This window comes from Pseudomonas sp. R45(2017), from assembly GCF_002112305.1.
Lineage (GTDB): Bacteria > Pseudomonadota > Gammaproteobacteria > Pseudomonadales > Pseudomonadaceae > Aquipseudomonas > Aquipseudomonas paraglycinae.
Genome location: NZ_NEHH01000001.1, coordinates 169,083 through 283,426, shown reverse-complemented (window position 1 = coordinate 283,426; position 114,344 = coordinate 169,083). Strand labels below are relative to the sequence as shown.

At 60.9% G+C, this 114,344-nt stretch carries 109 protein-coding genes (1 of these 109 only partly in view); 86 read left to right on the top strand and 23 right to left on the bottom strand.

All coding sequences use genetic code 11. From position 1 onward, the window contains the following. Positions 1-30: 30 nt before the first annotated feature. From CAF74_RS01350 to CAF74_RS01340, 3 genes are all read left to right on the top strand, one after another. Positions 31-654, top strand: coding sequence for a glutathione S-transferase (locus tag CAF74_RS01350; protein ID WP_085745069.1), 624 nt, complete (start codon positions 31-33; stop codon positions 652-654). Between the two features lie 133 nt (positions 655-787). Beyond that, complete coding sequence (locus CAF74_RS01345; protein ID WP_085612257.1) at positions 788-1,720, top strand: ABC transporter ATP-binding protein; 933 nt, start codon at positions 788-790, stop codon at positions 1,718-1,720. Next, positions 1,717-2,496 carry an ABC transporter permease gene (locus CAF74_RS01340; RefSeq protein WP_011335453.1) on the top strand — a complete coding sequence of 260 codons (780 nt, stop codon included), beginning with the start codon at positions 1,717-1,719 and terminating at the stop codon, positions 2,494-2,496. The genes CAF74_RS01345 and CAF74_RS01340 overlap by 4 nt, the downstream gene beginning before the upstream one ends. Before the next feature lie 54 nt (positions 2,497-2,550). Here CAF74_RS01340 and CAF74_RS01335 read toward each other — a convergent pair whose 3' ends face one another. Continuing rightward, a complete protein-coding gene (locus CAF74_RS01335) occupies positions 2,551-3,069 on the bottom strand; it encodes a DUF2062 domain-containing protein (protein ID WP_085745068.1) in 519 nt (172 codons plus the stop codon). A gap of 136 nt (positions 3,070-3,205) precedes the next feature. On the opposite strand from CAF74_RS01335, the gene CAF74_RS01330 reads away from it, so the two are divergent. The 12 genes from CAF74_RS01330 (at position 3,206) to CAF74_RS01275 (ending at position 14,658) form a co-directional block, all read left to right on the top strand. Further along, positions 3,206-5,449: a DNA internalization-related competence protein ComEC/Rec2 gene (locus CAF74_RS01330; protein WP_085745067.1), complete on the top strand. Its 2,244-nt coding sequence runs from the start codon at positions 3,206-3,208 to the stop codon at positions 5,447-5,449. Positions 5,450-5,527: 78 nt separating this feature from the next. Further along, positions 5,528-6,163, top strand: coding sequence for a MotA/TolQ/ExbB proton channel family protein (locus CAF74_RS01325; RefSeq protein WP_163976130.1), 636 nt, complete (start codon positions 5,528-5,530; stop codon positions 6,161-6,163). Further along, positions 6,160-6,588, top strand: coding sequence for a biopolymer transporter ExbD (locus tag CAF74_RS01320; protein ID WP_085745066.1), 429 nt, complete (start codon positions 6,160-6,162; stop codon positions 6,586-6,588). The genes CAF74_RS01325 and CAF74_RS01320 overlap by 4 nt, the downstream gene beginning before the upstream one ends. Beyond that, positions 6,588-7,598, top strand: a complete 1,011-nt coding sequence (gene lpxK / locus CAF74_RS01315) for a tetraacyldisaccharide 4'-kinase (RefSeq protein ID WP_085745065.1) — start codon at positions 6,588-6,590, stop codon at positions 7,596-7,598. The genes CAF74_RS01320 and lpxK overlap by 1 nt, the downstream gene beginning before the upstream one ends. A gap of 24 nt (positions 7,599-7,622) precedes the next feature. After that, entirely contained in the window at positions 7,623-7,808 is a 186-nt protein-coding gene (locus tag CAF74_RS01310; RefSeq protein ID WP_003174668.1) for a Trm112 family protein, read from the top strand. Continuing rightward, a complete protein-coding gene (gene kdsB / locus CAF74_RS01305) occupies positions 7,805-8,569 on the top strand; it encodes a 3-deoxy-manno-octulosonate cytidylyltransferase (RefSeq protein ID WP_064383500.1) in 765 nt (254 codons plus the stop codon). The genes CAF74_RS01310 and kdsB overlap by 4 nt, the downstream gene beginning before the upstream one ends. Then, positions 8,569-9,033, top strand: coding sequence for a low molecular weight protein-tyrosine-phosphatase (locus tag CAF74_RS01300; RefSeq protein WP_064598568.1), 465 nt, complete (start codon positions 8,569-8,571; stop codon positions 9,031-9,033). The genes kdsB and CAF74_RS01300 overlap by 1 nt, the downstream gene beginning before the upstream one ends. Then, on the top strand, positions 9,030-10,049 hold the full coding sequence (murB, locus tag CAF74_RS01295) for a UDP-N-acetylmuramate dehydrogenase (protein ID WP_085745064.1): 1,020 nt from the start codon (positions 9,030-9,032) through the stop codon (positions 10,047-10,049). Before CAF74_RS01300 ends, murB begins: the two co-directional genes overlap by 4 nt. A 247-nt stretch (positions 10,050-10,296) precedes the next feature. Continuing rightward, on the top strand, positions 10,297-10,767 hold the full coding sequence (locus tag CAF74_RS01290) for a (2Fe-2S)-binding protein (protein WP_039770687.1): 471 nt from the start codon (positions 10,297-10,299) through the stop codon (positions 10,765-10,767). After that, on the top strand, positions 10,764-13,085 hold the full coding sequence (locus tag CAF74_RS01285; protein WP_085745063.1) for a xanthine dehydrogenase family protein molybdopterin-binding subunit: 2,322 nt from the start codon (positions 10,764-10,766) through the stop codon (positions 13,083-13,085). The genes CAF74_RS01290 and CAF74_RS01285 overlap by 4 nt, the downstream gene beginning before the upstream one ends. Beyond that, on the top strand, positions 13,085-14,065 hold the full coding sequence (locus CAF74_RS01280) for an XdhC family protein (protein WP_085745062.1): 981 nt from the start codon (positions 13,085-13,087) through the stop codon (positions 14,063-14,065). The genes CAF74_RS01285 and CAF74_RS01280 overlap by 1 nt, the downstream gene beginning before the upstream one ends. Next, positions 14,062-14,658, top strand: a complete 597-nt coding sequence (locus CAF74_RS01275; protein ID WP_085745061.1) for a nucleotidyltransferase family protein — start codon at positions 14,062-14,064, stop codon at positions 14,656-14,658. The genes CAF74_RS01280 and CAF74_RS01275 overlap by 4 nt, the downstream gene beginning before the upstream one ends. Positions 14,659-14,724: 66 nt before the next feature. Here the strand turns inward: CAF74_RS01275 and rne are convergent, their stop codons facing one another. Beyond that, positions 14,725-17,976, bottom strand: a complete 3,252-nt coding sequence (gene rne, locus CAF74_RS01270; RefSeq protein ID WP_085745060.1) for a ribonuclease E — start codon at positions 17,974-17,976, stop codon at positions 14,725-14,727. A 698-nt stretch (positions 17,977-18,674) separates the two neighbouring features. Here rne and rluC point away from each other — a divergent pair. From rluC to sppA, 3 genes are read left to right on the top strand one after another with little or no spacing between them, the layout of a single operon-like run. Then, positions 18,675-19,637 carry a 23S rRNA pseudouridine(955/2504/2580) synthase RluC gene (rluC, locus tag CAF74_RS01265; protein ID WP_007950779.1) on the top strand — a complete coding sequence of 321 codons (963 nt, stop codon included), beginning with the start codon at positions 18,675-18,677 and terminating at the stop codon, positions 19,635-19,637. Beyond that, a complete protein-coding gene (locus tag CAF74_RS01260; RefSeq protein WP_085607333.1) occupies positions 19,624-20,286 on the top strand; it encodes an HAD-IA family hydrolase in 663 nt (220 codons plus the stop codon). Before rluC ends, CAF74_RS01260 begins: the two co-directional genes overlap by 14 nt. A 24-nt stretch (positions 20,287-20,310) precedes the next feature. Further along, positions 20,311-21,300: a signal peptide peptidase SppA gene (gene sppA, locus CAF74_RS01255; protein ID WP_085745059.1), complete on the top strand. Its 990-nt coding sequence runs from the start codon at positions 20,311-20,313 to the stop codon at positions 21,298-21,300. A 46-nt stretch (positions 21,301-21,346) separates the two neighbouring features. Here sppA and CAF74_RS01250 read toward each other — a convergent pair whose 3' ends face one another. Then, positions 21,347-21,925: a nucleoside triphosphate pyrophosphatase gene (locus CAF74_RS01250; protein WP_085745058.1), complete on the bottom strand. Its 579-nt coding sequence runs from the start codon at positions 21,923-21,925 to the stop codon at positions 21,347-21,349. Between the two features lie 106 nt (positions 21,926-22,031). Between CAF74_RS01250 and CAF74_RS01245 the strand changes: the two genes are divergently transcribed. The 28 genes from CAF74_RS01245 to CAF74_RS01110 all read left to right on the top strand — a co-directional run bounded on the left by CAF74_RS01245 (position 22,032) and on the right by CAF74_RS01110 (position 47,938). After that, a complete protein-coding gene (locus CAF74_RS01245; RefSeq protein ID WP_003204262.1) occupies positions 22,032-22,559 on the top strand; it encodes a YceD family protein in 528 nt (175 codons plus the stop codon). 13 nt (positions 22,560-22,572) lie between these two features. Further along, positions 22,573-22,755 carry a 50S ribosomal protein L32 gene (gene rpmF, locus CAF74_RS01240; RefSeq protein ID WP_003179396.1) on the top strand — a complete coding sequence of 61 codons (183 nt, stop codon included), beginning with the start codon at positions 22,573-22,575 and terminating at the stop codon, positions 22,753-22,755. Positions 22,756-22,759: 4 nt separating this feature from the next. Beyond that, the gene (gene plsX / locus CAF74_RS01235; protein ID WP_074688106.1) at positions 22,760-23,770 is read left to right on the top strand and encodes a phosphate acyltransferase PlsX; all 1,011 of its coding nucleotides are present in this window, start codon (positions 22,760-22,762) and stop codon (positions 23,768-23,770) included. 125 nt (positions 23,771-23,895) lie between these two features. Continuing rightward, entirely contained in the window at positions 23,896-24,834 is a 939-nt protein-coding gene (gene fabD, locus CAF74_RS01230) for an ACP S-malonyltransferase (protein WP_007950787.1), read from the top strand. Between the two features lie 16 nt (positions 24,835-24,850). Beyond that, the gene (gene fabG / locus CAF74_RS01225; RefSeq protein ID WP_007950790.1) at positions 24,851-25,594 is read left to right on the top strand and encodes a 3-oxoacyl-ACP reductase FabG; all 744 of its coding nucleotides are present in this window, start codon (positions 24,851-24,853) and stop codon (positions 25,592-25,594) included. A 196-nt stretch (positions 25,595-25,790) separates the two neighbouring features. After that, on the top strand, positions 25,791-26,027 hold the full coding sequence (acpP, locus tag CAF74_RS01220; protein ID WP_003175607.1) for an acyl carrier protein: 237 nt from the start codon (positions 25,791-25,793) through the stop codon (positions 26,025-26,027). A gap of 108 nt (positions 26,028-26,135) precedes the next feature. After that, positions 26,136-27,380, top strand: a complete 1,245-nt coding sequence (fabF, locus tag CAF74_RS01215; RefSeq protein WP_007908259.1) for a beta-ketoacyl-ACP synthase II — start codon at positions 26,136-26,138, stop codon at positions 27,378-27,380. Beyond that, positions 27,380-28,195, top strand: a complete 816-nt coding sequence (gene pabC, locus CAF74_RS01210) for an aminodeoxychorismate lyase (RefSeq protein ID WP_085745057.1) — start codon at positions 27,380-27,382, stop codon at positions 28,193-28,195. Before fabF ends, pabC begins: the two co-directional genes overlap by 1 nt. A gap of 3 nt (positions 28,196-28,198) precedes the next feature. Further along, complete coding sequence (mltG, locus tag CAF74_RS01205; protein WP_064383483.1) at positions 28,199-29,380, top strand: endolytic transglycosylase MltG; 1,182 nt, start codon at positions 28,199-28,201, stop codon at positions 29,378-29,380. Between the two features lie 19 nt (positions 29,381-29,399). Beyond that, complete coding sequence (tmk, locus tag CAF74_RS01200; RefSeq protein WP_007950797.1) at positions 29,400-30,032, top strand: dTMP kinase; 633 nt, start codon at positions 29,400-29,402, stop codon at positions 30,030-30,032. Then, entirely contained in the window at positions 30,025-31,008 is a 984-nt protein-coding gene (locus CAF74_RS01195) for a DNA polymerase III subunit delta' (RefSeq protein ID WP_085745056.1), read from the top strand. The genes tmk and CAF74_RS01195 overlap by 8 nt, the downstream gene beginning before the upstream one ends. Positions 31,009-31,050: 42 nt before the next feature. Continuing rightward, positions 31,051-31,407, top strand: a complete 357-nt coding sequence (locus CAF74_RS01190; RefSeq protein WP_007950801.1) for a PilZ domain-containing protein — start codon at positions 31,051-31,053, stop codon at positions 31,405-31,407. Positions 31,408-31,422: 15 nt separating this feature from the next. Beyond that, on the top strand, positions 31,423-32,208 hold the full coding sequence (locus CAF74_RS01185; protein WP_085745055.1) for a TatD family hydrolase: 786 nt from the start codon (positions 31,423-31,425) through the stop codon (positions 32,206-32,208). Between the two features lie 341 nt (positions 32,209-32,549). Continuing rightward, complete coding sequence (locus tag CAF74_RS01180) at positions 32,550-33,188, top strand: TetR/AcrR family transcriptional regulator (RefSeq protein WP_007950805.1); 639 nt, start codon at positions 32,550-32,552, stop codon at positions 33,186-33,188. 138 nt (positions 33,189-33,326) lie between these two features. After that, the gene (locus CAF74_RS01175) at positions 33,327-34,295 is read left to right on the top strand and encodes a GTP 3',8-cyclase MoaA (RefSeq protein ID WP_007950807.1); all 969 of its coding nucleotides are present in this window, start codon (positions 33,327-33,329) and stop codon (positions 34,293-34,295) included. Positions 34,296-34,417: 122 nt separating this feature from the next. Next, positions 34,418-35,023, top strand: coding sequence for a DUF4823 domain-containing protein (locus tag CAF74_RS01170; RefSeq protein ID WP_007950810.1), 606 nt, complete (start codon positions 34,418-34,420; stop codon positions 35,021-35,023). Between the two features lie 15 nt (positions 35,024-35,038). Then, positions 35,039-35,599: a DUF1285 domain-containing protein gene (locus CAF74_RS01165; RefSeq protein WP_085745054.1), complete on the top strand. Its 561-nt coding sequence runs from the start codon at positions 35,039-35,041 to the stop codon at positions 35,597-35,599. 109 nt (positions 35,600-35,708) lie between these two features. Then, positions 35,709-36,770 carry a DUF6792 domain-containing protein gene (locus tag CAF74_RS01160; protein WP_158247723.1) on the top strand — a complete coding sequence of 354 codons (1,062 nt, stop codon included), beginning with the start codon at positions 35,709-35,711 and terminating at the stop codon, positions 36,768-36,770. Positions 36,771-36,899: 129 nt separating this feature from the next. Continuing rightward, on the top strand, positions 36,900-37,616 hold the full coding sequence (locus tag CAF74_RS01155) for a FadR/GntR family transcriptional regulator (protein WP_007950814.1): 717 nt from the start codon (positions 36,900-36,902) through the stop codon (positions 37,614-37,616). Between the two features lie 25 nt (positions 37,617-37,641). Beyond that, a complete protein-coding gene (locus CAF74_RS01150) occupies positions 37,642-38,517 on the top strand; it encodes an SMP-30/gluconolactonase/LRE family protein (RefSeq protein ID WP_085745052.1) in 876 nt (291 codons plus the stop codon). A 270-nt stretch (positions 38,518-38,787) separates the two neighbouring features. Continuing rightward, the gene (locus CAF74_RS01145; RefSeq protein ID WP_085745051.1) at positions 38,788-39,606 is read left to right on the top strand and encodes an SDR family oxidoreductase; all 819 of its coding nucleotides are present in this window, start codon (positions 38,788-38,790) and stop codon (positions 39,604-39,606) included. Positions 39,607-39,750: 144 nt separating this feature from the next. After that, positions 39,751-40,755, top strand: a complete 1,005-nt coding sequence (locus tag CAF74_RS01140) for a substrate-binding domain-containing protein (protein ID WP_085745050.1) — start codon at positions 39,751-39,753, stop codon at positions 40,753-40,755. 56 nt (positions 40,756-40,811) lie between these two features. Beyond that, positions 40,812-42,356, top strand: a complete 1,545-nt coding sequence (gene araG / locus CAF74_RS01135) for an L-arabinose ABC transporter ATP-binding protein AraG (protein WP_085745049.1) — start codon at positions 40,812-40,814, stop codon at positions 42,354-42,356. 12 nt (positions 42,357-42,368) lie between these two features. Continuing rightward, positions 42,369-43,337, top strand: a complete 969-nt coding sequence (araH, locus tag CAF74_RS01130) for an L-arabinose ABC transporter permease AraH (protein WP_011335422.1) — start codon at positions 42,369-42,371, stop codon at positions 43,335-43,337. A 282-nt stretch (positions 43,338-43,619) separates the two neighbouring features. Beyond that, positions 43,620-44,333, top strand: a complete 714-nt coding sequence (locus CAF74_RS01125; protein ID WP_085607311.1) for a GntR family transcriptional regulator — start codon at positions 43,620-43,622, stop codon at positions 44,331-44,333. Further along, positions 44,330-45,328: an ADP-ribosylglycohydrolase family protein gene (locus tag CAF74_RS01120; RefSeq protein ID WP_085745048.1), complete on the top strand. Its 999-nt coding sequence runs from the start codon at positions 44,330-44,332 to the stop codon at positions 45,326-45,328. The genes CAF74_RS01125 and CAF74_RS01120 overlap by 4 nt, the downstream gene beginning before the upstream one ends. A gap of 221 nt (positions 45,329-45,549) precedes the next feature. Further along, positions 45,550-47,016 (top strand): cytosine permease, encoded by a 1,467-nt coding sequence (locus tag CAF74_RS01115; RefSeq protein ID WP_085683520.1) that lies wholly within the window; start codon positions 45,550-45,552, stop codon positions 47,014-47,016. After that, positions 47,009-47,938 carry a PfkB family carbohydrate kinase gene (locus CAF74_RS01110; RefSeq protein ID WP_085745047.1) on the top strand — a complete coding sequence of 310 codons (930 nt, stop codon included), beginning with the start codon at positions 47,009-47,011 and terminating at the stop codon, positions 47,936-47,938. The genes CAF74_RS01115 and CAF74_RS01110 overlap by 8 nt, the downstream gene beginning before the upstream one ends. Before the next feature lie 60 nt (positions 47,939-47,998). On the opposite strand, the gene CAF74_RS01105 is transcribed toward CAF74_RS01110, so the two are convergent. The 4 genes from CAF74_RS01105 to CAF74_RS01090 all read right to left on the bottom strand — a co-directional run bounded on the left by CAF74_RS01105 (position 47,999) and on the right by CAF74_RS01090 (position 49,870). After that, positions 47,999-48,379, bottom strand: a complete 381-nt coding sequence (locus tag CAF74_RS01105; RefSeq protein ID WP_085745046.1) for a Rho termination factor N-terminal domain-containing protein — start codon at positions 48,377-48,379, stop codon at positions 47,999-48,001. 88 nt (positions 48,380-48,467) lie between these two features. After that, entirely contained in the window at positions 48,468-48,722 is a 255-nt protein-coding gene (locus tag CAF74_RS01100; RefSeq protein WP_011335416.1) for a hypothetical protein, read from the bottom strand. Between the two features lie 52 nt (positions 48,723-48,774). Next, positions 48,775-49,119 carry a hypothetical protein gene (locus CAF74_RS01095; RefSeq protein ID WP_039770633.1) on the bottom strand — a complete coding sequence of 115 codons (345 nt, stop codon included), beginning with the start codon at positions 49,117-49,119 and terminating at the stop codon, positions 48,775-48,777. Positions 49,120-49,201: 82 nt separating this feature from the next. Beyond that, on the bottom strand, positions 49,202-49,870 hold the full coding sequence (locus CAF74_RS01090) for an HD domain-containing protein (protein ID WP_085745045.1): 669 nt from the start codon (positions 49,868-49,870) through the stop codon (positions 49,202-49,204). Positions 49,871-49,981: 111 nt separating this feature from the next. On the opposite strand from CAF74_RS01090, the gene CAF74_RS01085 reads away from it, so the two are divergent. From CAF74_RS01085 to CAF74_RS01035, 10 genes are all read left to right on the top strand, one after another. Next, positions 49,982-50,461, top strand: a complete 480-nt coding sequence (locus tag CAF74_RS01085; protein WP_085607298.1) for a GNAT family N-acetyltransferase — start codon at positions 49,982-49,984, stop codon at positions 50,459-50,461. A 159-nt stretch (positions 50,462-50,620) separates the two neighbouring features. Next, positions 50,621-51,283, top strand: coding sequence for a hypothetical protein (locus CAF74_RS01080; protein WP_085745044.1), 663 nt, complete (start codon positions 50,621-50,623; stop codon positions 51,281-51,283). Then, the gene (locus tag CAF74_RS01075) at positions 51,280-51,774 is read left to right on the top strand and encodes a PAAR domain-containing protein (RefSeq protein ID WP_074688083.1); all 495 of its coding nucleotides are present in this window, start codon (positions 51,280-51,282) and stop codon (positions 51,772-51,774) included. Before CAF74_RS01080 ends, CAF74_RS01075 begins: the two co-directional genes overlap by 4 nt. Before the next feature lie 7 nt (positions 51,775-51,781). Then, entirely contained in the window at positions 51,782-52,522 is a 741-nt protein-coding gene (locus tag CAF74_RS01070; RefSeq protein ID WP_085745043.1) for an alpha/beta fold hydrolase, read from the top strand. After that, positions 52,515-53,009 (top strand): hypothetical protein, encoded by a 495-nt coding sequence (locus tag CAF74_RS01065; protein WP_129972527.1) that lies wholly within the window; start codon positions 52,515-52,517, stop codon positions 53,007-53,009. Before CAF74_RS01070 ends, CAF74_RS01065 begins: the two co-directional genes overlap by 8 nt. A 148-nt stretch (positions 53,010-53,157) precedes the next feature. Further along, on the top strand, positions 53,158-54,147 hold the full coding sequence (locus tag CAF74_RS01060; RefSeq protein ID WP_085745041.1) for a 2-dehydro-3-deoxygalactonokinase: 990 nt from the start codon (positions 53,158-53,160) through the stop codon (positions 54,145-54,147). Positions 54,148-54,166: 19 nt separating this feature from the next. Further along, on the top strand, positions 54,167-54,787 hold the full coding sequence (locus CAF74_RS01055) for a 2-dehydro-3-deoxy-6-phosphogalactonate aldolase (RefSeq protein WP_085745040.1): 621 nt from the start codon (positions 54,167-54,169) through the stop codon (positions 54,785-54,787). 47 nt (positions 54,788-54,834) lie between these two features. Beyond that, complete coding sequence (gene dgoD / locus CAF74_RS01050) at positions 54,835-55,983, top strand: galactonate dehydratase (protein WP_085745039.1); 1,149 nt, start codon at positions 54,835-54,837, stop codon at positions 55,981-55,983. A 193-nt stretch (positions 55,984-56,176) separates the two neighbouring features. Next, positions 56,177-57,487: an MFS transporter gene (locus tag CAF74_RS01040; RefSeq protein ID WP_007950850.1), complete on the top strand. Its 1,311-nt coding sequence runs from the start codon at positions 56,177-56,179 to the stop codon at positions 57,485-57,487. Between the two features lie 60 nt (positions 57,488-57,547). Then, on the top strand, positions 57,548-58,351 hold the full coding sequence (locus tag CAF74_RS01035; protein WP_007950852.1) for an IclR family transcriptional regulator: 804 nt from the start codon (positions 57,548-57,550) through the stop codon (positions 58,349-58,351). A 4-nt stretch (positions 58,352-58,355) separates the two neighbouring features. On the opposite strand, the gene CAF74_RS01030 is transcribed toward CAF74_RS01035, so the two are convergent. Continuing rightward, a complete protein-coding gene (locus tag CAF74_RS01030) occupies positions 58,356-59,408 on the bottom strand; it encodes an NAD(P)-dependent alcohol dehydrogenase (RefSeq protein ID WP_085745037.1) in 1,053 nt (350 codons plus the stop codon). Positions 59,409-59,599: 191 nt separating this feature from the next. On the opposite strand from CAF74_RS01030, the gene CAF74_RS01025 reads away from it, so the two are divergent. After that, the gene (locus tag CAF74_RS01025; RefSeq protein ID WP_085745036.1) at positions 59,600-60,490 is read left to right on the top strand and encodes an AraC family transcriptional regulator; all 891 of its coding nucleotides are present in this window, start codon (positions 59,600-59,602) and stop codon (positions 60,488-60,490) included. A gap of 86 nt (positions 60,491-60,576) precedes the next feature. On the opposite strand, the gene CAF74_RS01020 is transcribed toward CAF74_RS01025, so the two are convergent. Beyond that, on the bottom strand, positions 60,577-62,241 hold the full coding sequence (locus CAF74_RS01020) for an electron transfer flavoprotein-ubiquinone oxidoreductase (RefSeq protein WP_007950858.1): 1,665 nt from the start codon (positions 62,239-62,241) through the stop codon (positions 60,577-60,579). Between the two features lie 525 nt (positions 62,242-62,766). Here CAF74_RS01020 and CAF74_RS01015 point away from each other — a divergent pair. The 10 genes from CAF74_RS01015 (at position 62,767) to CAF74_RS00970 (ending at position 72,210) form a co-directional block, all read left to right on the top strand. Continuing rightward, positions 62,767-63,516 carry an electron transfer flavoprotein subunit beta/FixA family protein gene (locus tag CAF74_RS01015; protein WP_007950859.1) on the top strand — a complete coding sequence of 250 codons (750 nt, stop codon included), beginning with the start codon at positions 62,767-62,769 and terminating at the stop codon, positions 63,514-63,516. A gap of 2 nt (positions 63,517-63,518) precedes the next feature. Beyond that, complete coding sequence (locus CAF74_RS01010; RefSeq protein WP_085647477.1) at positions 63,519-64,448, top strand: electron transfer flavoprotein subunit alpha/FixB family protein; 930 nt, start codon at positions 63,519-63,521, stop codon at positions 64,446-64,448. A gap of 80 nt (positions 64,449-64,528) precedes the next feature. Continuing rightward, positions 64,529-65,365, top strand: coding sequence for an ABC transporter substrate-binding protein (locus CAF74_RS01005; RefSeq protein ID WP_085745035.1), 837 nt, complete (start codon positions 64,529-64,531; stop codon positions 65,363-65,365). Positions 65,366-65,374: 9 nt separating this feature from the next. Then, positions 65,375-65,731: a DUF4398 domain-containing protein gene (locus tag CAF74_RS01000; RefSeq protein ID WP_173892743.1), complete on the top strand. Its 357-nt coding sequence runs from the start codon at positions 65,375-65,377 to the stop codon at positions 65,729-65,731. Then, on the top strand, positions 65,728-66,540 hold the full coding sequence (locus CAF74_RS00995) for an OmpA family protein (protein WP_085745033.1): 813 nt from the start codon (positions 65,728-65,730) through the stop codon (positions 66,538-66,540). The genes CAF74_RS01000 and CAF74_RS00995 overlap by 4 nt, the downstream gene beginning before the upstream one ends. Before the next feature lie 201 nt (positions 66,541-66,741). Then, the gene (locus tag CAF74_RS00990; protein WP_007950868.1) at positions 66,742-68,181 is read left to right on the top strand and encodes a PLP-dependent aminotransferase family protein; all 1,440 of its coding nucleotides are present in this window, start codon (positions 66,742-66,744) and stop codon (positions 68,179-68,181) included. A 74-nt stretch (positions 68,182-68,255) separates the two neighbouring features. Continuing rightward, entirely contained in the window at positions 68,256-68,735 is a 480-nt protein-coding gene (locus CAF74_RS00985; protein ID WP_085745032.1) for a translation initiation factor 2, read from the top strand. Between the two features lie 166 nt (positions 68,736-68,901). Beyond that, positions 68,902-69,156 (top strand): YkgJ family cysteine cluster protein, encoded by a 255-nt coding sequence (locus CAF74_RS00980; RefSeq protein ID WP_085745031.1) that lies wholly within the window; start codon positions 68,902-68,904, stop codon positions 69,154-69,156. 41 nt (positions 69,157-69,197) lie between these two features. Continuing rightward, positions 69,198-69,803, top strand: coding sequence for an START domain-containing protein (locus CAF74_RS00975; protein WP_007950871.1), 606 nt, complete (start codon positions 69,198-69,200; stop codon positions 69,801-69,803). 313 nt (positions 69,804-70,116) lie between these two features. Then, on the top strand, positions 70,117-72,210 hold the full coding sequence (locus CAF74_RS00970; RefSeq protein ID WP_085745030.1) for an LTA synthase family protein: 2,094 nt from the start codon (positions 70,117-70,119) through the stop codon (positions 72,208-72,210). A gap of 59 nt (positions 72,211-72,269) precedes the next feature. On the opposite strand, the gene CAF74_RS00965 is transcribed toward CAF74_RS00970, so the two are convergent. Then, on the bottom strand, positions 72,270-72,428 hold the full coding sequence (locus CAF74_RS00965; RefSeq protein WP_169432680.1) for a DUF3309 family protein: 159 nt from the start codon (positions 72,426-72,428) through the stop codon (positions 72,270-72,272). 256 nt (positions 72,429-72,684) lie between these two features. Here CAF74_RS00965 and CAF74_RS00960 point away from each other — a divergent pair, with 256 nt between their 5' ends. The 3 genes from CAF74_RS00960 (at position 72,685) to csrA (ending at position 74,221) form a co-directional block, all read left to right on the top strand. Further along, positions 72,685-73,500, top strand: coding sequence for an SDR family oxidoreductase (locus tag CAF74_RS00960; RefSeq protein ID WP_085745029.1), 816 nt, complete (start codon positions 72,685-72,687; stop codon positions 73,498-73,500). Positions 73,501-73,564: 64 nt separating this feature from the next. Further along, positions 73,565-73,897: a YnfA family protein gene (locus tag CAF74_RS00955; protein WP_007950874.1), complete on the top strand. Its 333-nt coding sequence runs from the start codon at positions 73,565-73,567 to the stop codon at positions 73,895-73,897. Positions 73,898-74,035: 138 nt separating this feature from the next. Next, complete coding sequence (gene csrA, locus CAF74_RS00950) at positions 74,036-74,221, top strand: carbon storage regulator CsrA (protein WP_039770603.1); 186 nt, start codon at positions 74,036-74,038, stop codon at positions 74,219-74,221. 6 nt (positions 74,222-74,227) lie between these two features. On the opposite strand, the gene CAF74_RS00945 is transcribed toward csrA, so the two are convergent. From CAF74_RS00945 to mnmC, 5 genes are all read right to left on the bottom strand, one after another. Further along, positions 74,228-74,455: a YheU family protein gene (locus tag CAF74_RS00945; RefSeq protein WP_003192759.1), complete on the bottom strand. Its 228-nt coding sequence runs from the start codon at positions 74,453-74,455 to the stop codon at positions 74,228-74,230. Positions 74,456-74,514: 59 nt separating this feature from the next. After that, positions 74,515-75,705 carry an osmoprotectant NAGGN system M42 family peptidase gene (locus CAF74_RS00940; RefSeq protein ID WP_085745028.1) on the bottom strand — a complete coding sequence of 397 codons (1,191 nt, stop codon included), beginning with the start codon at positions 75,703-75,705 and terminating at the stop codon, positions 74,515-74,517. A gap of 61 nt (positions 75,706-75,766) precedes the next feature. Continuing rightward, a complete protein-coding gene (gene ngg / locus CAF74_RS00935) occupies positions 75,767-77,512 on the bottom strand; it encodes an N-acetylglutaminylglutamine synthetase (RefSeq protein WP_085745027.1) in 1,746 nt (581 codons plus the stop codon). 3 nt (positions 77,513-77,515) lie between these two features. After that, positions 77,516-79,288, bottom strand: coding sequence for an N-acetylglutaminylglutamine amidotransferase (locus CAF74_RS00930; protein ID WP_085745026.1), 1,773 nt, complete (start codon positions 79,286-79,288; stop codon positions 77,516-77,518). Positions 79,289-79,550: 262 nt separating this feature from the next. After that, entirely contained in the window at positions 79,551-81,533 is a 1,983-nt protein-coding gene (gene mnmC, locus CAF74_RS00925; RefSeq protein WP_085745025.1) for a bifunctional tRNA (5-methylaminomethyl-2-thiouridine)(34)-methyltransferase MnmD/FAD-dependent 5-carboxymethylaminomethyl-2-thiouridine(34) oxidoreductase MnmC, read from the bottom strand. Between the two features lie 173 nt (positions 81,534-81,706). Between mnmC and pap the strand changes: the two genes are divergently transcribed. Both pap and CAF74_RS00915 read left to right on the top strand, forming a co-directional pair. Beyond that, entirely contained in the window at positions 81,707-83,221 is a 1,515-nt protein-coding gene (pap, locus tag CAF74_RS00920; protein ID WP_085745024.1) for a polyphosphate:AMP phosphotransferase, read from the top strand. 102 nt (positions 83,222-83,323) lie between these two features. After that, complete coding sequence (locus CAF74_RS00915) at positions 83,324-84,508, top strand: thiolase family protein (RefSeq protein WP_085745023.1); 1,185 nt, start codon at positions 83,324-83,326, stop codon at positions 84,506-84,508. On the opposite strand, the gene CAF74_RS00910 is transcribed toward CAF74_RS00915, so the two are convergent. Beyond that, positions 84,505-84,705 carry a DUF6316 family protein gene (locus CAF74_RS00910; RefSeq protein ID WP_085745022.1) on the bottom strand — a complete coding sequence of 67 codons (201 nt, stop codon included), beginning with the start codon at positions 84,703-84,705 and terminating at the stop codon, positions 84,505-84,507. The genes CAF74_RS00915 and CAF74_RS00910 overlap by 4 nt on opposite strands. A gap of 215 nt (positions 84,706-84,920) precedes the next feature. Here CAF74_RS00910 and CAF74_RS00905 point away from each other — a divergent pair, with 215 nt between their 5' ends. Continuing rightward, complete coding sequence (locus CAF74_RS00905) at positions 84,921-85,880, top strand: DMT family transporter (protein WP_085745021.1); 960 nt, start codon at positions 84,921-84,923, stop codon at positions 85,878-85,880. 36 nt (positions 85,881-85,916) lie between these two features. Here CAF74_RS00905 and CAF74_RS00900 read toward each other — a convergent pair whose 3' ends face one another. After that, positions 85,917-87,311 carry a class II fumarate hydratase gene (locus CAF74_RS00900; RefSeq protein WP_039770582.1) on the bottom strand — a complete coding sequence of 465 codons (1,395 nt, stop codon included), beginning with the start codon at positions 87,309-87,311 and terminating at the stop codon, positions 85,917-85,919. 193 nt (positions 87,312-87,504) lie between these two features. Here CAF74_RS00900 and CAF74_RS00895 point away from each other — a divergent pair, with 193 nt between their 5' ends. From CAF74_RS00895 to CAF74_RS00875, 5 genes are all read left to right on the top strand, one after another. Beyond that, on the top strand, positions 87,505-88,023 hold the full coding sequence (locus CAF74_RS00895; RefSeq protein WP_007950895.1) for a DUF2059 domain-containing protein: 519 nt from the start codon (positions 87,505-87,507) through the stop codon (positions 88,021-88,023). A 12-nt stretch (positions 88,024-88,035) separates the two neighbouring features. Then, the gene (locus CAF74_RS00890; RefSeq protein WP_007950896.1) at positions 88,036-88,335 is read left to right on the top strand and encodes a BolA family transcriptional regulator; all 300 of its coding nucleotides are present in this window, start codon (positions 88,036-88,038) and stop codon (positions 88,333-88,335) included. 117 nt (positions 88,336-88,452) lie between these two features. Next, entirely contained in the window at positions 88,453-89,394 is a 942-nt protein-coding gene (locus CAF74_RS00885) for a rhodanese-related sulfurtransferase (protein WP_011335384.1), read from the top strand. 35 nt (positions 89,395-89,429) lie between these two features. Then, positions 89,430-90,032, top strand: coding sequence for a DsbA family protein (locus tag CAF74_RS00880; protein WP_170929396.1), 603 nt, complete (start codon positions 89,430-89,432; stop codon positions 90,030-90,032). Beyond that, positions 90,025-91,842, top strand: coding sequence for an ABC transporter ATP-binding protein (locus tag CAF74_RS00875; protein WP_085745020.1), 1,818 nt, complete (start codon positions 90,025-90,027; stop codon positions 91,840-91,842). Before CAF74_RS00880 ends, CAF74_RS00875 begins: the two co-directional genes overlap by 8 nt. Before the next feature lies 1 nt (position 91,843). Here the strand turns inward: CAF74_RS00875 and CAF74_RS00870 are convergent, their stop codons facing one another. Next, a complete protein-coding gene (locus CAF74_RS00870; protein WP_085745019.1) occupies positions 91,844-95,998 on the bottom strand; it encodes a hypothetical protein in 4,155 nt (1,384 codons plus the stop codon). Positions 95,999-96,218: 220 nt separating this feature from the next. Between CAF74_RS00870 and CAF74_RS00865 the strand changes: the two genes are divergently transcribed. Both CAF74_RS00865 and CAF74_RS00860 read left to right on the top strand, forming a co-directional pair. Beyond that, entirely contained in the window at positions 96,219-98,681 is a 2,463-nt protein-coding gene (locus CAF74_RS00865) for an EAL domain-containing protein (RefSeq protein ID WP_085745018.1), read from the top strand. Positions 98,682-98,727: 46 nt separating this feature from the next. Then, positions 98,728-99,522: a TenA family transcriptional regulator gene (locus tag CAF74_RS00860; protein WP_085745017.1), complete on the top strand. Its 795-nt coding sequence runs from the start codon at positions 98,728-98,730 to the stop codon at positions 99,520-99,522. A 62-nt stretch (positions 99,523-99,584) separates the two neighbouring features. Here CAF74_RS00860 and CAF74_RS00855 read toward each other — a convergent pair whose 3' ends face one another. The 5 genes from CAF74_RS00855 to CAF74_RS00835 form a co-directional block, all read right to left on the bottom strand. After that, the gene (locus tag CAF74_RS00855; RefSeq protein WP_085745016.1) at positions 99,585-100,511 is read right to left on the bottom strand and encodes a GGDEF domain-containing protein; all 927 of its coding nucleotides are present in this window, start codon (positions 100,509-100,511) and stop codon (positions 99,585-99,587) included. Positions 100,512-100,873: 362 nt separating this feature from the next. Beyond that, the gene (locus CAF74_RS00850) at positions 100,874-101,614 is read right to left on the bottom strand and encodes a YciK family oxidoreductase (protein WP_085745015.1); all 741 of its coding nucleotides are present in this window, start codon (positions 101,612-101,614) and stop codon (positions 100,874-100,876) included. An 80-nt stretch (positions 101,615-101,694) separates the two neighbouring features. After that, entirely contained in the window at positions 101,695-102,366 is a 672-nt protein-coding gene (mupP, locus tag CAF74_RS00845) for an N-acetylmuramic acid 6-phosphate phosphatase MupP (RefSeq protein ID WP_085745014.1), read from the bottom strand. A 4-nt stretch (positions 102,367-102,370) separates the two neighbouring features. Further along, on the bottom strand, positions 102,371-103,069 hold the full coding sequence (gene ubiG, locus CAF74_RS00840; protein WP_007950906.1) for a bifunctional 2-polyprenyl-6-hydroxyphenol methylase/3-demethylubiquinol 3-O-methyltransferase UbiG: 699 nt from the start codon (positions 103,067-103,069) through the stop codon (positions 102,371-102,373). Between the two features lie 58 nt (positions 103,070-103,127). Beyond that, a complete protein-coding gene (locus CAF74_RS00835) occupies positions 103,128-104,462 on the bottom strand; it encodes a TRZ/ATZ family hydrolase (RefSeq protein WP_085745013.1) in 1,335 nt (444 codons plus the stop codon). A 108-nt stretch (positions 104,463-104,570) separates the two neighbouring features. Here CAF74_RS00835 and mtnA point away from each other — a divergent pair, with 108 nt between their 5' ends. From mtnA to CAF74_RS00805, 6 genes are all read left to right on the top strand, one after another. Next, entirely contained in the window at positions 104,571-105,647 is a 1,077-nt protein-coding gene (gene mtnA, locus CAF74_RS00830; RefSeq protein ID WP_085745012.1) for an S-methyl-5-thioribose-1-phosphate isomerase, read from the top strand. Between the two features lie 439 nt (positions 105,648-106,086). Next, a complete protein-coding gene (gene gyrA / locus CAF74_RS00825) occupies positions 106,087-108,750 on the top strand; it encodes a DNA gyrase subunit A (protein WP_085745011.1) in 2,664 nt (887 codons plus the stop codon). A gap of 64 nt (positions 108,751-108,814) precedes the next feature. Next, positions 108,815-109,900, top strand: coding sequence for a 3-phosphoserine/phosphohydroxythreonine transaminase (serC, locus tag CAF74_RS00820; protein ID WP_085745010.1), 1,086 nt, complete (start codon positions 108,815-108,817; stop codon positions 109,898-109,900). Beyond that, the gene (pheA, locus tag CAF74_RS00815) at positions 109,900-110,994 is read left to right on the top strand and encodes a prephenate dehydratase (RefSeq protein WP_007950913.1); all 1,095 of its coding nucleotides are present in this window, start codon (positions 109,900-109,902) and stop codon (positions 110,992-110,994) included. The genes serC and pheA overlap by 1 nt, the downstream gene beginning before the upstream one ends. Before the next feature lie 12 nt (positions 110,995-111,006). Beyond that, entirely contained in the window at positions 111,007-112,119 is a 1,113-nt protein-coding gene (gene hisC / locus CAF74_RS00810; RefSeq protein ID WP_085745009.1) for a histidinol-phosphate transaminase, read from the top strand. 28 nt (positions 112,120-112,147) lie between these two features. After that, on the top strand, positions 112,148-114,344 hold the 5' portion of the coding sequence (locus CAF74_RS00805) for a bifunctional prephenate dehydrogenase/3-phosphoshikimate 1-carboxyvinyltransferase (protein ID WP_256578340.1). Its footprint extends 11 nt past the window's final position; the window shows 2,197 of its 2,208 coding nt (coding positions 1-2,197); its start codon is at positions 112,148-112,150; the stop codon falls past the right edge of the window.

The window sequence follows — 114,344 nt, the reverse complement described above, 5'->3', positions numbered from 1 at the left end:
GCCTGCCCATTTACTGGAAAAGAGGCGGTCATGCTGAAGATCTGGGGTCGCAAGAATTCGTCGAATGTCAGAAAACCGTTGTGGGCGGCCGAAGAGCTCGGGCTGGCCTACGAGGCCATCGATGCCGGTGGCGCGTTTGGGGTGGTCGACACGCCGGAGTACCGGGCAATGAACCCGAACGGGCGGGTGCCGGTGATTCAGGACGACGGTTTTGTGCTGTGGGAATCCAATGCCATTGTGCGTTACCTGCTGGCAAAGCATGCAGCCGATACTTCGTGGTACCCGGCGGATCCGCAGATCCGCGCCACCGCTGACAAATGGATGGACTGGACGACTTCCAGTTTTGCCGGACCGTTTCGCACGGTGTTCTGGGGCGTTCTGCGTACCCCGGCAGACAAACAGGACTGGCCGGCAATCCATGCGGCGATCAAGGAATGTGACGGCTTGCTGGCGATGGCCGATCAGGCGCTGAAGGATCAGCCGTATCTGTCCGGTAATGAAATCGGCATGGGCGATATCCCGCTCGGCAGTTTCATTTATGCCTGGTTCGAGATGCCGATCGAGCGCGCGTCACAGCCGAATCTTGAAGCCTGGTATGCGCGGCTGAAGCAGCGTCCGGCGTATCAGAAAGCTGTCATGACCGCGTTGACTTAATACCTACTATCGACACACTTGACTGTACTTGTGCGGCGACGGCAAGCACCATTGCGCTCTAGCGCTGCGGTTGTCTTCCTCGCCGCCGGCCTTTTATCAGTCCTTTTTTCTTTACTGGGTGCGTAAATCCGATATGAGTTCCGCTCTGTCCATCCGGCAGCTAACCAAAACCTACGGCAACGGGTTCCAGGCCTTGAGTGGTATCGATCTGGACGTCGCCGAAGGTGACTTCTTCGCCTTGCTCGGCCCCAACGGCGCCGGCAAATCCACGACCATCGGCATTCTCTCGACCCTGGTCAACAAGACCAGCGGCACGGTGAATATCTTTGGCCACGACCTGGACAAGAACCCGGCGGCGCTCAAGCGCTCCATCGGCGTGGTGCCCCAGGAATTCAACTTCAACCAGTTCGAAAAGACCTTCGACATCGTCGTGACCCAGGCCGGTTACTACGGCATTCCGGCGAAGATCGCCAAGGAACGCGCCGAGCAGTACCTGACCCAGCTCGGCCTGTGGGACAAACGCGATGTGCCGTCGCGTTCGCTGTCCGGCGGCATGAAGCGTCGCTTGATGATCGCCCGGGCGCTGGTGCATGAACCGCGTCTGCTGATCCTCGATGAACCGACCGCCGGGGTGGATATCGAGCTGCGCCGTTCGATGTGGACGTTCCTCACCGAACTGAACCAGAAAGGCATCACTATCATCCTCACCACCCACTACCTGGAAGAGGCTGAGCAGCTGTGCCGCAACATCGGGATCATCGACCACGGCACCATCGTCGAGAACACCAGCATGCGTCAGCTGCTCGGCCAACTGCATGTGGAGACTTTCCTGCTCGACCTGAAGAGTGATCTGGCGGTTGCGCCGCAACTGGTCGGCTATCCGGCCCGGCTGGTAGACGCTCATACGCTGGAAGTCCAGGTCGACAAGTCCATGGGCATCACTGCGCTGTTCGGCCAACTGGCCCTGCAGAACATCGAAGTGCTGAGCCTGCGCAATAAAACCAATCGCCTCGAGGAGCTGTTCGTGTCCCTGGTGGAGAAAAATCTGTCGAAGGTGGCGGTATGAGTTCCGAGCTGCGCCCCAACCTCGTTGCCCTCAACACCATCGTTTACCGCGAAGTCAGACGCTTCACCCGGATCTGGCCGCAGACTCTGCTGCCGCCGGCGATCACCATGGTTCTGTACTTCGTGATCTTCGGTAACCTGATCGGCCGGCAGATCGGCGATATGGGTGGCTTCACCTACATGGAGTACATCGTGCCGGGGCTGATCATGATGTCGGTGATCACCAACTCCTACGGCAACGTGGTGTCGAGCTTCTTCGGCAGCAAGTTCCAGCGCTCCATCGAAGAGCTGATGGTGTCGCCGGTGTCGCCGCACACGATCCTGATCGGTTACACCATTGGTGGCGTCCTGCGCGGCCTGATGGTGGGTGTGATTGTGACGATCCTGTCGCTGTTCTTCACCCATTTGCAGGTACACCATCTTGGCGTGACGGTGCTGGTGGTGGTGCTGACGGCGACGATCTTCTCGCTGCTGGGCTTCATCAACGCGGTGTTTGCGCGCAACTTCGATGACATCTCGATCATCCCGACCTTTGTGCTGACCCCGCTGACCTACCTGGGCGGCGTGTTCTATTCGATCACCTTGCTGCCGCCGTTCTGGCAAACCGTGTCGCTGGCCAACCCGGTGCTGCATATGGTCAACGCCTTCCGTTACGGCATCCTCGGTGTGTCGGATATCCGTATCGGTATTGCGATCACCTTCATGCTGGTGGCAACCGTGGTGCTGTATTTCGGTTGTGCGCGGCTGCTGGTGAGCGGGCGCGGAATGCGCACCTGATTTCTTCAATGCTGCAATGAAAAACGGCCTCCCAAAGTGGAGGCCGTTTTGCGTTCAGGACTGACGACTTTTCTTGCGCCGCGCCCATTGCCGGGACACCCACCAGCGCCAGTACATCATCACCAAGCAATAGGCGAGGGCGCCCAGTGCCAGCCCGACCACCACCGAACCCAGCAAGAACGGTTGCCACAGGGTCGAAAGCTCGCCGCTGATCCATTCCCAGGTCAATTCGTCGGGGAGCGTGCGGGCGGGAACATCCATCAGCCAGGCCCCGGCCTGATAGGTGCAGAAGAACACCGCCGGCATGGTGATCGGATTGGTCAGCCAGACCAGGCTGACGGCAATCGGCATGTTGCCGCGCACCATGATCGCCAGGACGGCGGCCACCAGCATTTGTGCGGGAATCGGCAGGAACGCGGCGAACAGGCCAACGGCCATGGCGCGGGCCACCGAATGTCGGTTGAGGTGCCAGAGGTTCGGGTCATGCAGCAACGTGCCGAGAAAGCGTAAGGATTTGTGTTCCCTGATGCTCGTCGGGTCGGGCATGTAACGTTTGAATAAGCGCCGGGGCATAAGGCTTCTCGGTCGGTTAAGGCGGCAAGTATGTCTGGATTCCATGAACCGCCCATTCAGACTTTGTGACAATTGATAACGACGCCCGTGCCCGGCAACCGCTATGCCTGAAGGTGGGACTCTCAAGGACGGGCTTATGCGCACAGGGATGATGGCGCTGGCGGTCGGTCTGCTGGCTCCGGTTTTTTTACCGGCCTTGCCGCCGGTCGGGTTATTGCTGGTGTTGCCGTGGGTGGCGCTGATGCTCCTGCCGTTTCGCAGCTATCCACTGGCGTTTTTGCTGCTTGGATTTACATGGGCGAGCTTCAGCGCGCAGCTGGCGCTGGATGATCGACTACCTTCCCGGCTGGATGGCGAAACGCGCTGGGTGGAGGGGCGGGTCGTCGGCTTGCCGCAGAATGCCGAAGGTGTCGTGCGCTTCGAACTGGCCGATGCGCGTTCGCGTCACGAGAAACTGCCGTCGCTGATGCGTCTGGCCTGGTACGCCGGGCCTGAGGTCAAAAGTGGCGAACGCTGGCGACTGGCGGTCAAGCTCAAGCGTCCCGGCGGCCTGCTCAATCCGGATGCGTTCGATTACGAAGCCTGGCTGCTGGCACAGCGCATCGGCGCCACCGGGACGGTGAAAGATGGCCAGCGTCTGGCGCCGGCGCAGTGGGCCTGGCGTGACAGCATTCGGCAGCGCTTGCTTGCGGTGGATGCTCAGGGACGTAACGGCGCTCTGGCTGCGTTGGTGCTCGGCGATGGTTCTGGGCTCAGTCGCGAGGACTGGCAGATCTTGCAGGACACCGGCACCGTGCACCTGCTGGTGATTTCCGGTCAGCACATCGGGCTGTTGGCGGCGTTGCTGTATGCGTTGGTCGCCGGGATGGCACGGGTCGGGATTTGGCCGCTGCGTTGGCCCTGGCTGCCCTGGGCGTGCGGTCTGGCGTTCGCGGCGGCGCTGGGTTACGGCCTGCTGGCCGGGTTCGATGTGCCGGTACGGCGGGCCTGCGTGATGGTAGCGCTGGTGTTGTTGTGGCGTTTGCGCTTTCGCCACCTCGGTGCCTGGTGGCCGTTGCTGCTGGCCTTCAACGGCGTGTTGTTGATGGATCCGCTGGCCAGTCTGCGTCCGGGGTTGTGGCTGTCGTTCACGGCGGTGGCTGTGTTGATCTTCACCTTCGGTGGCCGTCTGGGGCCGTGGCGCTGGTGGCAAACCTGGACGCGCGCGCAGTGGTTGATCGCGATCGGCTTGTGCCCGGTGCTGCTGGCGCTGAGTCTGCCGATCAGTCTCAGCGGGCCACTGGCCAATCTGCTGGCGGTGCCGTGGGTCAGTTTTGCGGTGTTGCCGCCGGCGTTGCTGGGCACATTGCTGCTGCCGATCCCTCATGTCGGGGAAGGGCTGCTGTGGCTGGCGGGCGGACTGATCGACGGGTTGTTCCGATCACTTGCCCTGATTGCCGGGCGGTGGCCGGCGTGGGTTGCGGCGTCGATGCCGGGATGGGGTCTGGCGCTGGGCTGCATCGGTGCACTGCTGTTATTGCTGCCCCGAGGCGTTCCCCTGCGTCCCTTGGGCTGGCCGTTGCTGCTGGTGCTGGCATTTGCGCCCGGGGAACGACTGGCCGAAGGCGTGGCCGATGTCTGGCACCTGGACGTCGGCCAGGGCCTGGCGATAGTGGTCCGTACCCGGCATCACACTTTGCTGTACGACAGCGGCCCGCGCTTCGGTGACTTTGATGCAGGCGAGCGGGTGGTGCTGCCGGCCTTGCACAAACTGGGCGTAAACCACCTCGACCTGATGCTGCTCAGCCATGCCGATGCCGATCACGCGGGGGGAGCACTGGCCGTGGCGAAAGGCTTGCCGGTCAGCTTCGTCATCAGCGGCGACCCGCCGGGTCTGCCCGAAGCGCTCAACGCCGAGGCCTGTGAAACCGGGCGGCAATGGCAGTGGGACGGCGTGGCCTTTCATCTATGGCAATGGGCTGACGCCCATGACAGCAACCAGCGTTCCTGCGTGTTGCAGATCGAAGCCAATGGCGAACGGTTGCTGCTGACCGGCGACATCGACAGCGCCGCTGAACGGGACCTGCTCAATAGCGTGCTGGCAGTTCCCACCCAGTGGCTGCAAGCCCCGCACCATGGCAGCCGCAGTTCCTCATCGATGGCCTTGCTCAAGGTTTTGCAGCCTCATGCCGTGCTGATTTCCCGGGGGCAGGGCAATTCGTTCGGCCACCCGCACCCGACGGTCATTGCCCGCTACCGCAAACAGGGCATACACATCCATGACAGCGCCGAGCAGGGCGCCATTCATCTGCAACTGGGGCGGTTTCAGCCGGCCCGGTCGTTGCGTCAACAACGTCGCTTCTGGCGCGACCCGCCGTTGCCGGGGGCGGAGTACCGTTGAGCACGGTCGTCGGGGCGACGGGTCTTTATCGCGAACCGGTATGGTAAAGTGGCGCACTTTTTCGAGGGGGCTGTCACTGTGTGGGAATTGGTCAAATCCGGCGGCTGGATGATGTTGCCGATCATTCTGAGTTCCATCGCCGCCATGGCGATCGTAGCCGAGCGCCTGTGGACCCTGCGCGCCAGTCGCGTCACCCCTGAGCATCTGCTGGGTCAGGTCTGGGTCTGGATCAAGGACAAGCAGCTCAACAAGGAAAAACTCAAGGAATTGCGCGCCAACTCGCCGCTGGGTGAAATCCTCGCCGCGGGCCTGGCCAACTCCAAGCATGGTCGCGAGATCATGAAGGAGTGCATTGAAGAAGCGGCCGCCCGGGTCATCCACGAGCTGGAGCGCTACGTCAACGCGCTGGGCACCATCGCCGCCATGTCGCCGCTGCTCGGTCTGCTGGGCACGGTGCTGGGCATGATCGATATTTTCAGCGCCTTCACCGGCTCGGGAATGACCACCAATGCTGCGGTGCTGGCCGGCGGTATTTCCAAGGCGCTGATCACCACTGCTGCGGGCCTGATGGTCGGTATTCCGGCAGTGTTCTTCCACCGTTTCCTGCAACGCCGCATCGATGAACTGGTGGTGGGCATGGAACAGGAAGCGATCAAACTGGTGGAAGTGGTGCAGGGCGACCGTGACGTCGATCTGGCCGGGGGCAAAGCGTGAAATTCCGTCGCAAGCCCCGGGAAACGATCGACATCAACCTCGCGTCGCTGATCGACGTGGTGTTCATCCTGTTGCTGTTTTTCGTCGTGACCACCACCTTCACCCGCGAAACCCAACTGCGCGTCGATCTGCCGGAAGCGGTCAGCGGCTCGCCGGCCGAGGATCAGCAGGTCAAGCAACTGGACGTGGCCATCAGCGCCGAAGGCGTGTTCTCGGTGAACAACAGGATTCTGCCGAAAAACGATCTGGCCACCCTGATGGAAGCCATGCAGAAAGAATCCAACGGCGACACCAACATGCCGTTGTCGATCAGTGCTGACGGCAAGACTCAGCACCAATCCGTGATCACCGCCATGGACGCGGCCGGCAAGCTCGGTTTCAGCCATCTGCGCATGACCACGGTCGAGGCGGCGCCCAAATCCTGATGGCCATGTCCGATCGTCTGCTCGCCGCATGGTACGAGGGGCACCCGGCCCTGACGCTGTTGCGGCCGCTGGAGTGGCTGTACCGCCGCGTCGTGGCCGGCAAGCGTCAGCGTTTTCTCGACGGCGAGGGTGAGATCTATCAATCCCCGGTGCCGGTGATCGTGGTCGGCAACATCACCGTCGGCGGCACCGGCAAGACGCCGATGATCCTGTGGCTGATCGAGCATTGCCGACGCCACGGGCTGCGGGTCGGCGTGGTCAGTCGCGGTTACGGCGCCAAACCGGCGCAACTGCCATGGCGGGTCGAAGCTGACCAGACTGCCGACATCGCCGGCGACGAACCTTTGCTGATCGTGCAGCGCACCGGCGTGCCGCTGATGATCGACCCCGATCGCAGCGCCGCCGTCAGAGCCCTGCTGGACAGCGAGCCGCTGGACCTGATCCTGTCCGATGACGGCATGCAGCATTACCGCCTCGCGCGGGATCTGGAACTGGTGCTGATCGACGCCGCTCGTGGCCTTGGCAACCAGCGCTGCCTGCCCGCCGGCCCCCTGCGCGAGCCGGCCGAGCGCCTGCAAAGCGTTGACGGTGTGCTATTCAATGGCGCCCTTGAGGATCGCGACGGCGGATTCGCTTTCCGTCTCAAACCGTCGGCGCTGGTCAATCTGCGCAGCGGCGAACGCCGGTCGCTCGATCATTTCCCGCCCGGTCAGGCCGTGCACGCGGTGGCCGGGATCGGCAACCCGCAACGTTTCTTCAATACCCTCGAAGCGCTAGACTGGCGGCCTGTGCCCCACGCGTTTGCCGATCACGCCGAATACAGCGTGCAGGCCTTGAGTTTCACGCCGTCATTGCCAGTGGTGATGACTGAAAAGGACGCGGTGAAGTGCCGTGCCTTCGCCGCCGATGACTGGTGGTACCTGGCGGTCGATGCCGTGCCGTCGCCGGCCTTCGTGGCCTGGTTCGACACGCAACTGATGCGCCTGTTGCCGGATCGTCTTTTGCCTTAATCCGTTTTTATCCAGGGAATGTTCATGGACACCAAACTGCTCGACATCCTCGCCTGCCCGATCTGCAAAGGCCCGCTCAAGCTCAGCGCCGACAAGACCGAACTGATCAGCAAGGGCGCCGGCCTGGCGTACCCGATCCGCGACGGCATCCCGGTCATGCTGGAAAGCGAAGCCCGCACCCTGACCACCGACGAGCGTCTGGATAAATGACCACAGCCTTCACCGTTGTCATCCCGTCGCGCTACGCCTCGACCCGTCTACCGGGCAAGCCGCTGCTGGATATCGCCGGCAAGCCGATGATTCAGCACGTCTGGGAACAGGCCAGCAAAAGCAGCGCCAGCCGTGTGGTCGTGGCCACCGACGATGCGCGCATTGTCGAGGCCTGCAAGGCCTTCGGCGCCGAAGTGGTGCTGACCCGTGAAGATCACAACTCCGGCACTGATCGTCTGGCCGAAGTGGCCGCGAAGTTGGGTCTGGAGCCGGATGCCATCGTGGTCAACGTGCAGGGTGACGAACCGCTGATCCCGCCGAGCGTGATCGATCAGGTCGCCGCCAACCTCGCAGCCCACACCGAAGCGCGCATGGCCACCCTGGCCGAGCCGATCGAAGACGTGGAAACCCTGTTCAACCCGAACGTGGTCAAGGTTGTCAGTGACCTCAACGGTCTGGCGCTGACCTTCAGTCGCGCGACCCTGCCATGGGCCCGCGATGCGTTCGCCAAGAGCCGCGATGTGTTGCCGGAAGGCGTGCCCTATCGTCGCCACATCGGCATTTATGCCTACCGCGCCGGCTTCCTTCAGGATTTCGTGAGCTGGGGCCCGTGCTGGCTGGAAAACACCGAATCCCTCGAACAACTGCGTGCCCTGTGGCACGGCGTGCGGATTCATGTGGCTGACGCGTTGATCGCGCCGCCGACCGGGGTCGACACCGCCGAAGATCTCGAGCGCGTCCGTCGCCTGCTGGAGGCCTGATGCGCGTTCTGTTCGTATGCCTGGGCAACATCTGCCGTTCGCCCACCGCCGAAGGCGTTTTGCGCCACAAGTTGCGTGAAGCGGGACTGGCGGATCAGGTCGAAGTGGCCTCCGCCGGCACCGGCGACTGGCACGTCGGCAATCCGCCGGACAAGCGCAGCCAGGCTGCGGCCAAACTGCGTGGTTATGACCTGTCGGCGCAACGCGCCCAGCAGGTCAGCCGCGCCGATTTCGCCAGCTACGACCTGATCCTCGCCATGGACAACAGCAACCTGCGCAACCTCAAGGCCTTGCAACCGTCCACCGGCAAGGCCGAGCTGGATCTGTTCCTGCGCCGCTATGAAGGCGAAGTCGATGAAGTACCGGATCCGTATTACGACGGCGATCAGGGTTTCGAGCAGGTGCTGGATCTGATCGAACGTGCCTGCGATCAGCTGTTGATCGAAGTGAAGGGGCGGTTATGAGTTTGCAGGTGCAACCGCAGGTTTCCCTGAAACCCTTCAATACCTTCGGCGTCGACGTTCGCGCGCAGCTGTTTGCCGAAGCCCACAGTGACGCCGATGTGCGCGAAGCCCTGGCTTACGCGACTTCCCACGATGTGCCGTTGCTGGTGATCGGTGGCGGCAGCAACCTGTTGCTCACGGCGGACATCCCGGCGCTGGTGCTGCGCATGGCCACTCGTGGCATCCGCGTCATCAGCGACGACGGCAACCGCGTGGTGATCGAAGCCGAAGCTGGGGAGCCATGGCACCCGTTCGTGCAGCACACGCTGGCGCAGGGTTTTTCCGGGCTGGAGAATCTCAGCCTGATCCCCGGCACTGTCGGCGCCGCGCCGATGCAGAACATCGGTGCCTACGGTGTCGAGATCAAGGATGTGTTCGCCGGCCTGACGGCGCTGGATCGCCAGACCGGCGAGCTGCGCGACTTCAGTCTGGAAGAGTGCAACTTCGCCTACCGCGACAGCGTGTTCAAACAGCAGCCGGGTCGTTGGTTGATCCTGCGAGTGCGCTTCGCATTGAATCGAGTCGCGCATCTGCACCTGGAATACGGCCCGGTGCGTCAGCGTCTGACCGAGCAGGGCATCGAGCAGCCGACGCCGACGGATGTCAGTCGAGCGATTTGCAGCATTCGCAGCGAAAAACTGCCGGACCCGGCGGTACTCGGCAATGCCGGCAGCTTCTTCAAGAACCCGCTGGTGTCGGCGGCCGTGGTCGCACAGATCAAGGCGCAGCACCCGGATCTGGTGGCCTACGCGCAACCGGACGGGCAGATGAAACTGGCGGCGGGCTGGTTGATCGAGCGAGCGGGCTGGAAAGGTTTCCGCGAGGCCGATGCCGGCGTGCATAAATTGCAGGCGCTGGTGCTGGTCAACTACGGCGCGGCGACCGGGCTGCAATTGCTCGATCTGGCTCAGCGCATCCAGAAAGACATTGCAGAACGTTTCAATGTCGAGCTGGAAATGGAGCCCAATCGCTATTGAGGCTACGCTTTCAAGGCTGAACCCAAAGCCCTGCACTATTTAAAAAAGTGCAGGGCTTTTTTGTTAATCGCGGGTTAACGTAGTCAGCTAACGATACCAGTCATTTGCTCCACCAAAGGCCCGGTGCAGACGTTCCCGTCGGCACAAGAGAGCCTGATTAGCCTGAGCCGATCTGCGCGAACCACCACCGTCCCTGCGGTGGCAGATGGCTCGACCCCATAACCTCCATGAATATGCGGGCGTGCCCATGATTACCCTGAAACTTAATGGTCAAGACCATCCACTCGATGTCACCGAGGACATGCCGCTGTTGTGGGCGATCCGTGACGTCGCCGGTTACAACGGCACCAAGTTCGGCTGCGGCATGGGCCTGTGCGGTGCATGCACCATTCATATCGACGGCGCGCCGGCGCGCAGTTGCATCACCCCGATCGGTTCGGTGGTCGGGCAGAACGTGACCACCATCGACAACCTGCATGCCGACCCGGTCGGTCAGATCGTCCAGCAAGCCTGGCTCGACACGGCTGTGGCCCAATGCGGTTACTGCCAGGGCGGGCAGATCATGTCCGCCACCGCGTTGCTCAAGACCAACCCGAACCCGAGCGATGAGCAGATCGAAGAAGCGATGGTCGGCAACATTTGTCGTTGCGGCACCTACAATCGGATCAAGACCGCGATCCGTCAGGCCTCCACTCACCTGAAGGAGGCCAAGGCATGAGCCGTCTACCGAACGATTTCGCCCTGAGCAACCTGAGTCGCCGGGGCTTCCTCAAGGGCGTCGGCGCCACCGGTGCGTTGGTGCTGGCCGCTAGCTGGGGCTGGCAGGATGCGCTGGCCGAAGACAAACCGAAGCAGTTCGGCGCCGATGGCATGCCCAACGGCTGGATCGACGATCCGAAGGTTTACGTCAGCATTGCCGCTGACGGCACGGTGACCGTGGTCTGCAACCGTTCGGAAATGGGTCAGGGCGTGCGCACCAGCCTGACCATGGTGGTCGCCGATGAGCTGGAAGCCGACTGGGCCCACGTCAAGGTTCAGCAGGCGCCGGGTGATGAGGTACGCTTCGGCAACCAGGACACCGACGGCTCGCGCAGCATGCGTCACTGGTACGAACCGATGCGCCGTTGCGGCGCTGCCGCGCGGACCATGCTGGAGCAGGCCGCCGCCGCGCAGTGGAAGGTGCCGGTCGGCGAATGCCGCGCACAACTGCATAAAGTCATTCACACGCCGTCCGGGCGCGAGTTGGGTTACGGTGAGCTGGCCGTTGCGGCCAGTGCGCTGACGGTGCCGGCCCGTGACAGCCTGCGGCTCAAGCAGCCGTCAGAATTTCGTTACATCGGCAAGGAAGGCACCAAAGCCATCGACGGTGCCGACATCGTCAATGGTAGGGCGGTTTACGGGGCCGACGTGCATTTCGACGGCATGCTGTTCGCGGTCATTGCGCGTCCGGCGGTGTACGGCGGCAAGGTCAAGTCGGTCGACGACAGCGCCGCGCTGAAAGTGCCGGGCGTGCTCAAAGTCATCCAGATCGAACCCCGGCCATTGCCTTCGGAATTCCAGCCACTGGGCGGCGTGGCCGTGGTGGCCAGCAACACCTGGGCGGCATTGAAAGGTCGTGAAGCGCTGAAGATCGAGTGGGACGATGGCCCGAACGCCACTTATGACTCGGTCGCCTATCGCAAGGAGATCGAAGCCGCTTCGCTGAAACCGGGCAAAGTGGTACGCAATACCGGCGACATCGACAAGGCCATCGGCAGTGCCGCCAGCACTCTGGAAGCCTCCTATTACTTGCCGCATCTGGCCCAGGCACCGATGGAGCCGATGGTTGCCATCGCCCGTTACAAGGATGGCACCTGCGAGGCGTGGGCACCGAGCCAGGCGCCGCAGGTTACCCGCGAGCGGATCGCCGAACGCCTGGGGCTGCCATTCGATAACGTCACCTTTAACGTGACACTGCTCGGCGGTGGTTTCGGCCGCAAGTCCAAACCGGACTTCGTCGTTGAGGCTGCCGTGCTCGCCAAGGAATTTCCTGGCAAAGCAGTGCGCGTGCAATGGACCCGGGAAGACGACATCCACAACTCGTATTTCCACACTGTGTCCGCCGAATACCTCAAGGCCGGCGTCGGCAAGGACGGCTTGCCGTCCGCCTGGCTGCACCGCACGGTAGCGCCGAGCATCACCGCGCTGTTTGCGCCGGGCATGAACCACGAAGCCGCGTTCGAGCTGGGCATGGGCTTCACCAACATGGCCTACGCGATTCCCAACGTGCGCCTGGAAAACCCTGAAGCCACGGTGCATACGCGGGTCGGGTGGTATCGCTCGGTGTCGAACATTCCCCATGGCTTCGCAATTCAGAGCTTCGTCGACGAACTGGCGCACAAGGCCAAGGAAGATCCGCTCAAGTATCAGATCAAGTTGCTCGGCCCGGATCGGCAGATCGACCCGCGTACGCTCAGTGAAGAATGGAACTACGGCGAATCCCCAGAGCGTTATCCGATCGACACCGGGCGGATGCGCACCGTGCTCGAAACCGCGGCCAAGGCGGCGGGTTGGGGGCGTCAATTACCTAAGGGCCGTGGTCTCGGATTGGCGGTGCATTACAGCTTCGTCACCTACGTGGCGGCGGTGATCGAAGTCGAGGTCAAGGACGACGGCACATTGATCGTGCACAAGGCCGATATCGCCGTGGATTGCGGCCCGCAGATCAACCCGGAGCGGATCCGTTCGCAGTTCGAAGGCGCCTGCGTGATGGGCCTGGGCAATGCCGTGTGGGGCGAAATCAGCTTCAAGGACGGCAAGGTGCAGCAGGACAACTTCCATATGTATGAAGTGGCGCGCATGTCGCTGGCGCCGAAGGAAGTCGCGGTGCATCTGGTGACGCCGCCGGGTGAGGTGCCATTGGGCGGTGTTGGTGAGCCCGGCGTGCCGCCGATTGCGCCGGCGCTGTGCAATGCGATCTTCGCCGCCACCGGTCAGCGCATTCGCAACCTGCCGGTGCGCTACCAGTTGCAGGGCTGGCAGAAGGCGCAAGCGTGATGGACAGCGCCGATCTGAATGTCCTGCGCAGTGTGCTCGAATGGCGTCGCGCCGGGCAGCGAGTGATGTTGTTCAGCGTGGTGCAGACCTGGGGCACCGCTCCCCGGGCGCCCGGCGCAATGCTCGCGTTGCGCGAAGATGGCGTGGTGATCGGTTCGGTGTCCGGAGGTTGCGTCGAGGACGATCTGATCGCCCGGCTGCACGACGGACGGATTCCCGCCGACGGGCCGCCGGTGCAGTTGATCACCTACGGCGTGACGCAGGAAGAGGCGGCTCGTTTCGGCCTGCCGTGCGGCGGCACTCTGCGCCTGACCGAGGAGCGAGTCGGCGATCCGGCGTGGGTCGCCGAGTTGCTGGATCGCTGCGAAGCCCACGAAATCGTCGCTCGCGAGCTGAACATCGGCACTGGCGAGGTGGTGCTGCGACCGGCCGGCAAGACTGACACCTTGAGCTTCGACGGCCAGACCCTGCGCGCCATCTATGGCCCACGCTGGCGCCTGCTGTTGATCGGCGCCGGGCAGTTGTCGCGGTATGTGGCCGAGATGGCGCGGTTGCTGGATTTCGAAGTGCTGATCTGTGATCCGCGCACCGAATTCGTCTATGGCTGGGAAGAACAGCATGGGCGCTTTGTGTCCGGTATGCCGGATGAAGCGGTGCTGAACATCCAGACCGATGAACGCACGGCGATTGTCGCGCTGACTCATGATCCACGGCTGGACGACATGGCGCTGCTCACGGCGCTCGATTCCAAAGCGTTCTATGTCGGTGCGCTCGGCTCGCGGGTCAATAGCCGCAAACGTCGGGAAAATCTGGCTGAGCTAGGCTTGTCGGAAGCGGCCATCGCCCGTTTGCACGGGCCGATCGGTTTGCATATTGGCAGCCATTCCCCGTCGGAAATCGCCTTGTCACTGTTGGCGGAAATCGTCGCGATCAAGAATGGTGTCGAGCTCAAGCAGAAGAAAACAGCGGAGAGTGTATGAGCCGATCCATCGGAGTGATTGTGCTGGCGGCGGGCGAGGGCAGCCGCTTTCGCGAAGTGGCGGGTGCCAACAAGGACAAGCTGCTGGCCGATTGCACCGGGCGTGATGGCGCGGTGCGTTCGGTGATCGAGCAGGTGTTGGTGAACCTGCCGGCGAGCCTCGACCAGCGAGTGCTGGTGACGACCGAGGCGCGCCCGCAGGCAATGCGCATGGCGCAGGCTTATGGGTGTGACATTGTCTCGATCGAATCCACGGGAATGGGCGACAGCATCGCGGCGGGTGTGGCGGCTTGCCCGGATGCCGATGGCTGGCTGATTGTGCTGGGTGACATGCCGTTCATCCTGCCGTCGAGCATGGAACGGGTCGTGGCGGCGATTGCCGAGGATGCGGTCAGCGTACCGACGTTGAACGGTGACTATGGGCATCCGGTCGGGTTTGGTCGATCGTTCGCAGCGGGACTGATGTCTTTGTCCGGTGACCGCGGCGCCAGACCGCTGTTTGCCCAAGGACGAGTGATTGAAGTCGCGGTGGATGATCCGGGTGTGTTGTGGGATATCGACGTGCCGGATGCGCTGGTTTTCCCGCCATCCTGATAAAACCTTGAGGCATAAAAAAGCCCCGCCTGGATCACCAGGCGGGGCTTTTTATTGGCTTTGGAATCAGACGAGAGGTTTAGGCTCGTGTTCTTTTTCCTGGGCCTCTTCGTGTTGCTCGACCGCTTCCTGAACGGAGCGTGGTGCTTCGGCAATCACGGCCTCAACGGCAACTTCTTCAGCGACAGGGGCAGGAGCTGCCTCGACCACTTCGGCAACCACTGGCTCGGCAGCGACTGGAGCAGCAGCGGCAGCCAGTTCGGCTTCCTTCTGCAGACGCTCTTCTTCACGCTTGCGACGACGCACTTCACGCGGGTCGTTTGGTGCGCGGCCGCTTGGGGTCAGGGCGCTGACCGGCGCGACAACTGGAGACGCTTCAACTACCGGGGCAGGTGCTTCGGCGACAACTGGCGCTTCAACCACAGGGGCTTCAACGACCGGTGCCGGTTCGGCAAACACTACTGGCTCGGCAGTCTTGGCTTCTTCAACAACAGGTGCTTCAACCACTGGCGCTGGTGTTTCTGCGACAGCTGGCTCGGCGACCCAGTTGAATGCGGTCTGTTCTTCGCGAACTTCACGCACGGTTTCGGTCACGGTTTCAGCGACGGTTTCGACAACCGACTCTTCAACTACGGCTGGTGCTTGGAAGGTCACCGCTGGTTCGGCAGCCGCTTCAACCTGAGGCTGAGCTTCGCGAGCCGGAGCCACTTCGACTTCCGGAGCGGCAGCTACTTCTACCGGAGTGGTTGCTTCAACAACCGGCGCTTCTACTGGAGCAGTTTCCAGTGTTGCAGCGGTAGCGCGTTCAGCTTGCTCGTGGGCCTGAGCTTCAGCCGGAGCGCTGATCGCGGTGCTGGCAACTGCAGCGGTAACAGCCAGACCAGCAGCCAGATCGGCAGTGCTTGGCGCCTGGGCGTTTTCGCCGGACTCGGATTCTTCCGAACCTTCGATCACGTTGCCGTTGGCATCACGCTGACGTTCGCGACGGTTGCTGCGACGACGCTGACCACGGGAGCGGCGGCGTGGACGATCGCCTTCGGCGTTCTCCGAACCGTCTTCCGGCAGTTGCTCTTCGTTGGTGGTGATTTCTTCTTCAGCGACGGCAGCAGCGGCCTGTTCGGCACGCGGTTGACGCTCTTCACGCGGAGGACGTGGCGCACGTTCTTCACGCGGCTGACGGGCCGGACGCTCTTCAGCGGTGGCGGCGGCAGCAACGGCCGGAGCGGCATCCAGAGGTTCGCGCAGTTCACGTACGCGTTCTTCACGCTCGCCACGCGGCTTGCGATCTTCACGTGGAGCACGTGGTGCACGTTCTTCACGAGGGGCGCGTGGTGCGCGTTCTTCGCGGGCTACCGGTGCTTCGTCACGGGATTCGCGCGGCTCGCGGACTTCACGTGGTTCGCGCGGCTGACGCTCTTCACGCGGCTCACGTGGGGCGCGCTCTTCACGCGGTGCACGTTCTTCGCGCGGCTTGCGTTCTTCATCGCGGCGACCGTTACGGTTGCGGCTCTGCTGACGACCGTTGCGACGCTCTTCGTTGCGGGCCGGACGCTCGGTGGCTGGTTTTTCAACCACAACCGGAGCTACAGGTTCTTCCTTGGTGGCGAACAGGCTGACCAGCGACTTCACCAGGCCTTTGAACAGGCTTGGCTCTGGCGCGGCAACCGGAGCAGGTGCCGGGGCCGGAGCGGCGACTTCGGTCGGAACCGGAGCGTTGGCGCGGGCCGGAGCGGTCTTGACGGCGGCTTCCTGGCGCACCAGGGTGCGGGTCGCGGCGGCTGGCTGGACGTCTTCGACGTCGGCGGCAGCGGCAGCGATTTCGTAGCTGGACTGGTTGGTCGCGGCTTCCGGGCTGTCGTCACGCAGACGCTGAACTTCGAAATGCGGGGTTTCGAGGTGATCGTTCGGCAGGATGACGATGCGGGCGCGGGTGCGCAGTTCGATCTTGGTGATCGAGTTGCGTTTTTCGTTGAGCAGGAACGCGGCCACCGGGATCGGCACTTGAGCGCGAACTTCGGCGGTGCGGTCTTTCAGGGCTTCTTCTTCGATCAGGCGCAGGATCGCCAGGGACAGCGATTCGACGTCACGGATGATGCCGGTGCCGCTGCAGCGCGGGCAGACGATGCCGCTGCTTTCGCCGAGCGAAGGACGCAGGCGCTGACGGGACATTTCCAGCAGGCCGAAGCGCGAGATGCGACCGATCTGCACGCGGGCGCGGTCGGCTTCCAGGCATTCGCGGACTTTCTCTTCCACGGCGCGCTGGTTCTTGGCAGGGGTCATGTCGATGAAGTCGATGACGATCAGGCCGCCGATGTCGCGCAGGCGCAACTGACGGGCGATTTCTTCAGCCGCTTCAAGGTTGGTCTGCAGGGCGGTTTCTTCGATGTCGCTGCCTTTGGTGGCGCGCGCCGAGTTGATGTCGATGGACACCAGGGCTTCGGTCGGATCGATGACGATGGAGCCGCCGGACGGCAGTTCAACGACGCGCTGGAAAGCGGTCTCGATCTGGCTTTCGATCTGGAAACGGTTGAACAGCGGAACGCTGTCTTCGTAAAGCTTGATCTTGCTGGCGTACTGCGGCATCACCTGGCGAATGAAGGTCAGGGCTTCGTCCTGGGCTTCAACGCTGTCGATCAGCACTTCGCCGATGTCCTGGCGCAGGTAATCGCGGATGGCGCGGATGATGACGTTGCTTTCCTGGTAGATCAGGAACGGCGCGGAACGATCCAGCGAGGCTTCTTTGATGGCGGTCCAGAGTTGCAGCAGGTAATCGAGGTCCCACTGCATTTCTTCGCTGCTGCGGCCCAGGCCTGCAGTGCGCACGATCAGACCCATGTCGGCCGGAGCGACCAGACCGTTCAGCGCTTCACGCAGTTCGTTGCGCTCTTCGCCTTCGATGCGACGGGAGATGCCGCCGGCACGCGGGTTGTTCGGCATCAGAACGAGGTAACGACCGGCCAGGCTGATGAAGGTGGTCAGGGCTGCGCCCTTGTTGCCACGCTCTTCTTTTTCGACCTGAACGATGACTTCCTGGCCTTCGCTCAGGACGTCCTTGATGTTGACGCGGCCTTCAGGGGCTTTCTTGAAGTATTCGCGGGAGATTTCTTTGAGGGGTAGGAAGCCGTGGCGCTCGGAGCCGAAATCGACAAAGGCAGCCTCAAGGCTTGGTTCGATGCGAGTGATGCGGCCTTTATAGATGTTGGCCTTTTTCTGCTCGCGTGCACCGGATTCGATGTCCAGGTCGTAGAGGCGCTGGCCATCTACCAGTGCAACACGCAACTCTTCGGGTTGAGTTGCGTTAATCAGCATTCTTTTCATGTAGTACCGTCGGTTTCCGGGCTGCCGGAAACGGCGTTCGGCACACACGACTTCTCACGGTCGGTGTCAGGTGCGTCGGGAGTGGTTGGCCATTCCCGTGTCCAGCGATGTCCGGCCAATTGGGCCGTTATCGCGACGTACGCGTCCTGCTTGCTGTGGCTACTTAAGCACTCAGTCAGGAGGAGGAATCAACCGGTGGCTGTGGACGAGATGAAGCGTCTTGATAAAACCTGTTGCTACACAGTCCAGCGGTTGTGCATCTCCACCCTACACGTATCCCTGATAATTCGGGTGCTGCCGCGCGCAGAATCCGCAGCGGGTTGGCATTTACCGTGAGCTCCGAAAGGGGAGGTCACGCATCATGGCTAATTCAGGCGGTGTTTCCGGAGTCTTCGCTCGGGGTCATCCGCGGCTGACTGCACTTTGTGAACTGGCCGTGAATATGGCTCGCGTGGCGAGTCAAAACTCTGCTTTGCGGCGTGATTCAGGCCTCATGTCACCTGCGCTTGTTACAGCTGCAAACTCCACCGTTACGTAGCAAAAGCCCCGTAGGACGGCCTCGCGTCCTGGTGAATTGCGTTGGTCAGGGCCGGTTTTTGACCGTGGTTCCGCTGTCCAGGCCGCTTTTGGCGGCGTTCGCGACTATAGCAGCAATGATTAAGTGCTTCAATTCCATAAAAATTGTTATCATCGGCGCCATGACGACTACTGCCCCTTCGACTCCAGGCGTTCAATTGCTTGAGGTCTCGCCGGAATATGCCGGCCAACGAATCGACAATTTCCTCCTCGCCCGGCTCAAAGGCGTGCCCAAGACCTTGATTTACCGCATTTTGCGCAAAGGCGAAGTGCGTGTGAACAAAGGTCGGATCAAGCCCGAATACAAGCTGCAGGCCGGCGACATCGTGCGCGTGCCGCCTGTTCGTGTGCCTGAGCGTGACGAGCCGGTGCCTTTGGCCCAAGGCCTGTTGCAGCGCCTGGAAGCCTCGATTGTCTACGAAGACAAGGCCCTGATCGTGATCAACAAGCCCGCCGGCATTGCGGTTCACGGTGGCAGCGGCCTGAATTACGGCGTTATCGAAGCCTTTCGTCAGTTGCGCCCCGATGCCAAGGAGCTGGAACTGGTTCACCGTCTCGATCGCGACACCTCCGGCCTGCTGATGATCGCCAAGAAGCGCAGCATGTTGCGCCACTTGCATGCCGCGTTGCGCGGTGACGGTGTCGACAAGCGTTACATGGCACTGGTTCGCGGCAATTGGGCGACCTCGATCAAGCAAGTCCGTGCGGCGCTCGGCAAGAGCAATCTGCGCTCCGGGGAGCGCATGGTCGAGGTCGACGAGGAGGAGGGCAAGGAGTCTGTGACCGTGTTCAAGGTCCTGCGTCGCTTTGGCGATTTTGCCACTTTGATCGAAGCCAAGCCGATCACCGGTCGCACGCACCAGATCCGCGTTCACACGTTGCACGCCGGGCATTGCATTGCGGGTGACACCAAATACGGCGATGACGGTTTCAGTAAGGAAATCCGTGATCTGGGCGGCAAGCGCCTGTTCCTGCACGCCTACATGCTGACCGTGCCGCTGCCCGATGGCGGTGAGCTCAAGTTGCAGGCACCGGTCGATGAAATGTGGGCCAAGACTGTGGAGCGATTGAGTGCGCCCATCTGATTACAAGCTGCTGATTTTCGATTGGGACGGCACCCTGGCCGATTCCATTCATCGGATTGTCGAGGCAATGCACTCGGCGTCCGGGCGCTCCGGTTTCGAGTTGCGTGATGATTTTGCCGTCAAGGGCATCATCGGTCTGGGCTTGCCCGAGGCGATCCGCACGCTGTATCCCGAAATCAGTGATGCCGAAATGACCTTGTTCCGCGAGTATTACGCCGATCACTACATCGCTGCAGAAGCCGTGCCTTCGCCGTTGTTCGAAGGTGTAGTCGAGTCGATGGCGTCCTTTCGCGAGCAGGGCTATCACCTGGCTGTCGCGACCGGCAAGAATCGTCGCGGTCTGGATCGGGTGCTCAAGGCCAATGGCTGGGAAGATTATTTCGATATCACCCGCGCTGCCGATGAAACTGCGAGCAAGCCGCACCCTCTGATGCTGGAGCAGATACTCGCTCACTGCGGTGTGCGTGCCGAACAGGCGTTGATGGTCGGCGATTCGTCCTTCGACCTGCTGATGGCGCGCAATGCGGGGATGGATTCGGTGGCGGTCAGTTATGGCGCGCAATCGATCGAATCACTGCAGCAGTTCGAGCCGCGACTGTCGATCGACCATTTTTCCGAATTGCACGCCTGGCTGGGGCAGCAGGCTTAATACGTTTTTGCTGGGGTGGATGGCATGACCGACGAATGGAAAGCACCGGCCAAGGCAACTGCCGACGACGGTGATGCGAAAAGCTGGAAGCTGCTGGAAAAGACTCTGCTGGCCGGCGTGCAGGAGCAGCGTCGTTCACGACGCTGGGGTATCTTCTTCAAACTGCTGACGTTTGTTTATCTGTTTGTTGCGCTGATCCTGTTCACGCCGTTGATGGACATGGAAAAAAGCGCAACTCGTGGCCCGAACTACACCGCGCTGATCGACGTCACCGGCATGATTGCCGACAAAGAGCCGGCCAGTGCCGACAACATTGTCGGCAGTCTGCGGGCGGCGTTCGAAGACAAGAAGGTCAAAGGCGTAATCCTGCGCATCAACAGCCCGGGCGGCAGTCCGGTGCAGTCGGGTTACGTGTATGACGAGATCAAGCGTTTGCGCGGCCTGCATCCTGACACCAAGCTGTACGCGGTGATTTCCGATCTTGGCGCTTCCGGTGCCTATTACATCGCCAGTGCGGCGGATCAGATCTACGCCGACAAGGCCAGTCTGGTGGGTTCCATTGGTGTGACGGCGGCCGGTTACGGGTTTGTCGGCACCATGGAGAAACTTGGCGTCGAGCGTCGCACTTACACTTCTGGCGAGCACAAGGCGTTCCTCGATCCGTTCCAGCCGCAGAAGCCGGAAGAGACGGCGTTCTGGCAAAGTGTGCTGGATACCACGCACAAGCAGTTCATCAATAGCGTCAAGCAGGGGCGTGGCGATCGCTTGAAAGACAAAGAGCATCCGGAGCTGTTCTCCGGGCTGGTCTGGTCTGGCGAGCAGGCGCTGCCATTGGGGCTGATCGATGGTCTGGGCAATGCCAGTTCGGTGGCGCGTGACGTGATTGGCGAAAAGGAACTGGTGGACTTCACCGTTCAGGAATCGCCGTTCGACCGCTTCTCGAAGAAGCTCGGTGCCAGCGTTGCCGAGAAACTGGCAATGTGGATGGGTTTTAACGGCCCGTCGTTACGCTGATCGAATGCTGCAAGAAAAACCGGCCTGAGGGCCGGTTTTTTGTGGTTCAGGGAATCTGTACGCCTTCCGTCAATAGCATGTCGATCAGGCGAATCAGTGGCAGGCCGATCAGGCTGGTGGCGTCCGGGCCTTCGGTGGATTGAAACAGGCTCACGCCCAGTCCCTCGGCCTTGAAGCTGCCGGCGCAGTCGTAGGGCTGCTCGGCGCGCAGATAGCGCTCGACGCGGGCCTGGTCCAGTACGCGCATGTTTACGGTGAAGGGCACGCAGTCGACCTGGCAGTGGCCGGTCTGGCTGTTGAGCAGGGCCAGGCCGGTGAGGAAGGTCACGCTGGCGCCGCTGGCGGCCATCAGTTGTTCGCGGGCATTTTCGAAGGTGTGCGGCTTGCCGATGATGCGCTCGCCGAGTACCGCAACCTGGTCGGAGCCGATGATCAGGTGAGCAGGGTGGCTGTCGGCCAGGGCGCGGGCTTTCTGTTCGGCGAGGCGCTTGACCAGCTCGATTGCCGACTCGTCCGGGCGATGGCTTTCATCGATATCCGGTGAGCTGCAGACGAACGGCAGGCGCAGGCGGCTGAGCAATTCCCGACGATAGGTCGAGCTTGAAGCGAGTAATAAAGGCAGCATTCGCATCTCCAGAGGCAGGTGACAGATTCTAGCGGAGGCGCGCAAGTGACGGACAGGGCACAATTTCCTTTGACATGGGTGGGTGCATCCCTATAATGCTGCGCCTATGTTGAATGACCCGATTCCACCTCACGTTGACCCGCGCAAATTGGCTGACCGTGGCACCACCCTTCAAGGTGAACTGCTGCTGGCCGATTTGAAGAGACTCTGCGACCCGCTTTCCGACGACGTCGGTACGGTGCAGGCAAAATTCGTTTTTGAACGAGATGAACGTAAATCTGTGGTAATCCACAGCTTTATCGACACCGAAGTCAAAATGGTTTGCCAGCGTTGTCTTGAGCTGGTCACCCTGCCGATCCACAGCGAATGCAGTTATGCCGTGGTGAAGGAGGGTGCGAATACCCAGTCGTTGCCGAAAGGTTATGACGTGCTGGAACTGGGCGAAGATCCATTGGATCTGCAGTCACTGATCGAGGAGGAGCTTCTGCTCGCCTTGCCCATTGTGCCTGCTCATCATCCGGAAGAATGCCAGCAGCCGGCGGGAGCAGATGAGCCCGAACCGAGCGAGGACGAGGTAACGCGGTCCAACCCGTTCAGTGTATTGGCGCAGTTAAAGCGTGACCCAAACGTTTAGGAGTTAATCAATTATGGCTGTTCAGCAGAACAAAAAATCCCGCTCTGCCCGTGACATGCGCCGTTCGCACGACGCTCTCGAGGCTAGCACCCTGTCTGTAGAAAAAACCACTGGTGAAGTTCACCTGCGTCACCACGTATCGCCAGAAGGCGTATACCGTGGCCGTAAAGTGATCGACAAGGGCGCTGACGAGTAATCACTTGTCCGCTCAAGTCATCGCGATTGACGCAATGGGCGGGGACTTCGGTCCCCGCAGCATTGTTCAGGCCAGCCTTGCTTGCCTTTCTGCTACGCCCTCGCTGCACCTGACCCTCGTCGGTCAACCCTCCCTTCTTGAAGAACTGATCACCGGCCAATCGGCTGCCGATCGCGCGCGCCTGACGATTGTTCCGGCGTCCGAAGTCATCACCATGGACGAAAAACCTGCTCAGGCCCTGCGTGGCAAGCCGGACTCGTCGATGCGTGTCGCTCTCGAATTGCTGCGTGACGGCAAGGTTCAGGCCTGTGTCAGTGCCGGCAATACCGGTGCCTTGATGGCGCTGTCGCGATTTGTGCTCAAGACCCTGCCGGGGATTGATCGTCCGGCCATGGTCGCCGCGATCCCTACTCAGAAGGGCTATTGCCAGTTGCTTGATCTGGGCGCCAACGTCGATTGCAGTGCCGAGCATCTGTTGCAGTTCGCCGTGATGGGTTCCGTGGCGGCGCAAACGCTGGGTATCGCTCGCCCGCGTGTCGCGCTGCTGAATATCGGCACCGAAGACATCAAGGGCAATCAGCAGGTCAAGCTTGCTGCGACGTTGCTGCAGGCTGCCCGGGGCATCAATTACATCGGCTTCATCGAAGGTGACGGTTTGTATCGCGGCGAGGCGGACGTGGTGGTTTGCGATGGTTTTGTCGGCAATATTCTGCTCAAGTCCAGCGAAGGCCTGGCGACCATGATCGCTGCGCGCATCGAGGCTTTGTTCAAGAAAAACCTCGCCTCCCGCGCTGTCGGCGCTCTGGCGTTGCCATTGATGAAGCGTCTGCAGGCTGATCTGGCACCGGCGCGACATAACGGCGCAAGCTTCCTCGGTTTGCAGGGCATTGTCGTGAAAAGTCACGGTTCGGCCGGGGTTCAGGGATTTCAGAGTGCCATTCAGCGAGCGCTGATCGAGATTCAGGAGAATCTTCCCGAACGCCTGCACGGCCGTCTGGAGGATTTGTTGTCTTAGGCGTTTTCGTCGGACAATGCTTAAATGTGACCGCCCGGTTCAAAGGGCCATCCAACTGTCAGTTTCTTGCGTCCCTCTAGCGGGATGCCATTTTTCCGACGACAAGATCATTAGGGGCTTGTTACATGTCTGCTTCCCTCGCATTCGTCTTTCCAGGACAGGGTTCGCAGTCCCTCGGCATGCTGGCCGAGCTGGGCGCGCAACATCCGTTGATCCTCGAAACTTTCAAAGAAGCATCCGATGCTCTGGGCTACGACCTGTGGGCGCTGACCCAGCAGGGCCCGGAAGAGCTGCTCAATCAAACCGATAAAACCCAACCGGCCATTCTGACCGCTTCGATCGCCCTGTGGCGTCTGTGGCTGGCGGAAGGTGGTGCGCGTCCGGCCTTCGTTGCCGGTCACAGCCTGGGTGAATACAGCGCGCTGGTCGCTGCCGGCAGCTTGAGCCTTGCCGATGCGGTAAAACTCGTTGAGCGCCGTGGCCAGCTGATGCAGGAAGCTGTTCCGGCCGGGCAGGGCGGCATGGCTGCCATCCTCGGTCTGGAAGATGCCGATGTTCTCGCTGCCTGTGCTGAAGCGGCGCAGGGCGAAGTGGTCAGTGCGGTGAACTTCAACTCCCCGGGTCAGGTAGTGATCGCCGGTGCCAAGGCGGCCGTTGAGCGCGCCATTGAAGGCTGCAAGGCCCGTGGTGCCAAGCGCGCCATGCCGCTGCCGGTCAGCGTGCCGTCGCACTGCGAGCTGATGCGTCCGGCTGCCGAGCGCTTCGCCGAATCCATCGCTGCCATCGACTGGCAGGCGCCGCAGATCCCTGTGGTACAGAACGTCAGCGCTCAGGTGCCGGCGGATCTGGAAACCCTCAAGCGTGATCTGCTGGAGCAACTCTACAAGCCGGTCCGCTGGGTCGAGTCCGTACAGACCCTGGCCGCCAAAGGTGCGACCAATCTGGTCGAGTGCGGCCCTGGCAAGGTGCTGGCCGGTCTGAACAAACGTTGCGCCGAAGGCGTTTCGACTTCCAACCTCAATACCCCAGACGCTTTTGCTGCTGCTCGCGCAGCGGCTGTCTGAATCAGGAGAAGCTTGCATGAGTCTGCAAGGTAAAGTTGCACTGGTCACCGGCGCAAGCCGTGGCATCGGCCAGGCTATCGCACTGGAACTGGGTCGTCAGGGCGCCATCGTTGTTGGCACCGCGACTTCCGCTTCGGGCGCCGAGCGTATTGCTGCGACCCTGAAGGAAAACGGCATCCAGGGCGCAGGTTTCGAACTGAACGTCACCAGCGACGAATCGGTCACCAAAGTGCTGGCGAGCATCCAGGAGCAGTTCGGTGCGCCGGTGGCGATTCTGGTCAACAATGCTGGCATCACCCGCGATAACCTGATGATGCGCATGAAAGACGACGAGTGGTACGACGTGATCGATACCAACCTGAACAGTCTGTATCGCCTGTCCAAGGGCGTTTTGCGCGGCATGACCAAGGCGCGTTGGGGCCGAATTATCAGTATTGGCTCGGTGGTGGGTGCCATGGGCAACGCTGGCCAAGTAAACTATGCAGCCGCCAAGGCCGGTCTGGAAGGTTTCAGCCGTGCCATGGCGCGTGAAGTCGGTTCGCGTTCGATTACGGTCAACTCGGTAACCCCAGGGTTCATCGACACCGATATGACCCGCGAGCTGCCTGAAGCACAGCGTGAAGCCTTGCAGACGCAGATTCCGCTGGGCCGTCTGGGACAAGCTCAAGAGATCGCGTCCGTGGTCGCTTTTCTTGCATCCGACGGTGCGGCATACGTGACCGGGGCTACAATCCCGGTTAACGGCGGGATGTACATGTAATTCAAATGTGACGGATTGCTTCAAAAAAATGTCATACGAGCTGTCTAAAATCCGTTATAAAGCTGCAATCTATTTATAGGCAGAGGGCCGCAGGGTTTGAGGAGTGAAGCTTTCAGTTGAAAAGCTGAAAAGTCTTTCTATACACTTACCCACTGGCCAGCTGCCTGAATTTGTCCATTAGGAGTGAAAACAAGGTATGAGCACCATCGAAGAGCGCGTCAAGAAAATCGTTGCCGAGCAACTGGGTGTTAAAGAAGAAGAAGTGGTCAACACCGCTTCCTTCGTAGAAGACCTGGGTGCCGACTCCCTTGACACCGTTGAGCTGGTGATGGCTCTGGAAGAGGAATTCGAGACCGAAATCCCTGACGAAGAAGCTGAGAAGATCACTACTGTACAAGCTGCAATCGACTACGTTACTAGCCACCAGGCGTAATAGTTTGTAATCGTTGCTTGCTGTCATGGAAAAACCGCACTGCCATCATGGCGTGCGGTTTTTTCTTTAGGCCTGATGCAAAGTCGTCATTTGAAAAAGGAGAGTGCTGTGTCGCGTAGACGCGTCGTAGTCACCGGTATGGGTATGTTGTCGCCACTGGGCACGGATGTGCCGAGCAGTTGGCAGGGCATTCTGGCTGGCCGCAGTGGCATTGGTCTGATCGAACACACCGACCTTTCTGCCTATTCCACCCGCTTTGGCGGCTCGGTAAAGGGCTTCAATGTCGAGGAATACCTGTCGGTCAAGGAAGCGCGCAAGCTCGACCTGTTCATTCAGTACGGTCTGGCGGCCGGCTTTCAAGCCGTACGCAATGCCGGTCTGGAAGTCACCGATGCCAACCGTGAACGCATTGGCGTGGCCATGGGTTCGGGTATCGGCGGTCTGACCAACATCGAAGAAACCAGCCGCACGCTGCACGAGACTGGCCCGCGCCGGATTTCTCCGTTCTTTGTGCCTGGCTCGATCATCAATATGATTTCCGGTTTCCTGTCCATCCACCTGGGTGCACAGGGGCCTAACTACGCCATCGCCACAGCGTGTACCACCGGTACGCACTGCATCGGCATGGCGGCGCGCAACATCATGTACGACGAAGCCGACGTGATGATTGCCGGCGGTGCCGAAATGGCCGCGTGCGGTCTGGGCATGGGCGGCTTTGGTGCTTCCCGTGCGCTGTCGACCCGCAACGACGAGCCGACCCGCGCCAGCCGTCCGTGGGACAAGGGCCGTGACGGCTTCGTACTGTCCGACGGCGCCGGTGCCCTGGTGCTCGAAGAGCTCGAGCACGCCAAGGCCCGTGGCGCGACCATCTACGCCGAGCTGATCGGTTTCGGCACCAGTGGCGACGCCTTCCACATGACTTCGCCACCCGCCGACGGCGCTGGTGCCGCGCGCTGCATCACCAACGCGCTGCGCGATGCGAAGATCAACGTCGATCAAGTGCAATACATCAACGCCCACGGCACTTCGACCCCGGCCGGTGACCTCGCTGAAGCCAACGCGATCAAGTCGGTGTTCGGTGATCACGCCTACAAGCTGGCAGTCAGCTCCACCAAGTCCATGACCGGGCACCTGCTGGGTGCGGCGGGCGCGGTCGAGGCGATCTTCAGCGTGCTGGCGATCAACAGCCAGGTGGCGCCACCAACCATCAACCTCGATGAGCCGGACGAAGGCTGCGACCTCGATTTCGTGCCGCACACCGCGCGCAACATGGATATCGATGTCGTACTGTCCAACTCGTTCGGGTTTGGCGGCACCAACGGCACGTTGGCGTTCCGTCGGTTCGCCGGCTGATGGACTGCTGGGTCGACGGTCTGCCGGCTGACGCTCTGTCGCTGAAAGATCGCGGCCTGGCTTACGGCGACGGTCTGTTCGAGACCATCGCCGTGCGTAGCGGTCAGCCGTTGCTGCTGGATCGGCATCTGACGCGTCTGGCCGACGGCTGTGCGCGTCTGGCCATCGCAGCCGACATCGAGCGGGTTCGCCATGAGCTGCAATCCTATGCCGCCGCGATGGGCGAGGGCGTGCTCAAACTCATCCTCACCCGTGGCGACGGATTGCGCGGTTATGCGCCGGATCCTTCAGCGCAGGGCCGACGCATTCTGCAAGGCAATCCTCCCGCCGCTTATCCAGCGGCCCACGCCGAGCAGGGCGTTCGCCTTTTTCCGTGTAGCACGCGTTTGTCCAGACAGCCGTTGCTTGCCGGGCTCAAACACCTCAATCGACTGGAACAGGTTATTGCCCGCGCCGAATGGCGGGACAGTGAACACGCCGAAGGTTTGATGCTCGACCAGGCCGGTCGGGTGATCGAAGGCGTGTTCAGCAATCTGTTCCTGGTGCGTGACGGTGTGCTGATCACGGCGGACCTGAAACGCTGCGGCGTGGCCGGGGTGATGCGCGCAGAAATATTGTTTCAGGCGGAGTCCCTGGGCATCCCCGTGCAAATCACCGACATCCCCCTCGAACAGCTGCAATGGGCCGATGAAGTCTTTGTCTGCAACAGCGTGTATGGCGTCTGGCCGGTACGCGCCTGTGCTGCTCTGAGCTGGCCGGTTGGCCCGCTCACCCGTAAACTGCAAACCATTGCCCGCGCGCTACTGGATGCCTGATTCGTGAGACGTAAACTTTTGCTGCTGCTGGAAACCGGACTGGTTCTGGCAGGGCTGCTGTTGGGCGCCAGCGCCTGGAAGATTCATTCGGCGCTGGAACAGCCCCTGAACATCACGCAGGAAGAACTGCTGGATGTGCCCAAGGGATCCACCCCGACCCGTACTTTTCTTGGACTCGAAGCCGATGGCGTCATCAAGGACGCGTTCTGGCTGCGGGTCTATTGGCGTTTCAACCTTGCCGGCACGCCGATTCACAGCGGTGAATACCGCATGCAGCCGGGCATGACCGTCAACGGCCTGATCGACCTGTGGAAGCGCGGCGATGTGGTTCAGTACAGCCTGACCCTGGTCGAAGGCTGGAATTTCCATCAAGTGCGCGCCGCGCTGGCCAAAGATGAAAAGATCGAGCAGACCCTCAACGGTCTGAGCGACAGTGATGTGATGGCCAAAATCGGTCACAAGGGCCTGTTCCCTGAAGGCCGCTTCTTCCCCGACACCTACCGCTTCGTGCGCGGTGTGACCGATACCGAACTGTTGAAAAAGGCCTTCGACCGCCTCGACGAAGTGCTGGCCAAGGAGTGGGAAAAACGCTCCGCCGACGTGCCTTACACCGAGCCCTATCAGGCGCTGATCATGGCGTCGCTGGTGGAGAAGGAAACCGGCGTGCCTCAGGAACGTGGCCAGATTGCCGGCGTCTTTGTGCGGCGCATGGCGCTGGGCATGCAGTTGCAGACCGACCCGACGGTGATATACGGTCTGGGCGACCGCTACAACGGCAAGCTGACCCGCGCCCACCTCAAGGAAGCCACGCCGTACAACACGTATATGATTCCCGGCCTGCCGCCGACGCCGATCGCCATGGTCGGACGTGAAGCCATTCACGCCGCCCTCAACCCGGTGGATGGCACCAGTCTCTACTTTGTTGCCCGTGGCGATGGCAGTCACGTGTTCTCCGATGATCTGGACGCGCACAACAATGCGGTGCGCGAGTACCAGCTCAAGCGGCGCGCGGATTACCGCTCGAGCCCGGCGCCGACGACTGCGCCCGAAACCGCTCCGGCAGCCGAGGAGGCGATACCTGCCGCCTCTCCCGACACTGCACCGGAGTCGTTGCCGCAGCCGCCTGCTCAAGAGCCTGCGCCGACGCCGGAACCGGAAGCCTCCGCTCCCCAAAACACGCAATGACTTTGATTAAGGACTGCCTGTGACTGGCTTGTTTATTACCCTGGAAGGCCCGGAAGGCGCCGGCAAAAGCACCAACCGCGAATACCTCGCCGAGCGCCTGCGCGCCGCCGGTATTGAAGTGGTGCTGACCCGCGAGCCCGGCGGTACGCCGCTGGCCGAGCGCATTCGTGAGGTGTTGCTGGCCCCGGTCGACGAAGTGATGAATCCGGACACCGAGCTGTTGCTGGTGTTCGCCGCCCGTGCCCAGCATCTGGCTGAAGTCATTCGACCGGCACTGGCCCGTGGTGCGGTCGTGCTGTGTGACCGTTTCACCGATTCGACTTACGCCTATCAGGGTGGCGGTCGTGGCTTGTCGCTGGAGCGCATCGCGGCGCTGGAGACTTTCGTGCAGGGCGACTTGCGTCCCGACCTGACGCTGATTTTCGATCTGCCGGTGGAAATCGGTTTGGCCCGCGCCAGTGCTCGTGGACGTCTGGATCGTTTCGAGCTGGAAGGCCGTGAGTTTTTCGAGGCCGTACGCAGTGCTTTCCTCAAGCGCGCCGAAGCCGATCCGGCGCGTTACGTGCGGATCGACGCCGGTCAGCCGTTGGCCAAGGTTCAACAATCGCTGGATACCCTGATTCCGAATTTGCTGGAGCTGAGCCGTGGCTGAGGCCTATCCGTGGCAGGACAGCCTCTGGCAGCAACTGGCCGGTCGCACTCAGCATGCCCACGCGTATCTGCTGCACGGGCCGGCCGGGATCGGCAAGCGCGCGCTGGCCGAGCGACTGATGGCCAGCCTGCTGTGCCAGCGTCCGACGCCTGAAGCCTGCGGCGAGTGCAAATCCTGTCTGCTGCTCAAGGCCGGCAGCCACCCGGACAATTACATCCTCGAACCGGAGGAAGCGGACAAGGCGATCAAGGTCGACCAGGTGCGTGATCTGGTCAGTTTCGTGGTGCAGACCGCACAACTGGGCGGGCGCAAGGTGGTGCTGATCGAACCGGTGGAGTCGATGAACATCAACGCCGCCAACGCCTTGCTCAAGAGCCTTGAGGAGCCGTCCGGCGATACCGTGCTGCTGCTGGTCAGCCACCAGCCGAGCCGGTTGTTGCCGACCATCAAGAGCCGCTGCGTGCAGCAGGCCTGTCCGCTGCCGAGCGAATCCATGAGCCTGCAATGGCTGGCTCAGGCATTGCCGGAATGTTCCGAAGACGAACGGGTCGAACTGTTGACCCTGGCCGCCGGCTCGCCGTTGGCCGCCGTCACGTTGCAGGGGCAGGGCGTGCGTGAACAGCGTTCGCAGGTTGTCGAAGGCGTGAAGAAGCTGCTCAAGCAGCAGCAATCGCCGACGCAACTGGCCGAGGAGTGGAAAAACATTCCGATGCTGCGGCTGTTCGACTGGTTCTGCGACTGGTCGAGCCTGATCCTGCGCTATCAATTGACCCAGGATGAAGCAGGCCTCGGCCTGACCGATATGCGCAAGGTCGTGCAGTACCTGGCGCAGAAAAGTGCTCAGCCTAAAGTGCTGGATATTCAGGACTGGATCCTCGCCCAGCGTCAGAAAGTCCTGAGCAAGGCCAACCTCAATGCGGCGTTGCTGCTGGAAGCGTTGCTGGTGCAATGGGCGAGCTTGCCTGGTCAAAGATAAGAATGTGTACCTAGACTCTGAACATCAGCAGTGGAGGTCAACATGAATGAACCTGTCAGCCCGGGGCCGCGTAACGGCATCTTGTCCCTGACCATCAAGGACAAGTCGGTCCTTTACGCCGCCTACATGCCGTTCATCAAGAACGGTGGCCTGTTCATCCCGACCAACAAGAGCTACAAGTTGGGCGACGAGGTGTTCATGCTGCTGAACCTGATGGACGAGGCGGAGAAGATTCCGGTGGCCGGCAAAGTGGCCTGGATCACCCCCAAAGGCGCCCAGGGTAACCGCGCAGCCGGCGTCGGCGTGCAATTCAACGATGGCGACAACACCGCGCGCAGTCGCATCGAAACTCATCTGGCCGGAGCCCTGAAGTCCGACCGTCCCACTCATACGATGTAAGTTGCAGTCCTTTTTATGCTCGTAGATTCCCATTGTCACCTTGATCGCCTCGACCTCGCCGTTCACGACGGTTCCCTGGATGCCGCGCTGGACGCGGCCCGTCAGCGCGGGGTCGGACACTTCCTGTGCATCGGCGTCAGCGCCGACAACGCGGCCGACGTCAAAGCCCTCGCCGAGCGCTACGACGATGTCGATTGCTCGGTTGGCGTACATCCGCTGGATGTGCAGCCGGGCGCGGCGCCGGCGCTGGACTGGCTGCTGCACGAGCTCAATCACCCGAAAGTGGTGGCGATCGGCGAAACCGGTCTGGACTATCACTACGAGCCGGAAGCGGCGGAACTGCAGCAGGAGTCGTTCCGACTGCACCTGCAAGCAGCACAGCAGACTGGCAAACCGGTGATCATCCACACCCGTGGCGCCCGTGCCGATACGCTCGAGCTGCTGCGCGAAGCCGCGCTGCTCCAGGCCGGTGTGTTGCATTGCTTCACCGAAGACTGGGACATGGCCAAGGCGGCGCTGGACATGGGTTATTACATTTCCCTGTCGGGCATCGTCACCTTCCGCAATGCCGATGCGCTGCGCGATGTGGCGAGCAAGGTTCCGGCCGATCGCCTGCTGGTGGAAACCGATTCGCCGTATCTGGCGCCGATCCCGTATCGCGGCAAACCGAACCTGCCGCAATACGTGCGGGAAGTGGCAGAGTTTCTGGCGATGCTGCGCGGCGAGAACTACGAGCGCTTTGCCGAGCAGACCACCGAGAACTTCAAGCGACTGTTTCCGCTGGCGCATGTAAAAGCCTGAATCGCAGGCAAAAAAAACCCGGGTTCTGGGGGGTGAATCCGGGTTAAGACCATTAGGAGTAAAACAAAGGCACGCGGTCCCTTGGTACCTTTACCGGCGCGACACTTGGGGGAGATGTCGCCCGACAGTTCAAGTATTGATCAGTCTGGCGCCGAGTCCAGTTGGCCGGCCGGGGTTTTTAAACAAATTTGGAATACGTTCGCTTCGGTTATGTTCTCATTCCCCCCGAAACGTTCGTGAAATGAACAAGAAACACAGATATGGTCGGATGATCCGTGCATTTTTGCGCAAGTTAGGCATAATACGCGGCTTCGAATTTTGACCCCTACAGACCTTTTCTTATGCACAAAGAACCTCGTAAGGTCCGTGAGTTTCGTCGCCGCGAGCAAGAAATTCTCGATACCGCGCTCAAGCTGTTCCTCGAACAAGGTGAAGACAGTGTCACCGTCGAGATGATTGCTGATGCCGTGGGTATCGGCAAAGGCACGATCTACAAGCACTTCAAGTCCAAGGCCGAAATCTATCTGCGCCTGATGCTCGATTACGAGCGCGACTTGAACGAGCTGTTGCACTCGGCCGATGTCGACAAGGACAAGGAAGCGCTGTCCCGTGCCTACTTTGAATTCCGCATGCGCGACCCGCAGCGCTATCGCCTGTTCGATCGCCTGGAAGAGAAGGTGGTCAAGGGCAATCAGGTGCCCGAGATGGTCGAGGAGCTGCACAAGATCCGTGCCTCGAACTTCGAACGCCTGACGCTGCTCATCAAGGGCCGCATCAGCGAAGGCAAGCTCGAAGACGTCCCGCCGTACTTCCACTACTGCGCATCCTGGGCGCTGGTGCACGGCGCGGTGGCGCTGTATCACTCGCCGTTCTGGAGCAATGTGCTGGAAGATCAGGAAGGTTTCTTCCAGTTCCTGATGGATATCGGTGTGCGCATGGGCAACAAGCGCAAGCGCGACCCTGAAACGCCAAGCAGCTGAATCATTCAGTTGCCTTATGCGCCGTGTTTTTCGCTACATGGCGCAGTACCGCAGGAATATACTCAGGCATAGGGCTTGCTAAAACTTGAATTGTGAGTCAAGTTTTAGCCGCTCGATTTTCCATCGCCGGAGTGCTTCATGATCGTTGACCGTCAAGGCAGGCGTTTTCGCAATTTGCGGATCAGTCTGACTTCAGCCTGCAATTACGCCTGTACCTACTGCGTGCCCAACGGCAAGCGGCTGGTGGCTGCGCAGGATGAACTGTCGGCCGAGGCCATGGCACGAGGCGTGGCTTATCTGATCGAAGCCGCCGGCATCGAGCGCCTGCGCATTACCGGCGGCGAGCCGCTGGTCAGCCCCAAACTCGAATCGTTCATGAGCGCCGTCGGCAAGATGGGTCTGGAAGACATCAGCCTGACCACCAACGGTCAGCTCCTGGCGAAAAAGCTCCCGCTGCTGGTCGATGCCGGCCTGCGACGCATCAACGTTTCCCTCGATACCCTGGACGCCGGCGCGTTCCGCAGCATTGCCCGTGGCGGCGATCTGGCCACCGTGCTGGATGGCATGGATCAAGCGGCCGCGGCGGGGATGAAGATCAAGGTCAACATGGTGCCGTTGCGCGGGCAGAACCTCGACCAGGTGATGCCGCTGCTCGATTACTGCCTCGAGCGCGGCTTTGAGCTACGCTTCATCGAGCTGATGCGCATGGGCCACCTGGCCACTGATTCCAACGCCTTCCTGCAACAGTTCGTCAGCCTGCAACAGCTGCTGAGCCTGATCGGCGAACATTACGAGTACGCGCAAACCGACGCGCCAGTGGACGCGACGGCGGTTCGCTATGCGATTCCCGGTCGGGGCAACTTCGGCGTGATTGCCAACGAAAGTGTGCCGTTCTGCCGAACCTGCTCGCGACTGCGTCTGTCGTCCACCGGATGGCTGCATGGCTGCCTTTCGTCGAGCAACCGCCACTACGTCGGTGACCTGCTCGACAAGCCGCGTCATGAGGCGCTGCCAGCGTTGCAGCGGCTGCTGGTCAAGGCGCTGGGCGACAAACAGGAAGTCGCGTTCTCCGGTGGCGCCACCGTCATGAAGATCATCGGCGGCTGAATCCGGTTTAGCCACGAAGTCTTATTTCAAAGCGGATACCTGCACATTTCCAAGGACTGGCGCAAAAGCTGCATCCTACGGCCATTCGCCGGTTTTCCGTCACCGGCTTCTGGAGGATTAGGATGCGTAGCCTGGTTTTGCTGCTGGCCGTTTTGGCGCTGGGCGGCTGTATGACTGTCAGTGACATGGCCGAAGGGACTCGCTACCAGATGAGCGACGCTGGGCTGCTGGATCACAGCGACAGCCGTCGCGTAAACAATTTCCGCATTCAGCCGGATTCGTTCATCTACATTGCGCAAGGCTCGTTCGCGCCGCCGGGTGGTTCTTACCCGCGGCCCAACGTAGTGGCTGAAGAGGCCTTCAAAGGCTTCGTCGAGTACTTCCCGATGGTCCGCCGCGCCCGTGCGCCGGAAGGCCTCGATCAGGCGATGGGCGAAGCCCGCGACGCCGGTGCCCACTACCTGCTGTACACCCGTTTCGCCAAGGCCGACGACCGCATCGGCAACTCCGATGAGTGGCTGGATCAGGAAGCCGTGGATCGCCTCGGTATCGACGGCGGCGTGATTCAGATCATGTTGATCGAGACCAGCACCCAGTATTTGATTGATACTGCACGGATCAAGAGTCGTGGCGGTTTACTGACGTTCCACGACAACAAGCCCGAAGACCTGATCGGCCCACCGCTTGCGCAGTACGCGCGCAGCCTGCTGGGCGTCGGGGACCAGTAATTCAAGGAGTACGCCATGAGTGGCCCGCAAAAAGCCAATGACCTGCTGGGGCAAATCCCCAAAACCAAAGGCTTGCCGCCGGTGCACTTGTGGAATCCGGATTTCTGCGGCGACATCGACATGCGCATCGCCCGTGACGGCACCTGGTACTACCTGGGCACGCCGATCGGGCGCAAGCCAATGGTCAAGCTGTTCTCCACCATCATCCGCCGCGACGGCGATGATTATTTCCTGATTACTCCGGTTGAGAAGGTCGGGATCAAGGTCGATGACGCGCCATTTGTGGCGATTGCCGTCGAGGTGGAAGGCGAGGGGGAGGCGCAACTGCTGCGCTTTACCACCAACGTCGATGAAACCACCGAGGCCGGTCCCGAACATCCGATCCGGGTCGAAATCGATCCGACGACGCAAGAACCTGCCCCTTACGTGCATGTGCGCACCAACCTCGAAGCGCTGATCCACCGCAACGTGTTCTATCAGTTAGTGGAGCTGGCTGTCAGCCGTGAGATCGACGATCAGCGATGGTTGGGTATTTGGAGTGGCGGTGAGTTTTTCCCGATAGGTCTTGAACCTTGAGATGTTGTCCGCCTGGCGCCACTGCGCAGATCGAGCCCGCTTGAATCCTTTCCGGCAGCTGCTATAGCTGTAGTGTGGCAAGATGCCACTCGCCAGAAGGGGCATGGAAATGAACAGACATCAAGTCGGTGCGCTGACGTTGATCGTTTTGCAGACGGGATGCAGCTCATGGGTACAGAAACCGGACACCGTACTGATTCGAGAGCATGATCAGAGCAGTTACACGATTCATCATGACGTTGAAACAGTCGCGAAGAATTATTGGGTTTATACAGCCCTCGCGGCGAATGCCTATCACTTGAAATGGCCTGATTACAAGCAACAACTGGTGCAGGCCAATATCAAACAAGTGACCGAGCCCTTATCCAAGCAGTTCGAGCGATCGTGTAAACCTCACAGTGATGTGACGATCCCCACGCCCGGCTGGTACGCATGGACTCAGTTCCCTGGACCCAATCTGGCCAAAAAGGCTGAGAAAGCGAAGTTGTTTTTCAGTGTATGGGAGCATCGAACGGGCAAGGGAAGCAGTGACGTTTCCGAGGTCGCTATCGTTTTTCGTGGTACCGAGGGTGATCAGCGTCAGGACTGGGAATCCAATGCTCGCTGGTTCATCCCGACAAAACTGCGTGGCGAAGACCAATACGATATAACGCGAGATATTGTGGCTCGGGTCTTCGAGGATGAAATACAGACCCGCATTCGCCAGCATCGACTGCCGCCTGATGTGAAGGTCGTTGCTTTGGGGCATTCCCTTGGAGGCGGTCTGGCGCAGCAGTTGGCCTATGCAATGCCCAGATCCAGCGAGCACCTGATCAAAGTTTCAAAAGTCGTGGCATTCAACTCCTCCCCTGTCACTGGTTGGCTCAGTACCCAGAATCCCCCCCGCGATGAAAATACTCATGGATTGGAAATTGACCGCGTTTTCGAACATGGCGAAGCGCTCGCTTACGTGCGGTTGGTCATCAATATGATTGTCCCGCCGCAAAAAAGGGATTCGCACGTCAGGGATCTGCGGTTCAACTTCTTGACCAGCGCTGGGGGTGTTTCCAATCATGGAAGCCAGTTCTTTGCCTGTCGCTTCGCGGAAGTGGCGGGGGCAACCAAGGACGTCGTTTATACCGAAAGTTTTGCTGACCAGGCAGTGCCATTGATCTCACCTCCGGCCCCCTGAGGTCGGTCGCTTCGGGGGGGATGAGTTGTACCCCTGAGGCCTTGTGTCCGCCAGCCTAAAAATCCCGATTGACGTTTAATCATATGATGATTAGCTTGGGCATCCACAGCGAACGGCTTCGGAGTGTCCATGTCGAGCAGTTTCCACGCATCAACGGTTGACTGGCTGGGTGCCTGGATTGCCGCCGGCCAGGTCAAGCCGGGGCAGGCGATCAAGGTCGAGGCCGATCTGGGCGAGCAGCTCGGTGTCAGCCGCACGGTGATCCGCGAAGCCATCAAGACCCTCGTCGCCAAAGGCATGCTCGAAGTCGGGCCGAAAGTCGGCACGCGGGTGTTGCCGATCAAACGCTGGAACCTTTTCGATCCGCAAGTCGTGGGCTGGCTGTCGCGCAGCGGCCTGCCGGAAAACTTCGTCGATGACCTGCTCGACCTGCGCCGCACCATCGAACCGATGGCGGTGCGCTGGGCCTGCGAGCGGGCGACCGTGGAACAGGTGCAAGCGGTGCAGCAGGCTTACAACGCGCTGGAACGGGCAGTGGACAGCGGTATCGATTACAACCGTGCTGACCAGTTCTTCCACGAATGCATTCTCGCCGCCAGCCACAATCAATTCATCGAGCAAATGGTGCCGGCCCTCGGCGCATTGCTCGCCGTGTCCTTCGAAGTTTCTGCGGCCGATCCCGATGAATTGCGCCGCACTCTGCCCATCCACAAAGACATGGCCGACGCCATCGCCGCCCGGGATGCCGCGCGCGGGGTGTGGGCCTGCATGACCCTGATCGACAATGCCGACCTGGCCATCAAGCGGTTCTACCCGCAGGTGATGGCTGACAAAAAAGCCAGCTGACAAAAACAACAAGACAGGAGGTTGCATGACGTGGACTGCGGTGACAGAGCATCGGGCGCAACTGGGCGAAGGCCCGTTCTGGGATGCGCCTACCCAGGCGCTGTACTGGGTGGACATTGCTGGCAAGCAGGCGCTGCGGCTGATCGGGCAGAACGTGCAGATCTGGCAGATGCCGGAGCACGTCTCGGCGTTCATTCCCTGCGCCAGCGGCGACGCGCTGGTGACCCTGAGCAGCGGCGTCTACCGGCTCGATCTCGATTCCCCCGGACTTGAGCCGCGACTGACGCTGTTCTGCATAGCCGATCCGCAACCGGGCAACCGCGCCAACGAGGCACGTTGCGATGGCCAGGGCCGCTTGTGGCTCGGCACCATGCAAAACAACATCGGCGAGCAGGGCGAGGATCTGCCGATCACGCGTCGGTCCGGCGGTCTGTTCCGGGTTGATCCGGATAAACGCGTCACGCCATTGCTGCGCGGCCTGGGCATTCCCAACACGCTGCTGTGGAGCGACGACGGCACCACGTTGCTGTTCGGCGACAGCCTCGACAGCACTTTGTACCGCTACTTCATCCACACCGACGGCAACCTCGACCCCGCCCAGCCCTGGTACAGCTCCGATCAGCCCGGCGGTCCGGACGGTTCGGCGATGGACGCCGAAGGCTACGTGTGGAACGCCCGCTGGGACGGCAGCTGTCTGCTGCGCCTGACACCGGATGGCCAGATCGACCGCAAGATCGATCTGCCCATCAGCCGTCCGACCAGTTGCGTATTCGGCGGCGCCGACCTGAAAACCCTGTACATCACCAGCGCCAAAAGTCCGCTGAACCACCCGCTGGACGGCGCTGTGCTGTCGATGCGGGTTGATGTCGCCGGAAAGCTCTGTACGCGATTCGCGGGTTAAATCCCATAATGTGGGATGCAAAATTATATATTGAGATTATTCGGCGGTCGGGTTTATAGTCGGCTCCAGCAGTAACACGCACTCACACTTAAAAAGAACAAAACAGGTGAAGTGATGCAGCGAATTTCCATCGCACTCCAAAGCGGAGTCAGCGCTTCGGACCGTTTCGGTGCCGCGGCCTGCGCTCGCCTGTTTTGTTTCAGAAGCCTTCCAGACCGGTCATCGTCAGATGCCCGGTTTTTTTATGCTTTCGAACAGGAGTCCTGATTCATGGCTGAACCTCTGTCCTTGCCACCGGTGCCCGAGCCACCGAAAGGCGAGCGTCTTAAAAACAAGGTCGTATTGCTGACCGGCGCCGCCCAAGGCATCGGCGAAGCGATCGTCGCGACCTTTGCCTCGCAGCAGGCCAAACTGGTGATCAGCGATATCCAGGCTGAAAAGGTCGAGAAAGTCGCCGCGCACTGGCGCGGGCAGGGCGCCGATGTGCAGGCGATCAAGGCCGACGTCTCGCGTCAGCAGGATCTGCACGCCATGGCCAAACTGGCCATCGAGCTGCACGGTCGTATCGACGTGCTGGTCAACTGCGCCGGGGTCAACGTGTTCCGCGATCCGCTGGAAATGACCGAAGAAGACTGGAAGCGCTGCTTCGCTATCGACCTCGACGGCGCCTGGTATGGTTGCAAGGCCGTGTTGCCGCAGATGATCGAGCAAGGCATCGGCAGCATCATCAACATTGCCTCGACCCATTCCACCAACATCATTCCCGGCTGCTTCCCGTACCCGGTGGCCAAGCATGGCCTGCTCGGTCTGACCCGCGCGCTGGGCATCGAGTACGCGCCGAAGGGCATTCGCGTTAACGCCATCGCCCCGGGTTACATCGAAACCCAGCTCAACGTCGATTACTGGAACGGCTTCGCCGACCCACACGCCGAACGTCAGCGCGCCTTCGATCTGCACCCACCGAAACGCATCGGCCAACCGATCGAAGTGGCAATGACTGCTGTATTCCTGGCCAGTGATGAAGCGCCGTTCATCAACGCCTCGTGCATCACCATCGATGGTGGTCGCTCGGTCATGTACCACGACTGACAAAAGCGGGTTTCAGGTGGAAAGGTCCGCCTGAAATCCAATCATCATACGATATGACTATTGTCGTCATGATTAGCAGGAAACGCTTCGACCGCTTTAACGTTTTTCAAATAACGCTCAAGAAAAATAACAAGGAGTCTGCTTATGAAACGTCGTTTCGGGATTCGTACCCTGTGCAGTACCGCGCTGGCGGTCACTGCGTTCAGCCTGAGCAGTTCGCTGCTGGCCGCCGATCCGGTGAAGATCGGCTTCCTGGTCAAACAGGCCGAAGAGCCGTGGTTCCAGACTGAATGGGCCTTCGCCGAGAAAGCTGCCAAGGACAAAGGCTTCGAGCTGATCAAGATCGCCGTGCCGGACGGCGAGAAAACCCTCTCGGCCATCGACAGCCTCGCGGCCAACGGCGCCAAGGGCTTCGTCATCTGCCCGCCGGATGTGTCCCTCGGCCCGGCGATCATGGCCAAGGCCAAACTCAATGACCTGAAAGTGATCGCCGTCGACGACCGTTTCGTCGACGCCAATGGCAAGTTCATGGAGGACGTGCCGTACCTCGGCATGGCCGCCTTCGAAGTCGGCCAGAAGCAGGGCGCCGCCATGGCCGCCGAGGCGAAAAAGCGTAACTGGGACTGGAAAGACACCTACGCGGTGGTCAACACCTACAACGAACTCGACACCGGCAAGAAGCGCACCGACGGCTCAATGAAGGCCCTCGAAGACGCGGGCATGCCGAAAGATCACATTCTGACCGCCGCCCTGAAAACCCTCGACGTACCGGGCAGCATGGACGCCACCAACTCGGCGCTGGTCAAGCTGCCGAGTGCGGCGAAGAACCTGATCATCGGCGGCATGAACGACAACACCGTGCTCGGCGGCGTGCGCGCCACTGAAGCCGCCGGGTTTGCCGCGGCCAACGTGATCGGTATCGGCATCAACGGCACCGACGCGATCGGCGAACTGAAAAAGCCCAACAGCGGCTTCTACGGTTCGATGCTGCCGAGCCCGCACATCGAAGGCTACAAGACCGCCGAGATGATGCACGAGTGGGTCACCACCGGCAAAGAACCACCGAAGTACACCGCGATGGACGACGTCACCCTGATCACCCGCGACAACTTCAAGCAGGAGCTGGAGAAGATCGGCCTGTGGAACTGACGGCAGCGGCGGCCCGGGCAGCCGGGCCGCTTGAACGGTGTGATGAGGTGGCTTAAATGCACGCGCAAGTACAGACACAAGAACACAGCGCCAGCGGCAGCCTGCGTTTCAACGGGATCGGCAAGACCTTCCCGGGCGTGAAGGCGCTGGACGGCATCAGTTTCGTCGCGCATCCCGGGCAGGTTCACGCCTTGATGGGCGAGAACGGCGCCGGCAAATCGACGCTGCTGAAAATCCTCGGCGGCGCCTACATTCCGAGCAGCGGCGAGCTGCAGATCGGCGATCGGACGATGGCGTTCAAGTCCACTGCCGACAGCATCGGCAGCGGCGTGGCGGTGATTCACCAGGAACTGCATCTGGTGCCGGAAATGACCGTGGCCGAGAACCTGTTTCTCGGTCACCTGCCGGCCAGTTTCGGCCTGATCAATCGCGGCGCGCTGCGCCAGCAAGCCTTGGCTTGCCTCAAAGGACTGGCCGATGAAATCGACCCGCGGACCAAGGTCGGACGCCTGTCCCTCGGCCAGCGGCAACTGGTGGAAATCGCCAAGGCGTTGTCCCGAGGCGCGCATGTGATTGCTTTTGACGAACCGACCAGCAGCCTTTCGGCGCGGGAAATCGACCGGTTGATGGCGATCATCGGCCGGCTGCGCGACGAAGGCAAAGTCGTGCTTTACGTCTCCCATCGCATGGAAGAAGTGTTCCGCATCTGCGACGCGGTGACGGTGTTCAAGGACGGTCGCTACGTGCGCACCTTCGACGACATGAGCCAGTTGACCCATGATCAACTGGTGACCTGCATGGTCGGGCGCGACATTCAGGACATCTACGATTATCGCGGTCGCCCGCGCGGTGCCGTGGCGCTGAGAGTCGATGGATTGCTCGGCCCGGGCCTGCGCGAGCCGATCAGTTTCGATGCGCACAAAGGCGAGATTCTGGGCCTGTTCGGACTGGTCGGGGCAGGGCGCACCGAGCTGTTCCGGTTGCTCAGCGGTCTGGAGCGCAACACCGCCGGACGTCTGGAATTGCGCGGTCATGAACTGAAACTGCGTTCGCCCCGCGATGCGATTGCTGCCGGGATTCTGCTGTGCCCGGAGGATCGCAAGAAGGAAGGCATCATCCCGCTCGCCAGCGTCGCCGAGAACATCAACATCAGTGCGCGCGGCGCGAATTCCGGGCTCGGCTGCCTGCTGCGCGGGATCTGGGAAAAGGGCAACGCCGAGAAACAGATCAAGGCTCTGAAAGTGAAGACGCCCCACGCCGGGCAACAGATCAAGTTCCTGTCCGGCGGCAATCAGCAGAAAGCCATTCTCGGCCGCTGGCTGTCGATGCCAATGAAAGTCCTGCTGCTCGACGAGCCGACCCGGGGCATCGACATCGGCGCCAAGGCCGAGATCTACCAGATCATCCATAACCTGGCGGCCGACGGTATTTCGGTGATCGTGGTGTCCAGTGATCTGATGGAAGTGATGGGCATTTCCGACCGCATTCTGGTGCTGTGCGAGGGCGCCCTGCGTGGCGAAGTCGGCCGCGACCAGGCCAACGAATCCAACCTGCTGCAACTGGCTTTGCCGCGCCACCGCGCTGACGGCGTGGCGAACTGAGAGGTGACTATGATGACAACCCAAAACGAAACCCTGCCGACCGAGCGCAAACCTCTGGATATGCGGCGCTTCCTCGACGACTGGGTGATGCTGCTGGCGGCGGTGGGTATTTTTGTCGCCTGCACCTTGCTGATCGACAACTTCCTCTCGCCACTGAACATGCGTGGCCTGGGCCTGGCGATTTCCACCACCGGGATCGCCGCGTGCACCATGTTGTATTGCCTGGCATCGGGACATTTCGACTTGTCGGTGGGTTCGGTGATTGCCTGCGCCGGTGTGGTGGCGGCGGTGGTGATGCGCGACACCAACAGCGTATTTCTCGGCGTCAGCGCGGCGCTGGTGATGGGTCTGATCGTCGGCTTGATCAACGGCATCGTGATCGCCAAGTTGCGGGTCAATGCGCTGATCACGACGCTGGCGACCATGCAGATCGTCCGTGGCCTGGCTTACATTTTTGCCAACGGCAAAGCGGTGGGCGTGTCCCAGGAATCGTTCTTCGTGTTCGGCAACGGCCAGTTGTTCGGCGTGCCGGTGCCGATCCTGATCACCATCGTCTGCTTCCTGTTTTTCGGCTGGCTGCTGAATTACACGACCTACGGGCGCAACACCATGGCCATTGGTGGCAACCAGGAAGCGGCGCTGCTGGCAGGGGTGAATGTTGATCGCACGAAGATCATCATCTTCGCGGTGCATGGGGTGATTGGTGCGCTGGCGGGGGTGATTCTGGCTTCGCGGATGACTTCGGGTCAGCCGATGATCGGGCAGGGGTTTGAGTTGACGGTGATTTCGGCTTGCGTGCTCGGCGGGGTGTCGCTGAGTGGCGGGATCGGGATGATCCGGCATGTGATTGCCGGGGTCTTGATTCTGGCGATTATCGAGAATGCGATGAACCTGAAGAATATCGACACGTTTTATCAGTATGTGATTCGTGGGTCGATTCTGCTGTTGGCTGTTGTCATTGACCGTCTGAAACAGCGCTGAAATCAAAAGCTCCCTCACCCCAGCCCTCTCCCGGAGGGAGAGGGAGCCGACCGGGGTGTCTTGCGCTCTACATTGACCTGAAGAATCCAATCGATTATGGATTCGGCAAAGCCTTTTCAGGTCGACGTACCTCCCGAATATCCCCCATTCAGTTCCCTCTCCCTCCGGGAGAGGGCTAGGCGGGCGGCGTTCCGATGAGGGCGCTCTGATCTTCCCGCCTTCCGTCACCCCACCCAAAATTTCCCTTGCCCGTCTCAACCCGTTTCGGTTATCACTTTGTACATGATTAGACAGGTACGATTTGACAAGAAACAACGGGTGGTCGACGAGCTCGTCCGACGCATCGAAAGCGGCCTCATGGAGGACGGCTTTCTGTTGCCCGGCGAGCATCAGTTGGCTCAGGAATTCAACGTCAGCCGTGGCACGTTGCGCGAAGCGCTGGCCGAACTGAAGCGGCGCAATTACATCGCCACGCAAAGCGGGGTCGGCTCCATCGTCACGTTTGACGGTGTGGTGCTCGACCAGCGCAGCGGCTGGGCCCAGGCCCTGGCCGACAGCGGGGCGATGATCAATACCGACGTGCTGCGTCTGGAGGCCGTGACTCGTGCGGATCTGCTTGCGCGTTTCGGCTCCGATCAATTCATTCTTCTCGAACGTCGCCGCCGTTCCAACGATGGCACGGCGGTGTCCCTTGAACGCTCTCTGATGCCCGCCAGCGGAGGCCTGGAAAGCCTGCCGCGGGTCGGCCTGATCGACAACTCCCTGACCATCACCCTGGCCGCCTACGGTTACATCGGCGAGCGCGGCGATCAGTGGATCGGTGCCGAACCGCTCAACGCCGTGGACGCCGAACTGCTCGGCCGTCCGGAAGGCACGGTGTTCCTCAAGGCATTGCGCACCACCTACGACCGGCAAAACCGCTTCATGGAGCAGGTCGAAAGCCTGCTCGATCCGGTGCATTTCCGTCTGCACCTGCAATTTGGAGAATCGAAATGACCGCCCTCGACCGTGCCTTGGGCGCGTTTTATGGCCTTGCCCTGGGTGACGCGCTGGGCATGCCGACCCAATCCCTGAACCGCGAAACCATCAAGCAGCGCTTCGGCCAGATCACCGATCTACAGGACGCCGGGCCCTTGCAGCCGATTGCCGCGAACATGCCCAAGGGCTCGATCACCGATGACACCGAACAGGCGATTCTGGTCGGCGAGTTGCTGGTCGAAGGCAAGGGCCGGATCGAACCGGCGGTGCTCGCGCAACGGCTGATCGAATGGGAAGCCGAGATGCAGGCCAAGGGCTCGCAGGACTTGCTCGGCCCCTCGACCAAACGCGCAATCGAAATGATCCTCGCCGGCCACTCGCCGGAAGAGGCCGGGCGCTACGGCACCACCAACGGCGCAGCGATGCGCATCACCCCGGTGGGCATCGCGGCGGATGTCGCCGACCCCGAGCGCTTTATCGCGGCGGTGGTGCAGGCCTGTCAGGTCACTCACAACACTACCCTGGGGATCTCCAGCGCGGCGGCGGTGGCGGCGGTGGTCTCGGCCGGCATCAACGGTCTGGATCTGGGCGAGGCGCTGAACCTCGGCCAACAGATCGCCCAGCAAGCGGAAGCGCACGGGCACTGGGTGGCCGGTGGGCGCATTGCCTCGCGGATCAGTTGGGCGCGCAGCATCAGTGTCGAGAGCGACCCGGTGTTGCTCGCGGATCTGCTGTACGACGTGATCGGCACCTCGGTGGCGTCGCAGGAGTCGGTGGTGGTGTCGTTCGCCCTCGCGCAGCAAGTCGCGGTCGGTGAAATGACGCCGTTCGATGCGCTGTGCATGGCCGCGAGCCTGGGTGGCGACACCGACACCATCGCCGCGATTCTCGGTGCCATGCTCGGGGCCTGCCTGGGCCTGCAGAGCTGGCCGGCGCCGATGATCGAGACGGTGAAGGCCGTCAATGGTCTGGAGCTGGAACCGTTGGTGCAGGGGCTTTTGGCCTTGCGCTGATTGAACTGACGCCATCGCTGGCAAGCCAGCTCCCACAGGGACCGTGCAAACCTCAAGGTTCACTTCGAACCTGTGGGAGCTGGCTTGCCAGCGATGGCCGCACCACAATTCTTGAATATTCACCCGCAATGGATCGCGCAGACAGGCCCAGGAAGGGCGGAATGTCTGGTCGTTCTGCGTCATTGCCACAACCACAATAAAGGCAAACAGGAGCATTTTTCATGAGTTCATCGAACGCCGGGCAAAGCGCCGGGCAACTGGAAACCCGGGGCATCGAACCGGTGCCGGAAGGCGAGTGCAACGGCCATCCGCTGCAACTGTTCTGGGTCTGGTTCGCGGCCAACATTTCCATCCTCGGCCTGCCGCTGGGCGCCACGCTGGTTGCGTTTCGCGGCCTGGCGATCTGGCAGGCGATCATCGTCGCCATCCTCGGCGCTGCCGGTTCGTTCGCGGTGGTGGGGATCATCTCGATTGCCGGTCGTCGCGGTCGTGCGCCGAGCCTGACTTTGTCGCGGGCGATCTTCGGTGTGCGCGGCAATATCGGCCCGACGCTGGTGTCGCTGATGTCGCGCCTGGGCTGGGAAACCGTCAACACCACCACCGCCGCGTTCGTGCTGCTGTCGTTGTGCTCGATCCTGTTCGGCTCGCCGGTGGAAGCCAAAAGCGCGCCGGTGCTGACCCTGATCTTTATCGCGATTTTCGTGCTGCTGACCCTGTCGGTGTCCGGCCTCGGCCACGCCACCTTGCTGGTGATCCAGAAGTGGGCGACCTACGTGTTCGGCGCGCTGAACATTCTGGTCGGCGGCTTCCTCTGCGCGACCATCGACTGGAGCGCGGTGTTCAACGCCACGCCGGCGCCGATGAGCGCGATGATCATCGGCATCGGCACCATGGCCGCCGGCACCGGGATCGGCTGGGCGAATGCCGGCGCCGACATGTCGCGCTATCAGCATCGCAGCGTCAAAGCCGTGCGTCTTGTCGCTTCGGCGGCGTTCGGCGCGGGGATTCCGCTGGTGCTATTGATCACCCTCGGCGGCCTGCTGTCCGTGGGCAACAACGACCTCGCTTCGGCCACTGACCCGATCGTGGCGATCCGCGACATGCTGCCAACGTGGATGGCCGTGCCGTACCTGATCACCGCATTCGGAGGCCTGCTGCTGTCGAACAACCTGTCGGTGTACTCCGCCGGTCTGACCACGCTGACCCTCGGCCTGAAGGTCAAACGCGTGTACGCGGTGGTGGTCGACATCGTTGCGATCTTCGCCGGTTCGATCTACTTCATGCTGATCGCCGACAGCTTCTACGGCCCGTTCATTACCTTCATTTCCCTGCTGGCAGTGCCGATCACCGCGTGGGTCGGGATCTTCGTGGTCGACCTGATTCACCGTCACTACTACAGCCCCAAAGACCTGCTCGACGTCAGCCCGAGCAGCGCCTACTGGTACAGCGGCGGCATCGAGTGGCGCGCGTTCGGCGCGTGGGCGATCGCGATCGTGCTGGGCTTCAGTTTCACCACCATCGGCACCACCGCCGAGAACGTCTGGTTCAAGGGCTTCCTGTCCGACTCGTGGCTGGGCCACAACGGCCTCGGCTGGATCGTGACGTTCGTGGTCGCCGGCGGCATTTACTTCGTACTCGGCGGGGCGAGAGATCGCCGCGCTGCGCAATCCGAGAATGCTCATGCCTAAGATGTTGCACACCGGCCAGGTCATCATCGACCTGGTCATGGCCGTGGAGGCGCTGCCGCAAATCGGCGGTGACGTGCTGGCGCAGTCCGCCAGTTTCGAAGCCGGCGGCGGCTTCAATGTGATGGCTGCCGCTGCGCGCAACGGCTTGCCGGTGGTCTATCTCGGTCGTCATGGCAATGGGCGTTTCGGTGATCTGGCACGGCAGGCGATGGACGCCGAAGGCATCCGCATCGGCATCGAACAACCTGCAGAACGTGACACCGGGATCTGCGTGGCGCTGACCGATGCGTCGGCCGAGCGCAGTTTCATTTCCTACATCGGTGCGGAAGGCGAGGTCACGACGGCGGAGCTGAACAGCGTCGCCGCCGAGACGGGGGACTACGTCTACGTCAGCGGCTACAGCCTGCTGCACAGCGGCAAGGCCCAGGCGTTGCTGGACTGGACGCTGGCGCTGCCGAAGACGATCAACGTGGTGTTCGATCCGGGCCCGCTGGTGGAATCGCCGGACTCACCGATGATGCAGGCGTTGCTGCCGCGCATCGATGTGTGGACCAGCAACAGCGTCGAAGCGCTGCGTTTCACGGGCGCGGCGGACATCGAAACCGCGCTGGACCGATTGACCGTGCACCTGCCACGGGAGGTGCTGATGGTCGTGCGCGACGGTCCGCAGGGTTGCTGGATTCATCAGCGCGGTGAACGTCAGCATGTGCCAGGTTTCAAGGTGCAGGCGGTGGACAGCAATGGCGCGGGCGATGCGCACGCCGGGGTATTTGTTACCGGGCTGGCGCAAGGGCTGGCCGCTCACGAAGCCGCAAGGCGCGCCAACGCTGCGGCTGCGTTAGCGGTCACTCGCTGGGGCCCGGCGACCGCTCCTGGCACGGCCGAGGTTGATGTGCTGATCAGCAAAAAATGCACTGACTGAACGATCGCAATCGCTGGCTTGCCAGCGATAAGGCCTTCAGCCGTTACATCCAGTCTGGACCTAGCCGGCTCTGCGCAACGCCGCAATCAACTCATCCTTTCGCATCGACGAACGCCCGGGGATTTTCCGCTCCCGGGCCTCCTTGCGCAGGCTGTCGACCGTCTGCACTTCGCGTGAAGCCTTGCTGTCGCGCGAATGTCCCTCACGACTCACCGCCGCGCGCCGCGCTGATTCCTTGCGATCCTCGGCCTTGGCGTTGGCAGGTTTCCGGCGCCCGGAACCTCCGGCCTTCTCGCCGCCGCCGGACTGTTTGTTCACAGTCGCCCAAGCGCGGGCTTCAGCTTCGTCCTTGGACATCCCTTTGTTCTGATAGCTGTCTTCAATGTGTTCGGCTTTGCGCTTCTGTTCTTCAGTGTATTTGACTTTGCTTCCACGAGGCATGGCGAGTCTCCTGGTGGCTGGATGAATCCCGGTATGAACCGGCGCAGGCATTGCATTCGAACACTGCTTGCGCCAGTGACTGGAAGCGTCAGGTATCGAGTTTACGCGCCGCTTCCACACCCGCAGCGCTGAGCTTGATCGGCAGATTCAGCGAATGTTCTCCCGCTTCATTGCAAGTGATGTGTCCGTGATGAATCAGTCCACGCTCCTGCAGGGCAGCGAGGGCACTGGCCACGACTTTCTCGCCGCGATAATTGTCCAGCACCTCTTTGCCGAGGCCGCTTGGGTGAGCATGCAACAGGCGGGTGAGGACTTCTTTTTCCAGGTTTTTATCGACGTTCATGGTTACCTCTTCAGGGAAGTGGATAAGACACGTTGCGTGGATGCAGCACGGATTACTGACCTGCGCCTTCAGAGCCCGAACCACCCGTGGTGGTTTTCGAGCCGACGCCGGGGCCTGCGTTGTCGGGGGCGGCCGGAGCGTCGGGGGTGTTCATCCCGCCCTGACGACCGGGATCGCTGCCCTGGGTGCGAGGATCGGTTCCCGTCGCGGGTGGCTGATTGATCAGCGGAACACCCGAGCCGTCGGTATTCATACCGGGGGCGCTGTTGATGGCGGGGGCTCTTGGCTGGGTAACCGGATCGGTCGGCCCGGTACCGGCAGCGGTAGTCGAGGCGGCGAATACCGCCGGGCTGAGGAGGGTAGCGAATACGAGCGCAGTCAACCTTGACGAGATCATAGAGTGTCTCCAGTGATTGAAATCCTTACCTCCTTTTGGTCTGCCGTCGTGAAAGATTGGTGCCTGATGATCGACGAACGGTTCAGAAGGGCTGAGTGCTTTCGAGGCCGATCTCTTCCTTGAATTGCTCCATAAAATCTTTCAAGCGTCGATGGCGTAGCTGTGCCAGACGTTGGCCGGCAACGGTCTGGAATCCGTCTGCGAGGTGCAGCAGTTTGGTCTGGAAATGATCGAGGCAGAATCGCTTGTCGTCGTAGTCCCTATCCCGGGCCTCGGGATCGTGCGGGTCATACAACGCGCTGCCCATGCGTCCGGCCGTGTAAAAGGTGCGGGCGACGCCGAGCATGCCGAGGGAGTCGAGACGGTCGGCGTCCTGCATCAGTCGCGCCTCGAGGGTGAGCGGTGTGATGTTGGCGGAAAAGCTGTGGGCTTCGATGGCGTGGGTGACAGCGTCGATTTTGGCGTCGGGCCAATGCATGTTCGCCAGCACCTTCGAAGCTTTTTCCGCAGCCAGACGCGATGCCTGTGAGCGCAGCGGCGAGTTCTTTTCCACCCCGACGCAATCGTGCAGCAACACCGCTGCCAGAAGGACTTCAAGGTCGCCGCCTTCGTCGGCCTGCAAGGTGCGCGCGTTGTGCCAGACCCGTTGCAGATGCGACAGGTCATGAGCGCCGTCTTCCGACGGTTCCAGCGCGTGGGGCAGCAGTTCGGCGGCGAGCTCCGTGAGAGGTGAAAAAACGAGATTGTTCATGGGAGTCCTTGCGAGTCATCGGCCGCGCTAGCCTAATCCGTGGATTGCCATGTGACGAGCGCCGCGCGCCGCCTTAGTATGGCGTTTTCCTTTTTCCGACAAGGCCCGTCCATGACGATCGAAATCCGCCCGGCGACCCCCAGCGATGCACCGCAAATCCTCGCGTTCATCACCGAATTGGCAGACTTCGAAAAGGCCCGTCACGAAGTCATCGCCAGCGTCGCCGACATCGAGCGCAGCCTGTTCAGCGAAGGCGCCACGGCCCACGGTCTGATCTGCCTGCGCGACGGAGTACCGATCGGTTTTGCGGTGTTCTTCTTCAGCTATTCGACCTGGCTGGGCAGCAACTGCCTGTACCTCGAAGACCTGTACATCACTCCGGAACAACGGGGCGGCGGCGCCGGCAAAACCCTGCTGCGCCACCTCGCGAAAATCGCCTGCGCCAACGACTGTGGCCGGTTCGAATGGAGCGTGCTGGACTGGAACACCCCGGCCATCGAATTCTACAAATCCCTCGGCGCCCAGCCGCAGGAAGAGTGGGTGCGTTATCGCATGGATGGCAAGGTATTGCGCGAATTTGCCGAGGGCTGAACAAATAGTGGCAATCTGATTGCTGATTCGATTGTCCAAACCGCTCTGGTCCGGCATTCTACGCGCCATTTTTGCGCGCTCACGGACGACACCTGCAATGCCTCTGGCACTCTTTCTCCACGCCCGTGGAGCCTTCGCTGCGTCAACGAGTGACCGGCGATGAGCGGACTACGGGCGTCGATCCGTCTGTACGGCCTGGTCAAAAACCTCGGCTCAAGCGACAACCCGAACCGCCAACCGGTGGACATCCTCTGCACCCTCAACCGCCTGGGGGGCAAGGCCATCCGTGCGTTTGTCTCGCGCCTCGATGCCGAGCTGATGTCACGCAGTGCGGGCTTCGACGACTACCGCGTGATACCGCTGCGCACGTTCGATCCGAACGGATTCATCGATGCACATCAAGGCTGGCTGACCCTGCACGTGTGCTGCGGTTTTGTCGCGCCTGCGGGACAATCGATTTTCCACCAAAGCGTGCTGTCGCCGATGGGCTGGTATGTCTACTCGCAAACCGGCCGCTGGACAGCCGAGCGTTATCTGGAACTCGGCCCGCAGATGGCCGAGCTGCTGCAAACCACCTACGACCAGCATCGACTGACCGGCTACAACACCTGGCTCAACCAACTCGACGACGCTACATCCGCCGAGTTGAACTGGTTTGCCGATGAAGCCTGGCAACAACTGCAAACCCTTACACCTCCGAACAGCCGCGAGCATTGTCACGCGCTGTTTGATTCCGTCGACAACCGCTGGCGTTTCGCCGCGACCGACGTCGATCTCTATCAGCCTCACCCGGAACCTCTGAAGCAAGGAGCTTTGAATTGAGTGGCAAACCCGCTGCACGCGTCACCGACCCAACCGCCTGCCCACTGCCGGGCCACGGCAACAACCCGATCGTCTCCGGTTCGCCGGACGTGTTCTTCGACGGACTCCCCGCTGCGCGAATGACCGATAAATCGGCGTGCGGCAGCCCGATCACCGGCGGTGTTTCCGCCACGGTCTTCATCAACGGCCTGAATGCCGCGATGCTCGACAGCACCGGCGGGCATGGCAATGTCGTAGTCGGTGGGTCGGGGACGGTGATTATTGGACAGAGCGGGGGAGGGGCGGCGTTTAGTGGGTTGTTGCCGATGCCGGTGCATTTCAATGATCGGATGCAGGTGATTAACGAAATTACTGGTGAGCCCATGCCAAATCACCCTTACGCGATTCAACGCGCTGATGGGAGCGTGGAGCACGGCGTAACCAATGACGCGGGCTTCACCCATACGGTGAGTTCGCATTTGCCTGAGTCGATCAAGCTGTTCGTGGAGTAGGAAACGTATGACAGCTGAAAATCCTGCTCTGAAAGGGTGTAAAAGACTGGTCGTGACCCACGACCTGACCTGCAAAACGGACGGAACAGTCAAGCAGGCCACGATCACTCCCAAAAAGATTGTTCTGTTTTTTGTGGGTGGTGCGGGTGATAAAGAAAGTTATTACGGCACAGGCCCCAATAATAACGTTGCTGACGTCATGAAGGTGTTCGTTAGGGATATGGAGGCTGAGGGTATTTGTTCTGATAATTATGATGCCCACCATATTGGTTATAACTATTTTATTAGTGATGATGATCTAAAAAAGAATGTGCTGGAGAAGATTGCTGATGTGACCACGCCTGTATATATAATTGGGCATAGCTTGGGCGGTTGGAATGGTGCGCACCTGTCAGCTGTATTGACTGATAAGGGGTATCGAATTCCGTGTCTGGTTACACTCGATCCGGTTGGCGAAGGAAAAATCGTGTGGGGGGTTTCTAGCATCTACCGTCAGGAACCGAAGCCGAAGGCGGAATATTGGGTTAACGTCAGAGCCGATGCCAAAGACTGGAATTTTTCCGATCTCGTAGCCGATTTTGGAGAGCAATGGGATATGAAAAGTGGGCCCAATATGAACGGGCGAGTGAATGTGAATCACGCCGATGCCTGGGTTATCTACACATCAGTCCTGCAAAGTGGCATCTCGGCCAGAGACGCTTTGATGCAGGTTGTTGTTACTCATTTTAAAGGACGGAAATGTGCGTAATATAATTTTATGCATGGCTTTCTTGCTTTGCACTTCCTGTGCGATAAATCATGGCAAGCCCATTGCTCATTTACAATACGTTGGTGTTGAACGTTATTTGGATAGGGCCATTTATCAGGTGCGTTTCTCGTCCGATGTTGATGTTGTCAATCTTTTCAAATCAAAAATAAGCCAGACGCTGATGTGTTCTTTTGAGGGCGATTTTGATTTTTCGGCAACTCACTCTGCGGGTAGATATGGAGAGGGTTTTATCGAGCCTGAAATTTCAAGTGCCGGGCCGGTTTTCAGGGCGGATGTTTTATTTTTCGAAAGAAAAAACGATACCAGTGAAAAAATCATTGAAGGTGAGGCGTTGAGGTCTTTATTAGTGGGCCGAGAGTCTATTGTCTGTAAGGTCAGAATTAATTCCTACTCCTATAAAATATATTTGTCGGAGGACATGAAGGTTCCAACGGCAGATCTGTTAAGAGAGATCGATAAGTTTTAAACGGGCTGCGATTGCTGCTCAGCTAGCTGTCCGATTTTTTAGGAATTCGAATCCCAAAATATGGGATGCAAAATTACATATTGAGATTTTCCATCTGGGAGGTCTATAGTCCAGCTCACTCACTGCCAATAACAAAACAGGTGAAGCGATGCTGGCGCAATTGATCGCGCTCGATTGGGGGACGACCTCACTACGTGCTTACAAACTCGCGGCGGGCGGGCAGGTGCTGGCGCAGCGGTCGCTGTCGTTCGGGATCATGCAGTTGCCGAAGACGCCGCGGGTCATCAACGGTCGTGAATGCGCGGACGGTTTTGAACTGGCGTTCGACGAGGCGTGCGGCGACTGGCTCGACGCGCAACCCGGCTTGCCGGTGATCGCCTGTGGCATGGTCGGCAGCGCTCAGGGCTGGCGCGAAGCGTCCTACCGCGATACACCGGCCAACGTGGCCGATCTCGGAAAATCCCTGCAAACCGTTCGCAGTCTTCGCGGTGTCGATGTGCACATCGTGCCGGGTGTGATTCAGCGCTCGACGCTGCCGAACGTGATGCGCGGCGAAGAAACCCAGGTCCTCGGCGTCCTGCAGAATCTGCCGGTCGAGGCGGGCAACGATCTGCTGATCGGCCTGCCGGGCAGTCATTCGAAATGGGTGGAAGTGGCCGACGGCTGCATCACCCGCTTCGACACCTTCATGACCGGCGAAGTGTTCGCCGTGCTCAGCGAACACAGCATTCTCGGCCGTACCCAACAGCACAGCGCGACGTTCGACGCCGAGGCCTTCGATCGCGGCGTGCAGGTGGCGTTGTCGGCAGAGGGCGACATCGGCGTGCTGTCGACCCTGTTCAGCGCCCGCAGCCTGGGCCTGACCGGTGAACTCAGCGCCACCGCTCAACCGGACTATCTGTCCGGCCTGCTGATCGGCCATGAACTGACGGCGCTGGCCGCCGTGCAACGGCGCCGACGCAACAGCACACATCTTCCTTCGATCATCCTCATCGGCAACGCGCAGTTGTGCGCCCGCTACAGCCGGGCCCTCGACGCCTGCGGTTTTGCCCGGGTGACCCTGGCCGAGCAAGCCACCGAGCGTGGTCTGTGGCAACTGGCGCTCGCCGCCGGACTGATCGATTCCTCATCCCGTTAACCCTGACTGGAGGCCTGACATGCTCAAGCAAGCACTGGCGCAAAACGGTCTGATCGCGATCCTGCGCGGCCTGCATCCGCAGGAAGCCGCCGCTGTCGGAGAAGTCCTGTATGCGGCCGGATTTCGCGTCATCGAAGTACCGCTCAATTCCCCTGCGCCGTACGAAAGCATTCGCATCCTGCGTAAGACCCTGCCCGCCGATTGCCTGATCGGTGCCGGCACGGTTCTTACTCCGGAACAGGTCGAACGGGTGAAGGAGGCCGGCGGCCAGGTCATCGTCATGCCTCACAGCGATGCCAAGGTGTTGCGGGCAGCGAAAGCAGCCGGGCTGTATCTGTCGCCGGGCGTTGCCACACCGACCGAAGCCTTTGCGGCGCTGGAGGAGGGCGCGGACATTCTCAAGCTGTTCCCGGCCGAACAGATGGGGCCGGCAGTGGTGAAAGCCTGGCTGGCGGTGTTGCCGGTCGGGACGATTCTGGCGCCGGTCGGCGGCATCACGCCGGACAACATGCAGGCCTTCATCGACGCCGGCGTCAAAGGCTTCGGCCTCGGTTCCGGGCTGTTCAAACCGGGCATGACGACTGAGCAAGTGGCGGCCAATGCCAAGGCCTACGTGGCGGCCTGGAAAGCCCTTCGCTAAGACTTTTCGGCGCTGCGTGCGCTGCATCTAACAAGAGAGACAAACAGATGAAAATCACCAAACTCACCACCTTTATCGTCCCGCCGCGCTGGTGCTTCCTGAAAGTCGAAACCGACGAGGGCGTGACCGGTTGGGGCGAGCCCGTGGTCGAGGGCCGGGCCCACACGGTTGCTGCAGCGGTCGAGGAATTGTCCGACTACCTGATCGGCAAAGACCCACGCAACATTGAAGACATCTGGACCGTGCTGTATCGCGGCGGCTTCTACCGGGGCGGCGCAATTCACATGAGCGCACTGGCCGGCATCGATCAGGCGCTGTGGGACATCAAGGGCAAGGCGCTGGGCGTATCGGTCAGCGACCTGCTCGGCGGTCAGGTGCGGGACAAGATCCGGGTGTATTCGTGGATCGGCGGCGACCGTCCGGCGGACACTGCGCGGGCGGCGAAAGAAGCGGTGGGTCGTGGTTTCACTGCGGTGAAAATGAACGGCACCGAGGAACTGCAATTCCTCGATAGCTTCGAAAAAGTCGATCTGGCGCTGGCCAACGTTGCCGCCGTGCGCGATGCGGTGGGGCCGAACGTCGGCATCGGCGTCGACTTCCATGGCCGGGTGCACAAGCCGATGGCCAAGGTGCTGATGAAGGAACTCGACCCGTACAAACTGATGTTCATCGAAGAGCCGGTGCTCAGCGAAAACTACGAAGCGCTGAAAGAATTGGCACCGCTGACCAGCACCCCGATTGCCCTCGGTGAGCGGCTGTTTTCGCGCTGGGACTTTAAACGGGTGTTGAGCGAAGGTTACGTCGACATCATCCAGCCGGATGCCTCCCACGCCGGTGGCATCACCGAGACCCGCAAGATCGCCAACATGGCTGAAGCCTACGACGTGGCGCTGGCGCTGCATTGCCCGCTGGGGCCGATCGCGCTGGCGGCGTGTCTGCAACTGGACGCCGCTTGTTACAACGCGTTTATCCAGGAGCAGAGCCTGGGCATCCATTACAACGAGAGCAATGACCTGCTCGACTATGTGAAGGATCCACGGGTGTTCGATTACGACAAAGGCTTCGTGAAGATCCCCAACGGCCCGGGCCTGGGGATCGAGATCAACGAGGAATACGTGATCGAACGCGCGGCGGTCGGCCACCGCTGGCGCAACCCGATCTGGCGCCATGCCGATGGCAGTTTTGCCGAGTGGTGAGTCGCTGATTCTCTGCCGTGAGCTCGACGAGAACTACGAGATCGTTCCCACGCTCCGCGTGGGAATGCAGCCCGGGACGCTCTGCGTCCCAAGAGCGGACGCAGAGCGTCCATAGAGGCATTCCCACGCAGAGCGTGGGAACGATCTCGCCTGCTAAATCCGACCTCAATAAACATAAGAAGAGGCGCTCCCCATGCAACCGCAAACCCTCACCGGGCAAGCGACGTTAGTCACGCCCAGCCGCAAGCGATTTTTCATCATGGTGTTGCTGTTCATCACCGTGGTCATCAACTACCTCGACCGCAGCAACCTGTCGATTGCCGCCCCGGCGTTGACGACGGATCTGGGCATCGACCCGGTGCACGTCGGGCTGATCTTCTCGGCGTTCGGCTGGACCTACGCCGCCATGCAGATCCCCGGCGGCTGGCTGGTGGATCGGGTGCCGCCGCGCATCCTTTATAGCGTCGCACTGTTGCTGTGGTCGCTGGCCACGGTGATGCTCGGTTTCGCGGCCAGTTTCATCGCACTGTTCGTGCTGCGCATGGCGGTCGGTGCGCTGGAAGCACCGGCGTATCCGATCAACAGCCGTGTGGTGACGACCTGGTTCCCCGAGCGTGAACGGGCCACGGCCATCGGCTTCTATACCTCCGGGCAGTTTGTCGGGCTGGCGTTTCTGACCCCGGTGCTGGCGTGGCTGCAACATGAATTTGGCTGGCATATGGTGTTTGTCGTGACCGGCGCTGTGGGCATCGTGTGGGCGGCGATCTGGTACGCGGTGTATCGCGAACCGCGTGATTTCAAAGGCGCCAACGAAGCGGAAATCGACCTGATCCGCGAGGGCGGCGGGCTGGTGGATATCGCCGCCGAAACCGCCAAGGTGAAGGCGAAATTCAGCTGGACCGATCTCGGCATCGTCCTGAGCAAACGCAAGTTGTGGGGCATTTACCTCGGCCAGTTCTGCCTGAACTCGACGCTGTGGTTTTTCCTGACCTGGTTCCCGACCTATCTGGTGAAATACCGCGGCATGGACTTCATCAAGTCCGGCCTGCTGGCGTCGTTGCCGTTTCTCGCCGCGTTCATCGGCGTGCTGTGCTCCGGATTCTTTTCCGACTTCCTGATCCGTCGTGGTTGCACCGTCGGGTTTGCGCGCAAGTTGCCGATCATTGGCGGGCTGTTGATTTCCACCTCGATCATCGGCGCCAACTTCGTTGAATCGACGCCGCTGGTGATTGCCTTCCTGGCGCTGGCGTTTTTCGGTAACGGCTTGGCATCGATCACCTGGTCGCTGGTCTCGACACTGGCGCCGGCGCGGTTGCTGGGCTTGACCGGCGGGGTGTTCAACTTCATCGGCAACCTGTCGGCGATTGCCACGCCGATTGTCATCGGCTTCCTGGCCAGTGGCGATTCGTTCGCGCCGGCGATCACCTACATCGCGGTTCTGGCATTGATCGGTGCTTTGTCCTACGTGCTGCTGGTGGGCAAGGTCGAGCGCATCGAGTTGTAGTCGTCCCTGTCGGGCGACCATAATGCCGCCCGTTCCCTCGCTCAACGCTAAAGGCTGGATATGCAGGAAGACGCCCCGAAAACCGCCAAGGACGCCGCGCCGACCGGCACCCAGACCCTGCTTCGCGGGTTGGGTGTGGTGCAGGCCGTCGCCAGTGGCGCCCGCGATCTCAAAGAGATTGCCCGCCTGATCGGTACCACACGCAGCACCACCCATCGTCTGGCCAGTTGTCTGGTGGACGAGCGCTACCTGCGCGTCGTGCCGCAAGTCGGTTATCTGCTGGGGCCGAAGTTGATCGAACTGGGTTTCCAGGCGCGTGAAGAGTTGCCGCTGGTGACGTTGGCCGGGCCTTATCTGGACGAGTTGTCGGCGCTGACCGGCGACACCGTTCACCTGGGCATTCGTGAAGGCGACGAGGTGCTTTATTTGCTGAAGAATCCGGGGCGCAACGGCCCGGAAATGCGCTCGCGGGTCGGCCATCGCATGCCGCTGGCGCGGACCGGGATCGGCAAGGCGCTGATGCTGGATGACGCACCGCAGGACTGGCAGCGACTGTACGACATCAGTCTGCCGGCGGGTGGGAAAAGTCAGTTCTGGCCGCAGCATCCCCAGCAGTCGTGGGAGCAGTTGGAGCAACGGATGACCGAGTACGTGGCCGGTGGCTATGCGTTCGATCTGGAAGACAACGAGCCGTCGATCCGCTGCGTGGCGGCGCCGATCCGCGACGCGAGCAAGCGCATCGTCGCGGCCATCAGCATCGCCAGCACCGTGCCGTACATGCCGCTGGAAAAAATGGCCGAGCTGATTCCCCTGATCAAAGGGGTCACGGCCCGGCTCTCGGCGGAGCTTGGCTTGAAGGTCTGAGGAATCAGAGCTTCAGAGTCGCCATGTCGATGACGAAGCGATACTTCACATCACCGGCGATCATCCGCGCGTAGGCCTCGTTGATCTGGCGGATGTCGAGCATTTCGATGTCGCAGCTGATGTTGTGTTCGGCGCAGAAGTCCAGCACTTCCTGGGTTTCGGCGACGCCACCGATCAACGAGCCGGCCAATACGCGACGACCCAGCACCAGTTTGGCGGCGTGGACCGGCGGATCGATCGGTTCGATCAGACCCACCAGAATGTGCACGCCGTCGAAGCGCAGGGTGTCGAGGTACGGGTTGAGATCGTGCTGGACCGGAATGGTGTCCAGCAGGAAGTCGAAACGACCGGCTGCAGCTTTCATCTGCTCTTCGTCGGTGGAGACGATCACGTAATCGGCGCCCTGGCGACGACCTTCCTCAGCCTTGCTTGCCGAACGGGTGAACAGCGTCACTTCAGTGCCCATGGCCTTGGCGAACTTGATGCCCATGTGACCGAGGCCGCCCATGCCGAGAATCCCGACCTTGTCGCCGGCCTTTACACCGTAGTGTTTGAGCGGCGAGTAGGTGGTGATGCCGGCGCAGAGAATCGGTGCGGCAGCCGCCAGATCCAGCTTCTCGGGAATGCGCACCACGAAGTGTTCGCTGACCACAATGCTGTCCGAATAACCGCCCATGGTGTTGCTGCCATCGACCCGGTCCGGGGTGGCATAGGTCATGGTCGGGCCTTCGAGGCAGTATTGCTCGAGGTTCGACTGGCAGGCTTCGCAGGTGCGGCAGGAGTCGACCATGCAACCGACGCCAACCAGATCGCCTACCTTGTGTTTAGTGACATTCGCACCGACGGCGGTGACTTTTCCGACGATCTCGTGGCCGGGCATCAACGGGTAAACGGCGATGCCCCATTCGTTGCGCGCCTGGTGGATGTCGGAGTGGCAGACGCCGCAGTAAAGGATTTCGATGGCGACGTCGTCAGCTCTAGGGCTGCGGCGTTCGAACTTCATCGGGGCGAGGGGAGTGGTGGCCGTTTGAGCGGCATAGCCGATGGCGGTGTACATGTGAAACCTCGCAAAAGCAGTGACAGGTGAGGCGGCGCATTCTGGGCGCCGTCCGGTCGTCCGGCCATGGCGATTCCTCCGGGTGTCATGCCTAATCCTCCGGCATGCGGGGTTGATCGGTCGCATTGGCAAAAGGATCTGCGATGATGCTTTTATCCCTTTTTCTGTGATTTTTTCTGAAGAGCCACCCGATGCAATTAACCCGTCACCTTGATGCCAACGCCACCCTGGTTTCGCTGATCGAACCGCTGGCACTGCGCGATGGTTACAGCCAGACCGGGCTGCCGGGCGTGCAGGTGTTGCGCGCCAGTTGCGACGTCGCCCGTGGCCCGCACATTTATGAGCCGAGCCTGATGATCATCGCCCAGGGCAGCAAACTGGCGTATCTGGGGCCGCGCACCATGGAGTACGGCGCCGGGCATTACCTGATCCAGGCGTTGCCGGTGCCGTTCGAGTGCGAGACCTACGCGTTGCCGGACGCGCCGTTGCTGGGTGTGTCGGTGGCGATCGACCGGGTGCTGCTCGGTGAACTGGTGCTGGCCATGGGGCTGGCGCCGGGACGGAATATTCCGGCGCAGACACCGGAGTCGATGACGTCGGTGGTGCTCGACGATGACATGCGCGGTTGCGTCGAGCGCTTGTTGCGCTGTCTGCATGATCCGCTGGAATGCCAGATTCTCGGGCCGGCGCGGGTGCGGGAGTTGTTGTTCGTGGCGTTGCGCGGACCTCAGGCTGATGTGCTGCGGGCGCTGGTGGAGCAGCAGGGGCAGTTCGCCCGGGTGGCGGCTTCTATCAGCCATTTGCATTCGCACTACACCGAACCGTTGAATGTCGAGACGTTGGCCAGTTGCGCGAACATGAGCGTGTCGACCTTTCATGAGCATTTCAAACGCAGCACGTTGCTGTCGCCGGTGCAGTATCTGAAGCGTTTACGTTTGTTGAAGGCGCAGACGTTGCTGATCGCCGAGGGACTGGGAGTGGCGCAGGTGGCGCATCGGGTGGGGTATCAGAGCACGTCGCAGTTCAGTCGCGAGTACAAACGCTATTTCGAGCGCAGTCCGGGGGATGAGCGCGCTGCCTGAACTGCCACAAGTATTGATGTGATGCACTGAATCGCGGGCAACAAAAAGGCCCCCGTTTCGGGAGCCTTGATGTTCAGCAATTCGACTTACATGTTCGGGTAGGTCGGGCCGCCGGCGCCTTCCGGCGTCACCCAGGTGATGTTCTGCGAAGGATCCTTGATGTCACAGGTCTTGCAGTGCACGCAGTTCTGGGCGTTGATCTGGAAGCGCTTCTCGCCGTCTTCCTTGGTGATCACTTCATACACGCCGGCCGGGCAATAGCGCTGTGCCGGCTCGTCATACAGCGGCAGGTTCTTGCTCAGCGGGATGGTCGGGTCGGTCAGTTTCAGGTGGCACGGCTGTTCTTCTTCATGGTTGGTACCGGAGATGAACACGGAGCTCAGCTTGTCGAAGCTGATCTTGCCGTCGGGTTTCGGGTAGTCGATCTTCTTGCAGTCGGCCGCGAGCTTGAGGCAGGCGTAGTCCGGCTTGGTGTCGTGCAGGGTGAACGGCAGTTTGCCGCCGAAGATGTTCTGATCCAGCCAGTTGAAACCGCCGCCGACGATAGCGCCGAACTTGTGGATCGCCGGGCCGAAGTTGCGGCTGGCGAACAGTTCTTCGTAGAGCCAGCTCTTCTTGAACGCGTCGACGTAGGTGGTCAGCTCTTCGGTGCCGTCCTTTTCAGCGAACAGCGCGTCGGCCACGGACTCGGCGGCGAGCATGCCGGACTTCATCGCGGTGTGGCTGCCCTTGATCTTGGCGAAGTTCAGGGTGCCGAGATCGCAACCGATCAGCGCGCCGCCCTTGAATACCATTTTCGGCAGCGAGTTCAGGCCGCCTTTGCAGATCGCACGTGCGCCGTAGCTGATGCGCTTGCCGCCTTCCAGATATTGCTTGAGCACCGGGTGATGCTTGAGGCGCTGGAATTCGTCGAACGGCGACAGGTAGGTGTTGCTGTAGGACAGATCGACGATCAGACCGACCACCACCTGGTTGTTTTCCAGGTGATAGAGGAAGGAGCCGCCGGTGTTCTCGGTGCCCATGATGTCCATCGGCCAACCGGCGGTGTGCACCACCAGGCCTGGCTGGTGTTTGGCCGGGTCGATTTCCCAGATTTCCTTCAGGCCGATGCCGTAGTGCTGGGCGTCGGCATCGCTGTCGAGGTTGTAACGCTTGATCAGTTGCTTGCCGATGTGGCCACGGCAGCCTTCGGCGAACAGCGTGTACTTGCCACGCAGTTCCATGCCCGGGGTGTACAGGCCTTCTTTCGGATGGCCTTCGCGGTCGACGCCGAGGTCGCCGGTGATGATCCCGCGTACCACGCCGTTTTCATCGATCAACGCTTCCTGAGCGGCGAAGCCCGGGTAGATTTCCACGCCCAGGTTTTCGGCCTGCTGAGCGAGCCAGCGGCACAGGTTGCCGAGGGAGATAATGTAGTTGCCTTCGTTGTGCATGGTCTTGGGCACAAAGAAGTCAGGAATTTTTTGCGCGCTTTCGGCGTTTTTCAGCACGAAGATGTCATCGCGGGTGACGGGCGTGTTCAGCGGGGCGCCGAGTTCTTTCCAGTCCGGGAACAGTTCGTTCAGAGCGCGCGGTTCGAACACGGCACCGGACAGGATGTGTGCGCCGACTTCGGAGCCTTTTTCGACCACGCAGACGCTGATTTCCTTACCGGCTTCGGCGGCCTTCTGCTTCAGACGGCAGGCGGCGGACAGGCCAGCGGGGCCGGCACCGACGATGACCACGTCGAATTCCATGTATTCGCGTTCCACAGGCTATCTCCTACTCAAGGCTCAACAGTTTTTTTTCTAATTTGGAGGTTCGGTGTCGTATCCGTTATTGCCTTTACGTTAACGTCAAGGCTAATAATGGGCAAACCACCTTTCTCTCTAGGCGGCGCATTATATCTACACCACTCTTAGCGTCCAATACAAACGTTTGTTTGAATCGGCTCCAGCCCAGAGAAATCAAAGAAGCGCGGCTTATGACAGGCCATTTTGGCGTATTGACCAGAATGGGCGTTCCGGTCAAGATACGGGCGGTTTTGCGCTCGCCGTAGGCTGAATGGTGGTTTCAAGAGCACCTCTAAAGACAGGGCGTAGGCGGTAACCGGTGATGCGCAGCGCAGGTTCGGCGCGCAGTTTACACACCGCGAAGCGGCATGACTCGTCGGTCACGACTGACGAACGGTCATCCCGCTCAGCCGGCGTTTTTAGAGGTGCCCTTGTGCCCGATGAGCATCAACCGCCAGGTTCGCCTAGGCGACTTTCTTTTCACCGGAGAGTAACGAGGAATCCATGAAGGTTCTTGTAGCTGTCAAACGCGTTGTGGATTACAACGTCAAGGTTCGCGTCAAGGCGGACAATTCCGGCGTAGACCTCGCCAACGTCAAGATGTCGATGAACCCGTTCTGCGAAATCGCAGTGGAAGAAGCCGTACGCCTGAAAGAAAAAGGCGTTGCGACTGAAATCGTCGTCGTCTCCATCGGCCCGTCCACCGCTCAGGAACAGCTGCGTACCGCACTGGCTCTGGGTGCCGACCGCGCCATCCTCGTCGAATCCGCTGAAGACCTGACTTCCCTGGCCGTGGCCAAGCTGCTCAAGGCCGTGGTCGACAAGGAACAGCCTCAGCTGGTGATCCTGGGCAAACAGGCCATCGACAGCGACAACAACCAGACCGGCCAGATGCTCGCTGCACTGAGCGGCTACGGTCAGGGCACTTTTGCCTCGAAAGTCGAAGTTTCCGGCGACAGCGTTGCCGTGACCCGCGAAATCGACGGCGGCGCGCAGACCGTTTCCCTGAAACTGCCAGCGATCGTCACCACCGACCTGCGTTTGAACGAGCCGCGCTATGCGTCCCTTCCAAACATCATGAAAGCCAAGAAGAAGCCTCTCGAGACGCTTACTCCGGACGCTTTGGGCGTTTCCACCGCCTCCACCAACAAGACCCTGAAAGTCGAAGCGCCGGCTGCACGCAGCGCAGGCATCAAGGTCAAGTCGGTGGCTGAACTGGTCGAGAAACTGAAAAACGAAGCGAAGGTAATCTGATCATGACTATCTTGGTAATCGCCGAACACGACAACAAGGTGCTGGCTCCGGCCACCCTGAACACCGTGGCTGCCGCTGCCAAAATCGGCGGCGACATTCACGTTCTGGTTGCAGGCCAGGGCGCTGGCGCCGTGGCTGAAGCCGCCGCGAAAATCGCTGGCGTGAGCAAAGTCCTGAACGCTGACAATGCTGCCTACGCGCATCAGCTGCCGGAAAACGTTGCTCCGCTGGTTGCAGAGCTGGGCGCTGGCTACAGCCACATCCTGGCTGCCGCTACTTCCAACGGCAAAAACATCCTGCCGCGCGTTGCTGCCCAGCTGGACGTTGACCAGATCTCCGAGATCATCTCGGTAGAAAGCGCTGACACTTTCAAGCGTCCGATCTACGCCGGTAACGCCATCGCTACCGTGCAATCGACCGCTGCGATCAAAGTAATCACCGTGCGTGCCACCGGTTTCGACCCGGTTGCCGCTGAAGGCGGTTCCGCTTCGGTTGAATCCGTTGCTGCTGCTCACAACGCCGGCACTTCCAGCTTCGTCAGCGAAGAGCTGGCCAAGTCCGATCGTCCTGAACTGACCGCTGCCAAGATCGTCGTTTCCGGCGGCCGCGGCATGCAGAACGGCGACAACTTCAAACACCTGTACGCTCTGGCCGACAAGCTGGGCGCTGCCGTTGGTGCTTCCCGCGCCGCGGTCGACGCAGGTTTCGTACCGAACGACATGCAGGTCGGTCAGACCGGCAAGATCGTTGCGCCACAGCTGTACATCGCCGTCGGTATCTCCGGCGCGATCCAGCACCTGGCAGGCATGAAAGACTCCAAAGTGATCGTTGCGATCAACAAGGACGAAGAAGCACCGATCTTCCAGGTGGCCGATTACGGCCTGGTGGCGGATCTGTTCGAAGCCGTACCTGAGTTGGAGAAGCTGGTCTAATCCGGCCGCTTCACTTATAAAGAGCCCGACCTTTTGGTCGGGCTTTTTTTTGTCTCGGATTTGAGTGGGAGCGTTTCGCCATGGATCTGCATCGTCGGTTGGGCTGCTCGTGGTTACTGGGGCTGGCATTGTTGCCGGGCCTGTCGGTGGCGGCGGGCAAGTGCGAGCGGCTGGTCGTCACCGGCAGCCCGGATGCACCGCCGTATCTCTGGCAGGATCCGCAGAACCCCAAACAACTGATCGGTGCCAGCGCCGACCTGTTGCAACAGGTGGCGAAAGAGCTGGGGATCAAAGTCGATCTGCTTTACGCCGGCAAGCGTTCCCAGGCCCTCGACGAGGTGCGCAGCGGGCGCATGGACATGCTGGCTGACGCGCCGCTGACCTTCAACGAGCTGGAAAACCTCGACTACATACACCCGCCGTTGCTGGAAAACGATTACCTGGTGTGGACGCGCAAGGGCTCGACCCTCGTCTATAGCGAAGCCAAAGACCTGCACGGGCATACCGGAGGCTTGTCGGAAAAGTCTCGAATGACCCCGGCATTCGGCACTTTCGCCGAGCAGCAATTGACCCTGACCCGTACGGCAAACCTGACCCAGGCGTTTCAGAAACTTCTGCTGGGCGAGGTGGAATATGTACTCGCCGGTCGCTACTCGGGCATGGCAGCCGCGCAGGCACTGGGCATGGCCAATGATCTGCTGGCTTTTGAACAACCCATCGACCGGCCCGGTCTGTTCCTCGCGGTTTCGCACAACTCGGCCTGCAACGATCCGTGGTTGCGCGGACAGCTGGCCAAAAAGATGACAGAATTGCCCGCGTCCGGCCTGACGGAAGCCGCGCTGCAACGCAACATCGAGCGCTGGAAGGCGCAGCAGCAACAGCCGCCGCAACCACCTGTCAGCGCCCCAAAACAGTAGGGATTCTTAGTGAGTAATCGACTTCTTTTCGCGGCCATGGCCGTTCTGGCCCTGGCCGGTTGCGCCAGCGATCCGGCACCCAACGAACAAATGCGCCTGACCGAGCAGGCCCTTGAGCAAGCCAAAGCCGTGGGCGCCACCGCTGAAGACGTGCCGGAAATGAAACTGGCAGAAGACAAGTTCAACCGGGCCAAGGGCAGCATGGCCGGCGAATCGTACAAGAATGCGCGGATGCGCCTCGAACAGGCCGAACTCGACGCCCGTCTGGCGGAAGCCAAAGTGTTGACCCAGAAGAGCGAAGAGCAAGTGAATGTGCTCAACACCCGCATCGTCCGACTGCGCAAGCAACTGGGGGATGCCCAATGAGCCTGAAGTCCAAAACCCTCGGCGCTCTGATCCTCACCGGTTGCGCCAGCCTGTACGGCTGCGCCGGTCAGCACAGTGAATCCGCATTGCAGCAGGCCAGCACCGACTTCCAGAAGGTCAAGGAAGATTCCAACGTGCTGCGTATCGCGCCGAAAGACGTGATTCGCGCCGGTGAGTCCCTGGCCCGTGCCGATCGTCTGTCGACGTACTGGGGCAGCGGCTCGGACGTGGTGCATTACGCCTACCTGAGTCAGCGCTACAGCGAAATCGCCCGTGAGCACACCAATCAGGTGCTCAACGAAGAACGCGCAGCGAAACTGGAACTTGAACGCCAGCGCCTGCAACTGGCCCTGCGCGAGTCGAAACTGCTGAGCGTGCAACAGCAGGGCAAATGGCTGGAAGAGCAGATCGTTGCGCTGGCCACCACCCAGACCGACCGTGGCCTGGTGATGACCCTGGGTGACGTGCTGTTCGATACCGGCGAAGCCGAACTGAAAAATTCGGCCAACCGCGTGGTGCTGAAGATCGTGCAATTTCTGCAACTCAACCCGAAACGCGTCGTGCGCATCGAGGGCTACACCGATAGCACCGGCGGCAAGCAGGAAAATCTCAAGCTGTCCCGCGATCGCGCGCAGTCGGTAGCGGACGTGCTGACGGATCTGGGCATCGACGAAAAACGCATTCAGGTCGAAGGCTACGGCGACGAATACCCGGTGGACGCAAACGCTTCCGAGCGTGGGCGTGCGCAGAACCGTCGGGTGGAAATCGTGTTCTCCGACGAAAAAGGCCAGCTCGGCGCCACCCGCTGAGGGTGGCGTTACTGGAAAGCCCGGGCTGTCAGGCAGCGCCGGGCTTTTTTACGTCTGTCGATTACCTCACAAAGCAGTACAGATTTAACCGACACAGCACTGTATGGTTGACTAATATGGCAACTGTCCCAGTACACTTCCAAACTGTTCCGGTATTGTTTCACACAAGAATAAAACGCCCGTGAAATCGAGTGCTGCGTCATGACCAATCTCTTGCTCTACCAACGTATTGCTCAACAGCTGGCCGAAGATATCCGCCGTGGCGTCTATCAACCTGGCGAGCGCGTGCCTTCGGTGCGCAAGATGAGTTCGCAGCTCAACGTCAGCCATGCCACCGTATTGCAGGCTTACGCCAACCTCGAGGATCAGGGCCTGATCCGCGCGCGGCCGCAGTCCGGTTACTACGTGCACCAGACTCCCGCACTGACGGCGCCCACGCCGGACATCGCCCGGGTCGAACGGCCAGGCCTGGTCACCCGCAGCAGCATCATTCAGCAAGTGCTGGTCGAATCCCGTCGTGAAGGCGTGTTCCCGCTGGGTGCGGCGGTGCCGAGTGTCGATTACCTGCCGGTGCGCGCCCTGCATCAGCAACTGGCCAAAGTCACCCGGTTTCACAGCCCTCGGGCGTTCAGCTACATGTTCAGCCCGGGTTTCGAGCCGCTGCGCCGACAGGTGGCGATCCGCATGCGTGATGCAGGCGTTGTCGTCGACCCTTCGGAAGTGGTGATCACCCACGGTTGCGTCGACGCCTTGCAGATGTCGTTGCGGGTGCTGACTCGCCCCGGTGACCTGATCGCCGCCGAATCACCGACGTATTACGGGTTGCTGCAACTGGCTGACCTGCTGGGCCTGAAAGTCATCGAGATTCCCAGCGATCCTGCCACCGGCATGAGCCTCGAAGCCCTGCAACTGGCGGCCAACCAATGGTCGATCAAGGCGCTGGTGCTGACCACGCGTCTGAGCAATCCACTCGGCGGCACCATGCCGGAAGAACGGCAGAAGCAATTGCTGAGACTGGCCTCGGACTTCGATATCCAGATCGTCGAAGACGACATCTACGGCGAGTTGATGTTCGAACAGGGTCGCACAAAATCACTCAAAGCCTACGACCGGCTCGATCGGGTGATCTACTGCTCGAGTTTTTCCAAGACATTATCGCCCGGTGTGCGCATCGGCTGGATGATCGCCGGCAAGTACCAGCAGGAAATCCAGCGCTTGCAGACTTTCAGCACCCATTCGGCGTGCAGCGTCACGCAAATGGCCATCGCGGCGTACCTGGAAAACGGCGGCTATGACCGGCATTTAAGGTACATCCGCCAGGAATACCGAAAAAATCTCAGCGCATTCCAGCTGGCGGTTCAGCAGTATTTTCCGGAAGGCACTCAGATGACCCGGCCGACCGGTGGATTCATTCTATGGGTCAGTCTGCCAGGGCGGGTCAACACCCAGGAATTGCACGTGCGAGCGCTGCAACAGGGCATCAGCATTGCGCCAGGCCTGATCTTCAGCAACACCGAACAGTTCAACCACTGCATCCGGTTGAACTGCGGCATCCCGTGGAATCGCGAGGCGGAACGGGCGCTGATGACCCTCGGGATGCTGGCGACCCAGCTCTGCCAGGAGATGGCCGGCGGGTTTTGAAACATTGAGGGCGCTTGTCATGTGACGTCCAACAGGCGAGCATATGGCTATCTGCCGTTAGCTTCGTTGGGTTCATGAAAGCGAAATTTTCTGCCGCCTGGGTCGTGTTCTGCTTGCTGTTGATGGGTCATGTGCCCGGCGCTTTGGCGGCTGCGGCGCAGGAAAAGACGCCGGCCACCGCTACCGCGAAAAAACCGGTCACGGCCAAGAAAACCGTTCCAGCGAAAAAAACACCGCAGAAAAAGGCTGCTCCAGCCAAGAAGCGCGCACCGGTCGCTTCCAAGTCGAAGTCGGCAAAAGAAGTGGCCAAGACGCCGTTGCCGTCCGCGAAACTCGATTTGAGCCTGCCCAAAGATATGGTTCAGGAATTGAAACCACCTGGCTCCGTGACGCTGCCCAAACGCGAACCGATTCTGCCGCAAATGTTCGGTGACAAGAACAACGGGTTTCAGCTCAACGGCCGTCTGCTCAGCAACGAAATGCAGCTGCAACTGCGCAATGAGGAGCGTCGGGAAGTCGAAGGCGCGGCGCTGGATTTCGAGTTCAAGCAATAAATCGTCCCCATCGGTGACCCGCAGACCAGACGCTTTGTCGGAGACTGGTCAGTCACTTTCGTTTCTGCGTAAAAACCCCGGTTCAGGCAATTTAAAACAGCCGTTTAAGCGGTTACCCTGTTCCGCGTCCCTTTAACACATTGCCCGCTGCGAGGAGTGCGTCGTCATGAAATGCCGTGAAGGCTGTGGCGCCTGCTGCATTGCCCCTTCCATCAGTTCGCCGATTCCAGGCATGCCCGATGGCAAACCTGCCGGTGAACGCTGCGTTCAGTTGTCGGTCGATAACCTGTGCAACATTTTCGGCCGACCGGAACGTCCAGCGGTCTGTTCAGGATTCAAGGCCGATCCCGAAGTCTGCGGCAGCAGCCAGGACGACGCGATCAGACTGCTCGGCTGGTGGGAGCAGATGACGGCGGCGTGATGTGTCAAACGAACGGAACTTCAACAATAAGGAATAAGACTATGGGTTCGCTGCATCGTATCGCTGTGTTGTGTGGTTTGACGGCCGTGCTGGCCACCTCGGCCGCCCAGGCTGAAGACTGGAAAGTCGCCAAGAACGAGGACGGCATCAAGGTCTCCCTGAGCGAAGTGCCGGGTTCGGACTACAAGTCTTATCAGGGCGTGACCGTGATGAAGACCACCATCGCCAAACTGCGCGCCTTGCAGGAAGACGTTTCCGGTGCCTGCGCCTGGATTCACGAATGCAAGACCCAGAAACTGCTCAAGCACGAAGGCGACCAGAGCTGGACCTACACTCAGTTCAACACGCCATGGCCGGTGACTCCGCGCGATTCGATTCTGCATGTCACCACTGTTGAAGGCGCCGATGGCAGCCTGACCCGTAATCTGGAAGGCGTGCCGAAGTACCTGCCTGAAGAAAAGGGCTTTGTGCGGGTTGCTCAAGTCAAAGGCTTCTGGAAGTTCGTACCAAAAGGCGACCAGGTTGAAGTGACCTATCAGGTTCACACCGAGCCGGGCGGCAGCGTGCCGTCGATGATCGCCAACAAGTTTGTGGTCGATGCACCGTTCAACACCCTCAAAGCCTTGAAAGAACGCGCCGAGAAGTAACTGTCGCGTTCATCTGTAAACGCCCCGAAGAACTCGGGGCGTTTTGTTTTCCGGGTTTATTGTGTTTCCAGATATGCGTTGGACGAAATTTTCACAAAGTCTCCAAGACAATTCGCCCGCGCTGTCTGCACCTGTCCCGGTGCGCCGTGCCTTGAATGAAAGCGTCCGGCAACGGGCACTAATCAATGGCAATGCCGCCGGTGATCGTGCAACATTTGCGCTCCGCGCAAGCCCCGGGGCCTGGAATGGCCAACAGAGGGCAGGGCGCAGCTGAATTTTTGCAACTTCAACTTCCAATGGGTCCTAAAACGACATGGCAAACCCGGACGCCCTGAGTCAGCAGCGATCTTCCAGTCGCCTGCTGCAACCGACCGTCAAATCGCATCTGGCCTACACGCTCCTGTGCGCGCTGGTCATGATGGTGATGTTTTCCGTGCTGCGCCTCGCGCTGCTGGTCTACAACCGCGAGATGATCCTCGACACCCCGGCCTCGACCTTCCTCGAAGCCTTCGCCAACGGCCTGCGCTTCGATGTGCGTCTGGTGGTGTACCTGTGCATTCCGCTGGTGCTGGCGCTGTTCAGTGCCCGGGCCATGGCGGCGCGCGGGTTCTTCCGTCTGTGGCTGACCGTTGCTTCGAGCATTGCACTGTTCCTCGGTCTGATGGAGATGGACTTCTATCGCGAGTTCCACCAGCGCCTCAACGGCCTGGTGTTCCAGTACGTGAAGGAAGACCCGAAAACCGTGATGAGCATGCTCTGGTACGGTTTCCCGGTGGTGCGTTATCTGCTGGCCTGGGCCGTGGGCACGCTGATCCTGACCCTGGCGTTCAAGGGCGCCGACCGTCTGACCCGTCCGCGTGGTCCGTTCAGCGGTGGCAACGTCGGCACCCGTCAAGTGGCGCCATGGTATGCGCGTCTGGTTGTCTTCGTAGTATGTCTGCTGGTCTGTGTGGTGGCCGCTCGCGGCACCCTGCGTCAAGGCCCGCCGCTGCGTTGGGGGGACGTGTATACCACCGAATCGAACTTCGCCAATCAGCTCGGCCTCAACGGCACGCTGTCGCTGATCGCGGCGGCCAAGGACCGGATGGGCGAGGATCGCGACAACATCTGGAAAGCCACGCTGCCGCAGGATCAGGCGCAGAAAGTGGTACGCGAGATGCTGGTGATGCCGGACGACAAACTGGTGGATGCCGATATCGCCGCCGTGCGTCGTGAGTACACGCCGCCTGCCGACAAGACCCTGCCGATCAAGAACGTCGTCGTGATCCTCATGGAAAGCATGGCCGGTCACTCGGTCGGTGCTCTGGGCGCGCCGGGCAACATCACGCCGTACCTCGACAAGCTGTCGAAGGAAGGCCTGCTGTTCGACCGTTTCTTCTCCAACGGCACCCACACCCACCAGGGCATGTTCGCCACCATGGCATGTTTCCCGAACCTGCCGGGTTTCGAATACCTGATGCAGACCCCGGAAGGCAGCCACAAGCTGTCCGGCCTGCCGCAGTTGCTCAGCGCTCGTGACTATGACGATGTCTACGTCTACAACGGTGATTTTGCCTGGGATAACCAGTCCGGTTTCTTCAGCAACCAGGGCATGACCAACTTCGTCGGCCGCAACGACTTCGTGAACCCGGTGTTCTCCGATCCGACTTGGGGCGTGTCCGACCAGGACATGTTCGACCGCGGTCTGGTGGAGCTCAAGGCACGGGAAAACGGCAAGCCGTTCTACGCGCTGCTGCAGACCCTGTCCAACCACACGCCGTACGCCTTGCCGACGCCGCTGCCGGTCGAGCGCGTGACGGATCGTGGCACGCTCAACGAGCACTTGACCGCCATGCGTTACGCGGACTGGGCGCTGGGCCAGTTCTTCGAGAAAGCCCGCAAGGAGCCGTACTTCAAGGAAACCCTGTTCGTCATCGTCGGCGACCACGGCTTCGGCAACGAGCGTCAGATCACCGAAATGGACCTGGGCCGCTTCAACGTGCCGATGCTGATGATCGCACCGGGCATCCAGGAAAAATTCGGTACCCGTGACCACACCGTGGGCACTCAGATCGACATCGTGCCGACCATCATGGGTCGCCTCGGTGGCGAAGTGCGCCATCAGTGCTGGGGCCGCGATCTGCTGAACCTGCCGCAGGGTGACACCGGTTTCGGTGTGATCAAGCCGTCGGGCAGCGAGCAGACCACCGCCATCGTCACCGCCGACCAGATCCTGGTGCTGCCGAAAGAGAAGGAAATGGCACCGAAGATCTATCAGTACGAGCTGGGTGCCAACCCGCACGCTGAAGTGGTACCGGATGCTCCGCGCACAGCCGAGCTGAAACTCAAGCTCGAAGCGTTCCTGCAAACGGCGACCAAGAGCCTGATGGACAACACCGCCGGTGTGATTAACGGCAAGCCGGACTGATCAGTCGGCACCATAAAAAAGAGGCCCTTGAAGGGCCTCTTTTTTTGTCGGTCAAACAGTCATATCCGACCGAGTAACAACAGCACCAACAGGACTACCAGCACTACGCCGATAATGCCCGATGGGCCATAACCCCAACTTCTGGAGTGCGGGAAGACCGGCAGACCACCGATCAGCAACAGGATCAGGATAATGATTAAAATTGTGCCCATGTCTATTTCCTTGTTGATAGTGTCTGTTAAGTCTTGGTGTTCAAGGGCGGCTGGAAGTTGAATTAAATCCAGCCGGCTTGTTAATTCCGACTGGTGCACATGAAAGAAAATTCAATGTTTTTTTAAGGTATTTGGCTCGCCTGCTTATTTCGTTTGTTGTTGCGGTTTGCCCTCGCCATTCAGCAATCTGATGGAGCGTGGGTCGCTGCGGATCCTTCGCTACACTCCGCGCATCTTCCCCGGAACAACAAGGCTGTCTGCTATGCAAAATCGCATGATGATCACTGGCGCGGGCTCAGGCCTGGGTCGCGAAATCGCGCTGCGCTGGGCGCGTGAAGGCTGGCAACTGGCCTTGTCCGACGTCAGCGAACCCGGTTTGCAAGAGACCCTGAAACTGGTTCGCGAGGCCGGCGGCGACGGCTTCATCCAGCGCTGCGACGTGCGCGATTACAGCCAGCTGACGGCGTTCGCCCAGGCCTGCGAAGTGAAACTTGGCGGCATCGACATCATCGTCAACAACGCCGGTGTGGCGTCGGGCGGGTTCTTCAGCGAGTTGTCGCTGGAGGACTGGGACTGGCAGATCGCGATCAACCTGATGGGTGTGGTCAAGGGCTGCAAGGCGTTCCTGCCGCTGCTGGAACTGAGCAAGGGCAAGATCATCAACATCGCCTCGATGGCCGCGCTGATGCAGGGGCCGGCGATGAGCAACTACAACGTGGCGAAGGCCGGGGTAGTGGCGCTGTCGGAAAGTCTGTTGATCGAACTGGCCCAACAGGAAGTCGGGGTTCATGTGGTCTGCCCGTCATTTTTCCAGACCAATCTGCTGGATTCCTTCCGTGGCCCGACGCCGGCGATGAAAGCCCAGGTCGGCAAGTTGCTGGAAAGTTCGCCGATCACCGCCAGCGATATTGCCGACTACATCTACCAGCAAGTCGCGGCCGGCGAGTTCATGATCCTGCCTCACGAACAAGGGCGTATGGCCTGGGCGCTCAAACAGAAGAATCCGCAGCTGCTGTACAACGAAATGACCGCGATGGCCGAAAAGATGCGCGCCAAGGCCAAACAGAACAACGGCTGAACTTGCCCGGGGTTCACCGCATCGTTAGGGTGGCCGCAACAGTCACCCTGACGAGATGTTTTGCATGCTCAATTACCTGTGGTTCTTCCTCGCCGCGCTGTTCGAAATCGCCGGCTGTTTCGCGTTCTGGATGTGGTTGCGCCAGGGCAAGAGCGCCTTGTGGGTGATCCCGGCGCTGATCAGCCTGACCCTGTTCGCGCTGCTGTTGACGCGCGTCGAAGCGACCTACGCCGGTCGCGCCTACGCCGCGTATGGTGGCATCTACATCATTGCTTCGATTGGCTGGCTGGCGGTGGTCGAACGTATCCGGCCGCTGGGTTCGGACTGGATCGGTGTGGCTTTGTGTGTGATCGGGGCGAGTGTGATCCTGTTCGGGCCACGGTTTTCCGCGAGCTGAATCTTGCAGCCCTGAAGGAAACGTCTGAAGGCTTGCGCGACCTGATGCGTAGGGAATGACTGAATTGCCCGGCGTGCATTGTAGGGCGGTCGAAACCCGCGCATCTTCGAGGCTCGCAAACCTTGAAGGACAACCCCCATGCTTGTACTCAGCCGTGTTGTCGGTGAACTGATTTCCATCGGCGACAACATCACTCTGCGCGTTCTGGCGGTCAACGGCTCCAGCGTGCGGTTCGGCGTCGAAGCGCCGGAGCAGATCGGCGTGCATCGCGCCGAGGTCTACGAACGGATCCAGCGCAAACAGGCCAGCGGCAAGGGCCGCTGACCGTTTTCAGTCGAACAGGTGCTTGGGCACGTCGTGCTTGAGCATCAACTGGCATTGCTCGCTTTCCGGATCGAAAACAATCAACGCCTGGCCTTTGGTCAGCGCCTGGCGAACCCGCAATACGCGGGTTTCCAGCGGCGTGTCGTCACCGTTGTCGGTACCGTCGCGGGTGACGAAATCCTCGATCAGGCGGGTGAGGGTGTCGACTTCGAGCGCGTCGTAGGGAATCAGCATGGGCACCTCGGCTAAATCAATGTCGGGATGCTACGGCGAATGATCGCCGAGGGCCAGACTCAACCGTCCGAGCGTTGCCCCACCAGGCTGTCCACCGACGGCACACGGGTGTCGCTCTCCATCTGCGTTTCGTGCTCGATTTGGTGACTGAAGCGATCCAGTGACCCGGTGGCCGGTTGCGCATCGCTGGCGAACACCGGTGGACTCAAAATGTACGCCCCCAGCAGGCGACTGAGCGCCGCCAGGCTGTCGATGTGTGTGCGTTCGTAGCCGTGGGTTGCGTCGCAGCCGAAGGCGAGCAGGGCGGTGCGGATGTCGTGACCGGCAGTGACCGCCGAATGGGCGTCGCTGAAGTAATAGCGGAACAGGTCGCGGCGCACCGGCAGTTCGTGCTCGCCGGCCAGACGCAACAGGTGCCGCGACAGGTGATAGTCGTACGGCCCGCCGGAATCCTGCATCGCCACGCTCACCGCGTGTTCGCTGGAGTGTTGGCCCGGCGCGACCGGGGCGATGTCGATGCCGACGAATTCGCTGACGTCCCACGGCAACGCTGCTGCTGCGCCGCTGCCGGTTTCCTCGGTGATGGTGAACAGCGGATGACAGTCGATCATCAGTTCCTGACCGCTGTCGACGATGGCTTTCAGTGCTGCCAGCAGCGCGGCGACACCGGCTTTGTCGTCCAGATGTCGGGCGCTGATGTGACCGCTTTCGGTGAACTCCGGCAGTGGGTCAAAGGCCACCACATCGCCGACGCTGATGCCCAGCGAATCGCAATCGGCGCGGGTCGCGCAGTAGGCGTCCAGACGCAGCTCGACGTGATCCCAGCTGATCGGCATCTCATCCACGGCCGTATTGAAGGCATGCCCGGACGCCATCAACGGCAACACGCTGCCGCGAATCACGCCGTTGTCGGTGAACAGGCTGACGCGACTGCCCTCGGCGAACCGGCTCGACCAGCAACCCACCGGCGCCAGGGTCAGACGCCCGTTGTCCTTCACCGCGCGCACGGCGGCGCCGATGGTGTCCAGGTGCGCCGAGACCGCACGGTCGGGGCTGTTTTTCTTGCCTTTAAGGGTGGCGCGGATCGTGCCGCGACGGGTCATCTCGAAGGGAATGCCGAGTTCTTCCAGACGCTCGGCGACGTAGCGCACGATGGTGTCGGTGAACCCGGTCGGGCTCGGGATGGCGAGCATTTCCAGCAGGACTTTCTGCAGGTAGTTCAGATCCGGTTCGGGAATTTGGGTGGTCATGGAAACTCCTGTTGCGGGGCGTCATTCGCGCGCTGAACGCGGGAATGACGCTGAAGAGAGATCAAACGGCCGGCTGACTGTGCGGAAACAACAGATCGACAAACCGCTCGGCCGTCGGTTGCGGCTCATGGTTGGCAAGACCCGCTCGCTCGTTGGCTTCGATGAAGACGTACTCTGGTTGATCCGCCGCCGGCACCATCAGGTCGAGGCCGACCATCGGAATCTCCAGCGCCCGAGCCGCGCGCACGGCGGCCTCGGCCAAGGTCGGGTGCAGAATCGCTGTGACGTCTTCCAGCGTGCCGCCGGTATGCAGGTTCGCCGTGCGCCGCACGAACAGATGCTCACCGGCCGGCAGGATGCTGCTGTAGTCGTAACCGGCCGCATGCAGGGTGCGTTGGGTTTCGTGGTCCAGCGGGATTTTGCTTTCGCCGCTGGTGGCTGCTTGCCGTCGCCGGCTCTGGGCTTCGATCAGCGCGCCGATGGAATGATGGCCATCGCCGACCACTTCCGCCGGCCGGCGGATCGCCGCTGCAACCACCTCGAAACCGATCACCAGAATCCGCAGGTCGAAGCCTTCGTGAAAGCTTTCCAGCAGCACGCGAGTGTCGAACTGCCTGGCCGCTTCGATGGCCTTCTGCACGTCCTCTATGGTCTGCAGATCCACCGCCACGCCTCGGCCCTGTTCGCCATCCAGCGGTTTGACCACCACTCGCTGGTGCTCATCGAGAAACGCCAGATTGTCGTCCGCATTCCCCGCCAACTGCTGCGACGGCACATTCAGTCCGGCGGCTTTCAATACTTTGTGGGTCAGGCTTTTGTCCTGGCACAGGTTCATGCTGATGGCGCTGGTCAGATCGCTCAGGGATTCACGGCAACGCACCCGGCGCCCACCATGACTGAGGGTGAACAGTCCGGCGTCGGCGTCATCCACCTGCACATCGATGCCGCGTCGATGGGCTTCCTCGACGATGATTCGCGCGTAAGGGTTGAACTGCGCCTCCGGCCCCGGACCGAGGAACAGCGGCTGGTTGATGCCGTTCTTGCGCTTGATGGCGAACGTCGGCAGGTTGCGAAAACCGAGTTTGGCGTAGAGATTTTTCGCCTGCCGGTTGTCATGCAGCACCGACAGATCGAGGTAGCTCAGACCGCGACTCATGAAATGCTCGATCAGATGGCGCACCAATACTTCACCGACACCGGGACGCGAGCACTGCGGGTCGACCGCCAGGCACCACAGGCTGCTGCCGTTTTCCGGGTCGTTGTAGGCCTTCTGGTGATTGAGGCCCATGACGCTGCCGATCACCGCGCCGCTGTCGTCGTCTTCCGCCAGCCAGTACACCGGGCCGCCCTGATGGTGCGGGGTGAGCAGGGTGGCATCGATCGGCAACATGCCGCGCGCCTGATACAGCTGATTGATCGCCTGCCAGTCCGCGTCACTTTGCGCACGGCGGATGCGGAAGCCGCGAAATACGCGGGTCGCCTGACGGTAATCGCTGAACCACAAGCGCAGGGTGTCGGACGGGTCGAGAAACAGTTGGGTCGGCTCGAGGCCGAGAATCTGCTGCGGTGCAGCAACGTACAACGCAATATCGCGCTCGCCCGGCTGTTCGTTGAGCAGTTCCCGGGCAAGGCTCGCCGGATCGGGAAAAGTGTGGCCGATCAGCAACCGGCCCCAGCCGCAATGCACCGCAATCGGCTCGGCGGCCGGCTCGCTGCCGTCCTCGGCCAGACGCGCCTGCAAGCGTTCGTAGGACGGTGTCTGACCGCGTAGTAGCCGTTGGCTGTAAGCCGTGGCGTGAGGTTTCATCGATCAGATTCCTTGTTCGCTGAGCCACAGGTTCAAAGCCGCCAGTTGCCACAGCTTGGAGCCGCGCAACGGGGTCAACTGGCCTTGTGGATCGGTCAGCAGTTTGTCGAGCATGGCGGGGTTGAACAGGCCGCGATCCTGACTCGGATCGAGCAGCAGTTCGCGCACCCAGTTGAGGGTATCGCCCTGCAAGTGTTTGAGGCCGGGCACCGGGAAGTAACCTTTCTTGCGGTCGATCACTTCGCTCGGGATGACCAGTCGCGCGGCTTCTTTCAACACTTGCTTGCCGCCGTCCGGCAGTTTGAATTTGCCCGGAACACGGGCCGACAATTCCACCAGTCGATAGTCGAGAAACGGCGTACGCGCTTCCAGGCCCCAGGCCATGGTCATGTTGTCGACGCGTTTGACCGGGTCGTCCACCAGCATCACCGTGCTGTCCAGGCGCAGGGCCTTGTCGACCGCCGCATCGGCGCCCGGCTGTGCGAAATGTTCCTTCACGAAGTCACCGGCAGCGTCATTGGCGGTCAGCCATTTCGGCTGCACCGTGGCGGCGTAATCGTCGTAGCTGCGGTCGAAAAACGCTTCGCGATAGGCCGCATACGGATCGGCCGCGCCGTCGACTTGCGGGTACCAGTGATAACCGGCGAACAACTCGTCGGCGCCCTGGCCGCTCTGTACAACCTTGCAGTGCTTGGCCACTTCGCGGGACAGCAGATAGAAGGCGATGCAGTCGTGGCTCACCATCGGCTCGCTCATGGCGCGGAACGCAGCGGGCAGTTGTTCGATAATTTCCCTTTCGTCGATGCGCAATTGATGGTGCTGAGTGCCGTAGTGCTTGGCGATCAGATCGGAATACTGAAACTCGTCACCGCGTTCGCCACCGGCATCCTGGAAACCGATGGAAAAGGTCGAAAGGTTCTCTACGCCGACTTCGCGCAGCAGGCCGACGAGCATGCTCGAATCGACGCCGCCGGAAAGCAGCACGCCGACATCCACTGCCGCCCGTTGGCGGATTGCCACGGCTTCGCGGGTGCTGTCGAGCACGCGGTCGCGCCAGTCTTCCAGGGTCAGGTTTTTCTCGTCGTCGTGTGGGCCGTAGGGCAGGGTCCACCAGGTTTTCTGCTCGGTGCTGCCGTCCGCTTCAATGCGCATCCAGCTCGCTGGCGGCAGCTTTTCGATGCCGGCCAGCAAGGTGCGCGGCGCAGGCACCACGGCGTGGAAATTCAGGTAATGATTGAGCGCCACCGGGTCGAGGATCGGGTTGATGTCACCGCCCTTGAGCAGCGCCGGCAGAGCCGAGGCAAAACGCAGGCGCTGGCCGGTGCGCGACAGGTACAGCGGCTTCACACCGAGACGGTCGCGGGCGATGAACAGGCGCTGGGCATCGCGCTCCCAGATGGCGAAAGCAAACATGCCGTTGAGTTTCGGCAGCAGCGCTTCGCCCCAGGCGTGGTAACCCTTGAGCAGCACCTCAGTGTCGCCGCCGGAGTAGAACGCATAACCGAGCGCTTCGAGTTCTGCACGCAGTTCCGGGAAGTTGTAGATCGCGCCGTTGAAGGCCAGGGACAGGCCCAGTTGGCTGTCGATCATCGGCTGCGCCGAGCCGTCCGACAGGTCCATGATTTTCAGGCGTCGATGGCCCAGGGCAATCGGCCCCTGGGCATGGAAGCCCCACGCGTCGGGGCCGCGAGGGGCCAGGTGATGGGTGATTCGCTCAATGGCTGCAAGGTCTGCAGGTTGTTGATCAAAACGTAACTCGCCAGCTAATCCGCACATAAAGTCCTTACCGGTTTTTCCGTTGGGGAGGGGCAATCTGGACCCGCCAAAAAGGGTGGGTACTCAGAGACTGACCCCGGCGCGGACGTCGGAGTTTTAGAACAATGAGTTATAAGGCGTGATGTGCCGACCGATGGCAGGCAAGGGAGCGAGGCGCAGAAGGGAGGAGTTGGAGGGTGTTGTGCTGCTTGGGTAGGGCTGCTCGAACAGCGGTCAGTCATCACGGGATTTGCCGAACCTGCAGAGTGCAGGCCGGCGTCCCTCAGGCCTTCCCGCGAATCAGTTCACGCAAGGCAAAACGGTTGGGATGACACGCCTCGGCCACCGCTCTTGGCAGCGGCAGCGGTTCATTGTCCAGCCACGCGGCCAGCAACTCGCCAGACAGTGGTGCAGTGATCAACCCGCGTGAGCCGTGGCCACTGTTGACGTACAGACCGTCCAGCCACGGGCACGGAGTGTCCGGCACTTGCCGGGCATCCTTGCTCAAGGCGCGATAGGCCGCGGTGAAGGCCTCGCGATCGGCGAGCGGGCCGACAATCGGCAGGTAGTCGGGGCTGGTGCAGCGGAAGGCGGCGCGGCCCTCAAGGCTGTCCGCGTCGAGTTCGCTGATGTGCAGGCGTGCGACCAGATCGGTGGAGATATCTTCGAGCATCGCCAGATTGCCCAGGTGTTCGGCGGTGGTCGGGGTCAGGTCGTCGTTATTGAAATCGAAGCTGGCGCCGAGGGTGTGTTCGCCAAAGCGTGCCGGTGCTACGTAACCTTCGGCGCAGACCACCGTGCTCAGCGCCTGACTTTGTGTGGTCTGCGCCAAGCAAGTGATCTGCCCGCGAATGCGCTTGAGGGGCAGGTCGGCGCTCTGGGCAAAACGCTTGATTTCGGCAGCACCCGCCAGCACCACGACGGGGGCTGTTGCGATCAATCGTTCACCGTCGAAGGCCTGCCACTGACCGTCAAGCTTGCGCAGCTCAATGGCTTCCTGATGGGTGAGCAGCGTGACGCCCGGTTGTGCGGCTTGCGCCTGACACAATGCGGGCGGATGCACCCAGCCGCCTTCGGGATAATACAAACCGCCATGGGCCAGACCGATCCCAGCGCGGGCCTGAGCGTCGGGTTGATCGAGCCATTGCAGAAGGTCTTCGGGAAACGCCGCCGCCAGTTGCGCCTGACGCTCGCGTTCCTTTTCATTGAACGCCAGTTGCAGCACGCCGCAGTCATCCCAGTCAGTACCGCGTTGCAGGGTTTCCAGCAGGCGACGGGTGTAGCCGAAACCGCTGACAATCAACTGCGACAGTGCGGTGCCGTGGGCGGACAGTTTCAGATACAGAACGCCTTGCGGGTTACCCGACGCTTCTTGTGCAACCGCGTCATGCCGTTCCAGCAGACTGACCTGCCAGCCCCGTGCTGCAAGGCTGGCTGCCGTGGCACAACCGGCCAGACCGGCGCCGATCACCAGGGCTCGACGGTCACCTGTCAACGCTGTTGGGCGGGCGAACCACGGTTTTGCCGCCGCAGGTGGCGCAACACCCTCGGGCCAGCCGAGAAATTCGCCGCGCAGGATTTCCCATTTGTGGCCGATGCCCGGCGTGCGTTTCATCTTGAAGCCGGCGGCGTTGAGCAAGCGCCGCACCCAACCGGTGCTGGTAAACGTGCTGATGGTCGAGCCCGGCGCCGCCAATCGCGCCAGTTCGGCGAACAGTTCGGCGGTCCACATTTCCGGGTTTTTCGCCGGGGCGAAACCGTCGAGAAACCACGCGTCGATCTGGCCATCCAGTTGCGGCAACTGCTCCAGTGCATCGCCAATCAACAGCGTCAGGGTCACATGACCGTTATCCAGAACAATGCGCTGGAAACCTTGATGAATTGCCACGTAATGCTTGAGCAACTGATCGGAGAATGGCTTCAGGTCAGGCCACAACGCCAGCGCCCGTTGCAGGTCGGCAGGGCTCAACGGAAACTTTTCGACGCTGACAAAATGCAGCCGCGCACCGGCCACCGCCTGCTGTTCGAACAACTGCCAGGCGCAGAGAAAATTCAGCCCGGTACCGAAGCCGGTTTCACCGATCACCAGTCGCCCACCCGCCGACAGCGCGGCAAAACGCTCGGCCAGACGGTTCTGTTCAAGGAACACGTAGCGGGTTTCATCGAGCCCCGACTGGTCGGAAAAATACACATCGTCGAACACTCGCGAACGCGGGCGTCCCTGGTCATCCCAGTCGAGTTGGGCGTGGGGCATTACAGGTTTCATGGCAGGCTCGGCAACGACAAGGCGGCCATTCTAGCCGATCACGCACGCGGCGCTTGATCCATGGCAAGCCTTGCTGACGATCACTCAAGGACAATCCGCCGCCGGCGGGAATTTCTGTGCCGCGCCAGAGCCCAATCCGCTAGTCTTGCTGAATCCTGGAAGGAGCCGTCCCTATGTTCGAATCCTCTGAAATCGGTCACGCCATCGACAAAGACACCTACGAAGCCGCCGTGCCCGCCCTGCGTGAAGCCTTGCTCGAAGCCCAGTTCGAGTTGCAGCAGCAGAAGCGTTTCCCGGTGATCATTTTGATCAACGGCATCGAAGGCGCCGGCAAGGGCGAGACGGTGAAGCTGCTCAACGAATGGATGGATCCGCGCCTGATCGAAGTGCGCACCTTCGACCAGCAGACCGACGAAGAGCTGGCGCGGCCACCGGCCTGGCGTTACTGGCGGATGCTGCCGGCCAAGGGGCGGATGGGGATTTTCTTCGGCAACTGGTACAGCCAGATGCTGCAGGGCCGGGTCCACGGCTTGTTCAAGGATCCACGTCTGGATCAGGCGATTGCCGGCGCCGAGCGCATGGAAAAGATGTTCTGCGATGAAGGCGCGCTGATCTTCAAGTTCTGGTTCCACCTGTCCAAGAAACAGATGAAGGCGCGGCTCAAGGCCCTGGCAGATGACCCGCTGCACAGTTGGCGCATCAGCCCGCTGGACTGGCAGCAATCGCAGACCTACGACAAGTTCGTCAAATACGGCGAGCGCGTGTTGCGCCGTACCAGTCGCGATTACGCGCCATGGCATGTCATCGAGGGTGTCGACCCGTACTACCGCAGCCTGACGGTCGGCAAGATTCTGCTCGAAGGGCTGCAAAACGCCTTGAAGCGTCCCGATGTGCATCCCCATGAGGTCAACGCTGCACCGTTGGGGACTTCCGTCGATCAGTTGAACCTGCTCGACAGCCTCGACCTGACCCAGCGTCTGGACAAAAAAGACTACGAAGAACAACTGATCACCGAGCAGGCGCGACTGTCGGGGCTGATGCGTGACAAACGCATGCGTCGTCACGCGCTGGTGGCGGTGTTCGAAGGCAACGATGCGGCGGGCAAGGGCGGTTCGATTCGCCGGGTCGCGGCGGCGCTCGATCCGCGTCAGTACAACATCGTGCCGATTGCCGCGCCCACCGAAGAGGAGCGGGCGCAGCCGTATCTGTGGCGGTTCTGGCGGCACATTCCGGCGCGGGGCAAATTCACCGTATTTGATCGCTCGTGGTACGGCCGGGTGCTGGTGGAGCGGGTCGAAGGCTTTTGCAGTACCGCCGACTGGATGCGTGCCTATGGCGAAATCAATGATTTCGAAGAGCAACTGGCCGACGCCGGGGTGATCGTGGTCAAGTTCTGGCTGGCCATCGACAAGGACACGCAGATGGAACGCTTCCAGGAGCGCGAAGAAATCCCGTTCAAGCGCTTCAAGATCACCGAAGACGACTGGCGCAACCGCGACAAGTGGGACGCCTATCGCGCCGCCGTGGGCGACATGGTCGACCGCACCAGCACCGAAATTGCGCCGTGGACCCTGGTCGAGGCCAATGACAAGCGCTGGGCCCGGGTCAAGGTGCTGCGCACGATCAACCGGGCGCTGGAAGAAGCGTTCGAGAAGTCCGACAAGCGAGCCAAGAAGCACAAGGACTGAACCGATGGGCCCGCATACGCGAGGTGAATGATTGTCGCGGTCGGCGATTGGGTGGACTTATGCTCGGTCCACTCTCAACCGACTGCAACAATGAGGTATGCCATGCGTGAAGTGGTGATCGTCGACAGCGTACGGACCGGCCTGGCCAAGTCCTTTCGCGGCAAGTTCAACCAGACCCGTCCCGATGACATGGCGGCCCATTGCGTCAATGCGTTGCTCTCGCGCAACGACATCGACCCGGCCAGCGTCGAGGATTGCATCGTCGGCGCCGGTTCCAACGAAGGCGCCCAGGGCTACAACATCGGCCGCAACGTGGCGGTGCTCTCGCAATTGGGCACCGGCACCGCGGGCATGACCCTCAACCGTTTTTGTTCCTCAGGCTTGCAGGCGATTGCGATTGCCGCCAACCAGATCGCGTCGGGTTGCAGCGACATCATCGTCGCCGGCGGCGTCGAGTCGATCAGCCTGACGCTGAAAAGTGTCAACACCGATCACCTGATCAACCCGCTGCTCAAGCAACAGACGCCGGGCATCTACTACACCATGGGCCAGACCGCCGAAGTGGTGGCGCGCCGTTATGGCGTCAGTCGCGAGGCGCAGGATCGCTACTCGCTGCAAAGTCAGATCCGTACCGCCCAGGCGCAGGCTGCCGGCCTGTTCAACGATGAAATCGTGCCGATGGCGGTGAAGTACCGTGTTGAAGACAAGAACAGTGGGGTGGTGCAGATCCTCGACGGCCTCGTCGATCGCGACGACTGCAATCGCCCGGACACCACCTATGAAAGCCTCGCCGGGTTGAAACCGGTGTTCGCCGAGGACGGTTCGGTGACTGCCGGCAACTCGTCGCAGTTGTCCGACGGCGCCTCGATGACGCTGGTGATGAGCCTGGAAAAGGCCCTGCAACTGGGGCTCAAGCCTAAGGCGTTTTTCCGTGGGTTCACCGTGGCCGGTTGCGAGCCGGATGAAATGGGCATCGGCCCGGTGTTCTCGGTGCCGAAGCTGCTCAAGGCCAAAGGCTTGCAGGTGGCGGATATCGATCTGTGGGAATTGAACGAAGCGTTCGCCTCGCAGTGCCTGTACGCCCGTGACAGGCTGGAAATCGACAACGAGAAGTACAACGTCAACGGCGGCTCGATTTCCATCGGCCACCCGTTCGGCATGACCGGATCACGGCAGGTCGGGCATCTGGTGCGCGAGTTGCAGCGGCGCAATCTGCGTTACGGGATCGTGACCATGTGCGTGGGCGGCGGGATGGGCGCGACCGGGTTGTTTGAGGCCGTACGCTAGTTCGACCTGCCAGAATCCATCAACTGCATCCGCGCGATGTACGCGCGGATTTCCTGCTCGGCTTTCTCGTGGCTGTCGAACGGCCCTTCGAGGGTGTTTTCCCGGGTGCTGAAATACAGTTCGCCGTTGACCCGGCACACGCGGTCGCTGCGAAAGTGCGTGGCGGGGGCGGTGTCCTGGGCGCGCATGCCTAACATGACGGGGTCTCCTTGGTGAGTGATGTCCCGGGCTGGATCCAAGAAGCTTATGCCTGAACCACTTACCTTGCCCGGCCGGCCGATCAACGGCCCATCGTCAATTTTCTGCTGCGACCTGCACAGTTTCATTTGCGGCTGGAGCGCAACTGTCCCTGTGTCGGGCAGGGACTGTGCGCCTAGAATGAGCGCTCCTGTCTCTGGCGCTTGGGGTTCTCATGCACGTTTCATCGGGTCGTTGGGTGTACGGCATGTTCCTGGCGTTGTTGACGGCGTTTCTGTGGGGAATCCTGCCGATCAAGCTCAAGCAGGTGCTGGTGGTGATGGACCCGGTCACGGTGACCTGGTTTCGCCTGCTGGTGTCCGGCGGCTGTCTGTTCCTTTATCTGGCGGCGACCAAAAGGTTGCCGAGTCGCAAAGTGCTCGGGCCGAAGGGCGGCTGGCTGGTGCTGATGGCGGTGCTCGGGCTGGTGGGTAACTACGTGCTGTACCTGATGGGCTTGAACCTGCTCAGCCCCGGCACTGCGCAACTCGTGGTGCAGATGGGGCCGATCATGTTGCTGATCGCCAGTCTGTTCGTGTTCAAGGAACGCTTCAGTATCGGTCAGGGCATTGGCCTGGCGGTGCTGTTGATCGGGTTTACGCTGTTCTTCAATCAGCGTCTGGCGGAATTGCTCACCTCTTTGTCTGACTACACCGCCGGTGTGTTGTTGGTGCTGCTGGCGTCGACGGTCTGGACCTTTTACGCACTGGGGCAGAAGCAACTGCTGACAGTATGGAATTCGCTGCAGGTGATGATGGTGATCTACCTGTTCTGCGCCCTGTTGCTGACACCTTGGGTGCATCCGCTCGAAGCGCTGTCGCTGAACCCGTTGCAGGGTTGGCTGCTGCTGGCGTGCTGCATGAACACCCTGATCGCCTACGGCGCATTTGCCGAGGCGCTGGCGCATTGGGAAGCTTCGCGGGTCAGCGCGACGCTGGCGATCACGCCGTTGGTGACGTTCGGTGCGGTGGCAGTGGCGGCGGGGGTGTGGCCGGAGTATGTGCATGCCGAGCAGATCAATCTGCTGGGGTATGGCGGGGCGGTGCTGGTGGTGCTGGGTTCGGCGCTGGTGGCGCTCGGGCCTTCGCTGATTGCCGGGCTCAAGGCCCGGCGGGCGAAACTGTTGGTCGGATGACCTTCCCGTGCCGGGCACGGGAAGGATCGGGATGACTCAGCCCTTGGCCCCGGCCTCGATCATGTTCTCCGGCCGCACCCAGGCATCGAACTCTTCATCGGTCAGATAACCCAGCTCCAGCGCCGCTTCACGCAGAGTCTTGCCTTCGCTGTAGGCCTTCTTGGCGATTTCCGCCGACTTGTCGTAGCCGATGTGCGGGTTCAGCGCCGTTACCAGCATCAGGCCGCGTTCCAGATGTTTCGCCATGACTTCGGCGTCCGGCTCAAGCCCGGCGATGCAATGCTGCTGGAAATTGCTGCAGCCATCGGCCAGCAGGCGGATCGATTGCAGCAGGTTATGGATGATCACCGGTTTGAACACGTTCAGTTGCAGGTGACCCTGACTGGCGGCGATGCCGATCGCCACATCGTTGCCCAGCACCTGACAGGCGAGCATCGACAACGCCTCGCACTGGGTCGGGTTGACCTTGCCGGGCATGATCGAACTGCCCGGTTCGTTGGCCGGCAGGCGCACTTCGGCAAAACCGGCACGCGGACCGGAACCCAGCAGACGCAGGTCGTTGGCGATTTTCATCAGCGCCACGGCGAGGGTTTTCAGGGCACCGGACAGCGTAGTCAGTGGCTCATGGCCGGCGAGGGCGGCGAACTTGTTCGGTGCGGTGACGAACGGCAGGCCGGACAACGCCGCCAGTTCAGCGGCAATCGCTTCGCCGAAACCGTGCGGCGAGTTGAGCCCGGTGCCGACCGCGGTGCCGCCCTGCGCCAGCTCGCAAACTGCCGGCAGCGCCGCGCGAATTGCCCGTTCGGCGTAATCCAGCTGCGCTATGAAACCGGAAATCTCCTGGCCGAAGGTGATCGGCGTGGCGTCCATCATGTGGGTGCGACCGGTTTTCACCAGTTTCATGTGTCGCGCCGACAGTTCGGCCAGGCCGCCCGACAGCTCGGCGATCGCCGGCAACAGTTGGGTCTGCACCGCTTGCGCAGTGGCGATGCTCATGGCGGTGGGGAAGCAGTCGTTGGAGCTCTGCGAGCGGTTGACGTGATCGTTGGGGTGCACCGGCGTCTTGCCGCCGCGCGGGTTACCGGCCAGTTCGTTGGCGCGGCCGGCAATCACTTCGTTGGCGTTCATGTTGCTTTGGGTGCCGCTGCCGGTCTGCCAGACCACCAGCGGGAACTGGTCGTCATGCTGGCCGTCGAGCACTTCGTCAGCGGCCTGTTCGATCAGGCGGGCGATGTCGGCAGGCAGATCGCCGTTGCGGTCGTTGACCCGGGCCGCGGCTTTCTTGATCAGGGCCAGGGCGTGCAGTACCGGCAAAGGCATGCGTTCCTGGCCGATGGCGAAGTTGATCAGCGAGCGTTGCGTCTGAGCGCCCCAGTAAGCGTCGTCCGGGACCTCGATCTGGCCCAGGCTGTCGGTTTCGATACGGCTCATCGTGCACACTCCTGTTGGTCTGTTTGCGCAGTTTAGGCCCGTGCCGGCCCGGGTGGTTCCCTGCGGCCGATTGTTGACCGGCAAATCCCCGCCAATCAAGCGCGGCAAGGCCCGGGGGTTGAGCCGCAGCGTTATTCAGGCGCAGAATGGTCGCCCTTGGGGTTTTACCTCGCCTAGCTGAAAAGGAAACTCGATGACTCGTCTTCGTGCCATCTGCACCGCGGTTGCCCTGGTTTGCGCCAGCGGCCAGGTGCTTGCCGATACCGCCAGCCACAACGCCAGTGCCGAAGCTTTCCTGACCCTGGCGCACGCTGACAAGCTGGGCACTCCTGTGTACATGCAGGTTCAGCAAATGTTCGCCCAGCGTTTTGAACAGACCAAGGCGCCGGAATCCAAGAAAGCCGTTCTGGATACCTACCAGGCCAAGGCCAACGCCGCTCTGGATCAGGCCATTGGCTGGAACAAGCTGAAACCGGACATGGTCAAGCTCTACACCAGCAACTTCAGCGAATCCGAGCTCAAAGACCTGGTCGCGTTCTACCAGTCGCCACTGGGCAAGAAAGTCCTGGAAAAAATGCCGCAGCTGACCCAGCAATCGGCCCAGATGACCCAGGCCAAACTGGAAAGCGCCGTACCGGTGGTCAACAAGCTGCTGGACGACATGACCAACGAGCTGGCACCGAAAGGCGCGGCTCCGGCCAAGAAGAAGTAAGCGGAGTTCGTGATGACCATGCAACAACGCATCGAATCGACGCTGGCGCTGCTTCAGCCTGAGCATCTGCAAGTGCTGGACGAAAGCCACATGCACAGTCGCGGGTTGCAGACCCACTTCAAGGCAGTGGTGGTCAGTGCGCAGTTCGAAGGCCTGAACCGGGTCAAGCGCCACCAGAAAGTCTACGGCACGCTCGGCGAGCTGATGGGCGAGTTCCATGCGTTGGCGCTGCATACCTACACCCCGCAGGAATGGGCAGAGACAGGCGTCGCTCCGGCGTCGCCGACCTGTGCCGGCGGCAGCAAGCATTGAGCCTTGCAGCAATGAACTGAGGTTTTTTGCTAGAATCCGCAACGCGCCGCTCACCCGGCGCGTTTTTTTTCGCATCCGGTTCACCCTTTACGAGGGTAGCCACCTGGAGAAATACCCATGACACAACCGATTGTCGTGGCGGCACTGTACAAGTTCGTCACCCTCGAAGATTACGTCAACCTGCGCGAGCCTCTGCTGCAAGCGATGGTCGACAACGGCATCAAAGGCACCTTGCTGATCGCCGAAGAAGGCATCAACGGCACGGTGTCCGGCAGCCGCGAAGGCATCGACGGCCTGCTGGCCTGGCTGCGCAACGATCCGCGCATGGTCGATATCGATCACAAGGAATCGTACTGCGACGAGCAGCCGTTCTATCGCACCAAGGTCAAGCTCAAGAAAGAGATCGTGACCCTGGGCGTCGAAGGCGTCGACCCGAACAAGAAGGTCGGCACCTACGTCGAGCCCAAGGACTGGAACGCGCTGATCAGCGATCCGGAAGTGCTGCTGATCGACACCCGCAACGATTACGAAGTCTCGATCGGCACCTTCGAAGGCGCCATCGATCCGAAAACCACCAGTTTTCGCGAATTCCCCGACTACATCAAAGAACACTTCGACCCGGCCGTGCACAAGAAGGTCGCGATGTTCTGCACCGGCGGCATTCGCTGCGAAAAAGCTTCGAGCTACATGCTTGGCGAAGGCTTCGAAGAGGTTTACCACCTTAAGGGCGGTATCCTGAAGTACCTCGAAGAGGTGCCGCAGGAAGAAACCAAATGGCAGGGCGACTGCTTCGTCTTCGACAACCGCGTGACCGTGCGTCATGACCTGAGCGAAGGCGACTACGATCAGTGCCATGCGTGCCGCACCCCGGTCAGCGTTGAAGATCGCGCCTCCGAGCATTACGTGGCCGGCATCAGCTGCCCGCACTGCTGGGACACCCTGAGCGAGAAGACTCGCCGCAGTGCGATCGACCGCCAGAAACAGATCGAACTGGCAAAAGCGCGCAACATGCCACACCCGATCGGCTACAACTATAAGCAAGCATCCACCGAGGCTTAATCATGTCTGCACGCCTGCTCTATGTGATGGATCCGATGTGTTCGTGGTGCTGGGGATTTGCCCCGGTCGCCAAAGCATTGGTGGAGCAGGCGCAGGCAGCCGGGGTGGAACTGCACCTGGTGGTCGGCGGGTTGCGCACCGGCAGTGGTGCGGCGCTGGAGCCGACTACCCGGCGCTACATTCTCGAACACTGGCAGGCGGTCACCGAGGCCACCGGACAGCCGTTCAAGCTGGAAGGCGCGTTGCCGGACGGCTTTGTCTACGACACCGAACCTGCCTGCCGGGCCATCGTCACCGCGCGCAGCCTGGCACCGGATTGCGCGTGGAAACTGGTCGGGTTGATCCAGCACGCGTTTTACGCCGAAGGTCGCGATGTCACCCAGGCCAGCGTTCTGGTGGAGCTGGCAGAGCAGGCCGGCGTCCCGCGCATCGAATTTGCCGCCCTGTTCGATCATGCCGATCAACACAAGGCGACCCAGGCCGATTTCAGTTGGGTGCAAGATCTGGGCATCGCCGGATTCCCGACCCTGCTCGCCGAGCGCAACGGCCAACTGGCGTTGCTGACCAACGGCTACCAGCCGCTCAGTGAACTGTCGCCGTTGCTCGGTCGATGGCTGGAGCGCGCGGCCTGTGTCTGACCCGGCCGATGACGCGCCAGCCGTCAAGCGTGTCGACCGGCTGAGCTGGGCTGAAGTCCGGCGACTGGCACTTCATCACAAAAAATCCCTGTGGATCGCCAACGGCGTGGCCGTACTGGCGACGCTGTGCAGCGTGCCGATTCCTCTGCTGTTGCCGTTGCTGGTGGACGAAGTCCTGCTCGGCCACGGCGATGCCGCGCTGAAAGTCATGAACCACGTGCTGCCCTCAATATGGCAGCAAGCGGCGGGCTACATCGGCCTGATGCTGGTGGTGACGCTGACCTTGCGTTGCAGCGCCCTGTGTTTTGGCGTGTTGCAGGCGCGGTTGTTTGCGCGGCTGGCCAAGGACATCGTTTATCGCATTCGCGTGCGTTTGATTGAACGACTCAAACGGATCTCCCTCGGCGAATACGAAAGCCTCGGTAGCGGCACGGTCACCACGCACCTGGTCACCGATCTCGATACCCTCGACAAGTTTGTCGGCGAAACCCTCAGCCGTTTCCTGGTGGCGATGCTGACGCTGGTCGGTACCGCCAGCATCCTGATGTGGATGCACTGGAAGCTGGCGCTGCTGATCCTGCTGTTCAACCCGCTGGTGATCTACGCCACCGTGCAGTTGGGCAAACGGGTCAAGCACCTGAAGAAACTGGAGAACGACAGCACCTCGCGCTTCACCCAGGCGCTGAGCGAAACCCTCGATGCGATCCAGGAAGTGCGCGCCGGCAACCGGCAGGGCTTCTTCCTCGGACGGTTGGGTCTGCGTGCGCAGGAAGTGCGCAACTACGCGGTTAACTCGCAGTGGAAGACCGATGCGTCGAACCGCGCCAGTGGTCTGCTGTTCCAGTTCGGCATCGATATTTTCCGCGCGGCGGCCATGTTGACGGTGTTGTTCTCCGACCTGTCGATCGGCCAGATGCTCGCGGTGTTCAGCTACCTGTGGTTCATGATCGGCCCGGTCGAACAACTGCTGAACCTGCAGTACGCCTATTACGCGGCGGGCGGTGCGCTGTCGCGGATCAACGAACTGCTGGCCCGCGCCGACGAGCCGCAATACCCCGGCGGCGTCGACCCGTTCAAGGGCCGCGATACCGTCGGGATTCAGGTGCAGGGTCTGAGCTTCGGTTACGGCGACGAACTGGTGCTGGATCAGTTGAACCTGTCCATCGCGCCGGGCGAGAAAGTGGCGATTGTCGGCGCCAGTGGCGGCGGCAAAAGTACCTTGGTGCAATTGCTGCTGGGCCTTTACACGCCACTGGCCGGGACGATCCGTTTCGGCGGATCGACCCAGCAGGAAATCGGCCTGGAAACGGTCCGGGAAAACGTGGCTGTGGTGTTGCAACATCCGGCGCTGTTCAACGACACCGTACGCGCCAACCTGACCATGGGCCGCACCCGCAGCGATGAAGCCTGCTGGCAGGCACTGGAAATCGCCCAGCTCGAACCCACCATCCGCGCCTTGCCGGACGGGCTGGACAGCATCGTCGGCCGCGCCGGCGTGCGTCTGTCCGGCGGTCAGCGCCAGCGTCTGGCCATCGCGCGGATGATCCTCGCCGAACCCAAAGTGGTGATCCTCGACGAAGCGACGTCAGCACTCGACCCCGCCACCGAATACAACCTGCACCAGGCCATGGCGCGCTTTCTCCATGGCCGCACCACGCTGATCATCGCCCACCGCCTGTCAGCGGTGAAGCAGGCGGATCGGGTGCTGGTGTTCGACGGCGGGCAAGTGGCCGAAGACGGCGACCACCAGCAACTGATTGCCGATGGCGGGTTGTACGCCAAGCTTTATGGGCATTTGCAGAGGTTGTAGATCATTTCCATAGCACCTCCAGTGCGTTGGCCGTGCCGTCGTAGCCAAACTCTTTGACGATCACTGAACAACTGGTGCATGGAGGCATGGTTGTAGCCACGTCGACCGAAGCGATCATGTGGTTTTCGGGGTATTTCTTGCGAAGCACACTGATCAGTTTGGCCTCGCTGTCCAGAGAGGTCGGCCGACGGGTCAGCGCAGGCGTGTAGGTGTCGATGTCCTTTATCGTATGGGGAATCGCCACCAATTGCCCTTTGCTCGAGACTTCCAGTGAGGTTCTGTTGAAGGTCTGGTCGAAGTCGATATTGAAGTAGGTGGTGTCGCCGATGATCACTTTGTCCGGCGCGAATGGAGGCTTGAACAAAGGCAGTTCCCCGGTCAGTCCTTGCGCTCCGGAAACGCTGACATACACCTCGCGCTTGCCGTTCGAAGTCAGGATGTCGGCGTAGGCGATGTTTCTCGGATTCTGTCCCTGTAAACGAGACGGGAGCAGCGCCTGCAACTTGTCCATTGTCCGATTGATTTTCAGGTCGGCGCTTTGTTGGATATTGATGGTTTTCTCGCAAAACAGCGTATCGAAGATATCGGCGGTTCGTTGGCGAAAGCTGTCTGAAGCATCCCTGCTACGTGACCAGGATGCTGCACCGTCCGGCAGCCGGTTGACGATCATGCGTGTGGAATGATCGAACAAAACCGCTTCACCGGGGCTGGTATCGACTTTAAGCAGTTTGAGCGTGTCGGGCGGGTTCGCATGACCACCAATGCGAATGGCAATTTTCTCCATGGTTTCGAGGGCGCGTTCTACGGCTGGAATACCGTAGATTCTCGCCATGTTGTTGGCATTGAGAGACCCGGTGTACACCGTCATCAGCTCACCCTTCAGATTGGCAGGCAGGGTATTGGCCTTGCGCAGCGTCAACGGAGTGGTGAGGCTCTGACCTTTGGGCAGTTCGGCGATGTAGAAGGATCCGGCGTCCAGTCGGGTGAACACATAGTGCCTTGAGTCGTCGATAGCGGGGACGATGATGGCGCCGGCCTCGAAGGTGTCGAACTGATTCCGGGTGCCGAAGGGGATATCCACTTTGATCCTCCCGTAAATCCCTTTTTGAAACGCTATAACCGCCGGGTGTCTGCTTTTCTTTTTCAGGAACTCGAGCAGCATCGCTCGACCCGCTGTGGCCGGGGTGTAAATGCTGTCCCCGAACCAGGGTGCCCAGCCTTTATCCGTGTCGTAAGTGCCGTTGGCTGGCGTGGGGGCCGGATTGCGGGTGACATAGCTCGTTTTACAGGCGTCCGACCCCGGCATGCGCCGCACTCTGCAGGGCAGGGCTTTGAGTAGCGACTGATCATCGATCAGGTCGGCGCGGCGCAGTTGGTTGCCGTCCGGTCGATAAGGGATGTCATCAATCAGCAGCGTGGTTCGACCATCGACCTCAAGCACTTCACGAACATGGGCGTGTTCTGGAACTTGCGCAACGACGTGGGTTTCGCTCGGGGGCAATGTCTTGAAGCCGGATCGACCTTGCGTGAGATTTTTGCCGTTGTTGCGCAGGCGCGGGCCGTAGGGCAGGGAGGTCATCGGGTCGACCAGATGAAAGCGTTCCAGTCCCGAAGAATCTGTATGGCGCAGGAGTACATCATCAATACCGTTGACCGTCGCGAGCTGATCACCGTTCGTCAGCGGCTTCCAGTCCCCGGGATCGATGGCTTGTGGCAGATTCTGGACCAGGCGGAAGCCATCGGCCTTTCCCGTCAGTTTTCTGATGCCGACAACGCTCACTCCGCCGATGAAGAGCAGCCCTTTTCCGGCACCGCTTCCCAGACCCTTGAGCAGCGAGGGAATACCGTCCAGTGGGTTGAGGTTTGCCAGTGAGCGGGTGAGGAGTTGGCGGGCCAATGTCGAAAACGGCGGCAGCGTTGCATTGACGACCATGCGAGTGGTGCCGGCAGCGGCGCGGAGCAGGCGCACCGAACCCGAGATGAATTTGCCGATCGGGCAAAGGAACGAAGCCAGGTCGAACAGGAGTCCGATCCCGCCCAGGGCTTTGCTTTTGACATCGTCGGAGAGCAGGTCCTCGATGCTGCCCCAGAAAGGAACGAACCCTTTGACGATCGTCACGAATACCTCCAGCCGTTTCTCGATCTTCGCCCTGTGGCTGTCGAAGATTGTCATGCCTCTGGCTTGCTGGCGCAGGTGTTCTTCATCGACGTAGAGGTAGTTTGTCGCGATGTAGTTGGCCAGTGCGTCCAGTCGTGATGTCAGCGTCGCAGCATCGGTCCCGGTACCCATGGAGGCTGCGGCTATAGTGCCCACGATGTCGAGGTAGCCGATGTAGGCCCCCCTGGCGGCAGGTGTCCTGCCGTGGAGATGGGCCGACCAGTCGAGCAGCAACGAAGTACTGATGTCACGCTCGGGTGAATAGGTTTGCCCGGGGATGGTGGCGTGCAAGGCAAACTCGGTCCGAACGCCATTGACGGTTGAAAACCTCAAGGTGGGTCGAAGGCGAATGACACCGGCACTCGGGATCAGCTCGTAGTAGGCAATATTTCCCTGGTGGGTCACTTTTATAACGAAGCCCTTCCTGGCCCGGGTCAGATCCGGCGGTTCGTTGGGTACTGATTTTCGACGCATCCCCAACAACTCGATTTCACCCATTGCCAATGCCTGGCGTTCGCTCGCTGGCAGTGAAGTCAGCAAGCTGGCGATCAAGGTCTGATAGGGCGGCCTGATCGTCGCCAGATATTGGTTGAAGGCGCTTTCAAACTGCGCATTGATATCCGGCAAGGATTTGCCGGCCCAGCTGTAGTCATCTGCATTTACCCGTTCATAACCACCCCGCGAGTTTTCACGCTCGGCGTAGAGGACGCGCTGCTCATCCAGCCGGAGTGCTGTGGTGGATCGCGTTGTGCCGTCGGGCATGGAGACAATCCATCGCTTTTCGCCATCGAGTTGGCCGTCTGCATAGATATCCAGAAAGTCGTGGCCCTGCTGATTCTTCTGGTCCAGTGGTGCTCTTGAATGACTATGGCTCGGATCGGCAGACATCAACTTGCGTCCGTCCTTGTTGAATGTAAAACCACTGAACCGGTCAGCCAGCACCTCCCTGGCCATCTGTATCCGGTCAGGCGGGGTTGAATCCAGCGTCATCGCGGCCTTGTTCAGGTTTTCGCTTTGTTCTTCCAGCGCAGTCAGCGCTCGCTTGATGTCTTCCTGATCGTGACCGGATGCCGCTCGCGCCGGGATGACGCCAGTGCACACCGCCCATTCAAGGGCGGGGCCTATTCGCAGTCGTGCAATTGTTTCCAGCTCTGCGGGGGAGGCGCCAGTACTGCGTTCCAGAGGCAAACTGACCAGTTGCTGGAAAGACAAGGGTTGCGACTGATCCAGGCCAAGCACCTCGGCCAGCAGCACGCCGTGCATGAAGTTCACCCACACGATCGACGTCTTGTAACGAAGCTCGGGCGGGATATCGCGCACGGCAAAGTCTTTCGACAGGCGATGTTGAAACATCTGGGCCAGCAGGATCGCCTCTTTGGTAGTGGCAACCCGTCGGGTTCGCAGCAAATGCTGTTCGAAATCGCGGCGCAGGGTCTGGTAGCTTTTGCCCCAGTGAGCAGGGTCTTGCCAGTGGAATCCGGCGAGCTCCTGCGACTCGTCGGGAGACGGCGCATGCAAATGCAGGCAGATGGCTTTGCATGACAACTGATAGCGCACGGACGACGGCGTCTGTTCGCCGGGGGATGCACCGAACCATTTGAGCCTTTTCAGCAGCCTTTCTGTCAGGTCCAGTGATTCGGGGGAATTCAGTACTCGCTGGAGGAAAACCGAAGGGGTCGCGCGCAGTTCGTCCGTGTCGGCGAGCCGCAGGATATCGCCACTCAAATGACGGATCAGCGAAGGTTTGCCGATCAAAAAGGTTTTGACCGTGTCGAGCATTCGTTCATTGATGCGTTGTGCCATGTACTGTTCGAGGGTCATGGCGGGTGCAATAGCCGGTGTTGCGACTCGGGCTGCCTTGAACCTTTTGCGGTCCCGGCCGGTCGGTTGGGGAATCAGGGATTCGATATCCGGGCCGGTAGCCAGTCCAAGCGCCTCGATGGCGCTGGTTTCTGCGGTTGTCGATAAGTCGGTTGAAGCTGAAAACGTCGAGGGCATATCACACTCCTTGTGAAGGCATTCCCGTTACAGAGGGTTGGATGCCTGAAGTGCCCAGTAGATCGATGCCGCCAGCGACCGTGGCTGTACATATGTCTATCCGGCGTTTGTCCTGAACTGAGGCGGATCCGCCGCTTGCCGGAACCCCGAACGCCTCCTAGTCTTTGGGGGTTGGTCTGATAGAGACGGACAATCAGGCAGTGACCACGCAAGGAACTCCATGAAGCAAAAGCGGACTCTCGGAACGCCTCGGTTGCTGGGCATCGTCTGGCCATTTATCGCCGTCGTGTTGTTTCAAGCCTTGTTGGGGGGCGTGAGTCTTTACGTCCTGTCGGCCGTTCGCGGCTATGTCGCTGGTGAAAGCCTTTGGTCCAAGGGCCAGAAAGACGCTATCTATTACCTCAACCTGTACGCGGACAGTCGCGACGAGGCAATTTACCTTAAATACCAGAACGCCATTGCCGTGCCTCAGGGCGGCCATCAATTGCGCCTGGCGCTGGACAAGCAACCGCCCGACCTGCAAGCGGCGCGTGAGGGCATTCTCAAGGGCGGCAACCACCCGGACGACGTTTCCAGTCTGATCTGGCTGTACCTGAACTTTCGTCACTTCAGTTATCTGGAAACCGCCATCGACCGCTGGACGCTGGGCGACGCCTATCTGGTGGAACTCGACGGCGTGGCGCAGGAGATGCATCAGCGCATCACCGCCAATGCCGCCACCGAAGCCGATATCCGCCGCTGGAAAGACCGGATCTTTGCGATCAATGACGGCGTGACCCCGGCCGCCAAGGCGTTCAGCGATGCCTTGGGTGAAGGCTCGCGGATGATCCTGCGCCTGCTGCTGTTCACCAACCTCGCCACTGCGCTGGGCCTGATCGTGCTGGCGCTGCTGCGCACCCGCAAACTGCTCAAGCAGCGCCATGCCTTCGCCGAAGCGCTGCAACTGGAAAAGGACCGGGCCCATGTGACCCTGCACTCGATCGGCGACGGGGTGATCACCACCGACGTCAGCGGGGCGATCGATTACATGAACCCGGCCGCCGAGGCGTTGACTCACTGGAAGGCCGAGCAGGCTGCCGGTCTGCCCTTGGCGGCGCTGTTCAACCTGCTGGATGACAATGCCCAGAGCGAGGGCTTGACCCTGATCGAGCACATTCTCAGTGGTCAGCTCACCGGCGGCAGCGAGCATTCGAAGCTGATCCAGCGGCTGGACGGCAGCACCGTGTCGGTGACGCTGGTCGGTGCGCCGATCCGCAATGCCGGCAAGGTCAGCGGTACGGTGCTGGTGCTGCATGACATGACTCAGGAGCGGCAATACATCGCCAATCTGTCGTGGCAGGCCACCCACGATGCGCTGACCGGCCTGGCCAACCGTCGCGAGTTCGAATACCGGCTCGAACAGGCCCTGCACAACCTGACGCGGCAGGCCGGGCGACATGCGCTGATGTTCCTCGATCTCGATCAGTTCAAGCTGGTCAACGACACCTGCGGGCACGCGGCAGGCGATGAGTTGCTGCGCCATATCTGCGCGTTGCTGCAATCGGGCTTGCGTGAGGGCGACACCCTGGCGCGGCTGGGCGGCGACGAGTTCGGCATCCTGCTGGAGAACTGCGCACCGGAGGCGGCCGAGAAGATCGCCGAGAGCCTGCGTCAGACCGTGCAAAACCTGCATTTCGTCTGGAAGGGGCGGCCGTTCCTGACCACCGTCAGCATTGGTCTGGTGCACGTCGCACAGAACCCGACCACCCTCGAGGCCTCGTTGCGGGCCGCCGACATGGCTTGCTACATGGCCAAGGAAAAGGGCCGCAACCGGGTGCAGGTCTACCACGCCGACGACTCGGAACTGTCCCTGCGTTTTGGCGAGATGGCTTGGGTGCAACGCCTGCATATGGCTTTGGAGGAAAACCGCTTCTGTCTCTACGCCCAGGAAATCGCACCACTGGGTTCGGTTGCCGGTGGCACCCGCGGGCACATCGAAATCCTGTTGCGTCTGCACGATGAGGCAGGCCGGATGATCCTGCCGGACAGTTTCATACCGGCGGCGGAACGTTACGGTTTGATGACGTCGCTGGATCGCTGGGTTGTGCAGAATGTATTTAAGGTTATTGCTCAATGTATTAACGAAGAGTGCGAAGGCCCTCTGGCAATGTGTGCGATTAATCTTTCAGGCATTACTATCGGAGATGACGCGTTCTTGCACTTTCTGCGGGAACAGTTTGATAACTACGGCGTACCGCCTGAAATGATTTGTTTTGAAATTACAGAAACCAGTGCCATTGCAAATCTCGGGAGTGCAATCAGATTTATTAATGAACTCAAAGGCTTGGGTTGTTATTTCTCACTCGATGACTTTTGTGCCGGAATGTCTTCATTCGCTTATCTGAAACATTTGCCTGTAGACTTCCTGAAGATCGACGGGAGTTTCGTAAAGGATATGCTGGACGACCCGATTAACCGTGCAATGGTCGAAGTGATCAATCACATCGGGCATGTCATGGGTAAGCAGACAATTGCCGAGTTTGTCGAAACAGCGCAGATCGAGCAGGCATTGCTTGAAATCGGCGTGGATTACGCTCAGGGTTATGTCATCGAACGCCCGCAGTTGTTTACCTGTGACAGTTTGCAAAGTCGGCCCGCCAGACCGCAGCCGTTGTTATTCAAGGCGCCTGGCACGTTCCGTTGAAGTCTCTTGCCGATCCGTACAATCACAAATCAAAAGGAGCCGAACAGTGATCGACACATTCAACCGAACCGGACCACTCATGGAAGCTGCAAGTTATCCCGCCTGGGCGCAACAGTTGATCCAGGATTGCAGCGAGAGCAAACGCCGGGTTGTCGAACATGAACTTTATCTGCGCATGCGTGATAACAAGCTCAGCGCCAAAACCATGCGCCAGTACCTGATCGGGGGCTGGCCCGTCGTTGAGCAATTCGCGTTGTACATGGCGCAGAACCTCACCAAGACCAAATTCGCCCGTCATCCGGGTGAAGACATGGCGCGGCGCTGGTTGATGCGCAACATTCGCGTCGAACTCAACCATGCCGATTACTGGCTGCACTGGAGCCGGGCCCATGGGGTGAGCCTGGAAGACCTGCAGGCGCAGCAAGTGCCACCGGAATTGCACGCCCTGAGCCACTGGTGCTGGCACACCAGTTCGGCGGATTCACTGATCGTGGCCATCGCGGCCACCAACTACGCCATCGAAGGCGCGACCGGGGAGTGGTCGGCGCTGGTCTGTTCGACGGGTGTCTATGCTGCGGCCTTCCCTGAAGAGGATCGCAAGCGGGCCATGAAGTGGCTGAAGATGCACGCCCAGTACGATGATGCCCATCCGTGGGAGGCACTGGAGATCATCTGCACCCTGGCCGGGATGAACCCGAGCAAAGCCTTGCAGGCGGAGCTGCGACAGGCCATCTGCAAGAGCTACGACTACATGTACCTGTTCCTCGAGCGCTGCATGCAGCTCGAACTGTCGGAGCGGGTGTTAGTCGGGCGTGAACGTCGGGCGCTGGTCGAGAGCTGATTTCGGCGACATCCATAAAAAAACGGGAGCCTTGGCTCCCGTTTTTTGTTGGCGGTGAATAATCAGCCCGCCATGGTCAGGCGATTTCGCCCTTCACGCTTGGCGACATACAGCGCGCTGTCGGCGCGGCGCAGCAGGCTGTCGGCGGATTCGCCCGGCAACAGAGTCGAGCAGCCGAGGCTCACGGTCAGTTCGATCAATTGGTTATTTGCGTAGTAATCCTGGGACTGCGCTGCTTGGCGCAGGCGCTCGCCGACCATGGAGGCCGCATCGCGACCGGTGTTGGACAGCAGGATCAGAAACTCTTCCCCGCCATAACGGAACACCATGTCGACGTTGCGCAACTGGCCCTTGATCGATGCGGCCACGGCTTTGAGCACGTCGTCGCCGGCGCTGTGACCATGGAGGTCGTTGACCTGCTTGAAGTGGTCGATGTCCAGCATCAGCAACGACAGCGGTTGCAGGTGCCGGCGGGACATCTCGATTTCGCGGTGCAGCGTCTGCTCCATGGCAATGCGGTTGCCGGCACCGGTCAGCGGATCACGCAGCGCGCTTTGCGTGGCGGCGCGGTACAGCAGGGCATTGCGCATCGGATACAGCAGCGCAGACAGCAACGATTCGAGATTGCCCAGTTCCTGTTCGCTGAAGCGCTGGTTGCGGCGGAACACCAGCTCACCCATGTGCTCGCCTTCGTGGCTGAGGCTGTAGCTGGCCGAGTGGTGACCGCGGGCACCGAACTCCAGTCGCAGGTCACTGCCATTGTGCACGTAGGTCAAGGCGTCCAGCGGCACCAGGCGCTGAACCTCGCGGAAAAACAGACCGAGGATGCGTTGAGGCTCAAGGCTGGTTTGCAGTTGCAGGCTCATTTGCTGGCGCAATTGTGCCAGGCTGGCAGGTCGCGCCAGAAGAGGTGGCTGCTGACCAAAGCCCAGGCGTTGCAATTTGGCATTGTCGAAGTCAATTGCAGTGGTCTGGGAGGGTGATTTCATATGGCGTGAGCCCCTAAGCAGTAAGTCTGTCTTACAGGCTGGGTGAGAGCGGCTATGGGCTGCGCGTCATACTGATCCATCAGTCCCGTAGGACATTTGGCGTAAGTTTAGTCTGCCCGATGACGATTAGTCAGCTATCGAATCAGGCCTTGCCCGACTGCCTTCACTCGGCGTGCTTTGAGGAAATGTAGAGCGAAAGTCGTGCCATACGGTTCATATTTTATTAAAACCGTTGTGGATCAATGGCTTGAGATTTTTGCGGAAGAAGGGGTGGTGGTTATTTGACTGAAGCTGCCGCGCTCAAAGCGGCAATTGCATGCCGCGACGGTATTCCGCCACGGCAACAAATGCGACGTATGGCATTACTGGGCGTTGAAGGCCTGGCCATTGATACCGGTGCTGTCCGGGCCCATCAGGTACAGATAGACCGGCATGATCTCTTCTGGAGTCGGGTTGTTCAGCGGGTTTTCCCCCGGGTAAGCCTGAGCGCGCATGCTGGTGCGAGTGGCGCCCGGGTTGATGCTGTTGGAGCGTACCGGGGCGACGTTTTCGACTTCGTCGGCCAGGGTTTGCATCAGGCCTTCGGTGGCGAACTTCGACACGCCATAGGCGCCCCAGTAAGCACGGCCCTTGCGCCCGACGCTGCTGGAGGTGAAGACCACCGAGGCGTCCTGCGACAGTTTGAGCAGCGGCAGCAGCGTGCTGGTCAGCATGAACATCGCGTTGACGTTGACCTGCATGACGCGCATGAAGTTTTCACCGGACAACTGCTCGATCGGCGTGCGCGGGCCGATGATCGAGGCGTTATGCAGCAGGCCGTCGAGGTGGCCGAACTCGGTCTCGATCATCGCCGCCAGCTCATCGTATTGATGGGGCAGGGCGGTTTCGAGGTTGAACGGGATCACGGCCGGCTGCGGATGCCCGGCTGCTTCGATCTCGTCGTAGACCTGGGTCAGGTTGGCTTCGGTCTTGCCCAATAGCAGCACGGTTGCACCGTGGGCGGCGTAGGCCTTGGCGGCAGCCGCGCCGATGCCACGACCGGCACCGGTGACCAGAATGACCCGATCCTTGAGCAATTCGGGGCGAGCGGAGTAATCAAACATAAGAAACCTCTAATCCATTAACTTCTGATCGTTCCCGCGTCATGCGCGGGAATTCAGCGATGGTCGCTTTGCCGCACCACTCAGCAACTGCAGAGCGCGTTGTCGAGCACCTTGCGCAACTCCAGCGGATGATCCACCACCACGTCCGCGCCCCAGTGCCGAGGGTTGTCGTCGGGGTGGATGTAGCCATAGGTCACGGCAGCGGTTTTGGTGCCGGCGTCACGGCCGGATTCGATATCGCGCAGATCATCGCCGATAAACAGAACGGTCGACGGATCCAGATCAAGCATCTTGCAGGCCAGGGTCAGCATCTCGGGATCCGGCTTGCTGTTCTTCACGTGATCCGGGCAGATCAGCAGGGCCGAGCGCTCGGCCAGCCCTAGTTGCTGCATGATCGGCTCGGCGAAGCGCAGCGGCTTGTTGGTGACCACGCCCCAGACCAGATGGGCTTTCTCGATGTCGGCCAGCAATTCGCCCATGCCGTCGAACAGCTTGCTGTGTACGGCGCAACCGACGAGGTAACGCTCGAGGAACTCCAGACGCAACTCCTCGAAGCCCGGCGACTCCGGATCCATCGAGAACGTCACCGCGACCATGGCCTTGGCGCCGCCGGAGATTTCATCGCGGATGTGTTTGTCGTTCATTGGCGGCAAGCCGCGATCCGCGCGCATCGCCTGGCAAATGGCGATGAAGTCCGGCGCGGTGTCGAGCAGAGTGCCGTCCATGTCGAAAAGGACTGCTCTGATGGCCATCGGCTTACTCCTCGCGCAGGGTCTGGATCATGTAGTTGACGTCAACGTCCGCCGCCAGCTTGTAGTGCTTGGTCAGCGGGTTGTAGGTCAGGCCGATGATGTCCTTGACGGTCAGGCCGGCCATGCGGCTCCAGGCGCCCAGCTCGGACGGGCGGATGAATTTCTTGAAGTCGTGGGTGCCGCGCGGCAGCAGCTTCATGATGTATTCGGCGCCGACGATGGCGAACAGGTACGCCTTCGGGTTGCGGTTGATGGTGGAGAAGAACACCTGGCCGCCGGGCTTGACCATGCGGAAGCAGGCGCGGATCACCGAGGAAGGGTCCGGTACGTGCTCGAGCATTTCCAGGCAGGTGACGACGTCGAACTGCTCGGGCATTTCTTCGGCCAGGGCTTCGGCGGTGATCTGCCGGTATTCGACGTTCACGCCGGATTCCAGCTGATGCAGTTGCGCGACCGCCAGTGGCGCTTCGCCCATGTCGATGCCGGTCACGGTCGCGCCGCGCTGAGCCATGGCTTCACTGAGGATGCCGCCGCCGCAACCGACGTCGAGGACCTTCTTGCCGGCCAGATTGACGCGTTCGTCAATCCAGTTGACCCGCAGCGGGTTGATGTCGTGCAGCGGTTTGAACTCGCTCTCGCGGTCCCACCAACGATGGGCCAGGGCTTCGAATTTGGCGATTTCGGCGTGGTCGACGTTGCTCATGATTTCAATCCTCTAAAACTTGAAAAGGGCTGTAGCCCCGGAGTTTGCCCCGGGGTGTTTACGATTCGGTGTGGCCGCTGATGCGTCGGCCCCAGGCCCGGGCGGTTTCGCCGAGCTGTTGTTCGTCCAGTCGGGTCAGGCGCCGGTCGTCGAGCAACTGCTTGCCGGCAACCCACAGGTGTTTCACGGAGTCGCGACCGGTGGCGTATATAAGCTGCGAGACCGGGTCATAGACCGGTTGTTGCGCCAGGCCGGACAGGTCGAAGGCGACGATGTCGGCCGCCTTGCCGAGCTCCAGCGAGCCGGTCTCGGCTTCGATCCCCAAGGCTCGCGCGCCGTTCAGCGTGGCCATGCGCAGCGCCCGGTGGGCGTCCAGCGCGGTGGCTGAGCCGGCGACGGCTTTGGCCAACAGAGCGGCAGTGCGGGTTTCACCCAGCAGGTCCAGGTCATTGTTGCTCGCGGCGCCATCGGTGCCGACCGCCACGTTGACTCCGGCCTGCCACAGGCGCTCCACCGGGCAGAAGCCGCTGGCCAGTTTCAGGTTCGACTCCGGGCAGTGGATCACGCTGGTGTTGCTTTCTACCAGCAACGCCAGGTCGTCATCGCTGATCTGGGTCATGTGCACGGCCTGGAAGCGCGGGCCGAGCAAGCCCAGTCGGCCAAGGCGGGCCAGCGGGCGTTCGCCGCGCTGTTCGACCGCTTGCTGCACTTCGAACGCGGTTTCGTGGACGTGCATGTGTATCGAGGCGTCCAGCTCTTCGGCGATCACGCGGATTTTTTCCAGGTTCTCGTCGCCCACGGTGTAGGGTGCATGAGGGCCGAAGGTGATCTTGATGCGCTCGTGATGCTTCAGGTCGCCGAACAGTTCGACGCCCTGACGAATGGCTTCATCGGCGCTGGCGGCACCCGGAATCGGGAAGTCGAGGATCGGAATCGCGATCTGCGCGCGGATTCCGCTGTTGTGCACGCGCTCGCTGGCAACCTTCGGGAAGAAGTACATGTCCGAGAAACAGGTGATGCCACCTTTTATCTGCTCGGCGATGGCCAGGTCGGTGCCGTCACGCACAAAATCTTCATCGACCCATTTGCCTTCGGCCGGCCAGATGTGGTTTTCCAGCCAGGTCATCAGCGGCAGATCGTCGGCCAGCCCACGGAACAGCGTCATCGCGGCGTGGCCGTGGGCGTTGATCAGGCCGGGGCTGAGCAAAACGTCCGGCAGTTCGCGGACTTCGGCGGCGTTACACTTCAGCGCTTCGGCACGCGGGCCGATAAACACGATGCGACCGTCGCGGATGCCCAGGCCATGCTCCTTGAGCACAACGCCTGCAGGTTCGACGGGTACCAGCCAGGTCGGCAGCAATAATAAGTCGAGCGCAATGGCAGGTTTCGGCATCGAGGGTCGGTTCCAGTGCTTTTGTAAAGGATGGCGAAGTATACCCGAGCGTCTTCGCGGGGGGATCGCTATAATCGGCGGCTTTTGTTCATGAGTGCGGGGTGAGGGATGCGCGATCGACTGTTGGCTGCGGAGAAGGTAAAGGCCATCGATTGGCGTGATGGCGCGCTCCACCTGCTGGATCAGCGCGTTTTGCCGTTCGAGGAAAACTGGATCGCCTACACCAGCGCCGCCGGCGTGGCCGAGGCAATTCGTTCGATGGTGGTGCGCGGTGCGCCGGCCATCGGCATCAGTGCCGCGTACGGCATCGTGTTGGCGGCCCGTGCCCGGATTGCCGAAGGTGGCGACTGGTATGCGTCGCTGGAAGAGGATTTCATGTTGCTGGCCGATTCCCGTCCGACAGCGGTCAACCTGTTCTGGGCGTTGAACCGCATGCACGACCGGCTGGACCGCTTGAAGGAAAACGCCGATCCGCTGGCGGCGCTGGAAGCCGAAGCCATTGCGATTCATGAAAGCGATCGTGAAGCCAACCTGACCATGGCCCAGCTCGGCGTCGACCTGATCCGCAAGCATCAGGGCAATGCTCAGGCAATTCTCACTCACTGCAACACCGGCGCCCTGGCCACCGGCGGTTTCGGGACGGCGCTCGGGGTGATTCGCGCGGCGTTCATCGAGGGCATGGTCGAGCGTGTCTACGCCGACGAAACCCGGCCGTGGCTGCAAGGCTCGCGGCTGACCGCGTGGGAGCTGGCCAACGAAGGCATTCCGGTGAACCTGAACGCCGACTCCGCCGCTGCGCACATCATGAAGACCAAAGGCGTGACCTGGGTGATCGTCGGCGCCGATCGGATCACCGCCAACGGCGACGTGGCGAACAAGATCGGCACCTATCAACTGGCGGTCAACGCCATGCACCACGGCGTGCGTTTCATGGTGGTGGCGCCGAGTTCGACCATCGACATGAATCTGGCCAGCGGTGACGACATCCCGATCGAGGAGCGCGACGGCGCCGAGTTGCTGGAGGTTGGCGGCAAACGTGTCGGGGCTGACGTCGAAGCGTTCAACCCGGTGTTTGACGTGACCCCGGCGGATCTGATCGATGCGATCGTCACCGAAAAAGGCATCGTCGAGCGCCCGGACACTGCGAAGATGGCGCAGTTGATGTGCCGCAAGCGCCTGCATTGATTGACTCTGGCGTCTGTTCGGACGCCATCGCTGGCAAGCCAGCTCCCACAGGTTTTGTGCACGCCGCCGAACTTGTGGGAGCTGCGGTGCGACGACTCGACTTGCCAGCGATGAGGTCTTGAAAGTCAATAAACATCCGCAATTTCGTCCCGAAATTTGCATTCAGGGAAGCTCTGAGCTTCTCTCGTCCCCGTTAAGCCTGTCATCGGTCATCTAACTATGCTCCATGCGCATCTGGGGGATAGGTGCGTGGCGGCTCTTGTGATAACATCCGGCGTTTTCCGAGGCAGTCCCACGGGGTTGTCTTCACTGCGCAAATCCAGGGTCAACTTGTCGATTTGTCGTAAGTCGGCGCATGGCACTCGGCCTGCATCGACGAGCTTCGTGCGTCCCCTATGGATATGGCGAAGTTTCACCAGAAAAAGGAATCAGGCTTCTCATGGGCGAACTGGCCAAAGAAATCCTCCCGGTCAATATCGAAGACGAGCTGAAACAGTCCTATCTCGACTACGCGATGAGCGTGATCGTCGGCCGTGCACTGCCGGATGCGCGCGATGGCTTGAAGCCCGTGCACCGTCGCGTGCTGTTCGCGATGAGCGAGCTGGGCAACGACTTCAACAAGCCGTACAAGAAATCTGCCCGTGTCGTCGGTGACGTGATCGGTAAGTATCACCCGCACGGTGATACCGCGGTGTACGACACCATCGTCCGCATGGCGCAGCCTTTCTCCCTGCGTTACCTGCTGGTCGACGGCCAGGGCAACTTCGGTTCGGTGGACGGCGACAACGCCGCGGCCATGCGATACACCGAAGTGCGCATGACCAAGCTGGCGCACGAGCTGCTGGCCGACCTGCACAAGGAAACCGTGGACTGGGTGCCGAACTACGACGGCACCGAGCTGATCCCGGCGGTCATGCCGACCCGCGTTCCGAACCTGCTGGTCAACGGCTCCAGTGGTATCGCCGTGGGCATGGCGACCAACATTCCGCCGCACAACCTCGGTGAAGTCATCGACGGTTGCCTGGCCCTCATCGACAACCCCGAGCTGACCGTCGATGAGCTGATGCAATACATTCCCGGTCCGGACTTCCCGACTGCCGCGATCATCAACGGTCGCGCCGGCATCATCGAAGCCTACCGCACCGGCCGTGGCCGCATTTACATGCGCGCCCGTTCGATCATCGAAGACATCGACAAGGTCGGTGGCCGTCAGCAGATCGTCATCACCGAACTCCCTTACCAGCTGAACAAGGCACGCCTGATCGAGAAGATCGCCGAGCTGGTAAAAGAGAAGAAACTCGAAGGCATCACCGAACTGCGCGACGAGTCCGACAAGGACGGTATGCGCGTCGTGATCGAACTGCGTCGCGGCGAAGTGCCTGAGGTGATCCTCAACAACCTCTACGCCCAGACCCAGCTGCAATCGGTATTCGGCATCAACATCGTTGCGCTGATCGACGGCCGTCCGCGGATCCTGAACCTCAAGGACCTGCTGGAAGCCTTCGTCCGTCACCGTCGCGAAGTGGTTACCCGCCGTACCGTGTTCGAACTGCGCAAGGCGCGCGAGCGCGGTCACATCCTCGAAGGTCAGGCCGTTGCCCTGTCGAACATCGACCCGGTGATCGCCCTGATCAAGGCTTCGCCGACGCCGTCGGAAGCCAAGGAAGCGCTGGTCAGCACGCCGTGGGAATCCTCGGCTGTGGTGGCGATGGTGGAACGTGCCGGTGCCGATTCGTGCCGTCCGGAAAACCTCGATCCGCAATACGGGCTGCGCGACGGCAAGTACTTCCTGTCGCCGGAACAGGCGCAAGCCATTCTGGAGCTGCGTCTGCACCGTCTGACCGGTCTGGAGCACGAAAAGCTGCTGGCCGAGTATCAAGAGATCCTCAACCAGATCGGCGAGCTGATCCGCATCCTCAACAGCGCCGTGCGCCTGATGGAAGTGATCCGCGAAGAACTGGAAGTGATCCGTGCCGAATACGGCGACGTGCGCCGCACCGAAATTCTCGATGCCCGTCTCGACCTGACCCTGGGCGACATGATCCCGGAAGAAGAGCGCGTCGTGACCATCTCCCACGGTGGCTATGCCAAGACCCAGCCGCTGGCTGCGTACCAGGCCCAGCGTCGTGGCGGTAAAGGCAAATCGGCTACTGGCGTGAAGGATGAGGACTACATCGCTCACCTGCTGGTCGCCAACAGCCACACCACCCTGCTGCTGTTCTCCAGCAAGGGCAAGGTGTACTGGCTGAAAACCTACGAAATCCCTGAAGCGTCCCGCGCCGCCCGTGGTCGTCCGTTGGTCAACCTGCTGCCGCTGGATGACGGTGAATACATCACCACCATGCTGCCGGTCGAGGAATACACCGAAGGTCACTACATCTTCATGGCCACCGCCAACGGCACCGTGAAGAAGACCCCGCTGGAATCCTTCAGCCGTCAGCGCAGCGTCGGTCTGATCGCGCTGGAACTGGACGAAGGTGACGTGCTGATCTCCGCGGCCATCACCGATGGCGAGCGTGAAGTAATGCTGTTCTCCGACGGCGGCAAGGTCACCCGCTTCAAGGAATCCGACGTGCGTGCCATGGGCCGTACCGCCCGCGGTGTGCGCGGCATGCGTCTGCCGGAAGGGCAGAAGCTGATTTCGATGCTGATCCCGGAAGAAGGCAGCCAGATCCTCACCGCTTCCGAGCGTGGCTACGGCAAACGCACCGCGATCACCGAGTTCCCTGAGTACAAACGTGGCGGCCAGGGCGTGATCGCCATGGTCAGCAACGAGCGTAACGGCCGTCTGGTCGGTGCGGTTCAGGTGCTTGATGGCGAGGAGATCATGCTGATTTCCGACCAGGGCACGCTGGTGCGTACCCGTGTCGACGAAGTTTCCAGCCTGGGTCGTAACACCCAGGGCGTGACCCTGATCAAGCTGGCCAAGGATGAAACCCTGGTCGGTCTGGAGCGGGTCCAGGAGCCGTCGGAAGTCGAGGGTGAAGAGCTTGAAGGTGAAGAAGGTGTCGAACTGGAAGAGGGCGTGATCGGCGCCGAACCGGACGATGCGGTCGACAACCTGCAGGCGGACGCCGCAGACGAAGAAGAGTCGCAAGACTAACCAAATCGTAGCAGGGCAGAGTGTTTGCTCTGTCCGCTACCGTGATTGCATAGCGAGAGTGGATGTGAGCAAACGAGCCTATAACTTCTGCGCAGGTCCCGCTGCGCTGCCTGAAGCTGTCCTGTTGCGTGCCCAGTCCGAGATGCTCGACTGGCACGGCAAGGGTCTGTCGGTCATGGAAATGAGCCATCGCAGCGATGACTACGTGGCCATCGCCGAGAAGGCCGAACAAGACCTGCGCGACCTGCTGTCCATCCCCTCCAATTACAAAGTGCTGTTCCTGCAGGGCGGTGCGAGCCAACAGTTCGCCGAGATTCCGCTGAACCTGCTGCCCGAGAACGGCACTGCCGACTATGTCGAAACCGGCATCTGGTCGAAGAAAGCCATCGAGGAAGCGCGTCGCTTCGGCAACGTCAATGTTGCCGCCAGCGCCAAGCCTTATGACTATCTGGCCATCCCTGGCCAGAACGAGTGGAAGCTGACTCCGGGTGCGGCCTATCTGCACTATGCGTCCAACGAAACCATCGGCGGCCTGCAGTTCGACTGGGTTCCCGAGGCTGGTGACGTTCCGCTGGTGGTCGACATGTCCTCCGATATCCTCTCGCGTCCGATCGATGTGTCGCAGTACGGCCTGATCTACGCCGGCGCGCAGAAGAACATCGGCCCGAGCGGTCTGGTGGTAGTGATTGTCCGTGAAGACCTGCTGGGCCGCGCCCGCAGTTCGTGCCCGACCATGCTCGACTACAAGGTCTCGGCCGATAACGGCTCGATGTACAACACCCCGGCGACCTATTCCTGGTACCTCTCGGGCCTCGTCTTCGAGTGGCTGAAGGAGCAGGGTGGCGTCGCCGCGATGGAGCAGCGCAATAAGGCGAAGAAAGATCGCCTGTACGGCTTCATCGACAACAGTGACTTCTATACCAACCCGATCAGCGTCAACGCCCGCTCGTGGATGAACGTGCCGTTCCGTCTGGCTGACGAGCGCCTGGACAAGGCGTTCCTGGCTGGCGCCGACGCCCGTGGCCTGCTCAACCTCAAGGGCCATCGCTCGGTTGGCGGCATGCGTGCCTCGATCTACAACGCTCTGGGTCTGGACGCCGTGGAAGCGCTGGTTGGCTACATGGCTGAATTCGAGAAGGAGCATTCCTGATGTCCGAGCAGGAGCTCAAGGCGCTGCGCGTTCGCATCGATAACCTGGACGAGAAGATCCTCCAGCTGATCAGCGATCGCGCGCGCTGCGCCGAAGAAGTTGCCCGGGTCAAGATGGCCAGTCTGGCCGAAGGCGAGCAGCCAGTGTTCTATCGTCCCGAGCGTGAGGCGCAGGTTCTCAAGCGTGTGATGGAACGCAACAAGGGGCCGTTGGGCAACGAAGAGATGGCGCGCTTGTTCCGCGAAATCATGTCTTCGTGCCTGGCCCTCGAGAACCCGCTGAAAGTTGCATATCTCGGTCCGGAAGGCACCTTCACCCAGGCGGCGGCCATGAAACACTTCGGTCACGCGGTGATCAGCAAGCCGATGGCGGCGATCGACGAAGTGTTCCGTGAAGTGGCGGCCGGTGCGGTGAACTTTGGCGTGGTGCCGGTGGAGAACTCCACCGAAGGCGCGGTCAACCACACCCTCGACAGCTTCCTCGAACATGACATGGTGATCTGCGGCGAAGTCGAGTTGCGCATTCACCACCACCTGTTGGTCGGTGAAAACACCAAGACCGACAGCATCAGCCGCATCTATTCCCACGCTCAGTCGCTGGCCCAGTGCCGCAAATGGCTGGACGCCCATTACCCGAATGTCGAGCGCGTGGCGGTGTCCAGCAACGCCGAAGCGGCCAAGCGGGTCAAGGGTGAGTGGAACTCGGCGGCGATCGCCGGCGACATGGCGGCCGGGCTGTATGGCCTGACCCGTCTGGCCGAGAAGATCGAAGATCGCCCGGACAACTCCACGCGCTTCCTGATGATCGGTAACCAGGAAGTGCCACCGACCGGCGACGACAAGACTTCGATCATCGTGTCCATGAGCAACAAGCCTGGCGCGCTCCATGAGCTGCTGGTGCCGTTCCATGACAACGGGATCGACCTGACCCGGATCGAAACCCGTCCGTCGCGCAGCGGCAAATGGACCTACGTGTTCTTCATCGACTTCGTTGGTCATCACCGTGATCCGCTGATCAAAGGTGTACTGGAAAAGATCAGTCAGGAAGCAGTAGCACTCAAGGTGCTGGGTTCCTACCCGAAAGCAGTTCTTTAAGGGGTGGTAGCAATGAGTGGCAACTTCCTCGCTCTGGCACAGCCGGGCGTGCAACAACTTTCGCCCTACGTACCGGGCAAGCCCGTGGACGAACTGGCGCGCGAGCTGGATCTGGATCCGGCAAGCATCGTCAAACTGGCGAGCAACGAAAACCCGTTGGGCGCCAGCCCGAAAGCGCTGGACGCGATCCGCGAAGCGCTGGACGAGCTGACTCGTTATCCGGACGGCAACGGTTTTGCCCTGAAATCCCTGCTGGCCGAGCAGTGCCGTGTCGAGCTGAACCAGGTGACCCTGGGCAACGGCTCCAACGACATTCTTGAACTGGTGGCGCGCGCCTATCTGGCGCCGGGCCTGAATGCCGTGTTCAGCGAGCACGCGTTCGCGGTCTACCCGATCGCGACCCAGGCGGTCGGCGCTCAGGCCAAGGTCGTTCCGGCCAAGGACTGGGGTCATGACCTGCCAGCGATGCTGGCGGCCATCGACGCCAGCACCCGCGTCGTGTTCATCGCCAACCCGAACAACCCGACCGGCACCTGGTTCGGCGCCGAAGCGCTGGACGAGTTCCTGCAGGACGTGCCGGAACATGTGCTGGTGGTGCTGGACGAGGCCTACATCGAATACGCCGAAGGCAGCGATCTGCCGGACGGTCTGGACTTCCTCGCGGCTTACCCGAACCTGCTGGTCTCGCGCACCTTTTCCAAGGCCTACGGTCTGGCGGCGCTGCGCGTTGGTTACGGCTTGTCCACCCCGGTGGTGGCGGACGTGCTGAACCGTGTACGCCAGCCGTTCAACGTCAACAGCCTGGCTTTGGCCGCGGCGTGTGCGGCGCTGAAGGACGAGGAGTATCTGGCGCAGAGCCGTCAGCTCAATGAATCCGGCATGCAACAGCTGGAAGCGGGTTTCCGCGAGCTGGGCCTGAGCTGGATTCCTTCCAGGGGCAACTTTATCTGCGTCGACCTCGGTCAGGTGGCGGCTCCGGTGTTCCAGGGCCTGCTGCGCGAAGGCGTGATCGTGCGTCCGGTGGCCAACTACGGCATGCCGAACCATCTGCGGGTGACCATCGGTCTGCCGGCGGAAAACAGCCGCTTCCTCGAAGCGCTGCGCAAGGTTCTGGCTCGTGGTTGATGTCACTGCGCTGCAATCTGCTGCACCTATGATCGGGCGCCTGGTGGTGGTCGGTCTGGGGTTGATCGGTGGTTCGTTTGCCAAGGGTTTGCGTGAAAGCGGCGTGTGCCGCGAAGTGGTCGGGGTCGATCTCGATCCGCAATCGCGCAAGCTGGCGGTCGAGTTGGGCGTGGTGGATCGCTGCGAAGATGATCTGGCAGCGGCTTGCCAGGGCGCGGACGTGATCCAGTTGGCGGTACCGATCCTGGCCATGGAAAAAGTGCTGGCCCGTCTGGCCAGTATGGATCTGGGGCAGGCGATCCTGACGGATGTCGGCAGCGCCAAGGGCAATGTGGTGCGCGCGGCGACCGAAGCGTTCGGCGGCATGCCGGCGCGTTTCGTGCCGGGCCATCCGATTGCCGGTTCCGAGCAGAGCGGGGTGGAAGCCTCCAACTCGGAACTGTTCCGCCGTCATAAAGTTATTCTGACCCCGCTGGAGCAGACCGATCCGGCTGCCCTGGCGGTGGTTGATCGCTTGTGGTGCGAGCTGGGTGCCGACGTTGAGCACATGCAGGTCGAGCGTCACGATGAAGTGCTGGCCGCGACCAGTCATCTGCCGCACCTGCTGGCCTTCGGTCTGGTCGATTCGCTGGCCAAACGCAATGAAAACCTTGAGATCTTCCGTTACGCTGCGGGCGGTTTCCGTGATTTCACAAGAATCGCCGGAAGCGACCCGGTCATGTGGCATGACATATTTCTCGCCAATCGCGAGGCTGTCCTGCGCACACTCGATACATTTCGCAGCGACCTCGACGCCTTGCGCGACGCGGTCGATGCAGGGGATGGGCACCAATTGTTGGGCGTCTTCACGCGCGCCCGGGTTGCCCGCGAGCATTTCAGTAAAATCCTGGCCCGCAGGGCCTATGTGGACGCTATGAATTCCAACGATCTGATTTTCCTGGCTCAACCTGGTGGCCGCCTGTCCGGTCGGATTCGCGTACCGGGTGACAAATCGATTTCCCACCGTTCGATCATGCTCGGTTCCCTGGCTGAAGGCGTCACCGAAGTCGAAGGCTTCCTCGAGGGCGAAGACGCCCTGGCGACCTTGCAGGCGTTCCGCGACATGGGCGTGGTCATCGAAGGCCCGCATCACGGCCGCGTGACCATCCACGGTGTCGGCCTGCATGGCCTGAAGCCTGCGCCGGGCCCGATCTATCTGGGCAACTCCGGCACTTCGATGCGCCTGCTGTCCGGCCTGCTGGCCGCGCAGGACTTCGACAGCACTCTGACCGGTGATGCTTCGCTGTCCAAGCGTCCGATGAATCGCGTCGCCAACCCGCTCCGGGAAATGGGTGCCGTGATCGAAACCGCTGCCGAGGGTCGTCCACCGATGACCATTCGTGGCGGTCACAAGCTCAAAGGCCTGACCTACACCATGCCGATGGCCAGTGCTCAGGTTAAGTCCTGCCTGCTGCTGGCGGGTCTGTACGCCGAAGGCAAGACCACCGTTACCGAGCCAGCTCCGACTCGCGATCACACCGAGCGCATGCTGCGCGGCTTCGGCTATCCGGTGAGCGTCAACGGTGCCACGGCATCGGTTGAGTCCGGCGGCAAGCTGACCGCGACCCACATTGAAGTGCCGGGCGACATCTCGTCTTCGGCATTCTTCCTGGTGGCCGCGTCGATCGCCGAAGGTTCGGAGCTGGTGCTCGAACACGTCGGCATCAACCCGACCCGCACCGGTGTGATCGACATTCTGCGCCTGATGGGCGCCGACATCACTCTGGAAAACCAGCGTGAAGTGGGTGGCGAGCCGGTTGCCGACCTGCGCGTGCGAGCGGCTAAACTCAAGGGTATCGAGATTCCGGAAGCGCTGGTTCCACTGGCGATCGACGAATTCCCGGTGCTGTTCGTGGCCGCGGCCTGTGCCGAAGGGCGCACCGTGCTGACCGGCGCCGAAGAGCTGCGGGTCAAGGAATCGGACCGTATCCAGGTCATGGCGGACGGTCTGCTGGCGCTGGGCGTCAAGTGCGAACCGACCCCGGACGGCATCATCATCGACGGCGGCCAGATCGGCGGCGGCGAAGTGCATGGTCATGGCGATCACCGTATCGCGATGGCTTTCAGCGTGGCCTCGCTGCGCGCCACGGCACCGATCCGCATCCATGACTGCGCCAACGTCGCGACATCGTTCCCGAACTTCCTGGCGCTGTGCGCACAGGTCGGCATTCGTGTGGCGCAAGAGG

Bases quoted from the DNA above. Each gene is read 5' to 3' on its own strand.
- CAF74_RS01350 (WP_085745069.1), top strand. From the start codon at position 31: ATGCTGAAGATCTGGGGTCGCAAGAATTCGTCGAATGTCAGAAAACCG.
- CAF74_RS01345 (WP_085612257.1), top strand. From the start codon at position 788: ATGAGTTCCGCTCTGTCCATCCGGCAGCTAACCAAAACCTACGGCAAC.
- CAF74_RS01340 (WP_011335453.1), top strand. From the start codon at position 1,717: ATGAGTTCCGAGCTGCGCCCCAACCTCGTTGCCCTCAACACCATCGTT.
- CAF74_RS01335 (WP_085745068.1), bottom strand. From the start codon at position 3,069: ATGCCCCGGCGCTTATTCAAACGTTACATGCCCGACCCGACGAGCATC.
- CAF74_RS01330 (WP_085745067.1), top strand. From the start codon at position 3,206: ATGCGCACAGGGATGATGGCGCTGGCGGTCGGTCTGCTGGCTCCGGTT.
- lpxK (WP_085745065.1), top strand. From the start codon at position 6,588: ATGGCCATGTCCGATCGTCTGCTCGCCGCATGGTACGAGGGGCACCCG.
- CAF74_RS01310 (WP_003174668.1), top strand. From the start codon at position 7,623: ATGGACACCAAACTGCTCGACATCCTCGCCTGCCCGATCTGCAAAGGC.
- kdsB (WP_064383500.1), top strand. From the start codon at position 7,805: ATGACCACAGCCTTCACCGTTGTCATCCCGTCGCGCTACGCCTCGACC.
- CAF74_RS01300 (WP_064598568.1), top strand. From the start codon at position 8,569: ATGCGCGTTCTGTTCGTATGCCTGGGCAACATCTGCCGTTCGCCCACC.
- murB (WP_085745064.1), top strand. From the start codon at position 9,030: ATGAGTTTGCAGGTGCAACCGCAGGTTTCCCTGAAACCCTTCAATACC.
- CAF74_RS01290 (WP_039770687.1), top strand. From the start codon at position 10,297: ATGATTACCCTGAAACTTAATGGTCAAGACCATCCACTCGATGTCACC.
- CAF74_RS01285 (WP_085745063.1), top strand. From the start codon at position 10,764: ATGAGCCGTCTACCGAACGATTTCGCCCTGAGCAACCTGAGTCGCCGG.
- CAF74_RS01280 (WP_085745062.1), top strand. From the start codon at position 13,085: ATGGACAGCGCCGATCTGAATGTCCTGCGCAGTGTGCTCGAATGGCGT.
- CAF74_RS01275 (WP_085745061.1), top strand. From the start codon at position 14,062: ATGAGCCGATCCATCGGAGTGATTGTGCTGGCGGCGGGCGAGGGCAGC.
- rne (WP_085745060.1), bottom strand. From the start codon at position 17,976: ATGAAAAGAATGCTGATTAACGCAACTCAACCCGAAGAGTTGCGTGTT.
- rluC (WP_007950779.1), top strand. From the start codon at position 18,675: ATGACGACTACTGCCCCTTCGACTCCAGGCGTTCAATTGCTTGAGGTC.
- sppA (WP_085745059.1), top strand. From the start codon at position 20,311: ATGACCGACGAATGGAAAGCACCGGCCAAGGCAACTGCCGACGACGGT.
- CAF74_RS01250 (WP_085745058.1), bottom strand. From the start codon at position 21,925: ATGCTGCCTTTATTACTCGCTTCAAGCTCGACCTATCGTCGGGAATTG.
- CAF74_RS01245 (WP_003204262.1), top strand. From the start codon at position 22,032: ATGTTGAATGACCCGATTCCACCTCACGTTGACCCGCGCAAATTGGCT.
- rpmF (WP_003179396.1), top strand. From the start codon at position 22,573: ATGGCTGTTCAGCAGAACAAAAAATCCCGCTCTGCCCGTGACATGCGC.
- fabD (WP_007950787.1), top strand. From the start codon at position 23,896: ATGTCTGCTTCCCTCGCATTCGTCTTTCCAGGACAGGGTTCGCAGTCC.
- fabG (WP_007950790.1), top strand. From the start codon at position 24,851: ATGAGTCTGCAAGGTAAAGTTGCACTGGTCACCGGCGCAAGCCGTGGC.
- acpP (WP_003175607.1), top strand. From the start codon at position 25,791: ATGAGCACCATCGAAGAGCGCGTCAAGAAAATCGTTGCCGAGCAACTG.
- pabC (WP_085745057.1), top strand. From the start codon at position 27,380: ATGGACTGCTGGGTCGACGGTCTGCCGGCTGACGCTCTGTCGCTGAAA.
- CAF74_RS01190 (WP_007950801.1), top strand. From the start codon at position 31,051: ATGAATGAACCTGTCAGCCCGGGGCCGCGTAACGGCATCTTGTCCCTG.
- CAF74_RS01185 (WP_085745055.1), top strand. From the start codon at position 31,423: ATGCTCGTAGATTCCCATTGTCACCTTGATCGCCTCGACCTCGCCGTT.
- CAF74_RS01180 (WP_007950805.1), top strand. From the start codon at position 32,550: ATGCACAAAGAACCTCGTAAGGTCCGTGAGTTTCGTCGCCGCGAGCAA.
- CAF74_RS01175 (WP_007950807.1), top strand. From the start codon at position 33,327: ATGATCGTTGACCGTCAAGGCAGGCGTTTTCGCAATTTGCGGATCAGT.
- CAF74_RS01170 (WP_007950810.1), top strand. From the start codon at position 34,418: ATGCGTAGCCTGGTTTTGCTGCTGGCCGTTTTGGCGCTGGGCGGCTGT.
- CAF74_RS01165 (WP_085745054.1), top strand. From the start codon at position 35,039: ATGAGTGGCCCGCAAAAAGCCAATGACCTGCTGGGGCAAATCCCCAAA.
- CAF74_RS01160 (WP_158247723.1), top strand. From the start codon at position 35,709: ATGAACAGACATCAAGTCGGTGCGCTGACGTTGATCGTTTTGCAGACG.
- CAF74_RS01155 (WP_007950814.1), top strand. From the start codon at position 36,900: ATGTCGAGCAGTTTCCACGCATCAACGGTTGACTGGCTGGGTGCCTGG.
- CAF74_RS01150 (WP_085745052.1), top strand. From the start codon at position 37,642: ATGACGTGGACTGCGGTGACAGAGCATCGGGCGCAACTGGGCGAAGGC.
- CAF74_RS01145 (WP_085745051.1), top strand. From the start codon at position 38,788: ATGGCTGAACCTCTGTCCTTGCCACCGGTGCCCGAGCCACCGAAAGGC.
- CAF74_RS01140 (WP_085745050.1), top strand. From the start codon at position 39,751: ATGAAACGTCGTTTCGGGATTCGTACCCTGTGCAGTACCGCGCTGGCG.
- araG (WP_085745049.1), top strand. From the start codon at position 40,812: ATGCACGCGCAAGTACAGACACAAGAACACAGCGCCAGCGGCAGCCTG.
- araH (WP_011335422.1), top strand. From the start codon at position 42,369: ATGACAACCCAAAACGAAACCCTGCCGACCGAGCGCAAACCTCTGGAT.
- CAF74_RS01125 (WP_085607311.1), top strand. From the start codon at position 43,620: ATGATTAGACAGGTACGATTTGACAAGAAACAACGGGTGGTCGACGAG.
- CAF74_RS01120 (WP_085745048.1), top strand. From the start codon at position 44,330: ATGACCGCCCTCGACCGTGCCTTGGGCGCGTTTTATGGCCTTGCCCTG.
- CAF74_RS01115 (WP_085683520.1), top strand. From the start codon at position 45,550: ATGAGTTCATCGAACGCCGGGCAAAGCGCCGGGCAACTGGAAACCCGG.
- CAF74_RS01110 (WP_085745047.1), top strand. From the start codon at position 47,009: ATGCCTAAGATGTTGCACACCGGCCAGGTCATCATCGACCTGGTCATG.
- CAF74_RS01105 (WP_085745046.1), bottom strand. From the start codon at position 48,379: ATGCCTCGTGGAAGCAAAGTCAAATACACTGAAGAACAGAAGCGCAAA.
- CAF74_RS01100 (WP_011335416.1), bottom strand. From the start codon at position 48,722: ATGAACGTCGATAAAAACCTGGAAAAAGAAGTCCTCACCCGCCTGTTG.
- CAF74_RS01095 (WP_039770633.1), bottom strand. From the start codon at position 49,119: ATGATCTCGTCAAGGTTGACTGCGCTCGTATTCGCTACCCTCCTCAGC.
- CAF74_RS01090 (WP_085745045.1), bottom strand. From the start codon at position 49,870: ATGAACAATCTCGTTTTTTCACCTCTCACGGAGCTCGCCGCCGAACTG.
- CAF74_RS01085 (WP_085607298.1), top strand. From the start codon at position 49,982: ATGACGATCGAAATCCGCCCGGCGACCCCCAGCGATGCACCGCAAATC.
- CAF74_RS01080 (WP_085745044.1), top strand. From the start codon at position 50,621: ATGAGCGGACTACGGGCGTCGATCCGTCTGTACGGCCTGGTCAAAAAC.
- CAF74_RS01070 (WP_085745043.1), top strand. From the start codon at position 51,782: ATGACAGCTGAAAATCCTGCTCTGAAAGGGTGTAAAAGACTGGTCGTG.
- CAF74_RS01060 (WP_085745041.1), top strand. From the start codon at position 53,158: ATGCTGGCGCAATTGATCGCGCTCGATTGGGGGACGACCTCACTACGT.
- CAF74_RS01055 (WP_085745040.1), top strand. From the start codon at position 54,167: ATGCTCAAGCAAGCACTGGCGCAAAACGGTCTGATCGCGATCCTGCGC.
- dgoD (WP_085745039.1), top strand. From the start codon at position 54,835: ATGAAAATCACCAAACTCACCACCTTTATCGTCCCGCCGCGCTGGTGC.
- CAF74_RS01040 (WP_007950850.1), top strand. From the start codon at position 56,177: ATGCAACCGCAAACCCTCACCGGGCAAGCGACGTTAGTCACGCCCAGC.
- CAF74_RS01035 (WP_007950852.1), top strand. From the start codon at position 57,548: ATGCAGGAAGACGCCCCGAAAACCGCCAAGGACGCCGCGCCGACCGGC.
- CAF74_RS01030 (WP_085745037.1), bottom strand. From the start codon at position 59,408: ATGTACACCGCCATCGGCTATGCCGCTCAAACGGCCACCACTCCCCTC.
- CAF74_RS01025 (WP_085745036.1), top strand. From the start codon at position 59,600: ATGCAATTAACCCGTCACCTTGATGCCAACGCCACCCTGGTTTCGCTG.
- CAF74_RS01015 (WP_007950859.1), top strand. From the start codon at position 62,767: ATGAAGGTTCTTGTAGCTGTCAAACGCGTTGTGGATTACAACGTCAAG.
- CAF74_RS01010 (WP_085647477.1), top strand. From the start codon at position 63,519: ATGACTATCTTGGTAATCGCCGAACACGACAACAAGGTGCTGGCTCCG.
- CAF74_RS01005 (WP_085745035.1), top strand. From the start codon at position 64,529: ATGGATCTGCATCGTCGGTTGGGCTGCTCGTGGTTACTGGGGCTGGCA.
- CAF74_RS00995 (WP_085745033.1), top strand. From the start codon at position 65,728: ATGAGCCTGAAGTCCAAAACCCTCGGCGCTCTGATCCTCACCGGTTGC.
- CAF74_RS00990 (WP_007950868.1), top strand. From the start codon at position 66,742: ATGACCAATCTCTTGCTCTACCAACGTATTGCTCAACAGCTGGCCGAA.
- CAF74_RS00985 (WP_085745032.1), top strand. From the start codon at position 68,256: ATGAAAGCGAAATTTTCTGCCGCCTGGGTCGTGTTCTGCTTGCTGTTG.
- CAF74_RS00980 (WP_085745031.1), top strand. From the start codon at position 68,902: ATGAAATGCCGTGAAGGCTGTGGCGCCTGCTGCATTGCCCCTTCCATC.
- CAF74_RS00975 (WP_007950871.1), top strand. From the start codon at position 69,198: ATGGGTTCGCTGCATCGTATCGCTGTGTTGTGTGGTTTGACGGCCGTG.
- CAF74_RS00970 (WP_085745030.1), top strand. From the start codon at position 70,117: ATGGCAAACCCGGACGCCCTGAGTCAGCAGCGATCTTCCAGTCGCCTG.
- CAF74_RS00960 (WP_085745029.1), top strand. From the start codon at position 72,685: ATGCAAAATCGCATGATGATCACTGGCGCGGGCTCAGGCCTGGGTCGC.
- CAF74_RS00955 (WP_007950874.1), top strand. From the start codon at position 73,565: ATGCTCAATTACCTGTGGTTCTTCCTCGCCGCGCTGTTCGAAATCGCC.
- csrA (WP_039770603.1), top strand. From the start codon at position 74,036: ATGCTTGTACTCAGCCGTGTTGTCGGTGAACTGATTTCCATCGGCGAC.
- CAF74_RS00945 (WP_003192759.1), bottom strand. From the start codon at position 74,455: ATGCTGATTCCCTACGACGCGCTCGAAGTCGACACCCTCACCCGCCTG.
- CAF74_RS00940 (WP_085745028.1), bottom strand. From the start codon at position 75,705: ATGACCACCCAAATTCCCGAACCGGATCTGAACTACCTGCAGAAAGTC.
- ngg (WP_085745027.1), bottom strand. From the start codon at position 77,512: ATGAAACCTCACGCCACGGCTTACAGCCAACGGCTACTACGCGGTCAG.
- CAF74_RS00930 (WP_085745026.1), bottom strand. From the start codon at position 79,288: ATGTGCGGATTAGCTGGCGAGTTACGTTTTGATCAACAACCTGCAGAC.
- mnmC (WP_085745025.1), bottom strand. From the start codon at position 81,533: ATGAAACCTGTAATGCCCCACGCCCAACTCGACTGGGATGACCAGGGA.
- pap (WP_085745024.1), top strand. From the start codon at position 81,707: ATGTTCGAATCCTCTGAAATCGGTCACGCCATCGACAAAGACACCTAC.
- CAF74_RS00915 (WP_085745023.1), top strand. From the start codon at position 83,324: ATGCGTGAAGTGGTGATCGTCGACAGCGTACGGACCGGCCTGGCCAAG.
- CAF74_RS00910 (WP_085745022.1), bottom strand. From the start codon at position 84,705: ATGTTAGGCATGCGCGCCCAGGACACCGCCCCCGCCACGCACTTTCGC.
- CAF74_RS00905 (WP_085745021.1), top strand. From the start codon at position 84,921: ATGCACGTTTCATCGGGTCGTTGGGTGTACGGCATGTTCCTGGCGTTG.
- CAF74_RS00900 (WP_039770582.1), bottom strand. From the start codon at position 87,311: ATGAGCCGTATCGAAACCGACAGCCTGGGCCAGATCGAGGTCCCGGAC.
- CAF74_RS00895 (WP_007950895.1), top strand. From the start codon at position 87,505: ATGACTCGTCTTCGTGCCATCTGCACCGCGGTTGCCCTGGTTTGCGCC.
- CAF74_RS00890 (WP_007950896.1), top strand. From the start codon at position 88,036: ATGACCATGCAACAACGCATCGAATCGACGCTGGCGCTGCTTCAGCCT.
- CAF74_RS00885 (WP_011335384.1), top strand. From the start codon at position 88,453: ATGACACAACCGATTGTCGTGGCGGCACTGTACAAGTTCGTCACCCTC.
- CAF74_RS00880 (WP_170929396.1), top strand. From the start codon at position 89,430: ATGTGTTCGTGGTGCTGGGGATTTGCCCCGGTCGCCAAAGCATTGGTG.
- CAF74_RS00870 (WP_085745019.1), bottom strand. From the start codon at position 95,998: ATGCCCTCGACGTTTTCAGCTTCAACCGACTTATCGACAACCGCAGAA.
- CAF74_RS00865 (WP_085745018.1), top strand. From the start codon at position 96,219: ATGAAGCAAAAGCGGACTCTCGGAACGCCTCGGTTGCTGGGCATCGTC.
- CAF74_RS00855 (WP_085745016.1), bottom strand. From the start codon at position 100,511: ATGAAATCACCCTCCCAGACCACTGCAATTGACTTCGACAATGCCAAA.
- CAF74_RS00850 (WP_085745015.1), bottom strand. From the start codon at position 101,614: ATGTTTGATTACTCCGCTCGCCCCGAATTGCTCAAGGATCGGGTCATT.
- mupP (WP_085745014.1), bottom strand. From the start codon at position 102,366: ATGGCCATCAGAGCAGTCCTTTTCGACATGGACGGCACTCTGCTCGAC.
- ubiG (WP_007950906.1), bottom strand. From the start codon at position 103,069: ATGAGCAACGTCGACCACGCCGAAATCGCCAAATTCGAAGCCCTGGCC.
- CAF74_RS00835 (WP_085745013.1), bottom strand. From the start codon at position 104,462: ATGCCGAAACCTGCCATTGCGCTCGACTTATTATTGCTGCCGACCTGG.
- mtnA (WP_085745012.1), top strand. From the start codon at position 104,571: ATGCGCGATCGACTGTTGGCTGCGGAGAAGGTAAAGGCCATCGATTGG.
- gyrA (WP_085745011.1), top strand. From the start codon at position 106,087: ATGGGCGAACTGGCCAAAGAAATCCTCCCGGTCAATATCGAAGACGAG.
- pheA (WP_007950913.1), top strand. From the start codon at position 109,900: ATGTCCGAGCAGGAGCTCAAGGCGCTGCGCGTTCGCATCGATAACCTG.
- hisC (WP_085745009.1), top strand. From the start codon at position 111,007: ATGAGTGGCAACTTCCTCGCTCTGGCACAGCCGGGCGTGCAACAACTT.